Here is a 113,050-nt window from a genome sequence, read left to right as displayed (position 1 = left end):
TCAAAAAAGCAAAGTCGATGCTTGAAAAATCGACTATTTGACCATTTTCACCAAACGACCAACAAAACCTTGTACTAGGATACGAGGCGACCCTTTGTCGCCCAGAGCAAACAGGAGGTAAATCAACCCTGACCCAAACTCGTTGCTATAAGGCAGCCCCCCTCCACACCTTCACATTCATGGATGAAATGATGAACTCACAAATACTGTTTCCACACATTGGTAAGGTCATCGCCAGCACCGGCAGCCGCAACTTTCCGCGCATGCTGCACGACCTGATACTCACCCAGCTGGCTGTGGACGCCACCCATATCACCCAACTGCGGGCCGACCCGGAACAGGCCGTCGGCAGAACCGGCAACACCCTGATGCAGACCCGCCACCCTCTGTACAGCGATGCCCATGCCAGCAATGACCCGCTGCTGCTCACCGGCTTTCCCGAACAACCCGGCGAACCGGCCCCGGGCCCGTCGCTGCAACGCCAGCGCGGCCACGCGGACCCGGCACAACTGCACCTGACCGGGCGCAAGGACTCCTACCACTACGTGCTCTCGGTGTACCGCAGCAGCCAGGACCAGAGCTTTTCCCCCCAGGAACGCCTGCTGCTGGAGGACATCTCGCCGTTGCTGCTGCCCATGGTGGAAAAACACATCAGCGCCCTGCAGCCCCGGGGCGATGCCGCCGAGCAGGACAGTGCCGCCATCGAGGGCCTGGCAAGCCTGCGCCTGCGCTTTGCCGCGCGCCTGGAACAGTCCGGGCTGCGCCTGTCCAACCGCGAGCTGGAGGTCTGTGTCGGGCTGCTGGCCGGGCGCACCGCGCCGCAGCTGGCCGAGCAGCTCAAGCTCAAGGTCAATACCGTCGAAAGCTACTTGAAGCGCGCCGCCATCAAGCTCGGCATCAGTGGCCGGCACTCGCTGCTGCGCTGGATGTACTCGCCCGAGGAACAAGCGCCGCACAGCAGCGAAACCCCGACGGCCTGATCCGGCCTTGGCCCTGTAACCCCCGCCGGCCCCAGCGCCGGCGGTTCGGTCTACGGCCTGTCAATCCCGGGCCAGGGCTTCGATGGGATCCAGGCGCGCGGCGTTGCGCGCCGGAACGAAGCCGAAGACGATGCCGATCAGGGTCGAACAGGCGAACGCGGTAATGATCGACCCCATGGAAAACACCATCTCCCACTCCTTGATGAACAGGGTGAACAGGTAGCCGATGGCGAACGACAGGCTGATGCCGATGGCCCCGCCGATCAGGCAGACCATCACCGCCTCCACCAGGAACTGCTGGCGGATATCCGACTGCCGGGCCCCCACCGCCATGCGGATGCCGATCTCCCGGGTCCGCTCGGTGACCGACACCAGCATGATGTTCATCACCCCGATTCCCCCCACCACCAGGGAAATCACCGCGATCAGCGACAGCAGCAGGGCCAGGGAGCGGCTGGTGCGCTGCACCGTCTGCATGATGCTGTCGAGGTTGTTGGTGAAGAAATCCTTGGTGCCGTGGCGCTGCTCCATCAGCTTCTTCACATGCTCCTCCACCACTTTGCTCGGCTGGCCGTCCTTGATCCGCACGCTGATGCTGTCCAGGTGGCGCTGGCCGAGCACCCGCCCGGCGGCGGTCTCGTAGGGCAGCCAGACGTTCAGCAGGTTGCTGGCGGCGAACATGTTCTTGTTCTCCCGGGTCACGCCGATCACCGTGCACGGCAGGTTGCCCACCAGGATCACCTGCCCCAGCGGGTCGACATCCGGCCCGAACAGGCGGTTGCGGGTGTTGTGGTCGATCACCACCACCTGGGCCTGGCGCCGCGCGTCGTTCTCGCTGAAGGAAATGCCGCTGGCCAGCTTGATGTCGCGAACCTGGAAATACAGGTGGCTGACGCCGTTGACCGTGGCGTTGAGGTCGATGTTGCCGTAGCGCAGCAACAGGCTGCGGCCGACCATGGGCGTGGCACTGTCGACGTAGTACAGCTGGTTCAGGGCCGTCACGTCGGCGGGCATCAGGGTCTGGATCGCCGCCGCCCGGCTGTCGCCGAAACTGGCCCCGGGGAAGATGTCGATGGTGTTGCTGCCAATGGCCTGGATGTCCTTAAGCACGTAGCGCTTGGCGCCCTCGCCGATGGCCACGATGGACACCACCGAGGTGATGCCGATGACGATCCCGAGCATGGTCAGCAGGGTGCGCATGCGGTGCGAGACCAGCGCCACCCAGGCCATCACGAAGGCCTCCTTGAACAGCCCCAGGCTGGCCACCAGGCGCCGCGCACCGGCGGGCCGCACGCTGACCGGTGGCTCGCTCGGCGCCTCGTCCGCCGGGCGCGGGTTGGCCCGGTCGCTGACGATCTCGCCGTCGCGCACTTCGATGATGCGCTGGGCGTTGGCCGCCACCTTGGGGTCGTGGGTGACGATGATCACCGTGTGCCCCAGGCCGTGCAGTTCCTGGAGGATGTTCATCACCTCCTTGCCGCTGGCGGTGTCCAGGGCACCGGTGGGTTCGTCGGCGAGTATCACTTCGCCGCCGTTCATCAGCGCCCGGGCGATGCTCACTCGCTGCTGCTGGCCGCCGGAGAGCTGGTTGGGCCGGTGGCCCAGGTGCCCGGACAAACCCAGGCGCGCCAGCAGTTCACGGGCCCGGCCATGGCGCCTGACTTGCGGGGTACCGGCGTAGATCGCCGGCATCTCGACGTTGTGCATGGCGCTCAGGTGCGGCAGCAAGTGGTAGCGCTGGAAGATGAAGCCGAAGTAGTCGCGGCGCAGTTCCGCCAGGGCCTGGTCGTCGAGGTCGCGGGTTTCCCGGCCGTTGACCTTGTAGCTGCCGGCGGTGGCGTAGTCCAGGCAGCCGAGGATGTTCATCAGGGTCGACTTGCCCGACCCCGAGGCCCCGGTGATCGCCACCATTTCCCCGGCCTGGATGCTTAGGTCGATGTGCTTGAGGGCCAGGAACTCCCGATCCCCGGCGGTGAAGCTGCGGCTGATGCCGGTGAGGTGCAGCAGGGGCTCGCTCATGCTCAGGCCCCTGCCGTGCCGGGCAGCGGATCACCGATCACCACCCGGTCACCCTCCGCCAGGCCGTCCTTGATCTGCACCTTGACGTTGTTGTTGATCCCGGTGCTGACGTTGCGCGCCTGGGCATGGCCCTTGGCGTCCAGCACCCGCACCGCGAAGCTGCCGTCGGCATTGCGCGAGCCCAGGGCCGCCACCGGTACCATCAGCACGTCCTTGGCGGTATCCAGCACGATGCGCACCTGGGCAGTCATGGAAATGCGCAGCCGATGGTCCGGGTTGGGCACGTCGAACAGCGCGTTGTAGAACACCGCGGTGTTCTGCTTGGGGGTGCCGGCGGTCTGGGTTTCGAGAAAGTTCTGCGGCGCCGGCTCAGTGCCCCGCAGTTTGGCGTAGTAGCGTTTTTCCGCCTCGCCGAGGATGGTGAAGTACACCTGTTGGCCGGGGGCGATATGGATCACATCGGCCTCCGAGACCTGGGCCTTGACGGTCATGGTGTCCAGGTCCGCCAGTTTGAGCAGCACCGGCGCCAGCTGGTTGGCGATCACCGTCTGGCCTTCCTGGGTCACCACCCCCACCACATCGCCATCGATCGGCGCGACGATGCGGGTGTAGGCCAGGTTGACCTTGGCGGTGTCGATCTGGATGTGCGCGCTCTTGATCTGCGCGTCCAGGGACAGCAGGTTGGCCCGCTGCACCTCGTAGTTGGATTCGGCGGTCTCGTAATCCTGCTGGGAAATCGAGGCGTCGGACTGCAAGTCACGGTAGCGCTCGTAGATGGCCTTGGTTTCCTTGAGCTGGGCCGCGGTGGCGCGGCGCTTGGCCTGCAGGTTCTCTTCGTCCACCTGGGCCTGGCGCAGGGTGTTCTGCAGCACCAGCGGGTCGATTTCCGCCAGCCACTGGCCCTTTTTCACCTTGTCCCCGACCTTGACCTTGAGCGACTTCAACTGCCCGGAGACCTGGGCCCCGACATCCACCTGCTTGATGCCTTCGAGCAGGCCCGAGGCCAGGACCGCGTTCTCGATATCCCCCCGTTCGACCTTGGCGGTCAGGTACTGCGGCGGCTCCGCCGGCGCCTGCACCGTATAGAAAATCAACCCGGCCACAACCACCAGCAACAGCCCCATACCGATTTTGCGAAACTTCGACTTTTCCATAGATGACCACAAGTCCGTTGAGGGCGGGCTGCACCGGCCAGCGGCGAGCCCCCTTACAGAACACCGTGCTGCCGTAGTGAGCGGTGTTCCAGATGAATGAAACCGGGTGTCCAGGCGCCGGCAGGGCCAGCGCCTGTGTTGCCCCGCGCCCTATGACATGACCTCCCCCTGGGGCAGCGCCAGGCCGTCATGCCACCAGGCCGCCAGGTGGTAGACGTTGGGCGCCTTGAGCAGGCTGAAGTGGTTGCCCGGGCCGTACCACACCTGCAGGTGCGCAGCCTGCCGGCGCCAGCCCTGGACCATCCCCTGCTGCTCCCGGCGGTTGCCGGCGGCGTCCAGGCTCGGGTCATCCGCCAGCACCAGGCGCACCTTGCCCTGGTACGGGCGCCGAGGCTGGTAGCGGGTGCGCAGGGCGCTGGCGAAGGTTCGCGCCGGGCCGTGCATGGCCCGCGGATCGGCGCGCGGGGACAACAGCCCGACCCGTACCATGCCGGCATGCAGCAGGTGCATCTGCATGCCGTCGTCCTCGGCGGCGAAGCGCTCGGGGTCGATGCCCATGTCCTGGCCTGCAGCCAGTTGCATGGATTCGATCAAGCGCCACAGCGCCGCGGTGGTGGTATAGGGCCGCCCTAGCGCGCCATTGCCTCCGGGAGCCTCACTGTCGATCAGGGTCAGCGACACCACTTCGCGACCGGCGGCCTGCAGGGCCCCGGCCATCTCGAATGCCACCCAGCCGCCGAAGGAATGGCCGATCAGGTGCAGCGGCCCGTCGGGGTACTCGGCGGTGATGGCCTCCAGGTAATGCCGGGCCGCCACTTCGACCTGGCCATGGGGCACCCCGCAGCCGTCCAGGCCCCGGGCCTGCAGGCCGAGGATCGGCCATTCGGCCCCCAGGGCCTCGCTCAGGCCGATAAAGCCGGTGATGCTGTCACCGGCCCCGGGCACGCAGAAGATCGGCGTGTGCCCGGGGCGCCCGCTCTGGATCCGCAGCAAGGGCTGGTGCGGCACAGCGCTCACCGCGTCCTTGGCCCTGGTCGCCGCCAGGGCCTGGCCCAGGGCGTGACCCAGGGCCTGGATATGCGGCGCCTTCATCATGCTCAGGTGGTCCCCGGGCACGCTGATGCAGTGCAGTTCGCCCGCCGGCAGGATCTCGCCCCAGCCCAGGGTCGGGCTGCGCCGGGACAGCTCGGTGGGCCGTTCGGCGGCGCAGAACAGATGCACCGGCATGCCCAGGGGATGGACCCGGTAATGGGCCAGGGCATGGCCGTGGGCGACCTCGCGGTCCAGGTAATGGCCGAGCGCTTGCGGTGGCGCCGTGGCCAGTTGCTCGAACAGCAGCCCCTGGTCGCGGCAGCGTTGCAGCAGGTCGGCAAAGTCCAGTGGTTCCAGCAGCGCCTCCAGTTGTTCCAGGTGCGCCAGGGGCTGCACCCCGGCCGCGCCCTGGGCGCTCCAGTAGGCGCGGCACTGCAACAGCAGGTGGCGCTTGTGCGCGTGCTCGCCAGACCAGCGAGCCTTGCCCTGGTCGGTCAGGCGCGGCACGTAGCTGTCGATCAGGCCGAGGAACTCCACCTCCTGGTCCAGGCCCAGCAACTGCTGGGCGATCTCATAGGCCAGGACCCCACCGAAGGACCAGCCGGCCAGGCGATACGGCCCCTGTGGCTGGGCCTTGCGCATCACGTCAAGCAAGCGTGTGGCCAGGCATTCCAGGGTGCGCAACTGCGGCTCGCCGACCGCCACGCCGGGCAGGCCGTAGATCGGGAAATCGCCGTCCAGGTGCTGGCCCAGGGCCGGGAAATACACGTCCAGCCCGGTGAACTCATGGACCAGGAACAGCGCCGGGCCACTGCCGCCGGTGCGCACCGGGATCAGCTCGGTGGAGCGCGGCGCGGCCGTGCGCTCGCTCAACAGGCGCGCCATGGCCGCCACCGTGGCGTGCTGGAACAGCTCCGCCAGGGTCACGTCGAACGCCGCCTGTTGCAGGCGGTTGAGCAACTGGATGGCCGAGAGCGAATGCCCGCCCTGTTCGAAGAAGTGGTCGTGGCGCCCTACTTGCTCGAGCTTCAGCACCGCCGCCCAATGCCCGGCCAGGGCCTGCTCCAGCGCGCCCTGGGGCGCGGCATAGGCCTGGGCGAGCTGGGCCGCGCTGCCGGGCGCCGGCAGCGCACGGCGGTCCAGCTTGCCGTTGCGGGTCAGGGGCAAGGCCTGCAAGTGCACATAGGCCAGGGGCACCATGTAGTCCGGCAACTGCTGTTGCAGGTGGCTGCGCAGTTGCTCCGCGTCCGGCGCCGGGGTGTGCTCGTGCAGGGTGTAGTAGGCCACCAGGCGCTTGTCCCCGGGGCTGTCTTCACGCACCACGACCACGCCGTCCCGCAGGCCGGGGAAGCGGGCCAACTGCGCCTGGATTTCCCCGGGTTCGATGCGCAGGCCGCGGATCTTCACTTGCTCGTCATTGCGCCCGATGCATTCCAGAAGACCATTTTCCAGCCAGCGGCCCAGGTCGCCGGTGCGGTACATCATGGCCGGCGCAGCGGTGCCCTGGGTTTGCTGGTGAAACGGGTCGATGAGGAACTTCTGCGCCGACAGGTCCGGACGGTTGAGGTAGCCCAGGGCCACGCCATCACCCCCGATGTACAGCTCCCCCACCACCCCCACCGGCAGCGGCTGGCCCAGGGCATCGAGCACGTACACCCGGGTGTTGGACAGCGGCCGGCCAATGGGCACGCTGTCGGCATCCGCCGCCAGCTCACCGGGCTCATGGGTCACGGCAAAGGTGGTGGTCTCGGTGGGCCCGTAGCCGTTGACCAGGCGCAAGTGCGGCAGCTCGGCCTGGATCCGCCGGAAGGCCGTGGCATCCGCCCGTTCGCCGCCACAGAGCAGCATGCGCAGCCCCTTGAAGGCCTGGGGAATCAGTTGCACGTACTGGTTGAACAGGCTGGTGGTGAGGAACAGCAGGCTGACCCCGGTGCGTTCCAGCAGCGAGCCGAAGGCGTGCGGGTCCAGCAATGTCGCGTGGTCCACCACCACGACCCGGCCACCGTTGAGCAGCGGCCCCCAGACCTCCAGGGTGCTGGCGTCGAAGGCCGGGTTGGAGGCGAAGGCCACCCGGTCCTCGGGGTTGAAATCGGCATAGCCGTTGTTGATCACCAGCCGGGTGATGGCCCGGTGCGGCACCCGCACGCCCTTGGGCGCTCCAGTGGAACCGGAGGTGTACATGACGTAGGCCACCGCCTCGGACGACAACGCCAGGTTCGGGTTGTGCCCGGCCAGCCGGTCGAAGCGCAGGCGGTCCAGGTCGACCCGTTGCACCGCGGCTTCCAGCACCCGCTCGCTGTGGCTGAGCAGCACCGGCGCCCCGCTGTCGGCCAGCATGAACCCCAGGCGCTCGGCCGGGGCGTTGACGTCCAGCGGTACATAGGCGGCGCCGCACTTGCTCACCGCCAGTTGGCTCACCAGCAGGTCCAGGGAGCGCGGCAGCAGCAGCGCCACATGATCCCCGGGCTGCACCCCCAGTTGCAGCAGATGCTGGGCCAGTTGGTTGGCCCGGGTGTTGAGCTGGATGTAGCTGAGCTGTTCGGCGCCCTGCACCGCTGCCACCTGCTGCGGCCGGGCCAGCACCTGCTCCTCGAAACACTGGTGCAGGACCTGCTCGCGCGGGTAGTCGCGCACCGTGTCGTTGAAGCCCTCCAGTATCTGCCGGCGCTCGGCCTGCGGCAGCACCGGCACCTGGCCGATGGCCTGTTCCGGTTGCTGTTCCAGGGCCAGCAGCAGCTGTTCCAGGGTGCCGTGCAGGTAGTCGCAGATGCGCCGGGCATCGATCCCGGCGGCCACGGCGGTGAGCATGAAGCCGTCCCCCAGGTCGTCGATGCTCAGGGTCAGCGGGTAGTTGCTGCGCTCCTGGGCATTGAGCAACTGCATGCCCTCCCAGGCACTGTCGGCCTGCCCCGCCTGGTTTGCCGCCGGGGCACTGTGGCGGTAGTTGAGCAGGCTGCTGAACAACGGTGTACCCGGCTCCACCCCACTGCAACGCTGGACCAGGGCCAGCGGCGCCTGTTCGTGGCCAAGCAGCTGCGCCAGCCGCTCATGGGTGGCCAGCAGGGCCTCGCGCACCGGCAACTCGCCCAGATCGACCCGCAGCGGCAAGGTGTTGATGAACACTCCCAGGGCCCGTTCGGCGCCCTCGCCGCCCTGCATCCGCCCCAGCAGCACGGTGCCGAACACCACCTGCTGCTGCCCCGCCAGGCTGCCCAGCACCCGGCCCCAGGCCAGGTGCATCAGGCTTGCGGCACTGACCCCCAGTTGCCGCGCCTGCAAGCGCAGGCGCCGGCTCAGCAGGCGGTCCAGGGGCTGGCGCGCTTCGCTGAGTTCGGCGCTGCCTCCCGGTACCTCCTGCAGGCCCAGCGGCAGGGTCGGCTGGTCGATATCGCCGAGCATCTGGCGGAAGAACGCCTCATGCTCGGCCTCGCCGATGCCCAGGCGTGCCTGGGCCACGTAGTTGCGGTACGGCACCGCTTCCCCCAGGCGCTGCTGCTGGCCCAGGAGGAAGGCTTGCAGTTCGTGCTGCAGCACCTCCAGGGCCACGTGGTCCATCACCAGGTGATGGAACAGCAGCAGGGCCACCACTCGCTGGTTCACCGGGTCGGCGGCATGCACCAGGCGCAGCAGCGGCGCCTGGGCGATGTCCAGGCGGTAGCGACGGCTGTCGAAGCGCGCCTGCAACTGGCCCAGCACCTCGCCGTCGCCAGGCTCCAGGGCGATCTCTTCGCAGCACAGCGGCGCCTGGCGCCAGACCACTTGCAGCGGCTGCTCCAGGCCTTCCCAGAGCACCGCGCTGCGCAGGATGTCATTGCGTTCGATCACCCCCTGCAAGGCCTGGGCGAAGGCCTGCAGGCGCTCGGTGCTGGCAAAGGCGAACTGCGCCTGCAACACGTAGGGGTCACCCGCTCCAGCCGCCAGATGGTGGAACAGGATGCCGGCCTGCAACGGCGCCAGCGGGTAGATGTCCTGCACATTGGCGGTACCGCCGGGCACCGTGGCCACCACCCGGTCGATGGCGGCCTGGTCCAGTGCCAGCAGCGGCAGCAGGTCCGGGGTGATGCGCGGGCAGTCGCGGTAGATCAGGTTGGCCGGTACCTGCACCTCGCGACCGCGGCCCACGGCAGCGGCCAGGGCCGCCAGGGTCGGCTGGCCGAACAGCACCCGCACATCCGCCGAGAGCCCGGCCCGGCGCATGCGGCCGATCAGGCTCACCGCCAGCAGCGAATGGCCGCCCAGCTCGAAGAAGTGGTCGTGGCGCCCCACCCGCTCGACCTTGAGCAGTTCGGCCCAGAGTTGCGCCAGGAGGATCTCGGTGTCGCCCACCGGGGCCTCGTACTCGCGCACCTGGGCCGCCTCCAGCCCCGGGGCCGGCAGGGCCTTGCGTTCCAGCTTGCCATTAGGGCTCAGGGGCAGCGCCGCCAGGTGCACGAACAGCGCCGGCACCATGAACTCCGGCAGGTGTTCCAGCAGCGCCCGGCGCAGTTGTTCCACCGCCAGGGCCGGCTGCCCGGCAACGGTGGTGTAGTAGGCCACCAGGCGCTGGTCGCCCGGCACATCTTCCCGGGCCAGCACCACCGCTACCTTGACCCCTTCGAGCTGGGTCAGGCGCGCCTGGATTTCCCCCAGCTCGATGCGCAGGCCACGGATCTTCACCTGGTCGTCGTTGCGCCCCAGGTACTCGATAGTGCCGTCGGCCAGGTAGCGGGCCAGGTCGCCGGTGCGGTACAGGCGCGCGCCCGGTTCCTGGCTGAACGGGTCCTTGAGGAAGCGTTCGGCGCTCAGTTGTTCGCGGTTCAGGTAACCCCGGGCCACCTGCACCCCACCGATGTACAGCTCGCCCACCACGCCCCGGGGCACCGGCTGCATCTGCCCGTCCAGCAGATAGATGCGGGTATTGGCGATGGGTTTGCCGATGGGGGTGTTGTCCGGGGTCTGTGCCAGCGGGCCGGCGCAATCCCAGGCGGTGACGTCCACCGCCGCTTCCGTGGGGCCGTAGAGGTTGTGCAGCGCCACCTGCGGCAACTGCTGCTTGAAGCGCCGCACCAGGCTGCCCGGCAGCGCCTCGCCGCTGCACATCACCTGGCGCAGGCCGGCGCATTCGCGGGTGTCGCCATAGGCCAGGAATACATCGAGCATCGAGGGCACGAAGTGCAAGGTGCTGATGCGTTCATCACGGATCACCTGGCGCAGGTAAGCCGGGTCCTTGTGCCCATCGGGGCGCGCCATCACCAGCCGTGCGCCGGTGAACAACGGCCAGAAGAACTCCCAGACCGAGACGTCGAAACTGAACGGGGTCTTCTGCAATACCGCGTCCTCGGCAGTGAGACGGTACTGCTCCTGCATCCACAGCAGGCGGTTGACCACCGCCCGGTGCTCGTTCATCGCGCCCTTGGGCCGGCCGGTGGAACCGGAGGTGTAGATCACATAGGCCAGGTGGCTCGGGGTCAGGCCGTTGAGCCGCGGGTTGACCCGGGGCTGGCGGTGCCATTGCGGCTGGTCGAGATCCACCAGGGGCAGCGCCAGGTTGCCCAGCAGCGGCCGGGTCGCGCTATCGGCCAGCAGCGCCTGGGGCGCGCTGTCGTCGAGCATGTAGGCTATGCGTTCGGCGGGGTAGCCCGGGTCGATGGGCACGTAGGCGCCGCCGGCCTTGAGGATGCCCAGCAGGCCCACCACCATGGGCAGCCCGCGCTCGACGCAGATCGCCACCCGGCTGTCGGGGCCGACGCCCAGGTGCAGCAGGTGCCCGGCCAGCTGGTTGGCCTGCTGGTTGAGCTCGCGGTAGCTCAACTGCTGCTCGCCGGCCTGCACGGCGATGGCCTCGGGGCTGCGCAGTACCTGGGTCTCGAACAGCCCGTGCAGGGTCTGTTCCAGGGGGTAGTCGCGGGCGGTGGCATTGAAGCCGTGCAGCAGCTGTTCGCGCTCGGCGGCATCCAGCAGCGGCACCTGTGCCAGCAGCATCTGTTCATCGGCCACCATGGCCTGCAGCACCCGCTGCAGGTAGCCGGCATACCGCAGCATGGTGGTTTCATCGAACAGCGCCGTGGCGTATTCCAGGCTGCCTTCGATGCGGTCCTGCACCTCCCCCAGGCTCAGGGACAGGTCGAACTTGGCGAAGTGGCTGGCCTCGTGGATGCCCTCCAGTTGCAGGTCCCCCAGCTCCAGCTGCGGGCCGTCGCCGTTCTGCCAGGTGAACAGGGTCTGGAACAGCGGGCTGTGGGACAGGCTACGCAACGGCCGCAGGATCTCCACCACCTGCTCGAACGGCAGGTGCTGATGAGCCTGGGCCTCCAGGGTGCGGGCGCGGACCTGGGCCAGCAGCGCCTGGACCCGGGGCGCCGCCTCCAGGTCCAGGCGCAGGGCCAGGGTGTTGACGAACAGCCCGATCAACCCTTCCACCTCGGCGCGCATGCGGTTGGCCACCGGGGTGCCGATCACCACCTCGGACTGCCCCGAGAGCCGCCCCAGCAGCAGCGCCCAGGCGCCCATCAGGGTCATGTACAAGGTGGTGCCATGGCGCTGGCTCAGGGCGCGCAGGCCGGCGGTCAATTGCGCATCCAGGCGCACCTCGACGCTGCTGCCGGCGTAGTCCTGCTGGGCCGGCCGTGGCCGGTCGGTGGGCAGCATGAGCAACGGCGGCGCCCCCTCCAGGGCCTGGCGCCAGTACTGCGCCTGCTGCTCCAGCACCGCGCCACTGAGCCAGTGCCGCTGCCAGTGGGCAAAGTCGCTGTACTGCACCGCCAGCGGCGCCAGGGGGTCGGGCAGGCCACGACTGAAGGCCTGGTACAGCGCCACCAGTTCCCGGGTCAGCACGCCCATGGACCAGCCATCGCTGACGATATGGTGCAGGGTCAGCAACAGCACATGGTGGTCGTCCGCCAGGCTGACCAGGCGCCCGCGGATCAGCGGCCCGCGTTGCAGGTCGAACGGCGCCGAGGCCTCGCCCTGCACCAGGGCCTGCAAGGCGTCGCTGGCCTGGGGGTGGCCCCGCAGGTTTTCCAGCAGCAGCTCCAGCCCGGATTCGGCCGGGGCGATCAGCACCTGGGCTTCGTCACCGTACTGGGCAAAGCGGCTGCGCAGGGTTTCATGGCGCGCGACGATGCGCTCCAGGGCCTGCTGCAGGGCCGCGCCGTCCAGTGGCCCGCGCAGGCGCAGGCCGATGGGAATGTTGTAGGCGGTGTTGGCCCCTTCCATCTGTGCCAGGAACCACAGGCGCTGCTGGGCGAAGGACAGCGCCAGCGGCTGGTTGCGCGGCGCCGGCAGCAGGTCCGGCAGGCTGCTGCGCTCGGCCCGGGCCAGGGCCGCGGCCACGGCGCACAGTTCGGCATTGGCGAACAGCTCGCCCAGGGCCAGCTCCACCCCCAGGCGCTGCCGCACCTGGGACAGCATGCGCATGGCCAGCAGCGAATGGCCGCCCAGTTCGAAGAAGTGATCGTGGCGCCCTACCCGCTCGACCTGCAGCAGCTCGCTCCAGATCTGCGCCAGGGCGATCTCGCTGTCGCCCTCGGGGGCCACATAGTCCCGGCTCAGCAGCGCCTCCAGCGGCGGTTGCGGCAACGCCCGGCGGTCGAGCTTGCCGTTGGCGGTCAGGGGCAAGGCAGCGAGGTGCACATAGGCCGCCGGCACCATGTACTCCGGCAGTTGCTCCAGCAGGCGCCTGCGCAGCTCGGCCGGGCTCGGCTCGGCGCCGGGGGTTGCACTGAAATAGGCCACCAGCCGGGTCTGCCCCGGCTGGTCTTCCCGGGCCAGCAGCACCGCCTCGCGGATGCCCGGAAGGCGGTTGAGGCAGGTCTCGATCTCCCCCAGCTCGATGCGCACGCCACGCACCTTCACCTGGTCGTCGTTGCGCCCCAGGTAGTCGATGCGCCCGTCCGCCCGCCAGCGCGCCAGGTCGCCGCTGCGGTACATGCGTGCGCCCGGCACGGTGCTGAAGGGGTCTTCAAGAAAGCGTTCGGCCGTCAGCTCCGGGCGGTTGAGGTAACCCCGGGCCACCCCGGCGCCGCCCACATACAGCTCACCGGCGACGCCGATGGGCACCGGCCGCTGCTGCGGGTCCAGCAGGTAGATCCGTGCATTGGCGATGGGCCGGCCGATGTCCAGGGGCCCGCCGGCCAGCAGCCGCCCGGAGCTGGCCACCACCGTGGTTTCGGTGGGGCCGTAGTTGTTGACCACGGCAAAACTCGGCTCCTGGCTGAACTGGCGCAGGCGGTCGCCGCCGATCAGCAGGGTGCGCAAGGTCGGGTGGCCTAGGCCCTGGCTGAAGGCGTATTCGGCCACCGGGGTCGGCAAAAAGCTCAGGTCCAGGGGCTGGGCCTGCCACCAGTGCAGCAGTTGGTCGAGGTCCTGGTGGCCGATACCGGCCGGCGGCAGGTGCAGGGTGGCGCCGCCGCAGAGCGTCGGCCAGAGCTCCCAGGCCATGGCGTCGAAGCCGAAACCGGCGACGCTGGAGGCATGTCGCCCCGGCCCCAGGTCGAAGGCCTGGCAATGCCAGTCCAGCAGGTTTTCCAGGCTGGCATGCTCCACCATCACGCCCTTGGGCAGGCCGGTGGAACCGGAGGTGTAGATCACATAGGCCAGGTGCGCGCAGCTCATGCCCGGCACCTGAAGGTTGCCCTCGGGGCGGGCCTGCCACTCGGGCTGGTCGAGGTCCACCCGAACCATGGCCGGTTGGCCCACCAGGGCCCGGGTGCTGCCCTGCACCAGCAGCGCCAGCGGCGCGCTGTCCTGCAGCAGGTAGGCGATGCGTTCCGCGGGGTGACCCGGGTCGATGGGCACATAGGCGCCACCGGCCTTGAGAATCCCCAGCAGGCCGATCACCATCCCCGGCCCGCGCTCGACGCAGATCGCCACCCGCTGATCCGGGCCCACCCCCAGCTCCCGCAAGTGCCAGGCCAGTTGGTTGGCCCGGGCATTCAACTGGCCATAGCTCAGGCGCTGCGCGCCCACCTGCAGGGCCGTGGCCTCGGGCTGCCGAGCGGCAAAGGCCTCGAAGCGCTGGGCCAGGGTCCGGCCCCGTGGGTAGTCCACGGCGCTGGCGTTGAAATCCTCCAGCAGTTGCCGGCGCTCGGTCTCATCCAGCCACTGCACCTGGGCCAGGCATTGCTGATCGTCGGCCACCATGGCCCGCAGCACCTGCACCAGGTAGGCGGCATAGCGCTGCACCGTGGCCTCATCGAACAGCGCGGTGGCGTAGTCCAGGGTTCCGCGGATCTGCCCCTGGCTTTCTCCCAGGCTCAGGGTCAGGTCGAACTTGGCCACCGCGCTGGCCCCGGCCACACCTTCGAGTTTCAGGTCCCCCAGTTGCAGGTCCTGGGCGAAGTTGTCGACCCAGGTCAGCACCACCTGGAACAGCGGGCTGTGGGACAGGCTGCGCTGGGGCCGGACGATTTCCACCACCTGCTCGAACGGCAGGTCCTGGTGCCCCTGGGCCTCCAGGCTGCGGGCGCGGACCTGGGCCAGCAGCCCGCTCACGCTCTGCCCCGGGTCCAGGTCCAGGCGCAGGGCCAGGGTGTTGACGAAGAGCCCGATCAGCCCTTCCACCTCGGCGCGCATGCGGTTGGCCACCGGGCTGCCGATCAGCAGATCGTCCTGCCCCGAAAGGCGGCTCAGCAGCAGCCCCCAGCCGGCCAGCAGGGTCATGTAGAGGGTGCAGCCATGGCGCTGGCTCAGGGCCTTGAGCTGGTCGCTCAGGGCCCGGTCCAGCAGCAGCTCGATGCTGCCACCGCTGAAATCCTGCTGCTGCGGCCGCGGCCGGTCGGTGGGCAGCATCAGCAGGCTGGGCGCGCCGGCCAGGGCCTGGCGCCAGTAGTCGCTCTGCTGCTGCAGCACCTCGCCGCTGAGCCAGCGCCGTTGCCACAGGGCAAAGTCGCTGTACTGCACCGCCAGCGGCGCCAAGGGATCGGGCCGGCCCTGGCTGAAGGCCTCGTACAGGGCCACCAGCTCCCGGGTCAGCACGCCCATGGACCAACCATCGGCAACGATGTGGTGCAGGGTCAGGAGCAGCACATGGTGATCGTCCGCCAGGGCCAGCAGGCGCGCGCGGATCACCGGCCCCTGCTCCAGGTCGAAGGCCTGGGCGGCTTCGGCACGCACCCGTCCGGCCAGGATCAGCGGCGCCTGGCGCAGGTCTTCCTCGTGCAGTTCCAGAGCGCTGTCCAGGGGCCCAATCAGCACCTGGGGCTGGTCCTCTACGCGCACGAAACGGCTGCGCAAGGTGGCGTGGCGGCTGACGATGGCCTGCAGCGCCTGGCGCAGCGCCGAGCGATCGAGCTGCCCGCGCAGGCCCAGGCCGATGGGAATGTTGTAGGCGCTGGCGGCACCGTCCATCTGCGCCAGGAACCACAGGCGCTGCTGGGCGAAGGACAGCGGCAGGTCGTGATCCTGCACCGCCGGGAAGATCTCCGGCAGATGGCTGCGCCCGGCACGCTCCAGCACCGCGGCCACCGCGCTCAGCTCGGCATTGGCGAACAGCTCGCCCAGGGCCAGTTCCACCCCCAGGCGCTGGCGTACCTGGGACACCATGCGCATGGCCAGCAGCGAATGGCCGCCCAGCTCGAAAAAGTGATCCTGGCGCCCGACCCGCGGCAGGTGCAGCACCTCCTGCCAGATCGCGGCCAGGGTGGTTTCGGTGGCGCCTTGCGGGGCCTGGTATTCACGGCCAAACAGCGCCGCCTGATCCGGCGCCGGCAGGGCCTTGCGGTCGAGCTTGCCGTTGGCGGTCAGGGGCAAGGCGTCGAGCCGTACATAAGCCACCGGCACCATGTAGTCAGGCAACTGCGCCAGCAGGTGGGCGCGCAACTGCGCCACGTCCAGGGCGACGTCCTGCTGCTGGGTGAAATAGGCCACCAGCCGCGGGTTGCCCGGCTGATCCTCGCGGGCCAGCAGCACGGCTTCCTGGATACCGGGGAACTGGCAGAGGCGGGTCTCGATTTCCCCCAGCTCGATGCGCACGCCGCGGATCTTCACCTGATCGTCGTTGCGCCCCAGGTAGTCGATGCGCCCGTCCGCCAGCCAGCGCGCCAGGTCGCCGCTGCGGTACATGCGCGCCCCAGGCTGGTCGCTGAAGGGATCGTCGAGAAAGCGTTCGGCGGTCAATTGCGGGCGGTTGAGGTACCCCCGGGCCACCCCGGCGCCGCCCACATACAGCTCACCGGCGACGCCGATGGGCACCGGGCGCTGCTGGGAATCCAGCAGGTAAATGCGCGCGTTGGCCACCGGCCGGCCGATGTCCAGCTCGCCACCGGCGTGGATCGGCCCGGAACTGGCCACCACCGTGGCTTCGGTGGGGCCGTAGTTGTTGATCAGGGCAAAGCCCTGGTCGTGGCTGAACTGGCGCAGGCGGTCGCCGCCGATCAGCAGGGTGCGCAGGCTCGGGTGGCCCTGCTCCTGGCTGAAGGCGTACTCGGCCACCGGGGTCGGCAGGAAGCTCACGTCCAGGGGCTGGGCACGCCACCAGGCGAGCAACGCATCCAGGTCCTCGCTGCCGTCCTGGGCCGGTGCCAGGTGCAGGGTCGCGCCCACACACAGCGCCGGCCAGACCTCCCAGGCCATGGCATCGAAACCGAAGCCGGCCAGGCACGAGGCCTGGCTGCCGGCACGCAGGTCGAAGGCCTGGCAGTGCCAGTCCACCAGGTTGCCCAGGGTCCGGTGCTCCACCATCACCCCCTTGGGCAGGCCGGTGGAGCCGGAGGTGTAGATCACATAGGCCAGGTTGGCCGCGCTCAGCCCCGGTACCTGGGTATTGTCCGCCGTCTGATCGAGCCACAACCGCTGGTTGAGTTCGATCACCGGCACCGCCAGGGCCGGCAGGCGCCCCAGCAGCTCGGCCTGGGTCAGCACCGCCCGCGGGCCGCAGTCCTGGAGCAGGTAGTTCAGACGCTCGGCCGGGTGGGCCGGGTCGATGGGCACATAGCAGGCCCCGGCCTTGAGAATCGCCAATAGGCCCACCACCGTTTCCAGGCTGCGCCGGGCAACGATGGCCACCCGGTCATCGGGCTGCACCCCCAGCCCGCGCAGTTGCCGAGCCAGGACATTGGCCTGTCGGTTGAGCTCGGCATAGCTCAGCGAGCGGCCCTGGTAGCAGGCCGCCAGGGCGTCTGGGGTGCGCTGCGCCTGGGCCTCGATGCGGCCATGGATAGCCTGCCCCCGGGGTAGTCCACCGCGCTGCGGTTGAAGCCTTCCAGCACCTGCTCGCGCTCCGCCACCGGCAGGATCGGCAACTGCTCCAGGGCCAGTTGCGGCGTCTGCTCCAGGGCCTGGGCCAGGTTCTCCAGGGTACACAGCAGGTAGCCGAGGATGCGCCGCGGGTCGACCTGGGTGCTGGCCAGCAGGGTCAGGCTGAAATCCTGCCCGAGGTCGTCGACGCTCAGGGTCAGGGGGTAGTTGGTGCGCTCCTCGGAGCTCAGGGTGCTGATCCCGGCCCAGGCGGCCTGGGCCGCGGCACTGGCCCCGGCAGCACTGTGCCGGTAGTTGAGCAAGGCGCTGAACAGCGGGGTCGGTGCGCTCACGCCGCTGCAACGCTGGGCCAGGGCCAGGGCCGCGTGTTCGTGGCGCAGCAAGGTGGTGAGCCGGGCGTGGGTGGCCTTGAGGGCCTCGCCCAGGCCCTGGCGGTCCACATCCAGGCGAAACGGCAAGGTGTTGATGAAGATCCCCAGGGCCCGCTCGGTGGCTTCGGCGCCTTGCAGGCGGCCCATCAGCACAGTGCCGAACACCACCTTGTGCTTGCCCGCCAGGGTGCCCAGCACCCGGCCCCAGGCCAGGTGGAACAGGCTGGCCGCGCTGACCCCGGCCAGCCGGGCCCGGGTCCGCAGGCGCTGGCTCAACTCGGTTGGCAGGGCCTGGGTGCATTCCTCGATGGCCCGGCCATCGCCCTGCACATCCTGCAGGCCGTAAGGCAGGGTCGGCTCGTCGATATCGCCGAGCATCTGGCGGAAGAACGCTTCGTGCTCCTGTTCGCTGATACCCAGCCGCGCCTGGGCCACGTAGTTGCGAAACGGCATGGCCGGCCCCAGGCGCTCGGCCTGCCCGGTGAGGAAGGCCTGCATCTCGTGGCGCACCACATCCAGGGCGCTGTGGTCCAGGGCCATGTGGTGGAACAGCAGCATGGCGACGATGCGCTGCCCGGCTTCATCCCGGGCATGCACCAGGCGCAGCAGCGGCGCCTGGCTGACGTCCAGGCGATAGTGGCGGGCGTCGAAACGCGCATGCAACTGGGCCAGAACCTCACCGGCCGCAGGGTCGGTCTCGACCTCTTGCAGCTCCAGCCCGGCCTCGCGCCAGACCACCTGCATCGGCTGCTCCAGGCCATCCCAGAGCACCGCGGTGCGCAGGATGTCGTGCCGCGCAATGACCCCGCGCAGGGCCTCGGCAAAGGCTTCCAGACGTTCCTCGCTGGCGAAGGCGAACTGCGCCTGCATCACATAGGGGTCGCCCTGCTGCGCACTGACGTGGTGGTAGAGAATGCCCTCCTGCAGGGGCGCCAGGGGGTAGATGTCCTGCACGTTGGCGACCCCGCCCGGGACGCTGGCGACAATGCGCTCGATGGCCTCCTGGTCGAGGTTGGCCAGGGGCAGCATCGCCGGGGTGATGCGGCTGATGCCCGGGGTGATGCCATTGGCCGGCACCTGCACCTGCCCGGCCTTGCTCGGCGAATACTGGCCGGCGCGGATCAGCTCGATCAGCTCCGGCTTGTGCTCGCGCAAGCGGGCCAGCAGCTGCGGTTCGCTCAGGGCCTGCTTGTTGCCCTGGACCACCAGCTGGTCGTCCTTGAGCACCAGTTGCACATCCTTTTCCTTCAGTGTCGCCAACAGTTCGATCACGCTCACAGGACGATCTCCATTCGTTCGGTCATGGCCGCGTAGGCCGCCAGGGTCGGCTGTTCGAATAACGCCCGGACATCGGCTTCCATGCCTAGCTCACGCATGCGGCTGATCAGGCTGACCGCCAGCAGTGAGTGCCCACCCAGTTCAAAGAAATGATCGTGACGCCCCACCCGCTCGACATTGAGCAGTTCGGCCCACAGCCGCGCCAGGGCGATTTCGGTGTCGCCCACCGGGGCCTCGTACTCGCGCACCTGGGCCGCCTCCAGCCCCGGGGCCGGCAGTTCCTTGCGCGCCAGCTTGCCGTTGGCGCTCAGGGGCAGCGCCGCCAGGTGCACGAACAGCGCCGGCACCATGAACTCCGGCAGGTGCTGCAGCAGTTGCGTGCGCAGGTGCTCGACGGGCAGGCGCCGGGCGCTGTCGTGGGTGGTGTAGTAGGCCACCAGGCGCTGGTCGCCGGGCACATCCTCGCGGGCCAGTACCACCGCCTCCTTGACCTCCTCCAGCTGGGTCAGGCGCGCCTGGATCTCCCCCAGTTCGATGCGCAGGCCGCGGATCTTCACCTGGTCGTCGTTGCGCCCCAGGTACTCGATAGTGCCGTCGGCCTGATAGCGCCCGAGGTCGCCGGTGCGGTACAGGCGCGCCCCCGGTTCCTGGCTGAACGGGTCCTTGAGGAAACGTTCGGCGCTCAACTGCTCGCGGTTCAGGTAACCCCGGGCCACCTGCACCCCGCCGATGTACAGCTCGCCCACCACCCCCAGGGGCACCGGCTGCATCTGCGCGTCCAGCAGGTAGATGCAGGTATTGGCGATGGGCTTGCCGATGGGCGTGTGGTCCGGGGTATCGGCCAGCGGGCCGCTGCAATCCCAGGCAGTGACGTCCACTGCGGCCTCCGTGGGGCCGTAGAGGTTGTGCAATGCCACCTGTGGCAGTTGCTGCTTGAAGCGCCGCACCAGGCTGCCCGGCAGTGCCTCGCCGCTGCACATCACCTGGCGCAGGCTCAGGTCCTCGGCGCCCTCGCCCTGGGCCAGGAACACATCGAGCATCGAGGGCACGAAGTGCAAGGTGCTGATGCCCTGCTCGCGGATCACCTGGCGCAGGTAGGCCGGGTCCTTGTGCCCGTCGGGGCGCGCCATCACCAGGCGCGCGCCGGTGAACAGCGGCCAGAAGAACTCCCAGACCGAGACGTCGAAACTGAACGGGGTCTTCTGCAACACCGCGTCCTCGGTGCCAAGGCGGTACTGCGCCTGCATCCACAACAGGCGGTTGACCACGGCCCGGTGCTCGTTCATCGCGCCCTTGGGCTGGCCGGTGGAACCGGAGGTATAGATCACATAGGCCAGGTGCCCCGGGGTCAGCCCCTCTACTTGCGGGTTGCCCGGCGCCGGCCCGCTCCAGGCCAACTGGTCGAGGTCCACCAGGGGCCGCGCCAGTTCGCCGAGCAATGCCCGGGTCGCGCCCTGGGCCAGCACCGCCAGGGGCGCGCTGTCGTCGAGCATGTAGGCGATGCGTTCGGCGGGGTAGCCCGGGTCGATGGGCACATAGGCGCCGCCGGCCTTGAGGATCGCCAGCAGGCCGACCACCATTTCCAGCCCGCGCTCGACACAGATCGCCACCCGGCTGTCGGGGCCGACGCCCAGTTGCAGCAGGTGCCCTGCCAGCTGGTTGGCGCGCCGGTTGAGTTCGCCGTAGCTCAGCTGCTGCTCGCCGGCCTGCACCGCAGTGGCCTCGGGGCTGCGCCGCACCTGGGCCTCGAACAGCCCGTGCAGGGTCTGCTCCAGGGGGTAATCCACGGCCGTGGCGTTGAACCCTTGCAGCAGGTGCTGACGCTCCTGCGGCGGCAGGATCGGCACCTCGCGCAGGGGCCGCTGCGGCGCCGTCTCCAGGTTCTCCACCAGGGCCAGCAGGGCCTGCTGCATGTAGCCGCAGATACGCTCGGCACCGATCCGCGCCAGGGTCATGGCGGTGAGACGGAACCCCTGGCCCAGGTCGTCGACGTTGAGGCTCAGGGGGTAGTTGGTGCGCTCCTCGCTGTGCAGGGTCTCGATGCCCTGCCAGGCCTGTTGCACGGCCTGGCTCGGCACCCCGTCGCTGCCGTGGCGGTAGTTGAGCATGGCACTGAACAGCGGCAGCGGCGCGGCCACCCCGCTGCAACGCTGGGCCAGGGCCAGGGAGGCGTGTTCATGACCCAGCAGGGCACTGAGCCGGGCGTGGGTGTCCTTGACCGCGGCACGGCTGCCACGCGCATCCAGGTCGACCCGCAGCGGCAAGGTGTTGATGAACATGCCCAGGGCCCGGTCGGCGCCCTGCCCGGCGCTCAGGCGCCCCAGCAGCACGGTGCCGAACACCACCCGGTCCTGGCCCGAGGTGACGCTCAGGACCCGGGCCCAGGCCAGGTGGAACAGGCTCGCCGCACTCACCCCCAGCAACCGGGCCTGGGTCCGCAGGCGCGCACTCAGTGACGGTTCCAGGGCCTGCTGGCGCTCTTCGATGGCATCGCCATCGCCCTGCACGTCCTGCAGGCCGAACGGCAGGGTCGGCTCATCGATATCGCCGAGCATCTCGCGAAAGAATGCCTCGTGCTCTTCACGGCTCACACCCAGGCGCGCCTGGGCCACGTAGTTGCGATAGGGAATCGCCGTGCCCGCGGGCGACTGCCCCAGCAGGCAGGCCTGGATTTCCTCGCGCACCACCTCCAGGGCGGTGTGGTCCAGGGCCATGTGATGGAACAGCAGGATGGCGACGATGCGCTGGCGGGCCGGGTCCTGGGCATACACCAGGCGCATCAGCGGCGCCCGGGTCAGGTCCAGGCGCAGGTGCCGGGCATCGAAGCGCGCCTGCAGTTGCTCCAGGACCTCGCCCTGGGCGGGGTTCGCTTGCACCTCTTGCACCTGCACCCCTGCCTGGCGCCAGACCACTTGCAGCGGCTGCTTCAGGCCTTCCCAGAGCACCGCGGTGCGCAGGATGTCGTGGCGCTCGACCACCCGCTGCAGGGCTGCGGCGAAATCATCCAGGCGTTGCCGGCTGGCGAAGGCCAGCTGCGATTGCAGCAGGTAGGGGTCGCCCTGCCGGGCACTCAGGTGGTGATAGAGAATGCCCTCCTGCAACGGCGCCAGGGGGTAGATGTCCTGCATGTTGGCCACGCCGCCGGGCACGCTGGCCACCACTCGGTCGATGGCTTCCTGCTCCAGTTCCACCAGCGGCAGCAGGTCCGGGGTGATGCGCGGGCAATCCGCGGTGATCCGGTTGGCCGGGACCGCGACCTCGCGGCCACTGCCCACCGCAGCCGCCAGCGCAGCCAGGGTCGGCTGGCCGAACAGCACCCGCACGTCGGCGTCCAGGCCGATCTGGCGCATGCGTTCGATCAGGCTCACCGCCAGCAGCGAATGCCCGCCCAGTTCGAAGAAGTGATCATGGCGCCCCACCGCCTCCACCTGCAGCACCTCGCTCCAGATCCGCGCCAGGGCCTGTTCCACCTCGCCTTCGGGGGCCACGAATTCCCGGTTCAGCCAGGCCTCTTCCCCCGGCGGTGGCAGGGCCTTGCGGTCGAGCTTGCCGTTGGCGGTCAGGGGCATGGCCGGCAGGCGCACATAGGCCACCGGCAGCATGTAGTCCGGCAGCCGGCCTTGCAGGTGGTCGCGCAGGTCTTCGGCGGCGGCTTGCACGCCCTCGGTACGGGAAGTGAAATAGGCCAGCAGGCGCCCCTCGCGGACCAGCACCAGGGCTTCCTTGAGGGCCGGATGGGTGAGCAGCGCCGCCTCGATTTCCCCAGGTTCGATGCGCATGCCGCGCACCTTCACCTGGTCGTCGTTGCGCCCCAGGTAGTCGAGGTTGCCGTCGGCGCGCCAGCGGGCCAGGTCACCGGTGCGGTACATGCGTGCCTCGGGCTCGGCACTGAAGGGGTCGTTGAGAAAGCGCTCAGCGGTCATTTGCGGGCGGTTGAGGTAACCCCGGGCCACCCCGGCGCCGGCCACATACAGCTCGCCACTGACCCCCTGGGGCACCGGACGCTGCAGTTCGTCCAGCAGGTAGAGCCGCGCATTGGCCACGGGCCGGCCGATATGCAGGGCGCTACCGGCCTCGATCCGCCCGGAGCTGGCCACCACCGTGGCTTCGGTGGGGCCGTAGTTGTTGATCACTGCAAAACCCGGGTCGGCGGCGAACTGGCGCAGGCGGTCGCCACCGATCAGCAAGGTGTCCAGTGTGGGGTGGCCGAGCCCCTGGCTGAAGGCGTATTCGGCCACCGGGGTCGGCAGGAAGCTGACATCCAGGGGCTGGGCGCGCCACCAGTGCAGCAGCGCTTCGATATCCTGGCTGCCCACATCGGCGGGCGGCAGGTGCAGGGTCGCGCCGCTGCACAGGGTCGGCCAGACCTCCCAGGCCATGGCGTCGAAGCCCAGGCCGGCGACGCTGGAGCTGTGCCGCCCCGGGCCCAGGTCGAAACTCGCGCAGTGCCAGTGCACCAGGTTTTCCAGGCTCTGGTGCTCCACCATCACGCCCTTGGGCAGGCCAGTGGAACCGGAGGTGTAGATCACATAGGCCAGGTGCGCCGGGGTCAGGTGCGGCAGCAGCGGGTTGCCCAGCTCGGCCTCCTGCCAGGCAACCCCATCGAGATCGATCGACACCACCGCAAGGCTGCCCGGCAGCTCGCGGGTGGCGCTTTGTACCAGCACCGCCAGCGGCGCGCTGTCCTGCAGCAGGTAGGCGATGCGTTCGGCCGGCAGGCTCGGGTCGATGGGCACATAGGCCGCCCCGGCCTTGAGGACCGCCAGCATGCCCCGCAACAAGTGCGGCCCGCGTTGCAGGCACAGGGCCACGCGATCGTCTGGGTGCACGCCCAACTCCAGCAGTTGCCGGGCCAGCTGATTGGCCTGCTGGTTGAGCTGGCGGTAGCTCAGGCGCAACGGCCCCTGCACCAGCGCCACAGCGTCGGGAGCCTGTGCCGCTCGCGCCTCGAACAGCCCGTGCAGGGTCTGCCCGCGGGGGTAGTCGGCGGTGCTGGCATTGCAGCCCTCCAGCAGTTGCTCGCGCTCTTGTGGCGGCAGCACCGAGCACTGTTCGAGGGCCGCCTGCGGGTTGTGTTCCAGGGCCTGGGCCAGTTGCTCCAGGGCACTTTGCATATAAGCGCCGACACGCTGCGCACCGATTCCGGCCTGGGCCAGCAGCGCCAGGCTGAAGCCTTCGCCCAGGTCATCGACGCTGAGGCTCAGCGGGTAGTTGCTGCGCTCCTCGCCCCCCAGCAGTTCGACGCCCTGCCAGATATCCAGGCCGTCCGGCGCCGCCGTGTTCGGCACGCTGTGGCGGTAGTTGAGCAAGGTATTGAACAGCGGCGCGCCGGCCGCCACCGCGCTGCAGCGCTGGGCCAGGGCCAGGGAGGCGTGCTCATGGCCGAGCAAGGCGCTGAGCCGGGCGTGGGTGGCCTTGACCGCGGCACGCACGCTGCCCTGCACATCGACCCGCAGCGGCAGGGTATTGATGAACACCCCCAGGGCGCGGTCGGCGCCCGCGCCGCCCTGCATGCGGCCCATCAGCACGGTGCCGAACACCACCTGGCGACGGTTGGCCAACTGCCCCAGCACCAGGCCCCAGGCCAGGTGCATCAGGGCCGCGGCGCTCACCCCCAGGTGCCGCGCCTGTTGCCGCAGGCGCTGGCTCAGGGCCTCGGGCAGCACCAGCTCGGCCTCTTCGATACCCAGGCCGTCACCCTGTACATCCTCTACGCCGAAGGCCAGGGTCGGCTCGTCGATGTCCCCGAGCATGTCGCGAAAGAACGCCTCGTGTTCCGCCTGCCCGGCACCCAGGCGTGCCTGGGCCACATAGTTGCGGTACGGCACCGGTGTGCCCAGGTGCTGCGCGCGGTCGAACAGCAGGTCGCGCATTTCCTCGCCGATCACCTCCATGGCGGTGTGATCCAGGGCCAGGTGGTGGAACAGCAGGATCGCCGGCACCCGCTGCTGCCCGGGCTCTCGCGCATAGACCAGGCGGATCAGCGGCGCCTGGGCCAGGTCCAGGCGCCAGTGACGGGCGTCGAAGCGCTGCTGCAACTGCGCCAGCAGGTCGCCCTCGGCCGGGTCCAGGTGCTGTTCTTCGACCCGGAGCTCGGCATGGCGCCAGACCACTTGCAGCGGTTGCGGCAGGCCTTCCCAGAGCACCGCGGTGCGCAGGATGTCATGGCGCGTGATGACCTGCTGCAGGGCCCCGGCGAAACGCTGCAGGCGCTCCAGGCTGTCGAAGGCCAGGCGCGATTGCAGCAGGTAGGGGTCGCCCTGCCCGGTGCTCAGGTGGTGATAGAGAATGCCCTCCTGCAACGGCGCCAGGGGGTAGATGTCCTGCACATTGGCCACGCCGCCCGGCACGCTGGCCAGCACCCGGTCGATGGCCTCCTGGTCCAGTTCCACCAGGGGCAGCAGGTCCGGGGTGATGCGCGGGCAATCAGCGCTGATGAGGTTGGCCGGCACCTGCACTTCCCGGCCGCTGCCCACGGCATCGGCCAGGGCGGCTAGGGTCGGCTGGCTGAACAGCACCCGCACATCGGCGCTCAGGCCGATCTGGCGCATGCGCTCGATCAGGCTCACCGCCAGCAGCGAGTGCCCGCCCAGTTCGAAGAAGTGGTCGTGGCGCCCCACCTGCTCCACCTTGAGCAGCTCGCTCCAGATCCGCGCCAGGGCGATTTCCACCTCGCCCCGGGGGGCGACGAATTCACGGCTGAGCAAAGCCGACGGGGCCGGCGCCGGCAGCGCCTTGCGGTCCAGCTTGCCGTTGTTGGTCAGGGGCAAGGCCTGCAACTGCACGTAGGCCAGGGGCACCATGTAGTCCGGCAGTTGCTGCTGCAGGGCCGCGCGCAGGGCTTCGGCCGGCAGCGGCGCGGCGTCCGCCTGCAGGGTGTAGTAGGCCACCAGGCGCTTGTCCCCGGGCTCGTCTTCCCGGGCCAGGACCACGGTCTCCTTGACCCCGGCGCAGGCAGTGAGGCGCGCCTCGATTTCCCCCAGTTCGATGCGCAGGCCACGGATCTTTACCTGATCGTCGTTGCGCCCCAGGCATTCGAGCAGGCCGTTGCCCAGCCAGCGGCCAATGTCCCCGGTGCGGTACAGCAAGGCCTCGGGCTGTTCGCTGAAGGGGTCGCGGATAAATTTCTCGGCGTTGAGTTCGGGGCGGTTGAGATAACCCAGGGCCACGCCGTCGCCGCCGATCACGATCTCCCCCGGGGCACCGATGGGCAGCGGCCGCTGCTGGGCGTCCAGGACATACACCCGGGTGTTGCCGATCGGCCGGCCGATGGGCACGTGCTCGGCGTCATCGGCCAGGGCGGTGACTTCATGGGTGGTGGCGTAGGTGGTGGTTTCGGTGGGGCCGTAGCAGTGCACCAGGCGCAGCCGCGGCGCCAGCGCCAGCAGGCGGCGAAAGGCCGCCGGGTCGGCACGCTCGCCGCCGCAGAGGAGAATCCGCAGGCCCTTGAGGGCCTCGGGAATCAGTTGCACGTACTGGTTGAACAGCGCCGTGGTGACAAACAGCACCGTGGCCCCGGCCGTGCTCAGGGCCCGGCCGAAACGCGCAGGTTCCAGCAGGGTGTAGTGATCGATCACCAGCACCCGGCCGCCATTGAGCAAGGCGCCCCAGACATCCATGGTGCTGGCGTCGAAGGCCGGGTTGGAGGCGAACGCCACCCGGTCCTCGGGGTTGAAGTCGGCATAGCCGTTGTTGAGCACCAGGCGGCTGATGGCCCGGTGCGGCACCTGCACGCCCTTGGGCACGCCGGTGGAACCGGAGGTGTACATGATGTAGGCCACGGTCTCGGACGACTGCGCCAGGTCCGGGTTGTGCCCGGGCAATGGCGCCAGTTGCAGGCGGTCCAGGTCGACCCTTCTGGCCGGGCACGCAAGCACCTGGTCGCTGCGGCTGAGCAGCAGCACGCTGGCGCTGTCTTCCACCATGAAGGCCTGGCGCTGGGCCGGGGCGTTGATATCCAGGGGCACATAGGCCGCGGCGCATTTGCAGACGGCCAGTTGGCTCACCAGCAGGTCCAGGGAACGGGGCAGCAGGATCGCCACCCGGTCGCCGGGCTGCAGCCCGAGCTCCAGCAGGTGCCGGGCCAACTGGTTGGCCCGGGTATTGAGCTCGCCGTAGCTGAGCTGCGCCTGGCCTTCGACCGCCGCCACCCGCTGCGGGTGGGCCTGGGCCTGGGCCTCGAACAGCCGGTGCACGGTGTGCTGGCGCGGGTAGTCGCGGGTGCTGGCATTGAACTCCAGCAATACCTGGCGGCGCTCGGCCGCCGGCAGTACCGGGATGTCCTCCAGGGCCAGGGCCGGGGTCTGCTCCAAGGCCTGGGCGAGGTGTTCCAGCACGCACTGCAGGTAGCCACAGACCCGATCGCCGTCCACCTGCGCCACGGCCTGCACGGTCAGGCGCAGGCCGTGGGCGTCATCGTCGATATTCAGCGCCAGGGGGTAATTGCTGCGCTCCCGGGAGTCGAGCACGCGGATCCCCTCCCAGCTCGCCGGCCCCTGCTGCGCGGCGTCGGCAGCGCTGTGGCGGTAGTTGAGCAGGCTGTTGAACAGGGGCAGCGATGCCGGCACGCCGCTGCAGCGCTGGGCCAGGGCCAGGGAGGCGTGCTCGTGGCCCAGCAATCGGGCCAGCCGGGCATGGGTGGCACGCAAGGCCTCGGCCACGCCCTGTTCCCCGACACTGACCCGCAACGGCAAGGTGTTGATGAACATGCCCAGGGCCCGGTCGGCACCGGCGCCGCCCTGCATCCTTCCCAGCAGCACGGTGCCGAACACCACGTCATCGCGGCCCGCCAGTTGCCCCAGCACCCGGCCCCAGGCCAGGTGCAGCAGGCTGGCCAGGCTCACTCCCAGGTGCCGCGCCTGCTCTCGCAGGCGCCGGCACAGCGCCGGGTCGAGGCGCAGTTGACGCTCCCGGATGCCGCTGCCGTCGCGCTGCACGTCCTGCAGGCCGAAGGCCAGGGTCGGCTCGTCGATGTCCGCCAGCATCTCGCGGAAGAACGCCTGGTGCTGCTCCTCGCCATGGCCCAGGCGCGCCTGGGCCACATAGTTGCGGTACGGTGCCGGCGCCGGCAACTGCGCGGCGGCGCCCTGCAGCACCGCGCTGATCTCCTCCACCAACACCTCCAGGGAGCTGTGGTCCAGGGCCAGGTGGTGGAACAACAGCAGGCCCAGCCAACGCTGCTGCCCCGGGTCCGCGGCGCAGGCCAGTTGCAGCAGCGGCGCCCGGCTCAGGTCCAGGCGGTAGCGACGGGGGTCGAAACGCGCCTGCAGCTGCTCCAGCACCGGGCCCTGGGCCGGGTCCGTCTCGACCACCTGAATGTCCAGGGGCGCCTGGCGCCAGACGACCTGCACCGGCTGTTCCAGGCCTTCCCAGGCCATGCTGCTGCGCAGGATGTCGTGGCGCGCGATGACCTGCTGCAAGGCCAGAGTGAAGGTTTGCAGGGCGTCTTCGCCGGCAAATTCGAACTGCACCTGGAGCACATAGGGATCGCCCTCGGCGCTGCTCAGGTGGTGATAGAGGATCCCCGCCTGCAAGGGCGCCAGGGCATAGATGTCCTGGACGTTGGCGGCGCCGCCGGGCACCCGCGCCAGCAGCCGGTCGATGGCGGCCTGATCGAGGTCCGCCAGGGGCAGCAGGTCCGGGGTGATGTGGCGGCAATCGGCGGCGATGCGGTTGGCTGGCACCTGCACCTCGCGCTGCCCGCCCACGGTCGCCGCCAGCGCGGCCAGGGTCGGCTGGCCGAACAGCACCCGCACATCGGCGCACAGGTCCACCTGGCGCATGCGCTCCATCAGCTTGACCGCCAGCAGCGAGTGCCCGCCCAGCTCGAAGAAGTTGTCCTGGCGCCCGACCTGCGGCAAGCCCAGCAGCTCTTGCCAGATTGCCGCGATGGCCTGTTCCACCTCGCCCTGGGGCGCTGCATATTCACGCCGGGCCAGGGCCTGGCTGTCCGGCGCCGGCAGGGCCTTGCGGTCGAGCTTGCCATTGGGGGTCAGGGGCCAGGCCTGCAACGTCACGAAGGCGCTGGGCAGCATGTGCTCGGCCAGGCTCTGTTGCAGTTGCTCGCGCAGTTGCGCAGCGCTGGCAGCGGCCCCCGGCCGGGGGATCACATAGGCCACCAGGCGCTTGTCCCCGGAGTGTCTTCCCGGGCGATCACTACCGCTTCGCGCACGCCGTCGCAGGCCGCCAGGCGGGCCTCGATCTCCCCCAGCTCGATGCGAAAGCCGCGGATCTTCACCTGGTCATCGTTGCGCCCCAGGTACTCCAGGCTGCCGTCGCTGCGCCAGCGCGCCAGGTCGCCGGTCTTGTACAGCCGCGCCCCCGGCTCGTGGCTGAAGGGGTCGGCGATAAAGCGCTCGGCGGTCAGCTGATCGCGGTTGAGGTAGCCCCGGGCAACCCCGGCGCCGCCCACATACAACTCACCCACCACGCCGCTGGGCAGCGGCTCGCGGTGGGCATCGAGCACATACAGTTGCAGGTCGGGAATGCGCCGGCCGATGGGGCTGCTGCCCACCAGCTGGGCATCCGCCGCCTGCAACGGGCGATAGGTCACGTGCACCGTGGTTTCGGTGATGCCGTACATGTTCACCAGCTGGGTGCCGACGTTTTCCAGGTGGGCATACCAGGGCTTGAGCATCCCCGGTTCCAGGGCCTCGCCGCCGAAGATCACCTGGCGCAGGGAGTGCTTGAGGGGGCTCTGGTCCTGGGCCGCGATCAGCGAACGGAAGGCGCTGGGGGTCTGGTTGAGGATGCTCACCCGGGCTTCGCAGAGCAGCCGGTAGCAGTCATCCGGCGAACGGCTGACGGCCTGGGGCACCACCAGCAACTGGCCGCCATGCACCAGCGCCCCCCAGATCTCCCACACCGAGAAATCGAAGGCGAAGGAATGGAACAGCGCCCACACGTCCCGCCAGTTGAAGTCGAACCAGTCGCGGGTGGCGCTGAACAGCCGGGCCACGTTGCGGTGCTCCACCATCACCCCCTTGGGCAGGCCGGTGGAGCCCGAGGTGTAGATCACATAGGCCAGGTGGGCCGGGGTCAGCCCCGGCACTTCGGGGTCGTCCTGGGCTTCATGGGCCAGGGTGCGGCTGTCGAGGTCGATCAGCGGCACCCGCAGGTCGGCCACCAGGGACTGGGTGCCGGCCTGCACCAGCAGCGCCACCGGGTCGCTGTCCTGCAGGGTGTAGGCGATGCGCTCGCGGGGGTAGGCCGGGTCGATGGGCACGTAGGCGCCGCCGGCCTTGAGGATGCCCAGCAGGCCGACGATCATTTCCACGCCGCGCTCGACACAGATCGCCACCCGCTGGTCCGGGCGTACGCCCAGCGCCAGCAAACGGTGGGCCACCTGGTTGGCGCGCCGGTTGAGCTCGCCGTAGCTCAGCCGCAGCTCGCCGAACAGCAGCGCCGGGGCCTCGGGCTGGACCCGGGCCTGGGCTTCCACCTGCTGGTGGATCAGCGGGCTGTCCGGGTAGTGCCCCAGCGGCGTGTTCAGGCCCTGCAACAGGTAGCGGCGCTCGCTGGCCGGGAGCATCTCCAGGCTGTACAGCGGTGCCTGCGGAGTGCTCTGCAAGGCCAGGGCCAGGCTCTCCAGGGCGGTCAGCAGGTAGCCGGCGATGCGCTCGGCGCCCAGTTGCCGATCCACCAGGGCGGTGATGCAAAAATCCTCTCCCAGGTCATCGATGTTGATGGTCAGCGGGTAGTTGGTGCGTTCTTCGGCGCCCAGCACCTGGATGCCCGGGGCCACCTCCTGCACCTGGGCGCCATCGGCGGCGTGGCTGTGGCGGTAGTTGAGCATGGCGCTGAACAGCGGCGTCGGCGCACTGACCCCGCTGCAGCGCTGGGCCAGGGCCAGGGACGCATGCTCATGGGCGAGCAAGGCACTGAGCCGCTGATGGGTGGCCAGGACCCCGGCGCGCACGCCCTGGGCGCCGACATCCACCCGCAGCGGCAAGGTGTTGATGAACATGCCCAGGGCCCGCTCGCCGCCTTCGCCGGCCTCCATGCGGCCCAGCAGCACGGTGCCGAACACCACCGCTTCGCGCCCCGACAGCTGGCCCAGCACCCGGGCCAGGGCCAGGTGCATCAGGCTGGCGCTGCTCACCCCCAGTTGCCGGGCCTGGGCCCGCAGGCGCTGGCTGAGCTCGCGGTCCAGGGTCAGCCGGGCCTCTTCGATCACCCGCCCGGCGCCCTGCACATCCCCCAGGCCGCACGGCAGGGTCGGCTCGTCGATATCGCCGAGCATCTCGCGAAAGAAGCGCTCGTGGGCCGCCTCGCTGCGGCTTGCCAGGGCCTGGGCCAGATGGTTGCGAAACGGTACCGGGGCCGGCAGGCGCTCGCTGTGCCCTTGCAGGCGGGCGTGGATTTCCTGGCGTACCAGGTCCAGCGCGGAGTGATCCAGGGCCAGGTGATGGAACAGCAGCAGCGCCACCTGGCGCTGGTTGGCCGGGTCCTCGGCGTGCACCAGGCGCAGCAGCGGCGCCTGACGCAGGTCCAGGCGAAAGTGCCGGGAGTCGTAGCGGGCCTGCAACTGGCCGAGCACATCGCCGTCGGCCGGGTCCAGCGCCACGGCCTCGATCACCAGCGGCGCCTGGCGCCAGACCACCTGCAACGGCTCATCCAGGCTTTCCCAGGCGATGGCGGTACGCAGGATGTCGTGGCGGTCGATGACCCATTGCAAGGCTTCGGCGAAGGCTTGCCGTCGCTCGGCACTGGCAAAGGCGAAGCGCGCCTGCAGCACATAGGGGTCGCCCTGGGCGGCGGACAAATGGTGATAGAGCATGCCCTCCTGCAGCGGCGCCAGGGGGTAGATGTCCTGCACGTTGGCGGCGCCACCGGGCACTGCGGCGACGATACGCTCGATGGCGGGCGGGTCCAGCTGCACCAGGGGCAGCATGTCCGGGGTGATCCTGAAAGCCGGGCTCAGCCAGCTGCCGCCCTGGCCGTCGAGCAGTTCCAGGAGCCGGGCCTTGTGCTGCACCAGGCTGTCCCAGAGCCCGTCGTCCAGCGCCTCGTCATCGCCCTGGACGAGCAGGTCCTCCTGTTCCCGTTGAAGACGGATCGCCAGGGTCGAAAGCACTGCCATCAATTCGCTGAACTGCATCTTGTAACCTGCCTGAGAATTCGGAAACGGTTGAAGAGAACGTCCTTGTTTCAGATGCAACCTTTCACCGGCGCCCCGCTGCCCGGACGGGCGACAAGCGCCGCTGCCAGGCACCGCGCGGGGCTGTCGCGCCGTTGCGCAAAAAGCACCAGGGACAGTGAGCCCGCCAGGCTTGCTGGCAGCTCGCAGACGCTAAAACATCCGCCGCAGCGGGGCTGACATGGGAAGCCGGGACAAGGCGCGGGGCCTGTCCCGCTGAGGTACCACGGCCCGCGCCGGCCCTGGGGCCGGCGCGGGGAAAAGCACTTGCAGCGGCCTCAGAGACGCCGCTGGCGCTTGAGCTGGGGGATGGTGGTGGCGGGGATTTCCAGGCGCTGCAACTGGCCCAGGGTATGGGCCGCCAGCGCGGCCAGGGTCGGCTGGCTGAACAACAGGCGGGCATCGGCGTGCAGGCCTTCCTGGCGCATCCGCGCCACCAGGCTGACCGCCAGCAGGGAATGCCCGCCCAGTTCGAAGAAGTGGTCGTGGCGCCCTACCCGCTCCACTTGCAGCACCTCGGCCCAGAGCCGCGCCAGGGTGGTTTCAAGCGGCCCCTGGGGCGGCTCGAAATCGCGGCTCAGCACCGCTTCCAGGCCCGGCTCTGGCAGTGCATCGCGCGCCAGCTTGCCGTTGGCGCTCAGGGGCAGCGCCGCCAGTTGCACATAGGCTGCCGGCACCATGTACTCCGGCAGACGCTCCAGGACATGGGCCCGCAGCGCCTCGATCCCCGGCGCCGCCACCCCGGGGTGCAGGCTGAAATAGGCCACCAGGCGCTCGCCACGCATCAGCACCGCCACCTCGCGCAGGGCCGGGTGGCTGGCCAGCCGCGCCTCGATTTCCCCCAGCTCCAGGCGCAGCCCCCGCAGCTTGACCTGGAAGTCGTTGCGCCCGAGGAACTCCAGGTCGCCGTCAGCGTTGTAGCGCACCCGGTCACCGCTGCGGTACAGCCGGTCGCCGGCGACGAAGGGGCTGTCGATAAAGCGCTCGGCCTGCAACTGCGGCAAGCCCAGGTAACCCCGGGCAACCCCGACCCCGCCAATGTGCAGCTGGCCGCTGACGCCCTGGGGCACCGGCTGGTCATGGGCATCCAGCACATACAGCCGGGTGTTGGTGATGGCCTTGCCGATCGGCAGTTGTACCGGTGGCACCGCTGCCCCTGGCTCCAGGGTCCAGGCGCTGCTGTCCACGGTGGCCTCGGTGGGGCCGTAGACGTTGTGCAAACGGGCCCCGGGCAGGCGCTGGCGGAACAGCCGGGCAATCGCCTCGGTCAGCTCGCCGCCGCCGCAGAACACATCGGTCAGGCTGTGGCACTGACCGGCCTCTTCCAGCTGCAGAAATTGCAGGAGCATGGCCGGCACGAACTTGATCATGCTCACCTGCTCCTCGCGCACCAATTGCGCCAGATACAACGGATCGCGCTGGCCGTCGGGCCGCGCCAGCAACAGGCGCATGCCTGTGACCAGGGGCCAGAACAGCTCCCAGACCGAGCCGTCGAAACTGAACGGTGCCTTTTGCAGCAGGGTGCCCCGGGCCCGCTCGCCACACAGCTGCGAACTCCAGTGCATCAGGTTGCCCAGGCCGCGGTGCTCCACCATCACCCCCTTGGGTGTACCGGTGGAACCCGAGGTGTAGATCACGTAGGCCAGGTGCGAAACCGTCAGCCCTGCCACCACGGGATCATGCTGCGGCGCCTGCTCCCAGGTACTGCGGTCGAAGTCGATCAGCGACAGGGGCAGCGGGCCCAGCAGCTCGCGGGTCGGCTGGTGCACCAGCACCGCCAGTGGCTGGCTGTCCTGCACCAGGTAGCGCAGGCGCTCCAGCGGGTAGTCCGGGTCCAGGGGCACATAGGCACCGCCGGCCTTGAGGATGCCCAACAGGCCGATCAGCAGTTCCGGGCTGCGCTGCACGCAGAGCCCGACTCGCACATCCGGCCCCACACCCTGCTCGCGCAGGTAATGGGCCAACTGGTTGGCGCGCTGGTTGAGCTGCCGGTAGCTCAGTTGCCGCGCGCCGGCCTGCAGTGCAATGGCCTCGGGCGTGCGTCGCACCTGGGCCTCGAACAGGGCATGCAGGGTCAGCTCCCGCGGGTATTGCGAACGGGTGGCATTGAGCGTTTGCAGCAGGTAGCGCGACTCCACCGGCGGCAGGATCGACAGGCTGTGCAACGGCGTCTGCGGCGCCTGTTCCAGGGCCAGCACCAGTGCTTCGAGAGCGGTGCTCAGGTAGCCCAGCAGGCGTTGCGCGCCGATCCGCCGCGGGGCCCGGCAGCCCAGGCGGAAACCCGGCTCCAGGTCGTCCACCGCCAGCATCAGCGGGTAGCTGAGCACCTCTTCGCTGCTCAGCAACTCGACCCCAGGCAAACCCTGCAACAGGTCGCCGCCGAGGTTGTGGCGATAGTTGAGCAAGGCATTGAACAGCGGGGTCGGCGCCGCCACCGCGCTGCAGCGCTGGGCCAGGGACAGCGGCGCCTGCTCGTGGGCGAGCAAGGCACTGAGGCGCTGCTGGGCCTGGCCCAGCCCCTCGGCCACCGTCAGCCCCGCCAGCTCCAGGCGCAGTGGCAAGGTGTTGATGAACATGCCCAGGGCCCGGTCAGCCCCCGCCCCGGCTTGCAGGCGGCCCAGCAATACACTGCCGAAGAGCACGTCCTCACGGCCGCTGGTACGCCCCAGTACCAGGGCCCAGGCCAGGTGAAACAGGCTGGCGGCGCTGACCCCGAGCTGGCGCACCTGGGTTCGCAGGCGCTGGCCAAGCTCGGCTTCCAGCAGGCCGCTGGCGTGTTGCAGGTCCAGTTGTTCCCCGGGCCGTTCCTGTAGTTCGAAGGCCAGGGTCGGCTCGTCCACCGTGCCCAGGCCGGCCTCGAAGAACGCCTTGTGGGCGGCCTGCCCCTGGCGCGTGCGAGCCACGTAGTCACGGTAGGCATAGGCCGGCGCCAGGCTGGCTTGCCGGCCTTGCACATGGGCGGCGATTTCCGCCAGCAGCACCGCGGTGCTGGTGGCGTCGTTGACCAGGTGATGGAAGCGCAGCAGGCCGATCCACCGCCCATTGGCCCGGTCCTCGGCCCAGGCCAGGGCCAGCATCGGCGCCTGGCGGATATCCAGCGGGTTGTGCTGCGGGTCGAAGTGCTCGCGCAGGCGCTCCGCTACATGGCCGCCGGGCCCGGCCTGCCACTCTTGCACCGTCAGCCGGGCCTGGCGCCAGACCACCTGCAGCGGCTGCTCCAGCACGTCCCAGACCAGGCTGGTGCGCAGGATGTCGTGGCGCACGATCACTGCCTGCAGCGCCAGGGCGAAGGCGTCCAGGTCCTCGCGCCGGGCGAAGGCGAACAGCGCGTGCTGCTGGTAGGGATCGCGGGCGGCGGTCATGTGGTGATAGAGCAGGCCCTCCTGCAACGGCGCCAGGGGGTAGATGTCCTGCACATTGGCAGCGCCGCCGGGGATGCAGGCCACCACCCGGTCGATGCTGTCCTGGTCCAGCTCCACCAAGGGCAGCATCGCCGGGGTGATGCGCTGGCAGTCGGGCGGAATGCGGTTGGCCGGGACCTCGACGACCTGCCCGGTGCTCACCGCCGCAGCGAGACTGGCCAGGGTCGGCTGGCCGAACAGCACCCGCACATCGGCCTGCAGGCCGGCCTGGGCCATGCGCTGGATCAGTTGCAGGGCCAGCAGCGAATGCCCGCCCAGTTCGAAGAAGTGATCGTGGCGGCCCACCTGCTCCACCTGCAGCAGCTCGCTCCAGAGCCCGGCCAGGGTGATTTCCAGCGGGCCCTGGGGCGCCTCGTAGGCGCGGCTGATCAGGTCCTCGGGCCCCGGCGCCGGCAGCGCCCGGCGGTCCAGCTTGCCGTTGCCGGTCAGCGGCCAGGCGTCGAGCGGTACGTAGGCCATGGGCAACATGTACTCCGGCAACTGCTGGCGCAGAAATTCCCGCAGTTGCAGGGCCGTGACCGCCTGGCGCGGAATGAACCAGGCCAGCAACTGGCCGTCCCGGGCCTGGACCAGCGCCTCGCGCACTGCCGGGTGATCCCCCAGGCGGGTCTCGATTTCCCCCAGCTCGATGCGCAGGCCGCGGATCTTCACCTGATCGTCGTTGCGCCCCAGGTATTCCAGGCTGCCGTCCTCCCGCCAGCGAGCCAGGTCGCCGCTGCGGTACATGCGCGCGCCGGGGCGGTCGCTGAAGGGGTCCGCAAGGAAGCGTCCGGCATTCATCCCATCGCGGTTGAGGTAACCCCGGGCCACCCCGCCACCGCCCACATAGAGCTCGCCGGGCACGCCGATGGGTAGCAGTTGCTGCTGTTCATCCAGCAGGTAGATCCGGGTATTGGCGATGGGCCGGCCGATATGCAGGGCCTGCCCGGCCTCGATGGCACCGGAAGTGGCGACCACCGTGGCCTCGGTGGGGCCGTAGTTGTTGATCACGGCAAACCCGGGGTCAGCAGGCAACTGGCGCAGGCGGTCGCCGCCGATCAGCAAGGTGCGCAGGGTCGGGTGGCCCAGTTGCTGGCTGAGGGCGTACTCGGCCACCGGGGTCGGCAGAAAGCTCACCTCCAGCGGCTGGGCGCGCCACCAGGCCAGCAGGCGGTCCAGCTCCTCGGGGCCGTCGCTGACCGGCGCCAGGTGCAGGGTCGCCCCGGCGCACAGGGCCGGCCAGACTTCCCAGGCCATGGCATCGAAGCCGAAACCGGCAAGGCATGAGGTGTGGCTGCCAGCCTGGAGGTCGAAAGCCCGGCCATGCCAGTCCACCAGGTTCGACAGGCTCTGGTGCTCCACCATCACGCCCTTGGGCTGGCCGGTGGAGCCGGAGGTGTAGATCACGTAGGCCAGGTGCTCCGCGGTCAGCCCGGCGGCCTCGGCAATCTCGCCCGGGCCGTCCAGCCACTGGCCGTTGTCGAGGTCGATCAGCGGCACGTTCAGCGTCGGCAGGCACTGGCGCAGGGCGCCCTGGGTCAACACCGCCCGCGGTGCGCTGTCGTGCAGCAGGAAGGCCAGGCGCTCAGCCGGATGGGCCGGGTCCAGGGGCACATAGCCCGCGCCGGCCTTGAGAATCGCCAGCAGCCCCACCAGGGTTTCCGGGCTGCGCCGGGCGACAATGGCCACCCGCGCATCCGGCCCCACTCCGAGCTCGCGCAGGTGCAGGGCCAGGGCGTTGGCCCGGCGGTCGAGCTGTTCATAGCTGAGAGCCTGGCCCTGGGCGACCAGGGCAATGGCCTGGGGCGTGCGCCGGGCCCAGGCTGCGACCCGGGCGTGAATCCGCTGTTCGGCGGCGGCTGGCTGTTCGTTGGCGCTCCAGGCCTGCAAGCGGCGCAGCTCGGCGGCAGGCAGCAGGGAGAAGCGGGCCACCGGCAGTTGCACATTGTCCAGCCCCTGCTCCAGCACATGCAGCAGGCGCGCGGCCAGGGCCTCGATTTCCTCGGGCTGGAAATACGCCGAGTCGTAGACGTAGTGCATCCAGGCGCTGTCATCGAAGCTGTTGCTGCGCAGGTGGATGGCCAGGGGCGTGGGCTCGTGGCGGTTGGAGACTTTCACCGACGAGGCCGCCGCCTCGCCGTAGCGGTAGTCCAGGTCTTCCAGTTCGTAGGACAGCGACAGCTCGAACAGCTGCGCGCGGTCTTCACGCAGCAGGCCGAGGGCGCGATTGAGTTCGCTCAGGGGAAAGCGCTGATGGCGGAAGTCCTGTTTCAGTACATCGCGCACCGCCCCCACCAGGGCCTCGAAACTCAGTTCGCGGCCGAAGTCCATGCGCACCGCGCTGACCTGGGTGAAGGAACCCAGGGTCACCTTGAAGGCCGCATTGGGGCGGTTCAGCACCGGCATGCCCAGGACCCATTCGTCCCGTTGCAGGGTGCGGGTGAAGTACACATGCAGCGCCGCCAGCAGCACATGAAAGGCCGAGGCCCCGGTGCTCTTGCCCAGGGCCTTCATGCGTTCGTGCAAGGCCGCGGGGAACGCCTGGACCAGGGTCGCCCCCGGGGTCGCGGCGTCGGCGGCGGGCCGGTAGCGCGGGCGCAGCACCGGCTCCGGCAGGCTCTGGTACTTGTCCAGCCAGTAGTCGCGGTCCCGGGCATAGCGGCTGGACTGGTGGTAGCGGGCGTCGTCCTCGATGAAGTCGACAAAGGACGGCGCCGTGGCCTGGGGCTCCTCGCCGCTGGCCAGGGCGCTGTAGAGCCCGCCCAGGGACTGGGACAGCTGGGCGAACCCCCAGCCGTCGAGGATCAGGTGATGGGCCTCGACTTCCATCAGGTGATGCTCGGGGCCCACCCGGAACAGCGAGAAGCGGCACAGCCGTTCGCCGTCGAGCTTGAACGCCTGCTGCATCTGCCGGCGGATCTGCGCCTGGGCCGCCGCCAGCGGATCGGCCGCCGCGGACAGGTCATGGAACACCAGCTCCACCGGCCACTGCCGGTCGAAGTGCTGCAAGGGCAGGCCGTCGACGCTGCCCTCCAGGGACAGCACCGTGCGCAGCACGTCGTGCTTGTCCACCAGCAGCTCCACGGTGCGCTGCATCAGCTCGGGCCGGAACGGCCCCTTGAGCACGGCATAACCGCCGATGTTGTACAGCGGCGAGTCGCCCCGGCTCAGTTGGTCGAGCCAGATATCGCGCTGCCCGGCGGTCAGCGGCAGGCCCCGGCCTGTACCGGACCGGCGTTCATGCGCGCCCCCGGGCGGGGTGCCCGGCCCATGGCGGGCAGTGGCTGGCTGGGGTGACTGGCGCGACGAAAGCGCCCACGGCTGCGGCGGAAAAATGCGTCATAAGATCCTTCTCATGTGATGGGCCCGGGCACCGGCGTCCGCGGATTTAAGCATCGGCCCCAGGGCCTGTATGTCACCCGAAACCCGGACAGTTCCGGCCCCGGTCGGCCACCTCGGGCAGCACCGCGCCGGGCTGTTGCAGCAGCTCTGCTGATCAGCTGAATCGGCTGTAGGAAATTGGCTACGCGTGAACGACGCTCATGGCCTGGCGGAGGGCTTTTGCGTTCCACCGCAGGCTTGCCCCTCGGGCAACCTTGACGCCGGGAAACACCCCGCCGGCGGGCGCGACGGGACCGTCGCAAGGGCTTGACCCAGAGCCTTGGCGAGGCCCTGGCAGGGCCATGATGTCCCGGTTTCCCCCTACAGACGCCAGGCAAAGCCATAGGCTTAAATCAACGCCCGGGAACTGGATCAGGTTCATCGGGAATCTGCCACGGCATGCCGCGGCAAGCGCGCGTCGATCAGCGATTTGTCTCGATCAAGGATGATAAGGATATGAGTCTGACCAGCAGTATTGCGAACCTGGAAACCCCGCACTTCTACTTCGAACTGGGGCAGTTGATTTCCAGCTCCGGCCACCCGCAGTTCGCCAGCGAAATGCTGCAACTGGTGGACAAGCTGGTGCCACTGACCCAACTGGTACTCAGCGAATGGACCCTGGACGAACGCCAGGCCAGCCCCCTGGCCATTACCCTGCTGGGCCGCGCCGGGCTGCACAAGGACCTGCCACTGCCGGAGCCGCCGCGACGCCATGACCCGCTGCTGCAGCAGATGCTGGAAATGGACGACTCGCTGCTGATTCAAATGAATGCCCAGGCCCGCAGCGGCCCTTCCCGCACCACCGCGCACCAATGCCACCTGGTCTCGCGCAAAGCCAATCGCCGCTGTGTCATCGCCCTCTACCGGGCTCCCGACCAGGGCGGCTTTTCCCTGTCCGAACTGTCGTTTCTCAAGAGCCTGTCGCAGACCCTGCTGCCGTTGCTGGAACGCCACGCCCAGCTGCACCGGCAACAGGCCCTGAAGAACCTGCGCAGCTGGAGTGCCAAGCCCGCCGATGCCTTGCAGCAGACACCGCTGCAACGGGAGTTCGATGAGCGCCTGTCCCTGGGTGACATCACCCTCTCGGCGCGGGAAAAGGAAGTCTGCCTGGGGTTGCTGACCGGCGGCACCGTGCCGGAAATGGCCCAGCGCCTGAGCGTCAAGAACAGCTCGGTGGAAACCTACCTCAAGCGCGCCGCCGCCAAGCTCGGGGTCAGCGGCCGTCACGGGCTGGCCAAGTGGATGGTCGGCGCCTGAAACCGCCCGCACGCCCCTGGCTGTCCGCCATCAGGATGTGCTTGTCACGAGGCTGATCAATGCGTAACTCCCCACTGACCCTGGCGGCCCTGGCCCTGGCCCTCGGCGGCTGCTCCCTGGCCCCGGACTACCAGCGCCCGACCGCTCCCGTGGCGCCCCAGTACCCACAGGGCGCAGCCTTCGCCCCCGCTGCCGGCAACCCGGGGGCCGACTGGCAGGGACTGTTCCAGGACCCGTTGCTGCAGCAATTGATTCACAGCGCCCTGCAGAACAACCGCGACCTGCGAGTGGCGGCGCTGAATGTCGCGGCCTACCAGGCCCAGTACCGCATCCAGCGTGCCGACCTGTTCCCGGCGGTGAGCGCCGGCGCCTCGGGCAAGCGCCAGCGCCTGCCGGAACAGATGACCGGCAGCAAGGCACTGATCAGCTCCAGCTACTCCGCCAACCTGGGCATCAGTGCCTATGAGCTGGACTTCTTCGGGCGCATCCGCAGCCTCAGCCAGCAGGCGCTGATGACCTATCTGTCCAGCGAAGAGGCACGGCGCAGCGCGCAGTTGAGCCTGGTGGCCAATGTCGCCACGGCCTACCTGAGCTGGTGTGCCGACCAGGAGCTGCTGGAGCTGACCCGCAAGACCCTGGCCGCGGACGAACAGAGCCTGCGCCTGACCGCCCGCAATGGCAGCGCCGGCAAGATCTCGGCCCTGGACGTGGCCCAGGCCCGCACCAGCGTCGACAGTGCCCGCGCCAGCCTGGCCCGCTACCAGCGCCAGGTGGCCCAGGACCTGAACAACCTGACGCTGCTGGTGGGGGCACCGCTGCCCGACGCCCTGCCCCGGCGCGGGCTGGCCGAGGGCATGCTGGCCCAGGTGCCCGCGGGCCTGCCCTCGGACCTGCTGCAGCGGCGCCCGGACATTCTCCAGGCCGAGTACCAGTTGCAGGCCGCCAACGCCAATATAGGCGCGGCCCGTGCAGCGTTCTTCCCCAGCGTCAGCCTGACCGCCAACGCCGGCAGCGCCAGCAAGGAGCTGTCCGGGCTGTTCAAGGGCGGTGCCGGGGCCTGGACCTTCCAGCCGCAGATCAACCTGCCGATCTTCAATGCCGGCAGCCTGCGGGCCAGCCTGGATTACGCCCGGCTGCAGAAGGACATCAGCGTCGCCCAGTATGAAAAGGCCATCCAGACCGCCTTCCAGGAAGTCGCCGACGGCCTGGCCGCGCGCCAGACCTTCCAGCAGCAACTGAGTGCCCAGCACAGCCTGGTGCAGGCCAGCCAGGACTACTACAACCTGGCCGAGCACCGCTACCGCATCGGCGTCGACAGCAACCTGGTGTTCCTCGATGCCCAGCGCTCGCTGTTCAGCGCCCAGCAAGGGCTGATCAATGACCGCCTGGCGCAGTTGCTGGCCGAGGTAAATCTGTTCCGGGCCCTGGGTGGTGCCTGGGAGGATGGCGCGCAGGCACCGAGCCTGGCCCGCGCCCAGACCTTGCCCTGAGCCACTGGCGATCGCCGGGTATCAGGGGGCTGGCTGGGGCGATGAGAGGTTGGGGGGAAGCGGGGACCGGGGCCATGAGTGCCCCACGCTGTAGAACCAACCCGGTCAGCCTGGGCAGTAGGCGAAACATGGACCGGGCAGGCAGGTACAGCCGTGTTGCAGCCCGCCCTGACCAACCACCGCCATTCAGCGTGTTGCCTGTGGTAGCTGGCCGGGCGAACGGGGAGCGAGTCTAGACAGCGCCCCCCACAGCGTCTGTAGGAAAATTCTGAATTCAGAACGTTCCGAATCTCGGAGTGGAATCGGATAAAGCACGCCCGTTCCAGGGCCCTGCGAAGGGGGTTGGCCGCGAGTGCCTAACGGGTGCCCGGCACCAGGTCGAGGATCTCGTCGATGCCCAGGCACCGCGGCTCCACCTCCAAGGTCCGGCCATGCTCGAGAATCCCCACCGCCACATCACGCATGGCCATGTAGGCACTGCGCAGCATGTGGTTGGCGTAGATCACCGCGTTGAAGCCCGCCCCCTCCAGCTCGTCGAAACTCAAGTGAGCGTAGCTGGTGGGCACACAGATCAGCGGCACACGCGGGCAGTGGCGGCGGAACAACCGGGCGAACTCGAGGATCTCCAGGCCGTCCTTCTTGCGGCTGTGGATCATGATCCCGTCGGCGCCGGCCGCGACATAGGCCAGGCAGCGCTCGATGGCATCGTCCATGCCCTTGTCGAGGATCAGGCTTTCACAACGGGCGATGATCAGCAGATCCTCGTGGCTGCGGTTGGCGCAGCCCACGCGGATCTTTTCGCAGAACTCCTCGATGGAGTCCTGGAGCTGGCTCACCGCGTTGCCGAACAGCGAGTTCTTCTTCAGCCCGCACTTGTCCTCGATCACCACCGCCGAGACCCCGGCCCGGTCCAGCATCTTCACGTGGATGGCGAAGTGCTCGGCCTTGCCCCCGGTATCGCCGTCGAAAATCATTGGCAACGAACACACATCGAAGATCTCGCGGATGCCGTGCAAGCGGTTGCTCGGCGAGAGGATCTCGATGTCCGGCAGGCCCTTGTGGGTCGAGTCGGTAAGGGAGCTGGACCAGATGGCGTCGTAGACCAGGCTCGGTCCGCTGCCCCGCTCCAGCCTGGATTGCTCCGCCAGCAGAGCGGAGATCGGGCTGTGGGCTTCGAGCACGCGAAGGCAGCGCTTGCGGCGCAGCAACTGGCTCAGGTTGGTTCGGCGAATATCAGCTTCCTGCATGGGATTCACACGCCTCTTGTGGTTGGGGAACACCGGGTTCGCTCAGGGGTGGGTCATGTCCAGGGCCACCACGTAGCGGTCGAAATCCGCCGCCGAGACATAGCCCAGCTGCTGGGCCACGTCCCGCAGCGACTTGCCCTCGTGGTGGGCGGTCTTGGCGATGATCGCGGCCTTGTCATAGCCGATGTGGCGGTTGAGGGCGGTCACCAGCATCAGGTTCTTCTCGATATTGGCCTCGATGCGCGCCCGGTTCGGCTCGATGCCCACCGCGCAGTGGTCGTTGAAGGCCCGGCAGGACTCGGCCAGCAAGGTGATGCTTTCCAGCACGTTGTGCACCATCACCGGCTTGTAGACGTTGAGCTGGAAATTGCCCTGGCTGCCAGCGAAGGCCACGGTGGCATCGTTGCCGAAGACCTGGGTACAGACCATGGTCAGCGCCTCGCACTGGGTCGGGTTGACCTTGCCCGGCATGATCGAGGAGCCCGGCTCGTTCTCTGGAATGTCGATCTCGCCGATGCCGCAGCGCGGCCCGCTGGCCAGCCAGCGCACGTCGTTGGCGATCTTCATCAGGGCCATGGCCAGGGTGCGGATCGCCGCCGAGGTGTTGATCAGTGCGTCATGGGCCGACAGGGCGAAGAACTTGTTGGCGCAGGACTTGAACGGGTAGCCGGTGAGCTCGGCGATGACCCGGGCGCATTCGTCGCCGAACTGCGGATGGGAGTTGAGCCCGGTGCCCACCGCCGTGCCGCCGATGGCCAGGTCGTAGAGGCCGGTGAGGTTGTGCTGGATGGCCGCCAGGGCGTAGTCGATCTGCTCGACCCAGCCACCGATCTCCTGGCCCAGGGTGATGGGGGTGGCGTCCTGCAAGTGGGTGCGTCCGACCTTGACCACATCGCGGTACTGCTCGGCCTTCTCGAACAGCGTGTCGCGCAGCACCGAGACGCCCGGCAGCAGGGTTTCGAAGATCTCCGTCACCACCACCATGTACATCGCCGTGGGGAAGGTGTCGTTGGACGACTGGCCACGGTTGACGTGGTCGTTGGGGTGGATCGGCTTCTTGCTGCCCAGCTCGCCGCCGAGCATCTCGATGGCCCGGTTGGCGATCACTTCGTTGGCGTTCATGTTGGACTGGGTGCCGGAACCGGTCTGGAACACCACCAGCGGGAAATGCTCGTCCAGTTGCCCGCTGATCACCTCATCCGCCGCCTTGACGATGGGCAGCGCAATGGCTTCCGGCAGCTCGCCGAGCTTGAGGTTGGCCAGGGCCGCGGCCTTCTTCAGGATGCCCATGCTGCGGATCATCGGCGCCCCCCACTGGAAGCGTGCACGGCCAATGGGGAAGTTGTGGATGGAGCGTTCGGTCTGGGCTCCCCAGTACTTGTTGGACGGTACCGAAATGGAACCCATCGAGTCGGATTCAAGACGCATGTGGGTAGTTCTCCAATAAATGAATGAGGGTCCGGCCTGCGGTGCCGGGCAGGCGCCCTGCCCGGCCTGGTTGGCAGGCGCTTATTCCTTGAGTACGGAGGCCATCTTCTCCAGGTGCTGGCAGGCGCGCAGCACGTACTCATCGGACAGCGCTGCGATGCGCCGGTAGTTGACCTGCTGGCCGGTGGCCTGGGTGTAGAGCTTCAGGGCGTCGGTGGCGTGGCGGAAATGCCGGGCCTCGACGGCGCCGCAGTGAACGCTGAGGAAGCCGGCGATGCGGTTGGCTTCCCCGGCGGGGTAACCGCAGGATTCGCGCAGCCAGTTCTTCCACAGCGGTGTCATCAGGTTGTACTCGCCGGTGTTGAACAGCTCGGTCAGGGCCATCATCTCCAGGGCTTCCACCAGGTTCGGGGCCAGCGGGCGCTTCTCGCCGACCCAGGTGGAGAACTCCTTGGTGATGGGGTTCAGGTACTTGTCCTGCAGGCGCCAGTTGTCCGAGCCGCAGATGGCCGAGGCCATGCGGTGGTAGAGCTTGGAATGGTGGGGATGGCCGTGCATCTCGCCCAGGCCGACGTCCTCGACGATGATCTCGCCGCAGTGCCGGGCCGCCTCCAGCAGCTTGAGCTTGTTGTCATCACCGGGCAGGTCCTCGGACTCCTGCAGCAGCCGCACGATGATGCTGGACACCGCATGAGCCGCGCCATCCGGGCTGCGCCAGCCGCAGAAAAAGGTGCACAGCGAGTCCTCGGACCACTTGCGCGAGGTCATGCGCTGGTAGGTCAGGCAGTAGCCGTCCAGCTTGTCGGGGTGGTTTTCAAAGCCCGTCAGCAGGGCCTCCACCAGGTTGCGGTCCTCGACATCCACCAGGGCCTGGTGCACGTAGCCGATGAACTCCTTGCGGGAACTCTCCATGTTTTTCTCCTGTAATTGTTCTTCACTTCACGGACAACAAGATGAACGACGCCGGCCCGGGCCACGGCGGGCTCGGGAACGGGCTTGATCCCCTGGGGGCTGGGCTGCCGGGAGCCGCTTCAGTCGATGACGATCGCCGAGATGAACTGGGCGAAACGGCCCAGGCCCTCGATCAGTTCCTCATATTCCACGGCGTAGGAAATGCGGATGCAGTGGGGGTCGCCACAACCGGAGCCGGGCACCACCGCGATGTGCGCCTCGGTCAGCAGCAGGTCGGCCAGGTGATCCACATCGCGCACCGCTTCGCCCTGGTAGTAGCCGCCGAGCCGGGAAGAGACATCGATATACAGGTAGAAGGCGCCTTCCGGCGGCGCATAGCTCACCCCTTCCAGACGGTCGAGGTAGGTGCGTGCGGCGTGCAGCTGGCGTTGCAGGAACGGGTTGACCAGGTCGGCAAAGTGCGACGAATCGGCGTTCAGGGTATTGAGCGCGGCGTACTGGGACAGGCTGCTGGGGTTTGAGGTGGTGTGCCCCTGCAGGTTGTGCATGGCCGCGATCACCGGCGCCGGGGCGCAGGCGTAGCCGACCCGCCAGCCGGTCACCGCCTGGCTCTTGGAGAAGGAATCGATCAGCACCGTCTGCCCTTTCAATGCCGGGCACAGCGCCAGGATGTTGTGGTGCTCGTGGCCTTGGCGCACCAGGCCGCGATAGCACTCGTCAAACATCACCCACAGTTGCCGCTCCTGGGCCATCTGGGCGATGGCCAGCAGTTGCTCGCGTTCATAGACGGTGCCGGTGGGATTGTTGGGGGTGTTGATGACGATCATCCGGGTGCGCTCGGTGAGCGCGCCACGCACCGCGTCCACCGTCAGCCTGTAGTGGTCGGCGCGGGTCTGGACGCACACCGGAGTGGCGCCGGCCAGGCGGATCTGGGTGGGAAAGGTTTCCCAGTACGGAGTTGGCACTATCACCTCGTCCCCGGGGTTGAGCAGCACCATGCAGGCGTTGTAGAGCGCCTGCTTGGCCCCGGCGGTGACCGCCACTTCATTGGCGGCGAACGCAGCCCCGGTGCGCTGGCTGACCCGTTGCGCGAGCTTCTCGCGCAGGGCCGGCAGGCCGATGGGCGGGGTGTAGCGATTGCGCGCATTGGCGATGGCTTCGATGGCCCCGGCGCGCATGTCCTCGCAGGCATCGAAGGACAATTCGCCGGCGGCGAAATTGATCACCTTGATCCCGCTTTCCTTCAGGGCGTTGGCTTTGCTGCGCATGCTCGAGGTGCCTGGAGCACTGAGGCCCAGCGCACGCTGGGACAAGGAAAAACGGACGGCCGTGGCTTCGCTGCTTGTCATTTTTGTACCTGCGAAAACAATCGGAAAACAGAGTGAACCGAGCCTGTACCCATGCGCCTGCGGCAACTTGGAAAGCTGGTCTAGGCTGGTCGTCTTACATTCTGATGACAGTCGCAAATAGCGGCCAATACTGTTTGCGTCGTGATTGATACTGGAAAAACAAGAAATGCTAGAGCTCCGTCGTCTGCGTTATTTCGTCACCGTTGCCGATGAATTGCACTTCGGCCGCGCCGCCCTGCGCCTGCGGATCGCCCAACCGCCGCTGACCCGGCATATCGCCGCCCTGGAGGCGCGCCTGGGCATCCGCCTGTTCGAACGCTCGACCCGCACCGTGTGCCTGACCCCGGAGGGTGAACTGTTCCTGCAGCAGGCCCGGGGGGTGATCAGTGCCGTCGGCGAGGCCGAGGCCACCGCGCGCAAGATCGCCCATGGCGCCATCGGCCGTATCGTCATCGGCTATGCCAGCTCGATTCCCCTGTCCAACGCTTTCTCCGAGATGATCCGCAACACCAGCCGCAGCCTGCCGGAGGTGGAGCTGGCGTTTCGCGAGGTGTCCACCGCCAGCCAGCGCCAGCAGTTGATCGATGGCAGCCTGGATATCGGCTTTGGCTGGGGGCGCCCAACTTGCCGGCCCACGGTTTGCAGTCGCTGGTGAGTTCGCGCGATTCCCTGGTGGTGGCGGTGCCGTCGCGCAGCGCCTTCGCCGGCAGGAGCAGCCTGGGGTTTTGCGAACTGGCGGGGGAATCCTTCGTGACCTTTCCCAGCGCCTACGGATCGGCCCTGAACACCGCCCTGGAGGACCTCTGCGCCCACAGCGGGATCATCCCGCGCCTGGGGCCCACGGCGTCGCAGATGACCACCCTGGTGTCCCTGGTGGCGGCGGAGCGCGGGGTGGCCGTGGTGCCCGACTACACCGCGACCCTGCAGCGTCCCGGGGTGGTCTATGTGCCGCTGGCCGAGCCCTATGTGCTGGAACAGACGGTCAGTTGGCGCACGCCCCTGGGGTCGCGCTGCCTGGAGCGCTTCGTCGAACTGGCCAGGACCCTGGCAGCGCCGCTGCCGGCCCCTGCCGCGGGGCCCGAATGGCGCCTGCGCGGCTAGCGCTCCACCAGCAAGCAGCAGGCCCGGACAATCCCGCGCCGGGCCTGCGCTGTCAGGGCATTGGCGGGACCTCAGCCGGGGCTGGGCAAGGACCGGGCGTCGGCGTCCAGGCCACGCTGCACGTACCAGGACAGCGGCAGGGTCAGCAGCAGGGTCGCGGCCAGGGCCATCACCGCCAGGGGAATGCCGGTGACGTCGCCGAGGCTGCCGAACAGCACCGGCGCCAGTGCCCCGCCGCCGATGGTGCCGGTGTAGAACAGCGAGAACGCCTGCTCGCGCTTGCCCGCCCCCGCCAGGTCCGGCACCGCGCCATAGAGCACCGACGAGGTGCCGTTCAGCGCCAGCCCCAGCAGCGGCAGCATCACCATCAACCCCACATAGGGCAGGAATACCGCCAGCACGATCAGGCTGGCGGTGGTGAACTCGGTGATCCACACGGTCTTCATCATGCCGATACGCGCCCCGAGGTAACCGCACAGCAGCTTGCCGAAAGCGCCACCGACGAACAGCAGGGTCAGGGCCAGGCCGATACCGGCGGTGCCGGCGCCCTTGGCCTTGAGCAGGAACGGCAGGAAGGTCAGGAAACCCATGCGTACCGCACTGTCCAGGGTGCCGGTGAGGATCAGTGCCCGCAGGCCGCCGACCGAGCCCTGGCCCTTGACCGTCTTCGGCGCCTTTTCCTGCATGGCCAGGGTCGCCGCCCGGGACGGGATCAGCCACCACAGCGCCAGCGCAGCGGCCAGCCCCAGGAGGCCGATCAGGGTCACGCTGGCACGCCAGCTGATCACGGTCAGCAGCAGCCCCACCAACCCGGGAATCAGGGTCTTGCCGATGTCCCCGGCGAAGTTGTACTGGGACAGCGCTTCCTTGACCCCGCCGCCAGCCTCGTGGGTGTCGGTGATGATCGAGGACGCCAGCGGGTGCTGGGTACTGGCCCCCAGGCCGCCCAGCAGCAGCGCCAGGAGCAGCACCCCCAGCCCCCCGGCCTGCCCCGCCAGCAGGTAGGCCAGCCCGGCCAGGGCAGTGCCACCCACCAGCAGGCGCTCGCGCCCCCAGCGCTTGGCTCCACGGCTGGCCAGCAACTGGAAGCCGGCCATCATCCCGGAATAGGCGCCGCGCAGCAGGCCGATCTGGGCGTAGCTCATGGCGAACTGCGCCTGCCAGATCGGCAGCAGTACATAGATCACGTCAGTCAGGCCGTCATGCACCGCGTGGGCGCCGCAACCGGCCACCAGGGAACGGCGGCGCACCGACACATCGGACGCCGGCAATGCCTCCGGGGAGGCGTGATGTTTCAGGTCATTCATTGTCGAGGCAGGCTGCAAAATGAAAAGGAAGGGTCAATCAGCAACAGGATAGGCGAGCCTGGGTCAGCCACAAGCCCCGTTGCCGGGGCCGGGCCGGAGCCATCAACGCAACAGCTGGGCACAGTCGCGCATTACCCGAGCCTTGCGCTGCAGGTATTCGGCGAAGATTTCCCGCGCGGCCTGCGGGTCGACCCGCACCTGCATGGCATCGACGAACTCGTTGACCGCCGCCACCGCATGGGCGAAGTGATTGCTCTCGGTGCCGCCGGTGTGCACCGTGACCCAGGCCACGGTGGTGCGCGCCTTCTCTGCCGGCACCCCCATGTCGCGGACGAACCACTGCTTGTACAGCGGGTGGATGAACTCCACTTCGCCGTGGGTGTAGACCTCGTGGATCAGGGTGGTCAGCAGGCCCTGCAGCAGGTCGCGGTCACGCAGGCGGCGAAAATCCGTCCAGTCCTTGAAGCCCTGGGCCGAGGGCAGGCAGTTTTCCTTGAGCAGCCACTGGTCATCGCCGCAGATCGGCGTGGCCATGTTGTAGAACAGGTCCGAATGCAGGGTATTGCCCAGGGCGCCCAGGTCTTCATCGGTGATCCGCTGCAGGCTGCCGCAGGCCCGGTACAGGCCGTCGGCGGCTTCCGAGCCCTGCCCGGAGCGGGCCAGCAAGGTGATGCGGTTGGCCAGCCCGGACACACTGGTGGCGGAGTTGTTGGTCTTCGACCAGCTGGCGAAGAACTTGCGCAGCACCGCCGGCTCGTGGCGACGGGAGGTGAGCTTCTCGAAGGCATGCTCGATGTCCACCAGGGCGCCCTCTTCGCTCCAGAACGCCTCGAACAGCGCATGCTTCAAGACACTGGCCGGCATGTCGTTCAACACAGGTTCGACAATCTTCAGCAACTGGCTCTGCCGGGTCAGTACGTTATTCATGGTCACCTCACGTATTCCTTGTTGGATGATGAATCTATCGGGTTGGACGGTTCGCGAGCCGCGACCGGGGTTTGGGGTTCGAGGGGCTTCCAGCCGCCCCAGGCAATCAGCAGCGACAGCAGTTGGAACAGCACGATCAGCGCCACGCAGCCCTGCCAGCCCCAGTGGCTCCAGAGCAGGGCCGGGACCACGGCGCCAAAACTGCCGCCCAGGTAGTAGCAGGTCAGGTACAGGCCCACGGCGCCGGCCTTGTTGTGGCGGGCGGTGGCGGTGGTAAAGGAGTTGGCGGCGGCCTGGGCCAGGAACACCCCGGTGGAACTCAGGGCCAGGCCCAGCACGATCAGCCACAGCGACGGCAGCAGGGTCAGGGCCGAACCGCAGACCCCGAGCAACGCCGCGGCCACCAGCAGCTCGGCCTGGGGCCGCGACTTGCTCAGGCGCCCGGCGATGGGGATCACCACCAGGGCCAGCAGGAACACGCTGTAGATCGCGCCCAGGGCAGCAGCCCCCAGGTCGAACGGCGCCTGGCTCAGGTAGAGCCCGGCGTAGGTAAAGGTGGCCACTTGCGAGAACAGCACGCAGAAGCCCACGCCGTAGGCCGCCAGCAAGGGCCGCCGGCACAGCTCGCGCAGGGCGCTGAGGCCGCCGGATGCCCGGGGCGCGGTCAGGGGCGGGTTGGCCGGCAGCAGCAAATGAATGGCCACCCCGATCAGCAGGCTCAGGCCCGCGAGCAAGGCAAAGGCTTCGCGCCAGCCCACGTATTCGGTCATGAAACCGGTGACAAAACGCCCGGCAAAGCCGCCCAGCACGGTGCCGGCGACATACAGGCTGGTGACTTCGGTCACGGTGCCGCCGCTCCAGCGGTCGCCGATGTAGGCCACGCTGGTGGCGAACACCACCGGGATCAGCATGCCCTCCACCAGGCGCCAGACCAGCAGCTGGGTAAAACTGCCGGCATAGGCCGCCAGCCCCGCCGGCACCGCCAGCAACAGCGCGGCCACCACAATCACCCGGCGCTGATCGAAACGCCCGGTAAAGCGGCTGACAAAGGGCGCAGTGAGGGCCACCGCCAGGGTGGTGACGGTGATGCTCCAGCCGGCTTCCCGGATGCTCACCTGAAAGCTCTGGGCAAATTCCTGGAGAATGCCCTGGGTCGCATACAGGTTGAGAAATGCCGCACAACCACACAGAAACAGGGCGATGCGCGCACAATGCTGACGCGAATTCATGAAACCTCTCGTTTTATGACCAAAGGCCTTTATAAAATACGTCGCCAAGCCAAGACCAATACCGAATTCCGACCGATCAATACCCAGGGAACAGGATGCTCGATCTACGCAAGTTGCGTTATTTTCTGACGGTCGCCGAAGAGCTGCATTTTGGTCGCGCCGCCCTGCGCCTGCACCTGGCGCAACCGCCGCTGACCCGGCAGATTTCGGCCCTGGAAACCGAACTGGGGTTTCGCCTGTTCGACCGCACCAGCCGCACCGTGACCCTCACCGCCCAGGGCCGGCATTTCCTGCCGTACGCCCGGGCCGTGCTGGAACAGGTGGACCTGGCCCAGGTCATGGCCGGCAAGCTGGCTGCAGGTTGCGCCGGGCAACTGGCCCTGGGCTACGCCAGTTCCATCGCCCTCTCGGACCTGTTCAGCCAGGCGATCCAGGCCTTCGCCCAACGCTTCCCGGACGTGCAATTGACCCTGGTGGAAGGTGCTTCGGTCAGCCAGTGGTCGCAGATTGTCGACGGGCGCATCGACATCGGCATGAGCCGCATGCAACCGCCGAGCGAGCAGAGCGATATCCAGTCCCTGTCCCTGGGGGACGAACCGCTGGTGGCGGCGATCTCCAGCGACAGCCCCTTGGCCGCGCAGGCGCAAGTGACTCTGGCCGAGCTTAGCGAGCATCCGCTGATCCTGTTTCCCGCCGACTACGGCTCGGGGCTCAACGAAGCCATCGAACAACTCTACCGACGCAACGGCCTGCCATTGCGCCCGGGCCCCAGCGGCCGGCAGATCACCTCGATCATCGCCCTGGTCGCCGCCGGCCAGGGCATTGCCCTGGTGCCCCGCTGCACCCAGACCCTGGCGAAAAAAGGCGTGACTTACCGCCCCCTCGCCGACCCCAGCGCCACCGCCCAGTTGCTGGTACTGACCCGCAAGCAGGGCCGCAGCCAGTTGGTGGAAGCCTTCATGGGGGTGCTCGACGAGTTGCTGCAGGCCCAACCCGCAGCGGCCGGGCTCTAGTCAGAGCACGGTCAGGCCCAGCCCGGCCAGGAGCATGCCGGCCTGGCTGCGGGAAATGATCGCCCCCTTGAACAGCTTGGCATCCACCAGGCGCAGCCCATGCAGGCTGGCTTCACGCAGGTCGGCGTCATCGAAGCGGGCATTGTTGACCCGGGCCATGGACAGGCTGCCGCCGTCGACAAACACCGCCTTGCGAAAGTCGCAGTAGGTCAGGTCGGCTTCGCTGAAATCAATGTTGTGCAACTGCGACTTGTAGAACGAGATGCCCGAGAGCATGGCGCTGTTGAGCAGGCAGTCGGAAAAGCTCAGGCCCAGGGCCGACACGTCGCCGAAGTGGGCGCCGGTGAGCTTGCAGCCATCGAAGCTTGCATGGGCCACCTTGCTGCGCTGCCATTGCGTGTTGTTCAGGTCACAGCGTTCGAAACGGGCATCGGTAAGCACTGCAGAACGCAGGTTGGCCTGGCCGCCGCGGCAGCTGGTCCAGCGGGTATTGATCAGGTTGGCCGCGGTGAGATCGGCGCCGGTCAGCAGGCAGCGTTCGAACCAGGCGCCGGGCAGGCTGATGCGGGACAGGTCCTGGCCGCTCAGGTCCAGCCCTGCGCAGCGCAGCGGCAGCGGCTGCCCGGCAGCCAGCTCGGCCAGGGAGCGGTCCTGCAGCGCCTCGGCGTCGATAGTGAAGTAAGCGTCATGAGCCTGCATGCCCTCTCCCAAGACTGGATACGAAGGGCCGCATCTTCTGGGCGTCGGCCAGGGAGGTCAATCTTGATCTTTGCCGCGCGCTGTGAGCAATGCGCGCCCCCTAGCGGCACGCGACCTTGGCCAGTGCGCCGGCCTGGGCGATAGCCAGGTCATTGCCGTTGGCATCGATACCGACAAAGGTGCTGATGTAGGAATACACCTGCTGATAGGCCTTGCCGTCGTACTGGTAGAAGGTGTCGTTGTGCTCCCCGGCACTGACCCGTGCACTGGTCATCAGGTCGGGCATGCCGTTGCAGGAAGTCGCCAGTACGCCCAGGGGGCCATCCTCGACGGCGAACAGCGGCTCGGCGTGTGCCTTGCCGGCACGATAAAGCCATTGGCTTGAATTGACCTGATTGCCGCTCATGCCACAGCTCAAGAACAGCAATTGGCCATGGGGGCCGCGGCAGGTTGTGGCAATCACCCCCTCCTGCGCGCATTGCGCATTGATCTGCTGACGGGTGTCGGCGCCCAGAACCGCCAGGACCTGGTTCACCGGGCTATCCACCGGCTCGCTGGCGCACAGCCCCTTGCCCCTGGGCCAGGCCCGGCTGGCACCGAGATACACCGGCGCCAGCGCGGCAATCACTGCATCCAGCTCGCGGCCCAGGCATTGGGTATCCGGGCAACGGCTGATGGCGCGGTTCTGCCTGTCGACCTGCCGTGCCAATTGCCACGGGGTGAACACCTGCGTGATCGAGCCGTACTGCACAAAGCGCGCCTTGAACAGTTTCTCCACCAGCGCTGCGTCGTTGCAGGTTCCCGCAGGCAAGGCCTGGCGCGCGGCGGCGGCATCGTGCAGGGCGCTGTCGTCCGCGCTGAAGCCCAGCGTCGTCACGTCCGTACAGGGCTTCAGCAACAATTGCGACGAGAGATAACCCGCCTCGACCTGCTCGCTACCGGGAATCACCCGCTTGCCCTGCGCCCACGCGGGCGAGGCCAGTAAGAGCGTGCATGCCAACAGGCTAATGGGGTATTTCATCGTCGCGTTGCCATCCATTGATGTGCTCAGAGCGATTGCGCGCTTGTTGAGTATTGCGCGGGGTTGACCAGGTGATGCGCCACAGGCCGATCAGGGATACTCGCGGCCAACAGCAGCCGTGCCGCGCTATTCAGGCCTGCCAGAGCCTTGTTAAGGTTCCGGCTCCCGCGTAGCCGTGATGCAACCGGAGCATATTGCTCATCCAGCAAGCCTCGCGCAACGAAACAGATGCATTCGTCCTTTGGAGATCACTGATGCAATCGCTGCCCCTCTCGCCCCTGCTCGTTGGTGAATCACTTGAACTGCGCCCACTTGAGGCCGTGGACTTCGCGGCGCTGTATGGCGTCGCCTGCGATCCCTTGATCTGGGCTCAGCACCAAAGCTCGACCCGCTATCAGGAGCCGGTATTTCGCCAATGGTACGACGACGCACTGGCGGCCAAGAGCACCCTGATCGTGATCGACCGCGACAGCGGCAAGGTTGCAGGCAGCTCCCGCTACTACGAGTTCAACGAGGACCAGCGTGAAGTTGCCATCGGCTACACCTTTCTGGCGCGCGAAAAATGGGGGGGCAGTGCCAACAAGGAACTCAAGTACCTGATGCTCGGGCACGCCTTTCAGTGGGTCGACACCGTCTGGTTCCATGTTGCGGGTTCGAATATCCGCTCACAGCGAGCCATGGAGAAAATCGGCGGGCAGTTGTCGCACACCGTCCTGAAGCAGGTGAATGGCGGTACTCAGGAGAATCTGTTTTTCAAGGTTGAACGCACGGCCTTTGAAGGCCAGCTGTCGCTTGCCCGTTCGTGACCCCGTTCAATCTGCGCCACCAATGGGCAGAGCCCGGCAGAACAAGCCTGCCGGGCCCTTGAGTGAAGCCTGTAGAAGCCCCGCATCGTCGCGGGGCCTCTTGCAGGCCGTTAGAACACGTTGTCCCAGGTGTAGCTACCGGTTTTCCACTTGTGATCGGGGTAGAACACACGCGGCGGCTTGATGGTCGGGGTATAGCCGAAGCGGGCCCAGATCGGCCGCTCGGTCACTATCGTGAAACTGCCGTTGGCCTGCAGGCGGATGGTTGCGCCGGGGTGACCAGCCGTGCCGCTCTGCCAGACGACCGCATTGTTCGCGGCGTAGATCACCAGGTTGCCGTCTGCCTGCATGACGCAGCGCACACCACCTTTGTTCTGGGTATAGGTCGCCCAGACCACGCTCCAGTTCGGCCCGTACACCACCAGGTTGCCATCGCCCTGGAAGACCAGAGCGTGATCGCCAGCGCTGTAGAGCTGGCCCGGTACCAGCTCGGCCGGACCGCTGATGATCATTGCCGTACCCACCGCCGGGGTGAATACACGACCATTGGGCGCATACCAGTGCGGGATGGTGTCGACAGTGACGATGTTCCCGTCGTCCTGAAGCTGGGTGAACGCACGCAGCGAGGCATCTTCGCGCGAACCCATGGTGGGGTCACTCGGAGTGGTCGACCAGATACGGCCACGCAGCGGGTCATCCAGGACAAAGCCGTAGTTCATGAAGACCATCATCGGATCTTTCTTGTTGCCCTTGCTCACGTTGGTGAACGGCGTGTTCTGGTCAGCCACCCATGCCAACTGGGCGCCGTCATACAGTGCCAGGTTGCCATCGGGCTGGAAGAGCAGCTTGAAGCGCTTGTTGGGGGATTGAAGATACTGGTTCGGCGCCATGTAGTAGCGAGCCGGCAGCACAGAAGAGCCGTTATCGGTAAAGTCGTATCGAATCCAAGCCATGTTGTTACCTATTGAGTCGAATGATGGATGCGGAGGATTCCGCCTGCATGTCGCTCAAAGGCGAGGAAATCGAAGCTCTTGGCTTTCACGAAGGGGGCGATAGCTTCAACGCGCAGTGATGACCGCCACGGCGTGAGAGCTCCACCCATTCCAATAATGACTGCGAAAGCGCTACGCGCGGCCTGGAACCGTCATGCAACAGCAGTTCGGGCCTCTGGCCCGGACGAGCCGTTGCATCACAGGCTCAATGACCGACGCCGCTGTCACACCTGGCCGCTCCTGGCGATAGCTCGAGACTCGCGGCCTTTACATGATTCAAGGTTCCACAGCGGGAACATTTGATCTGGAGCTCAGTAAACTCGCCCACTCGAGCGAGAAGTCGATTGCAACTTCCACATCTGCATTCTTTTAACATCTGCAAATCCATTTGATTATCTGCCTGACGCCCTTACGGGAACACCCATATAGTACAATATAGGAATACCCATTTGCAAGCTTATGGGAACCCCCGTAATACTGGGCGGATGGAATTTAAAGATCGACTCAAAACAGCTCGTCGCCACGCCCAGCTCAATCAAACAGAGCTCGCTGAACGTGCCGGCCTGACCCAAACCTCAATCTCCGACCTGGAACGTGGCAAATCGAAGGCCACGGCCTTTGTCGCCCAGATTGCCTCGGTATGCGGCGTTTCCTCCATGTGGCTCGCTGAAGGCGTTGGAGAAATGCTCAAGGCGGCGGATACCGCATCGGCACGCATCCAGCCAAGCGTGCATTTGGACGATATCGAGACCTGGGACGATGCGACCCCGCTCGATGACAACGAGGTCTACGTCCCCTTTCTTCACGAGGTGGAGCTGGCTGCAGGCTCGGGCCGGTTTGTCATCGAAGAAAGCGATACCGCCCGGCTGCGCTTCTTCAAGAAAGACCTGCGTCAGAACGGCGTGCAGTTCAACAACGCCAAGTGCGTGTCGGTCAGCGGCAACAGCATGGTCCCGGTGCTGCGCGACGGCGCAACCGTTGGCGTGAACGTCGGCAGGAATGCCCTGAAGGATGTAGTCGATGGGGAGATGTATGCACTCAACCACAATGGCCAGTTGCGCGTGAAGCAGGTTTACCGTTTGCCGGTCGGGCTGCGCCTGCGCAGCTTCAATCGGGATGAACATCCAGACGAAGACTATAGCTTCGCCGAAATCCAGGAACAGCAGATCTCGATCCTGGGCCATGTGTTCTGGTGGGCGATGTACTCGCGATGATTGCCCGGGGCTGGCTGGCCGGGATAGGCCGACAACCTCGTCGACAGGAGTGTTCAGTGATGCGTAATCTGCGTGGCCTTGTCTTGCTTGTCGTCGCTGCGGCTTCGGTCTCGGCTTGCACCACACAACTGACGGAAGCAGGAAGGCAGGTCGATCTGGTGACGGCCTCCTCGGCACAGGCCTGCAAGGTTCTGACGGTATTTACCGTGAAGGGCTCCTCCAATGGGGACGCGCTGAATATGGCCTTCAATAAAGCAGCCGAACTTGGCGCCGACAGCATGAGCGTCGTCAACGTCGGTAGCGCCTCCGACATACAAGCCGCGGCCTTGAAATGTCGTCAGTGACAGGCCTTCCATGAATCTCGCCAGACCGAACCGGAAACAGCCCTCCATCGAACACTGGCAAACCCATCATCCAGTTCGCCAACAAACCAGAATCGAGGCCTCAGCCCATGCCTAGAAAAGAGCCGGAGGATGCCAAGGCAGTCACTGCCGCCGATATCGAGCGCTCCATCCAGGCCTTGAACAAGATGGCCGAGCGCCTCTGGGGTCAGGGTCGGGAAACCGAGGCACAAGCCCTGCTCAATGCCCTGGACGCACTCAACCGAGCGCTGGACCGAATCAGAATTGGCGAAAACAGGCGCATTGCCACCCTCCACTAGACAGCGTGAGCCAGCCGTGACAAGCGCCAAGTCATGGACGTGGCAGGAGTAGTTGCCACCCGTGCGCCCTCCCCCCATCGAGCCGATAACCTAGCAAGGCAGGCCGAACCCGCTCATCAATCCGGGCACCAAACCCCAGATTGGAACCCGGTCACAGCTACCCCTTGGGAACTCAATCAACCGCGCAGAAAAATTGAATTCCACGAACGCGGATTCAGTCCACAACTATGAGCACAGTAAATCTGACGAGGTAACAGCAATGACTATCGAAGCAGAGACACTTGTTGAATTGACTGAAGCCCTGCAGGACAAAGGCATGATCCTGCTTACGGATGTGACCTTCATTCGTGCGCCATACCGGAATAATCATCGTTGGGTGTGCAGCGTGGAATGACGGCCACTACAACAGCCATGACCACACCGAACATCCAATGAATGCCAGCCTGGTATAGGAATGGGAGGAGAAAGGGGGTACCGACCTGTGACAGAGAGCTGTTTGCGTCTCTATCTAAATGCCCAACGGAACGATGAGAAAACCACTGGGGCCCGAAATGCAACTACCGCCAGCGCAATCAGTTTGCACCGCCTCTAAACGGAAAAAAGAGATCAAGCCGCTAAGTGCTTGATCTCTTTTAGGAATATGGTCGGGACGGAGTGATTCGAACACTCGACCCCTAGCACCCCATGCAAGCGGACACATCTACAAGCCGCTAAATACAAGGCTTCGCGCCAGGCGCTCGCTGCAACGATGCCTAACAGTGCGTAACCATGGTTTACAAAGTCACTCGGAAAGTCACTTGGCCTTTTAGCCCCCTCCTCCGGCGTCCTGCCGAACGAACACCACATCCCAATTGCTACTCAACACGGCACCACCACGATTGCGCATATAGGGCTCCGTCGATCTCCTCAACGCCATTGATGTTCATCCCCAGCTGCGCCATGCCGTTGACCTTTGCATCGAGCAATCGCGGCAACACATCAGGGCCAGGATCGCTTTTGAATATCCAAGCCTGAACACAAGGTCGTCCCAGCGCCTGACTGTGGCTCTCCAGAATATGGATATCTCCTTTGACAGGCTGGATCTTGCTGAGCCTTTCGGAAGGTATTGCTACGCCACGCTCCCTGCGGCGAACGATAAGAAAATTCATGGGGGGATCACACCAAAACTGTATATGCAGACAGTATTTCACCACCATGAACGAAAAAGAATTTGCGCCGACAGGCGGAGCTTTGCTTCCTCCTATGGAGGGAGAAACACCTAACGGCGGACGCACTGGGCAAACGACCGCGGCCAGGTCCCCTCCCCGAATGCGTAGCTGCATTGTTGCGAAAAAGTCAGCGACCTTGAATTAATAGTCCGCAGCAAGAAGTGGCTGAACGAGAATTCAGACGCACCACCATACTAACTATCAATTAATACAGACTACGCAAATTATGCAAACGACCTAAAATGAACCTTCCGATATTTTTAGACCAGCGCATAGTCCTTCTTTCAACCGGCACAAGAAGCGAACTTAAAACCAAACAAAAAACAATTGTTAGAATAATATTTAAATAGATAGAAGCAATCTGATCAATGCCAGACTTATAAAAACCAACAAACATTAAACATGACATAGAAAATATAACTGGAACATGAATAAGATAAAGAGGAAATGAGATCGTCCCTAAAAACCTGGAAACACTATTAGATAATAATCCGCTAGCAACTTTTGAGTACGACACAAACAAAACCACACCAATAGCTATTAAAGACCCATAATTATTATATGGAGACCCCTTCACGGAATATGAAAAAACAACAACGACCACCAATAGCAATAAGCTTATAGCTTCTACTGATCGAATCTTTGAAGCCACTATATCCAACGGAAACCTTTTGTTAACCTCTGCAATCAAGTACCCACTTATAAAGCAAAGATAGAACGACTGATTCCAAGCAAAAAACAATGCTAACAATGCTGCTACAGGCCAGTGAACACGAGACCCAGACCTAAAGAAGAAAAGGTAAGCATATATTACAAACGATCCAATCAACTCAACCCTCATAGTCCATAACGGAGGATTCAGTGTTTTCTCACTAACACCTTTAAAAAAAACATCATACAAAGAAAACTTAACCGCATCAATAAAACTTATAGGATTTGTATAAAACGCATAAATCCACCCTGAATACCTTTCTTTTATACTGACAGCCTCAATATTAAAAAACAGCCCAGCAGCTGCAACCAGATACGTAATAATCGCAACTAAAAAAATAGGCATCATGAGCCTAAAATAACGTGACACAACTGCTAACGCCAGCCCTTCACGCCCTGGCTTTAGATAACTTACACTTAAAGCGTAACCAGACAGTACAAAGAAAATTTGAACGGCAAGGCTTCCATCAGGTGTTACATTCAGAATGAAAGCCAAAGCAGAAGTCAGATAGTTCCCATCTGTAAAGCTATCAAAAAACGCTCCTTTGCTATAAATAGCAGGATCTAATAGAAATGCATTCAAATGAGCAATTAAGACAACTAGCGCGGCCCATCCTCTGAGCCCATCTAAAAAATTAACACGTCCCTTCAAAGACTTTTCGCCAACAATTGCCACGCACCACTCCACTCTACTGGGGACTATGTAAAATCGCCGAACACATTTATAATATTTTTCTTCAAGCCTCAAAAACAATCATAAATAGAGACTTACTCTAAACAGGATTCTTTTTCAGTCGCGTATCATAATATGATGACCCGGCTGGAGGACGCAATTCTAGTCTGCCGAGCCAATGCTTTCCTTATTTCCCCAAGCCTTCATGAGCTTGCTCACACGTCACTCCCCTGCTCCGGCTTTGATCAGCATCAGCCGCCAGGTCTCCCGCTCTTTCATCAGCGCGCTTGAGCACGTCGGCAAGCACCAGGACGGCGCGGGAAGCTGCCGCGCTTGCGGCGGCAGCGCAGGAATTGCTGCTGGCCGTACGCTTGAGACGCTCGGTGAGATCGTCGACGGTCCGCTGCAGGCTCCCAGCAGCAGCGCGAGCGGTAACAGCGTCAGCGATTGCACTATCGATTTTCCGTTGTCCATCCTGCACCGCCTTGTTGATTGAGTTCTGCCGATCCTGTTCTTTGTCGCGCTCTGCGCGCTCATCGATGGCCCAAGCCTGCTTATCGCCGGCGTCACGGGCGTTCCAGCGCGCCTGCCACTCTGCGCTCTCGATCGACCGTCCGTGCTGATAGATCCCCCAGTAAGAGGCAAGTACCAGCACCAGCAGGCCGCCACGTAACAGCCAGGCGCTCACGCCAGCACCTTCAAAGCCAGGTCGTAGAGTGCTTTCCGCTCCACGGCACCATTTGGCACCCGGCCTGGCTGTCCGGTGTTGATGACACTGCCGATGTCCTGGATGCGGCCGGCGTCGGCCAGTTCGTTCAGGCCATGAGCGGCCCACCACCAGGCGGCGGACTGAGCGGCTTGCTCTGGCTGCTCCAGAAGCTCGGGCTGCGTCTCCAGGGGCAGCCCAAGGCCGTCGGCGGCGGCGTGGTAGTTCGAGCGGCCAGTGAGTTGGATCAGGCCGCGACCACGGAAGCGCCAGCCGTCACCGGAGGACTCCGGACCATTGCCCATGCGACCGCCATAGACCGCATTGGCAAACTTCTCGGGCTTGCCGCCCAGCTCGTCCGCCCGCGACACCAGGGATCGCCAACGGCTACCGGTGGCGGAAGCCTGGCCGATCTGTCGAATTCGGTCGGCGCGATAGTTCAAGTTCTCCACCAGGCAGCGCAACTGGCCAGACTCGTGACCGACCTGGGCCAGGAAGGCAGCCTGGCGCACGCGGCTGTCGATCTTGAATCGAGCCATGGCCCGGTTTAGCGCAGGCAAAAAAATACCCGCAACAGGGCGGGCATTCGGGAGTATCTGCAGCAGCTGCTGCTCGGTGAGTGGCATTGTGTTTCCTCCAGGCACAAAAAAACCGCACTTGGCGGCCTTGGCGATGATCCTCAACAACTGTTAATGACTAATTGACCATCTCATCTGGCTTTCCAGCCATGTTGGCGCGGCGGGCCGATGAGACTTATCAGGAAACTCTCCCGACTCAGGCCATTTACGTAGAAAAGCACGATACGTCTGCAGCTCTTGGTACTGGCCAGAGGTAAGAGTAGTTTCAGTGGAAAGCTCGATTTCATCACGATGACGAGTGACTACTTGGTCGGTTTCCCGCAACTTTTCGTCGCGCCACAACCGCTCTATGCTAGACAAGGCCTCAGTATCAAGCTCCAATGGAGGGGCTGGATACTTGACGAATTTCTTACCTTCATAGCGCCATATACAAAGGCGATCTTGCGTTAACAACATCCATGTTTTTTTATCGACGGGAACGGACCCTTCCGGGATTTCATTAATCCCAGATACCAAGCAGTGCATTAATTCTGAATTAGAATCCAAAGTAGCAAAATAATCATTCGCCATAATCGACACCGTTAATAACCAAAGAAATAGACACGTGGCTGTCCTGAGCCGGATCCGCTGGTAACTGGATTCCTTACAGAAACGGATACTTTGGATGTTGTGTATCCAGCAGCTCCTTCCATAGAAACGGTAGTTACTCCACTAATAAACTTATGACCAACTATCCCGCCAAGCGTTGCATTCGGGAACGGTATAGGAAAGTTTATGTCCTGATCGATAGCGCCGCCCCCTGACACGTTGGCTGTAGCTCCCACGGCCCACTGGAATATAAACCCGCCAAGCCAGGTTGGTAATGCAATGTACCCATTTGTCGCCAGTAAAACCGAAAAGCCAGCCCTGACTTTCTTTGGCGTAACGATAGTGGCATCGTCCGTGCCGGCTGTCATCACGGGGCTGGTTGCGATCTTTGCGATGCCCTGCACGGATTCCGTTGCCTGACCGATCTCCCCGGGTTCTACGATCCAGTCTCCAATGACTCCGTTAATGCTTGATCTGAATGCCTTCTTTGAGGGGCTCATCCCTGTTGCTTCTTGGGTCCAATTTCCCGTTGACTGTTCATACGAGATATGAAACACCGTGCCATAATTAAATCCAGGTGGCCGATTAGTTGAATCTGGAGTAAATCCATATGCTCCAGTTGACGAGATTAAATTAAGATTGCTCGCACCCGGGGCAACTGTCGCCCCTATGCCGCCAGTCCCTTTTTGCATCCCGTCTGTAATACCATATCCTGACAAGGTTGTAGGCTTGTTAGTTATTTTGCTCCAGCTAACGTTGGTGTTTTCATAGATCGACACCATCGCATCGAAATACTGTGAACTTCCAACCTTATCTACTGAGCCATTCGCTTCGACGACTGCAGCTGATAGAAGAGATTGAAAAAATCCCTCTTTGTCATTCGCCCAATCCCTCTCAAGATAGGATCCGTCCTTGGCGCTGGGCGTGGTTCTGTTTTTGAAGGATCCTTGAGGATAATCTGCCGACGGGTTGTTGAACCTGCCAGGGTACCGCTCGTTCAGCTTAAGTGCCATTTTACGCCCCTATATATCCGGAAAACTCTGCTTCCTCATCGCCAAATTCGGCATCTAGATCGCCAAATTCAACCATTTCGAATCCCTCTAGGAATCCACTAAATCTTACTGCCTGTGGCTTTGGAACAAGGCCAGCATTCAATAATGCGAACCGCTCAAGATTCGAAATCTGCCCATAGAACTCGATGCTGAACGACATATCCTCGCCGTCGGTGACGCGCAAAACCTCCGCCTTTGGTAGCAGGAAATTCATGCCGTCGAGGATGTTCTCGATAGTCGCGTCGCCGTTGTTCTTTATGATCTTGGCCTTGATCACCAAGCGGTAGAGTTCGTCTGACAGCTGCCCGTCTTGATCAATCGTCAGGGCGCTGAACATTGCCTCGTCGTCTCCAAACTCATCACCGTCCGTGAGGTCGAACAGTCCGGGGTTCATTGGCATGGAGCCAACGAAGCTGCGCGGCGCAACGACAATCCGGCCAATAACATTCAACTCTTCGCCAACTGCGGTATCGATGTCATAGCTCTTGCGCACAGCCTGGGCAGCGGCCTCAATGCTTCCGCCGAGCTTCTTTGCTATCTCATACCAGGCCACGGCCTTCGGCTTGTCGCGGTACTGCGCGTAAATTCGGTCTGGGATATTCATCACGTGATCACTACGGTGATGTTGCTCTCCGTCCACCTGGACATCTGGTTGTATGCGATTGCGACGTTGGCCTGGCCGCCATTGAGGCTGGATGAAGGAAGGTCTACGTAGCTGTCACCATATGAGCCGATGACCTTATTGACCGGCGTGAAAATGGTGCTGAACGGTACCATTTCACCAATATCGAAGCCGTCAATCTTGAAACCGACATCCGCGGGGATCAGGTCGCCAGCGGCGTACTCCATCATCGCCTCCTTTATAAGTTGGTCGGCGTTTGGTGGGAGTGATCCGTCGTTGACGATATGAATGACCGGGAACATGTCCACGTAGATTGGCCGGCTAGCGCGAATCAGCTTATGGTTCGTTGGATACTTCGGCGATGTGACTTCCACCTGAAACGGCGTGCCGGCCTGGTAGAGCAGCGCGCCTGGGTTCTTCTTCAGATAGATCGCCATTGCGACATCATCGTCAGTCCCGCCGTCTACGACGGGCGCGATAGAGTGCGGCGGTAGTCCGTACGGGTTGTCGGCAGTCACAGCGCCTGAGTTGGTGTCGTTTTCGTACACCTTCACCCGGCGCACGCCGTCGACGCCGAATAGTTCGCCGATCATGGAGTCGATCTGGTTGTTTCCAGGCTTACCTACTGCCGTGGCGCGAGTGACACGCAGTTGTTCGTCACGCTGCCCATCAGCCCCCGGCGTCGCTGGAGTGGTGTTTGTCACGCCGGCAAGGCCTGCCACCACGTCTACGATACGGGTGATGGTGCTGGCGTCAGCCTGGGTTGCTCCGACCACCGTGCACGTCGCGTTTACGGTTGCCGACCCCAGCGAATCAGCGGTCACGGCCTGGTCGGTCGCCCAGCGGCTGCCGGTGGTTACCGACTCAAAGCGGTTGCCAGCAGGGATTGGCGTTCCGGGGGTTGCTGTGATCGTCAACTGCACACTAGAACGAGACCCACCTGAGCGGATGGTGCCAGTGAGGGAACAAACGATATCCAGATCGTTACCCTTGGCCTTGTTCGGATCTTTCGAGTTGTAGGCCTGCTGCAGCGTCTCATCGAGAGCGTAGAAGATCTCCGAATCGTGCGCCATCTTCAGGCCGTCGGGCGTTGAAGGGTCCAGGTTCCACAGGGGATCAATGTCGAGATAGAACTGGCGCTCTTGGGCGAACCATTCGTTTTGAGTCTGCAGCACGTAGCCAGTCGAAGTCAGGCTAGCCATTCAGTGTTACCTCTTCCAGGCCGAACTCGGTGAGAATCCCAGCGGTTACGCTGTATTTGCGGTTTTCGATGTTGAAGTCAGCGGAGAAGCTGGTGAGCCGGATCACGCCTGGCGTGTTGGCGACTCGAGCCCGTAGCGCTGCCTCAGCCGTGGAGAGGCTGGTGAACTTGCCCAGGATCTGCTCGTACCACGGCGTGCCGTCGGTGATGTCTCGGAAGTACTCGCCCAGGAACAGGCGAAGTCGGGTAAGCACGGTCTGGGCGACTTCTGACTGGCCGGTGATGAACTGCTGCCCGCGCGTCACGATGTCGCCGGTTTCTTCGTCGAGTCTGCGCACGGTCATGGAGCGGGCACTCCGCTTGTCCCGGAGCCCGGGGTTACACCGCCGTGGCGGTGCGTGTTGAGGTTTGTGCCGGTGGCGGTGATGACATTGCCATCAGGTGTGATCTTCAGTCCGTTGATTAGGAACGTGCCGTCGACCTGTAACTGAAAGCTGCCAGCACCGTTCTGCATGATGGTTGTTCCATCAGCCCGAACATCGAATTTCGCAACCCCGTTATCCATGGAGATGCTGTTGTCATTCATCAGCCACACGAATTGCGTGCCGGCACGGTTACGCATGCGCACGCCGTTGTTCTGGAAGTCTGGCAAAATGTTTGGCTGGGACCGGAACCCAGGCAGGAACATGGCGTCCTGCATGTTGTGGAAGCGCCCAATTGGGTTGGCTGCCACCCCACCGCTCTGCACCCAACCATCAATGCAGCGCTGGGAGAACAGGATGTCGCCCTCGCAGCCTGAGTCGATCTGGTATTCGACGCAGTAGTCACCGCCGGGAAAGTAGACCGGCACCTCAATAATCGGTGGGATGGTGAACTCGGCGCCATTGATATCGACGCGGGCTATGCCAGGCTGCACTTGGGCGAGTTGTTTGACCGGGTCGAACGTCAAGACGTGGCCAGGCAGCGATGTGCAGACCCCCTTCAGGATCTCTCTGAACGAATCACGGATCAGCTTCGCCTGCTTTGCACGGCCTTTTGACTCTAGCATTCAGGCTCTCCATTTTCCGCGGACAATAAAAAACCCGCCGGGGCGGGTCAGTACGATATTTTCTTAGGTTGGCGCTTATCGGATATCACCGAAACCGTCAGTAAGGATTCCCTTATCACCATACTGGCTATTCACTAGGGCTCGGATCTTCGACTCGACATGGCGTAGGCTAGACATCATTCCTTTTGTCGGGCCATTGGTCAGTGACTTGCAGCCACTGCGCGCCAGGCTCAGGTCATGCTCCCTGATATCAGCGATCATCGAATTGTAGATCTGCATGTTTTGCGACTTTAAGGCCAGCGATACGGAGCCGCCTCCATATGCCGGATCATTGGCTACATTCACCACACCGCTACCAGCCATGAGTGCAGTGTCAACATAGTTGTACATCTGGCGACCGTCGCACCGCTTCTCGCTGTCGTCCGCGAACGCTACGCAGGAGCCCGCTGCAGTGATCAGCACAACAGCGCCAAGAATGGCGTTGCTCTTCATTGAGGCTTCCTTTAAATAGCCTTTGGGGTTACGGCGAAATGTAGCAGATCGACAGCAGCTATTCCGATGGCCATTACCTCACCTGACGAACTGCTGCCCACGCATATAGGAGGTATTGGCGGATGCCACGGCCTCGCCGCGGGTGATCACCCCGTTACGGTTCACGTCCAGACCTGAGTTGGCTGCATACTCACGCTGATAGGGACCGCTGTCGCGCTCCCACATCACATATGAATCAGGGCGCCCTACTGCCGCTGGCCACAAAACTGCTAGGTATGCATCACCCAGATTCCTGATCCGGCCAGAGTAAGGTTTGTAGTAAGCCTCTACATAGTCAAGCTGGCTCACAGCGGTCATGCGTGCAAGCTGGGCGGTTGATGTTCCGAGTGAGATCGCCGAGCGCTCCAGGAACTGGATAAGCCCTGTTGCGGTACTTCCTGGGTTTCTTGCCGCAGGACTGAACGTGTAGCCAGTCTCGAAGCCCATAACCGCCATAAGCCAGTTCGGGTCGAATGACAGGCGACCGCATACCTCGCGCACCTTGCCCCTAAAAGCCTGGTCAACTCTTGCACCCCAGATCAGTTTCCCGTTTTGCGGAGTTGCGGTCTCGGTCACCGTCGGCGTGGTGCCGGAGCGCAAGCCGTCTATCTCGGTTCGCCAAAGGTCGCTGTGCGAATCACCGGAGTGTTTCATGGCGAAAATGTTGTACTCGCCGTTGGCGCTGGCGTCACCACTTAGTTCGGACACGAAAAGGTTTCCGGTGTTGAAGGTTGCAAACTCGCTTTCTACGTTAATCTTGCCGTTGATGCGCAGTGCAGGATTGAGCTGCACCGCCACGAATACGCCGAGGCCGTCAGGCCCTCGGGAGACCTCTGGTATGCCGATCATTCCGCTGAACTGATCTACCTTCACTGTCGTTGTGGTGCGCGGCATGTTCGGCTTCGTGACGACAATACGTCCTCGGTCCTGCATCCATTCGAATTTATAGGCGTATGCGAGGTCGGTCATAGCCTGCGGAATGTCACCATCAACTACCAGACCTGATGACAGAGGCTTATCATCAGAAAACTGGGCGTTGTCGATATCAATGGGTAGTGGCCACGCTGCAGCAAGGGCGCGGATAACTTCCTCAATCCTGGTTCCGATACCAAAAGACAGCTGGGCTGATGCCCGATCAGTCGCTGGCTGCCCTGACCTGCATATCAGTCTAGTGATGATCTCCGGCGAACCAGGCTCCCTCTCGCGTAAGGTGTTGGTAACGTATCCGGTGAATACCGCGTCAACATTGTCGCTATACCCGGCTCGCAAAACGATGCTGGATCGCTGGCGAATCGCTGAGCCTTTGTTCATGTTGTAGAGGCGGATATCTGCAAACGAAAGAGCATCACCAGGGGAAATATCGACGCTGAACTGAACTCTAAACTGCCTGCTACCGGATTGAAGGCCGATGTAAGGCTGCCCATCAATATCAATAGACCAAACGCGAGATCTCATATTTCCACCGGCGGAGGTATCCAGACGAGGAAGTTATCAATGCCTAGGTTATCCAGGGTCACATCTTTGCCAGTGAACACCATCTGACCAATCCCAGTCCGATAGCTTTGGATGATGTCGCTCCCTGGCTCGAGCATTGCCCCTGCAACGATTCGACTGCCGTCACGCAGCAGGTTCATAGACCACGCGGGCTCATCCAGGTATGAGACAAAATCTATTTCAAAGTCGATCAGGTTCCCTCCGAGCTGCACGCCAAAGCGTTGGTGAGCGTTGGAGGCGCCAGCGCGCAATGGGATGGTGAGCATCAGACGACTCCATCAAGAATTCCGTTAACTGCATTCGACAGACTGTCAGATGCCTCTTTGGCGATAGCCTGACCTCGATTAATGATCCGGGATAATGCTGATTTGGATGGATCACCATCACGCAACTGATCTGGAGTGCATTGGATATCGCGCTGAATACGATCCAGATCAATGATCTCCTGCAACTCCACAACGAACTCAAGCCCTCCTTCGTTGCGCGGTTCCTTGGTTCGGGATAGACGGGTTATCACCATGTTGCGAAGTAGGATGTCGCCGGCATCAATATCGAATGGATCCGCCGCTTGCATGAGGACGATCAGAAAGTCCAAAGTTGAGCTCGCCCTGGTCTCATCACTACCGGCCAGCCATCCAGCAGAAAGACCGGCTACCGCTGAGACAATAGGGTTGTTGGTCAGATTCGAGAGTGCCCCACCGAGGAAATCCGTTAACTGAACCTTAACCGGGTTGTTGCTGATTGCCCCGGTCATTGTCCATTTGAACGGGTTCAAGATGCGGTGATCTGATATCCGAACACCAGATTCAATAGGAATTGAAGTTAGCGTTACGGTTGCCTCAAACGTATCTTCCAGGACCGCGTCAAAGGAGTAGCCAGCGATAGTGGGCGCTTGGCGCGTGAAGATATTGATAATGCTCACGGCTATCGCTCCGTCGTTGTCTTCATGTCACCAAGGGTTTCGTACGCGGTGCGCTCGTTTACGTCGATGATTTTGGATTCAAGAGCCTGCCCATCAATCTGAATTGTGGCATTCAATCTACTTTCAACCTTGATAGGAGTGCGCGTCAGCGCTCCAGCGAGGGCATCAGCAGCAGCCTGCCGATCCTCTTCAGGGTTTACTGTATTTGTCGGGGGCAAACTGTCGACAGCCCCCCTATCGCCAAGTATCCAGTCCTTAGGCTGCGTATCAATTACTGAATCACGACCAATACTGCTTTCTCTACTAAGGGGAACCTCAGCTGCAGATTTTCCACCAAATAACAGTTCAATCGGGCTCTGAATGCGCTCTAGCCCCGTTACACCCTTGAGCCACTCATCAAATCCGCGTGATGCGTCTCCATAACCTGGCACATAGTCGTTTAGGGTTCGGTTGAGAAGGTTCGAGCCCACGGCGCTGCCTGTTATTGCGAGCCCTGCTGTACCTGCCTTACTAACAGCTCCGCCAACAGTGGTGAGACCAATCTTTGACGCTGCTGCGCCGGCCAGGGCGGCAGAGGCGGAAGCACCCAAGGCAGCTGTAGCGCCATGGTTATCGGCGGCGTAATCAATAACGTCGCTGATCTCTCCTCTGTACTCCTTGAGGAAGTTATTCACGGCGTTCCCTGCACCGATCAGGCTTGGCAAAAACTTTTCAGCTAGCTCGTTCTTTACTCCCTCAATAATCAGGCCAAACTCTGCGGAGTTGTCCGCAAGCTTTCTCGCGTTTTCATTGAGCTGATCAATTGACCCAGTTAGCCCGCTGGCGCGCCTCATGGTGTCGTCAAGCTGTTCCACGCCTCCCGAAAGCGATCTGAACACACCGTCCGACAGACCAAGAGAGCTCTGAACGACTGAGCGTTGACCCTCGTCTAGATTGGGGATCATTTCCGCTAGAGCGCGCATGAACTCTTCGCCGGTTTGCGTCTCATAGAGCGCACTTACATCCAGGCCGGCCATTGCCAAATCATTGATTGGCCCAGCTTCGCCTTTGAGGCGCAGATTGTTCTGGATTTCCTCGAAGCGCTGCAAGGTATCAAGCGCTTCGGATGCGTCGCCCCCCATCAGCTTTACAGCACTACCAAAGCTGTACACCGTGTTCATCGAGGTGCGTAGGTTCTGGGTGGACATAGCCAACTTATCGACCCGATCAGCGACCCCTACTATAGAGGCGGCGCCCGCTCCAAATGCGCCGACAAGTGCAGCCGATATGCTTAATGCATTCGATTTGATCCCACCTAAACTGGCATTTATCTTCCTGTCGCCAACTTCTAGGGCCTTGGTGTCATAGCCGATGCCGATCAGGAATGACTTCAGTACTTTGCTAGCCATTCTTCGCAGCCTCGTATTGATCCCACAGTTCGTCCATGGCTTGGTTAAAGCGCTCGACGCTGGCTAGGGAGTGGGTTCCATCTTCAAGTTGCGCCCAGGTGCACAGCGGCGGGCACACGCCAACAATCCCGACGCAGGGGCGCATCAGGAACCAATTTACTGCGCTGCGCTTTCCGCGCCCGGCTGCCTTGGGCTTTTTTCGCCGCTTGGCAGCCAGTCGAAAAAATCGGAGAGGTTCCAGCGCAGAAGCTCAGCCAGCAGTTGGTTGTATTGCACCATTTTACCGCCGAAGTCGGCGACAGTGACGGCGCGCTCGGTACCGTTGATGAACACCCGAGTCATGAGTATCTGCACGACCTGGGCTTTCACGTCTTGGCGCATCGACATGAACATGGCGCAAAGCACCTTATCGTCTACATCGAGCCCTGCTCCTGCAGCAGTGTGGAATCGCTCCAGAACGGCGCCAGACAGGAGGGACATCAGGCGGTCCTGATCGACGGCGCTGGCCATGGCGGCGTTGTACTGAACTCCGCCGATGGTGAATGGTTTCACGCTCATCTATCAGCCCCTTGTCGCTTCCCAGATGTTGAACTGCATCGTGAACTGGTCGTCCGTGATGGTGGAGCCGGCCCGACCGCGCTGTCCATCGTTCACGATCACGCCCTCCGAGCCCAGTGCCGTTTCCAGCGTGCCGATCTGGGTGAAGGTCAGTGTGATGTTCGCGTTCGAGTTCAGCAGACCCTGCACGTATGCAGAGTCGGACGAACCCGGGTTGAGGTAGACGTTCACCTCGCGGCCCGGATTTTGGCGGTCGAGGCGGACGGCGCTACCGCCCTGCCCCCGGCGCAGCTGGCTACGCGGATCGATTGGCGCGTCCGTATATGGAGTGGCGGTTTCGCCCCAATCCTGGATCTGCCGGCCATTGATAGTGACGACAGAGAGGTCGTTCGAGAAATTACCTAAACTCATGGGTCACCTATCAATAAACGTCGAGGTCAACATCAACGATGTGGATTGCGCCGGCGCGGAACAGGCGGATGCGGAGTGGTGCGGCCTTGCGGGCGTTACGGTCGGCGTCCGACAAGTCGAGGATGTCCTCTGGCTTGGTCAGAATCTCGAAGCCGATGGTGTACTTTTCGAGGCCGTCGTCCGGGTCGATGTAGTTGCGCGGGCCCAGGTAGCCGTTGTTGATGAACTGTTGCATGGTCGCCCGGGAGGCGCCGATCAGCACGGCCTGGCCGACAGGGGTCTGGGCAAGCTTGGTGGTTTGGTTGGCTACCGCGTTGTAGAGCGAGGTCGTCAAGTAGTTAATGCACGCGTCGAGGTTGACCACGTCATCGATGAACTCGCCATACGTGCTGTGCGTCAGCGTATTCAGCCAGCGACCAGAGTCAGTCGACCCCTGGTTATCCACCACGGTATAGAAAACGGTCTTCTTCTTGTCGCTCTGCATCGCGCTGTAGGCGGTACCGGTTAGAGACTCTGCGGTCACGCCAGGAGACTTCTTGAACTCGCCAGTAATGGTCGAGCGGTCGGCGCTGTAATTCACGGCTGCATAGTGTTTGGCCAGGGCCGAGCCCGAATATGCATCCGTGGCATGCGCAGCGGTGTAGACATGGCGGAAGCCAGCCGAAGTCAGCTGAGTGGCAATATCGTCAATGTCAGCCGGGTCGCGAATCTCAGCAGTTGAGGCGCCAGTCTGGTTGTCGATGAACATGCTGGTGTTGTCTTCACACCACTGGGCGATCTCCAGCACATCGGCCTTTACGGCAAGCACAGGGGCAGTCCACATGGTCCAGTACCACCAGAAGAGGTTACGGGCCTTGTTCAAGGTCGCCGCGCGAGTCGTGTCGGCAGTTGCCACGCCATACACCGTAAGCTCTCGGGTAGCCGGAGTGCCGCCAAGCCAGCGCTGGGCCGCCTTGTACGTCTCAGTTGTCTCCGCGAAATCTACCGAAAGTGCCGGCAACGTGAAGTACTTCCGGTACGAATCCGGCGCGAAGCCCACCGGAAGCTCAAGCTGAGGAGCGAACAGTGTGGCACTGGCAAAGTTCGCATTGCCCAGGCCTGCCGGGCTGATCCGGGCATTAATCCGGATGATGTTGGTAGCTGGATAGCTCACTGTGCTAGCTCCAATGGGTTATGTGGGGTCGAATTCCACGGTGAAGGTGTCGAGCACCCGCGCCTTTTCGTTTTGAAGAGCAACCTCAATGCTGAGGATGTTGTTGATTTCTGAAATGCTGATCGCCTCGTACATCAGGCGGATGGTGATCTGCGCCCGCTGCTCGAAGTTGGCAGACTGCAGGCTGGTGAGGTTGTTGACGGCATCAGTGCTGTTCCAGCCGATCTTGGCCTTGAACAGCATCATGCTCACGTCTGGCCGCTTGTTGGCCTGCTTCAGGCGCTCGGCGTACATCAGGGATTCGCCGCGGTAGAAGTTGATGCTGGCAGAGCACATGATTTGCGCGCGCACTTCGGTCTCGACCAGGTTGCCCGGGATGTCGCGGGTTTTGACGTTCGCCTGACCGCGCTCGCCGACGTACTGGCGCGGCGTGATCGTGGCGTACGCACCCTTTGGCGCAGGCATGCTGCCGGGACCGGCCTGATCGGCCAGTAGACACTCGGGCACGCCGGTCGCCAGCATCACAATCGGGCGCAGCTTCTTGAACAGCTCTTCGTTGGTCATGCTGGGCCGCCCGACTGATCGTCAATCCGCATAACGAGGACCTTGCAGTAGTTCCGCCAGTACCTGTTGTCGCATTTGACGGACTTCCACTGCTGACCAAGGAAGGACCAGGTTCCGGTCTGGTCGATCAGTTGCATCTCGCCCTGGTTGATGTAAATGCGGCGCAAGTCGGTGATTCGCTCCCCACCTTGACGGATGAAATCGACTTCTCTGTCGCTGGCTGGCTGGATGTTTACGACGTATGGGCTCGCCTGTGGCACCCCTGGCGTCCAGATGCCATCAACCCAATCACCACCCACATCGACCGTACGGCTTGCGGCGACACTGACGAACACGTCATCAATGTGGCCTTCCATGTTCAGGCTCATTCCAAGCCCTCCGATGCGGGGCCTATAGAAACTTTGTGCGTGACCGACTGACGCATGGCGCCGGTATCGATCAGCGGGTTGCTGCTACCTTTCTGGCGAATAGTTGATGCGGCGTTCGGCGGGGTCCTAAGTTCGGTCATGTAGACCTTCACCGCAGCTTCGGCAACGACACCCACCGCTTCAAGGATCTGATCCATCGACTGCCCAGCCTCTATCCCTTCTTGGATAGTCAGCAGAACCTCTTGCGTAGCACTTGCCACTCCAGGTTCAAGCCATGGCCTGGCAGGGATAGTGATGTTGTGGGGCTTGGTCACGCCCAACTCCATATAACCACTGCCAGATCTTAGAAACCGGACCTCATCACGATCAGCTGCTGCCTTGCTGGCGTATCCATACGAAGTACCGCCAGGATGTTTGATATCGGCGCCGAACTCGTTGATGGCGCCGAGGCTGGCCATGGTTAGGTCGCCTGACTCGACATTCCCCGCCTCTTCGTGGATTCCGACAGTGACAACTCGATCAGACCTCAGCGCGCTCAACTCCTTAGCGAGCTCGTCCTGAAGCTCCTGGAATCCTTGAATGTCGAGAGTGATCATCTAAACCGCCTTGGCACCCATCCCGGCGCGCTTCTTGAGCCTGTAGAACTGCTGGCCATAGTTGGTGTAGGTCAGCCAATCTGTGCCCGCATCCATCATCTGCGGCACGCGATAGGCGATCGATTCATCACCGACCGACTTCTGGGCTACGTTGAGGCGCGCATCGGAGCCAGGAGGCGCTGTTGAGCCGAGGGCGGAAAAGTTGGTTGCCAGCCAGTGGGCAGCGTAGTACTGCATGCCGCGCCACTTGAAGTTGTCGCAGGTCAGCTCAAGGGCACCCCAACGGCTGGAGCCAGTTTCGGTGCCAGCCTCGCAAAGGGCCTCAACGATGTACTCGTCGGGCCACTTAGTTGAGTCCGCGAACGCCTTCAGGACTGGGTTGCTGCGGAAGGCCGAAATCATCTCTGGGGTGATAACCACGTTATTCCCCTTGGTGGCTGGCCAGCAGTTTGCAAACGACTTTAGCCGCGCGAATGGAGGGAATCTTCCCTCGCTGCGTGAAGCTTTGGAGGTCGCCGACCTTTTTGAACTCAAAGCCGGGGCCAGTGATAACCGTCACGCCACCTTCAACAGCTGCCTTAATGCTCACGTCGTCAACCTCGCTATGAATGGTTGGGCGCCAGGCGCCCGGGTGTTACTCGGCCTGGGTGGCCTTGGCTTTGGCGATCTCTGTCTTCAGGCGCTTGGCGCCCCAGCGTTCGCTGACAGTCACGCCGGCAGCGGTCGCTTCCGCACGCAGAGCGTCGATGCCTTCGTCATCACCTTCATCGTCATCGTCGCTTTCCAGCTCATCAGCGCCAACGCGGCGCAGGTCGCCGTTTTTCAGCAGGGCTTTGACGAAATCGATCTTGGCCACCGCATCAGGCACTTCCACGGCTGGGTTTTCACCCGGCAGGATTGGGTAGCTGGTCTCGGTGCCATCCACCAGGTGGTTGATGGTGATCAGTCGTGCTGCTTCGTTCTTCAGGAACATGTCGAATCCTCGCCCGGAATCATTGGCCGCCGCCCCGGGCATAGCGGAGGCGGCCATGGATCGGCTGGTTAGAACTGGTCGCGGTATGCGCCAGAGAACGGATAGCGGAATTCAACGCCGCTGATCTTGTACTCGCAGGGCACGTTGACCTTGAGGTTCCACATCTGCGGCGCCAGGGAGCGCCACGGGATCGGCACCTGCATGCCCAGGTTCTCGTCGTTCAACTCGTAAGCGACGATACGGTCTTTGTTGCCGTTGGACACGCCGGCGGCGGCCAGCTGGGCGGCAGACAGTTGCAGGCGGCTGAAGATGTTGATCGGGCGGCCGGTCAGCGCGGTGAACTGGTTGTTGGTGCGGAAGTACTCGAGGATCGTCTTGTCGGTGATGGTGCCCATCCGCTTGTTCGAGATGAACGCAAAGCGGGCAGCATCCAAGATGATCGTGTCTGGTACGTGAACGGTGGCCGAGTTGATATAGACATCAACCAGGACCTTGTTCATGTCCGCCACGATCTGGTCACCGGTGGTTGCCGGGTCGTACCAGTTCAACGTGGAGTTCGAAAGCGCCAGGTTCGGGTTATTGAACAGCCCGGTCATGCCACGAGCAGCGTCGCCGAAGTAAGCCACGCGCTGAGTGTGCTCTTGAGCACCGCGGAAGGCCAGGCGCGCCTTGGTGGTGTCCAGCGGGATGCGCAACTGTTGCGACTTGCGCAGCTCGTCCAGGCTGTAGCTGTACTTGTTGCCAGCATAACCGATCGGCACGACCGACTTGTTGGCGTTGATGGCCACATCCGGCAGATCGTCGGCGCTTGCGCCGATGAATTTGCCGATGGTCACGCCGTCGTAGCTGATGTAGTCCCACTGATCTACCCATTCAGGCAGAGAAGTGTCGACCGGGATCAGCTCCATGTAGTTGATTGCGGCGTACTTGGCCTCGTAGATACGAGATTCCAGGCTCGCCAGCTGGCTGATGTAGAACGCCAGGCCGTCGTCGAGGGTCGGCAGACCGTCGTTGAACGTCACTTGGTACGCATCGCGGCCGATCTGGTGCGCGATAGCGGCATCGATGGCTACGACGATTTTTTTAAGCTGGGTCATGTCGATTAGCCCCCGACCTTGAGAGAGATTTTTGCCAGTGCGCCGGCGCCGGCGGAGCTGACCCATTTGGCGTTCGGGATCAGGACTGCCAGAGTGGCGGCAGCGCCGACAACGTTGGAGAACTGGCCCTGGTTGGTGCCGGTACCGTCGCCGACAACCAGATACACCGGGTCATCCTTGGCGACTGCTACGCGAGCAGTAACCCAGATTGGCGCCATGGTCTCGACGGTCATGTCGCGCTTGGCAACCGCGCCGAACACGTCGGTCGAGGTGTAGGCACGGTTCAGCTCGCGGCGCACAACGCCGATGAACTGGGCAGCAGTGGATGCGGCCACCGGCAGCTTGGCGCCGTCGTCACCATCACTAACGACGCCCAGACCGTAGGCAATGTTCGCGGTGCCCTTGTTGAGCTTTGAGACGCCGTTGGACACTTCGCCATCAGCGACCATGCCCGCGTACGCGACGCCGTGGTTGATTGCGTTACCACCTTGAACTGGCATGATTAGGCTCCTTTCTGTTTGTGGGCGCCGGACAAGCTTTGCTTGTGGGCCTGATACGGGGTTGGCGCGGCATCAGCAGTGGTTTTGGTGGTTGCGCCGTCTTTTGCCAGCTGGGCCAATTGAGCCAGCAGGACAGCGGCGTCACCGGTGGGCATCTTCGGCTTCTTGTTGCCGTTCTCGTCCTTGTCGTCTTCTTCCTCCTCATCCTTTTCGGACTCGGCATCGAAGGCACACTCGACATAACCGGCAGATTTGTCGCCCCATGCCACTTTCGGGCGCTTGACCGCCAGTGCGGCGCGCTTGATCTCGATCACGTCGAGGCTATCGCAGGTGAAACCTGCGCCTGCAACCTTGCGGGCCAGGGCCTGGGTGTTGCCGATCAGGGCGACGCGAGCATTGATTGCCTCGTCGCTCGACGCTTTGCGAGCCTCGGCCAGATCTTCGGCAGCCTTGTCAGCGGTCGCCTGGGCCTTATCAGCCTTGGATTCCGCATCGGTGGCACGCTTCAACAGTCGCTCGAACGAGTCGGCGACCAATTGGGCGTTCGCAGGATCAGCAACATCAACGCTGCGCCCGCTATCGGTGGTGATAAGTACAGGCATTGTGTTGCCTCCTGGGTTGTGGTCAAAAACGCGGGCATTGGCGCCCGCCCTTGCTCGGTCAACGATCGCAACGTGGTTGATTCGGATTTCACGCTGGATGTATTCGTACGCCTGGCCGTCTTCGGTAACGCCTGGCGCGTGGTCATAAATTGCGGTGTAGCCGGCGGAGACTTCGCACTTACCGGCATTGATGTCGGTGATGGTCTTCTGGTCTTTGACGATCAGGTCGGCGGCCACAAAGTCGCCATCTGGTCGACCGGGCCCGCGCACTACACCCACCGCCACGCCCTTGTAGGTCAGCGCAGTGACAAGCTCTTTTGGGTGATCGTTGGTGATGTCGCTGGAGTCGTAGGTACTCAGCGAATCCGGCGAGAAAACCTCTTCTGGCGGCCGATGCACACGGACAATGCGGTTCGGGTCACCGTCGAGCCCAAGCTCTCTGGCCAGGTATTCCTGAATACCGGTGCGGGCCACCCTGGCCGGCACCTTCAGGAAACCCTCGTCGGTGTACTCTCGCTGGGTGATGCGATACCCAGCCCGGTCGAAAACCGTGCACTTCATATTGCGGCCTCGCGGATTGGATGAGTTAGCGGTAGACGCCCGGCGCTGTGCGGCCTGCGTCTTGGTTGGCCCTGACCTCGCGAGCGCTCACTGGGCGCGCGATGCATCGGCATTGATAGTCAGAGCCGGGTTTGATCGGCACGCCGTCGGAACTCAGCGGTAGGTCGTCCCAGCGGTAGATCCCTTTGCCGTAGGCGGTGACCTTGTTGGCGATCTCAGAGTGACGGTGCCGGACACGGCTGTCGTCGGAGTCGATCCACTGGAAGTACTCGAAGCCGGCGTCTTTCTGCTGCTTCTCGGCCAGTTCGCCCTGGATCTTCGATGTCTGGTCGCGGGCGATCATCTTGGCGCGGCGCTGCGTCACGCCGAACTGCTCCTGCAGCGCCTTCTCGATGTAGCCAGGCCGCATGCCGGAACGCATGTTCGCCATCACCAGCGTCTGCACCTCTTCCAGGTACTTGGCCGGGATGGACTTGATCAGTTGGGCGTTCTGCTGAGCAGATGCCTTCAGGTAGTCCTGCAGCGTGTTGTTGCCGCTGAACACATCGATGCCGGCCGACTTCTTCAGGTCGCGCTCTGACTTCTTCAGCGACGACTGGACGAACTCGGCGGCCATCCGGTTGGCGCCAGCACTGACCCGCTCCGACTGCCACTTCTGCATCAGGCGAGACATCGCACTCAGGATCAGGTCAGACCAAGCATCAGTCGTGACCACGGCGTCCTGTGTGTACTCCGGGGCTAGCTGGCGAACCAGCGGCATGACCTCAGCCGAGATATCGGCCTTAACCTGCTTCACCAGCCGCTGCAGCTTGGCGTTGTACTGGATGCCGATCATGTCCATGGATTACTCCTCGCTGACATCCGCCTTCCAGTTCTGCTTGATCGGCTTGAACACCTCAGCCCCGAGGATGATCTCCCCGCGATACGGCTCTACCTTGCTCACATCAACATCACCCAAGTTGTAGGTGATGGTTATGTGTGGCTGGTACTCCGGATAGTCCCAGGAAGCGCCGATCTCTCTCAGCGACATGTGTCGCCAGGATAGGTCTGAGCTGTTGAACGCCAGAACAACCGCGCCCTCGCCGAACACCTCGAGCATCCGAGGCCCACCAGGTCGAACAGTCACGCCACCATCATCGCGGGAGCTGTAAGCCTCGCCCGCCTTCATCCAGTCGACCGGCGACTTGCTGAACGCCACGGTCACATGCAGGTCGTCGGCGGGCAGGGTCTGCGTGAAACCCTGCGACTTAGCCCAATTGATCAGATCGTCAGCGTTCAATACTGGCCTGAACACATACAGCGGCGCTGGGGCGGCGTCAGATGTCGACTTCTTGTCAGCATCTGGTTCGTCATCCACCGGATCGTTGAACATGGTCAGGTCCTCATCAGCCTCCAGCGCGGCGATCTTGTCGTCGTCGAACTGGTAGAGCTCTTCGGCCTGTAGGCGGCGCTGGATCTGGCTGGTGGTGACGATTCCGCCGTCCTTGTAGAGCAGGTCGGTCTCGGCCTTAGCCTTGTTCGCAGCAGAGATCTGCACAGCGTCCGGCTGCTTGTAAGGGTTCCAGACGTAATTGAAGTCATCCAGCCAACGTCCTGTGGCCGACCGCACCATCACCTCATCGAGCTGGCGAAGGCCGGGGTCGATCTGCGTCAGTCGCTTCGATGAGAGGTGGTTGTAGTAGTTGGTGTCGTCGCCCTGGCCATCATTGCCCAGGCCCTTGGCAGACTCGCCGAACAGGCGCGTCACCGGGATGCCAGCGGCACCGGCGATCCAGGTCATCAGCAGGTCAAGCACCGGCGCCACCCCGGACAGGTCCAGAGTCTTGCGATCGTATGTCTCTTCACCATCCAGCAGCGCCAGGTTGATCGAGGACTTCATCATGCTGAACAGGGCGTAGCGCTTTGTGATGACGTCGTCCTGATCGCTGGCCAGCTCATCGGACAGGCCAACGCGCTTGATGATGTCGACGTTCGCTTCCTGCATCAGTTCAGCGATGCCGTCCTTGCTGGCGACCATGTCCATCACGTCGTCTAGGCACTTGCGCAGCTCTGAGTCACCCCACCCCTGCGTCTGTGCGCGCTGGCGGCGTGGCAACTTGGCACCAGCGAACCGGGCAAAGTGCGTCCAGTGGATCATCTGGGCGCCGGCGGCGATGGTGTAGAACTCAGGCTGCAAGTAGTTCGCGGCCAGGATGTTGGTCTGGTTCAGGTCCATCGCCGTCATGTCGAAACGGTCGATGACCAGCAGGCGGTATAGGTCGCCCTTCTTGATCTTCTCTGGCCGCAACGGCTTGGTCAGGTCCTGGTTGGTCAACATGAGGATGCCCGCGCCACCGTACAGGCGCGCCCAGCTTGTAGCCTCGCTCACCATGGCCGGCAGTTGCAGGCGATCCTCCTCGGCCCGGATTACGTCCGCGTCGTCGCACTTGAGGGTGCGCCACTCGCGGGTCATATCCTCGGCCGGGTAGTCCACGATCGCGCGGGCGAGCCAGCTAGTCTGATATGCCGCATCCAGTTGCTGGAAGTCGTTCAGGAACCCGTACTGGAACTGGTTGTGTGAGCGCTTGGCCTTCTGGGTGCCCAGGCCCGACACAACGTTAACCAGCCCGTCACTCGACGACTTGATCTGCGCCTCGAACTTCTGAGCGGCCCGAACAAGGGCTTTGCCCAGCTTTTTGTCTGCTGGCACTAAGCCCTTCTTGCTCATGTGGTCACCGATTTGGTTATAGGAGGTCGCGAATTGGTCTCGAGTTGGCCACCAAGTGCGGACATGCGCCCATCACAAAAGCATCAGCCAAGTTGGGAGACGCAACACTGCGCCGAGCCAGTTCATCCTTTGTCTCGACCATATCCAGCCCGCGCTTGCTGTAGCGCTTGCGTGGAGTGGACAGTTCGAGCTTGAGCTGCTCGATCTTCCGCAGATCGCCGGAAATGCTGATCAGGTCAGACGCCTTGAACTTGTGCCCCTTGGTGATCGCGTTGAACGTGTTGCGCATGCGATCGGCCACGTCCTGCCAGGCCTGGGCCTTCAGGTTCTCGAACTTGTCCTTGTTCTTGATCTTCGGCGCGTATTCCTTCTCGGGATTGACGATGGCGCCGGCGGCGTTGAACTTGAAGTACCCGCCATGAATGCGCGCCGCCTTCAGTGTTGAGCCGACATGCGCACCGTTGCCGATGCTGTCGTAGATCAGTCGCCCGCCGCGCACGTGAGACCACGCACGCATAGCCGACTCGTTCAGCTCGTCTTCGCCGGCCTTCCAGTCGTCCATCTCAAAGCAGATCGCACCGTCAAACATGGCGCAGGCGTTGCTGTCGTCACCGCTGTCTGCCACGTCATAACCAACAGCCTTGGCGCCGGACAAGCTCATGCCCAATTTCAGGTGCGCGTTAACGCACGCTTCTACCCATGAGAACTTGATAACCGCCGCGTCGTCGTTGGTTCGGGGCTGGCCGAGGTAGATGTGGTTGTACGACTCCTCGTCAGCCTCTTTCAGACGCTCAGCCTTGGATCGTGCGGTATCGGAAAGGAACGGGTTGTCGGCGTAGTTGATGTGCTTGATGACGCAATCGTCGCCCAGCAGCTTTGGAAGCTTGGCTTGGACAAAGTCGGTCATCAGGTCCGGGTTCCACAGAATCCAGATCTCCGAACCTTGCTTGCGGATTGTAGGGTCAATGACTTTCCACTGATCTTCGGTAAGGCCTTCGCCCTCCTCAATCCAGCAGATGTCGACACCCTCAGTACCTTTGATATCGTTCAGGTTGCGAGCGATACCGTAGAACAGGAACTCCGAGCCGGTCGTGCGGTGCTTGATCGACGACACGCCGATATCAAACTCATCAGTCCAGCCGGCCTGATTGATCTTTTCCTTGATGACCGTGTACACCGAGTCGGCGATACGGTTCTGGAACTGGCGAATGCAGAGAAACTTCACCGTGTAGTTGCGAGCCAGGAAGGCAGCCATGCCGCCCGCGTCTTGGGTCTTCGATGAGAACCGCCCACCCTTCAGAAGCTTGTACGGCTTCCTGATCCGCCAAAACTCACGAAGGTTCGGGTTAAGCTGGTACATCGCCAGTGTAGAAGTCGTCCAGCGACTTCCCTTTCGGGCTCATGCTGCCATCGCTGCTGGTGTGGTCGTGCTTCTGTGCAGACTCCCAACCCTGCATGCGGGCGAGCTGCTGAATCGCACTGAGGCGGTCATACATCTCAATCTTCGGCCCGAACTTGGTCATGGTCACCGACTTGATGGTGGCGGCCGCTACCTCGGGGATCTCGACGCTGTCCTTCATCCGCCAGATGGTTTCGCTGACCGGCCCTTCCGGCCCGTCGATCTCACGCTGGTCGAACTCAAGGATGTCAGTGATGGACGTCTCTGCGATAAGACTGAGACGCTCCAGGGCGCGCTGGCGTGTCATTACCGAGTCGGTGACGGCCGATTGGTTGAGCTGTTCAAGCCTCGCCCCAATCTCGCCCTTCTTGAGCAGTGCGCTTGCCTTGTTGTTGATCGTCTCAGGCTTCATGTTCGAAGCGCTGTATGCCTGTCTGTATGCCGCGCTGGCGTTACCCGTCTTCAGGTAGGCCAAGCAGAAGGCCTCCTGCTTTGGGGTCAATGCCATGATCTTTACTCTTGCTCTGTTGGCTTGGCGATCACGGAGTCAAACTTGGCGAAGATACCCACAGCTTTGTGCGACTCGTCGGTTATGAACAAAATTCCTTCATCGACTTCAGCTCGTTCGCCCTTCACGAACTCAACGCGACTTCCGCCATCAATGGTTACTTCGTAAACAGTGGCCATGGTCATTCCTCATATGTGTCGCGACACAATTTGCTTATCCGCGAAACGTGTCGCGCACTACGGATTCTTGGGAGGCGGCGCTACTGGCCCACCTCGTTTGACTGGTTGAAACCCATCAACGTGACCGGTTTCGAACACATGGCCTCGCCTAGCCCACGCATAAGCCACCACGCCCGCGTGAAGCATCACGCCGAACGGGTTTACCCAATGCCCTTGGATGGCTGTTACGAACGCGCCAAACGCCCCAATGGCGACCAGGTAGAACGCCGTGCACAGTAGCGGTTGATCCACAGGGCGAATCCGACGTAAGTAGTCGCAGGCAGCCAGAGCCACCAAGACGCACAGAAGCGCATCAAGCACCCCAAGCGCTGAAACAATGATGCTGTTCATGTCAGGCACCTCGCGCCGTTACGAACGACCCCATTGCCGCCTTCAGTGCTGGGATGATGTTCATCGCTGTCAGACCCAGCACGAATGCCACGCCACACAGAAGATCATCAGTCACCGCCAATTCAAGTTTGGGGGCCAGCCAGAGTGTCACCGGCTGAGTGAGGTATACCGAAAATCCGAAGCCAGTAGCCACAGCGGTCGCTGCCTGCCCCCGGGAAAGGTCTTTCAAGAAGCCAAGGGACAGGATCGAACCGATAAATGCAGCCATGACCACGCCGTATTTGACCAGCACGACGCTGGCGGCAGTGCTCGCTGGTTCTGCCATCGATGTCTCCAGGGAATAAAAATGGCCTGCGTTGGCCTGGGCAATGCCCAAAACAAAAAAGCCCCGATCAATGTCGAGGCCCTGAATAGGTGCGCCCGACAACGCCCTGATCCCGTTGGCAATCCTCCGTGCTATCTTCGGCATTCACGCCAATTGCAAAGGGAGGAACCGATGAAGTCACGGCAACTGCAGACAGACGCTTTTAAAGTTAAGACTGAGTCCGGGAAGGTCTATGGAATTGTCGAGATCACACACCAGACCTATCACGAGTTCCTAAACCCTGCCGACAATGGATGGGCCGATGGCCTAAAAGAGTTCAGGGTGGCTGGAGGCGGTAACGCGAATAGGAAAAGCAACACCGACTACGAGATCGTTTCTACCGGAGAAATAGCAGTTCGTTTCTGATTGTTAGACACAGAAGCAAAAACCCGGCGCGGCGGCCGGGTTCTTGTTAGTCAGTCCTACACACGCAGGAATGACAGGATGGGCAAATAATCGGACATGCGGACATGAAATGCAAGCCCTTTTGAGGCCCTATTTTCAAGCCGCCTCGCTGGCTAGCACTCCTACTGCTTCCAGCATGTGCTGTGCATCGACCAAGGCCTCATTCACCAAAGCTTCGAGCGAACCCTTGATCGCCTGATTCCACCGCCGGTAGGTGCGATCAGTCAGGCCCTGAGCATCCCAGTTCGTCATGTCGTAGTTCGACGCGGCCAGGACGATCATCTCTCCCGATTTCGACTCAGCGACCGACCTGGCGTGCATGTTGGCGCGAGCCACATCGGCGTCCGCTGCCTTGTTGCGCCAATCCCATTGTCCATCCTCCTTGTTTTCCCGGTGCTTCGGCGCCTTGACCTCGACAACGGCGCGCTGGACACCCTTCGACTGCTGCGGAACCGCCCAGACCAGCACGGCCTGCTGGGTGAATCGCAGCGGCGCCGGCGTAGGCACAACCGCGACCAGGCGACCAATTGAATCGATCTTGCGCCCGCGGTGGGTGCTGTACTTGGCCACCAATGCATTCCAATGGCGCGGGGCGAGCTGGGCGTGCAACAGCTTGTGCACGATGCAGTCAGCGAGCAGTGCAGCATCCCTGCCGGTTATCTCACCTTTGAGCTTGCTGGTTTGAACCCTTGGCTCGACGTTGCACCCACCGGCGCTGTTGATGGTTTCCGCTGCCAAAGCGCGGACGACTGCTGAAATGACGTTCTGATAGATCATGCTGCAGCCCTCTTGAGTTCTTTGGTCTTTGCCCGGTATTCGGCGGTCAATGCCTTGAGTTGCTCGACGGTGTACTTCTTCGGTAGATGCGGCCCTTCAAGCCATTCCACAGCATCGGCCCCAATCCGGCGCACAAGCTCCTGGCGATAGTTCAGGAGGTCGCCTGACTTGTGCGTATTGCATGGGGCACATTGGCGCCAGATATTGAGTGGTTCGAATCTGAGCTCAGGGTGAGCGTTGACTGATCTGAAATGGCCGGCGTGCCATTGGCCTTCATGAAAGCGCCCACAGCTGACGCAGGGGAGATCCTTGTCCCTCAGGCGGATAAACTCGTTGACTGCTTTCTGCGCGTCCTTAAGGTGGTCGGCCCTGGTCTTCAGGGCCTCCTTACGGTCTTTGATCTCACGGCGCCCTACTTCGGCCAGCGACTTGCGCGCCTTCTCCTGGTTCACTTCCTTGATCGCAAGTCCACACTTCGGACTGCACACGGCCTGTCCCAGGCGCTGCGGGACGAATGAGGCCCCGCATGCTGGGTTCTTGCAGGTCTTGGGCTTGGGCTGTTTGGTGGCGAGCATCAGTACCTTCCTCCCCAGTTGTCTTTCTGCGTCCACCGCACCTGGTGCTCGGCGCCGAAGGCATGAACCCACTCGATCAGTTCCCCGCACTGCTTCACGGTGAGCTTGCTTGTGCGCTCATAGATGACGTCGAAGCCGTTACCGTCTACCGCAGGGATCATCTGCGGCTTGTCGCCCGTCTCGCGCAGCCAGGCGGCCGTCAGAAGGCGTTTCCAGATCAGGACATCCCACTTCTTGCCGGCGTGCTCGACCTGGGCGGCGATATCGGCCAGAGCCGCGTGCAGGGCCTTGTTCTGCTCCCCGCTTCGGTCCACTTCGGTGATGGCCAGCTTCTTCGGCTTGGCCAGGTCCAGGCCGGCGATGTACCCCATGGCCTTGTTGCGGTCTGATTCGTTGCGGATCTGGAGGCTGGTCATGGCCGGCCACCCGCATTTATCGGCGCCATTGGCGTGATGCCTGGGATCATGTTCGCCCGACGGATCAGGACATTGGCTCGCTCATGCGGCACACCAGCCGCATCCGACACGCCATTGCGGTGACCATGCATGTAGGCTGCGTTCCGGCGCTGCGGTGGCAGCGAGTCCTTGCCGCGCATGTAGCCCTGGACCATTTCCCAATCGGCTTCGGTGTAGCTTTCTGGCTTGGCGTAGGTCATGGCTGCTCCCCCTTGGACAGGGCGGCCGCGTGAAACTTCTCTACACAGCCTTCAAGGTCGTGTTTTTCTTGGAAGTAATCACTGGCGTATGACCCCCAGGCGTAGATTTCTTCTGATGCATCCAGAAGTAACTTGCGCAGCGCCTCGTTCTCGGCCTGGAACCGCTCTGACGCTTCCCTGTAGGTCTTCGCGTCGATCTTCTTGAACTCAAGAGCTCCCTCAAGGCGCTCGTTCTCGGCCTTGAGTCGCAAAACCTCAGCCATTAGCGCCTGGACATTGTTTGACTCGTTCTGCCAGTGCTTACGTACCGAGTCGTTCTCGGCCTTGAGCCGGTCGCGCTCGGCGATCAGGGCCAGGACTACTTCGGGTCTTGCATTCGATACAAATTGCGCATCTTCAGTCGAAGAAAGAAGAAGGCTTCTAACTTCATTTTCGTGATACCAATCGTGCTCGCCGATCTTTTCCGAATGCTGAATTGCATCCTCAGCCAGCCGCTTCAGTTCGGTGTAGTCGGTCATTGCGGCATCTCCTGCATGGCTTGGATTGCCGCATCGGCTTCAGCCCACACGGAATGATCGGCGCCCATATCCTCAAGCTCCATATCACAGCGATCCTCTTCCTCGCGGCGAATGTTCCAAATTGCTCTTGCCACCGCCTCGCGCATGTTGTCGCTGCTCATCAGAAACCCTCCTTGCCGCGCTGCGATTCCCACTCGAACGGAACGACGATTACCCCCCCTCTCTGAGCCGATCTGCGCAGCGTTCGCCGATTGCCGAGGCCAGCGCCTTGGCATCCAGGTTGGAGACGATGACGGTGGGTCGTAGCTCCTCGTAGCGGCCATTGATGATTGAGAACAGCGTGGTCAACTCAAAGTCGCTTGGCTTCTCCTTGCTCACGCCGATCTCGTCCAGGACCAGCAGAGAGGGGCTGATCAGGCTCGATAGGATCTGGCTTTCGCTTTTCTCACTGGCGTTGTCGTATGTGGCACGAATGGCCTGGAGCACTGCGCCGACGGTGCGATACACGGCTGTCGCGGTGGTGGCCGCCATGATCTCGTTGGCGATGGCCACGGCCAGGTGAGTTTTGCCTGTTCCAGGCTTTCCCAGCAGCAGCAAGCAACGGCCAGACTCGGCAATGACTGAGAACTCGGCAGCGTAGCGGCGGCAGGTGTTCAGAGCCTTTCGCTGTTCTGTTGTCTTGGCAACGTACTGGTCAAAGGTCTTGCCCATGAAGCGCTTGGGGATCAGGGCGGCGCCCAGCTTTTCGGCCATGCGGACGCGAAGCGCAGTAGCTTCCTGAAGCTGGCGGCGTGACTCCTCTTCCTCGGCGCGGATGCGGCTGCACTCAGGGCAACCAGATTTCAGATCCCGCCCAAGCACCGAGTAGACCTTCTGCTCGTACGCACCGTGGGTTTCACAGGTGGCCGGCTGAATGCGCGTTCCTGGCGGATAGGCCTGCGCCGGCATGGCAACAATGTTCTCAGAAGCCATAGCTGCCGTCCTCCCGTTGGATTAGGCCGGAGGTGTAGTCACGATCTGCAAAGCCGGTGTGACGGGATTGGGGGAACGGGTGGACGTTGCTGGCAAGCTTGTCCGGGAAGATTCCAGTCCAGCCATTGGCGATTGAGGTGGCGAGCACCTGGTCAGGCGCTGCATGTCCCACCAAGGCCTTGGCCTGCTGCTCGCAGCTCTTGGCGGTCAGTGGCTTGCGGATTTCTTTGCGGTGCTGGCACCAGTCGGCCCACGCCTTCTCGGACACGTTTACGGGTTTGGCAGTCAGCGGATCGAATTTGCAGGACTTCGCTGGTGCGCCAGCACCTTGCTTTTGATCTTGCTCTTTCTTCTCTTCTCTTCTCTTCTCTTCTCTGGTCCGCAAATTGTCCGCATCACTTGCGGACACATTGCGGACAGCCTTGTTTTTGCGGTCGTTGCGCTTGCGCTCACTGTCGTTGGCGCGGCGTTTTGCGCTCGCCCCGTTGTGTTCGTCAAAGCGAGGCATTACAAGGCTTCCGTCGTCCTGCACAGAGGCCCACTCCACATCGATCATGGCCTGGGTAAAGCCCGGCCAGCCCACAACAGCATCCATGGCGTCGACACTGTAACCGTGCAGCACGCCATCGTCGGAATGGGTGTCGAAGATGCTCCAGGCGATGTGCAGTCCGCCGATAATCCGAAGTCTGTCCGCTTTCAATGCGGACACCATGCGGAACACTTTTGGGTGCGTCTGAAGGTCTACTCGCATTTTGATCCAGTCCCCGGCCATTATGCGGCCCTCAGTGCTTTGTCGTGGGTGAACAGGCCATCCCAGGTCTTCTTCATGGGCAGCTCCCCGGCCAGGTACATGTCGTACAGGCGTGCGGCGCCCTTCTTCAGCAGGATCGGCGTGTAGGAGATAAACGGGTCTTTGCCGTGCGGGGTGACTTCGTGCTGGTGCTCAGTCATGTACTTGTCGCGGGCGTACGAGCCAACACGGTGGCGCAGTCCGGACTTGCTCTCGTTGTAGAGCCAGCTGCGCCCTTCCAAGTACTTGCCCACCTGCATGACGTTGACCCCATTGAGGCCCTTGCAGAACTGGGTGTGGGTCATGCCTTCCTTGAAAAGGTTCTCCAGGTGGTTGATCTTTTTGGCCTGGGTGTCGACCTGGACGGTTAGCAGTACGCGGGCTTTCTCCGACTCCAGGGCCATCTGGAGGATTTCCAGCTTGCTTAGGTCGGAGGGCATCGGCTTCGATACCTGGGCCTCCAGCTGCTGCCAACGATCCACCAGTGCGGCAGTGAACTCTGGTGAAAGCTGGGCGACGACAACGAAGCTGTCGCGCTTACCGACCAGGTACTGCTTGATGCGCAGCGGCCCAGGCCCCGGATTGGTGACTTCCTCAAATTGAGGAAGTCCGATCAGTCCTTTGGAGTGAAGGGATTCAATTGTCCGCCACACATTGTCGTGGCGCTTTTGTGTTACCTCGGCGATCTCCCGCGACGACATCCGCGCCACGAAATCGTGGTTCGCGTTTTGTGGCGCGGCATAGCTGAGGGTCTGTACACTTTGGGTCTGCATATGCATAATTGGTCCCAGTTATGTGATGTTGCAGAGAGCCGGGGCGCAATCCCGGCTTTTTTGTGCCTTTAATTTGGCAGAGGCCCTCTGGTTTACCCTGAAGAGTCCCTGCCAGAGGCCCTCATTGGGGTCACCAGTTGAAGGACTTTGGCCTTCTTCCTTCCCACTACAGAAAGCGCGCCAGCAGCTACAGCAGCCTCGAACATCTCGTTCATGGCTCGGCTGAAACTCCAGCCGTTGGCACGCATCAGTTCCTCTACTCTCTGCCGTGTATCAGGCGGCAGCCTTTCGAGCTCGACGGTCATTCAGGCCTCCATAGGCCCTTCAGCCTGCGATATCTTCTTGTTTGTCCTGCATGAGTTCCTCGATCACGCCGTTAGCCACCGCCCATTCGATGATTTCGTAGAGGTAGGTCGCGTGCTGCATGCGGGTCTTCGTCGCGGCTTTGCGCAGGATCCGATCCAGCACAGGTTCGAAACGAACCTTCACCGGAATGGCGCGCTTTTGATTGGGGTCCATGTACATGCTTCGTGCTCCTGGTTTTCAGAAAGGGTTAAGCGGCGGTGTTCTTCTGCGCCTGGGTCGGATCATCAGAACGAACGGCCTTGAGGGCACCGTCTGATTCCTTCTCCAACACGCATTGCATTGGGTACGAGAAGCCACCCGCGGCGCGGCACTGAGAAACGCGGCTTCCGGTTACTCCAAGCGCGTCACCAATCGCTTTGCCAGAGCCGAAGTGCTTCAGGGCGTCGTCATAGGTCATATTGGTTCTCCGGTTACATGAATCGGAGTTTAGAGATCTAAACATGAGAAGGCAAGGTATCTAAACAAGCTGGCGTTTAGAATCCTAAATATGGAATTCAAAGACAGACTCAAGGCACGCATGAAGGCCCAAGGCCTAAATGCAACAGCCCTTCACAAAGCGACTGGGGCCTCCAAGGGCACCATCAGCTTTTGGGTGAACGGGATAAACGGCGCCACTGGCAAAAACCTGCTTGCCTTAGCTAAGGCATTGAAGTGCTCACCTGAGTGGCTGGCCACTGGCCGTGGCGAACCTGAAATAGGCCCCCTTGGAGCGCCAGAAGCAAACCTTGAACTCCTTGGTGACCTTGCCGTGTGGGATGAGGGTGACCCACTAGACGAAGATGATTGCGAAGTGCCTTACTACGCCGAAGTCGAATTTGCCGGCGGAGACGGTATGACGGAAGTCGTAGAGGTTGCAGATCGGAAACTGCGGTTCAGCAATGCAACATTGCGTGCAGCAGGCGTCGATTGCGCGAGTGCAGCTGTAGCGAGAGTCAAAGGCCGAAGCATGGAGCGCCTTATCATGGACGGAGCAGCTATCGGCTTCGACATGAGCGACACCTCAATCATTGATGGCGAAATCTATGCCTTCAATCATGGTGGAATGCTTAGAGTGAAGTACCTCTATCGCCTCCCCCAAGGCTCTATAAGGATCAGCAGCGAGAACGGCGAAGATTATCCTGATGAGATCATGACTGCCGAATCCTGGCGCGAAGAGACCAACATGCTCGGTCGCGTCTTCTGGTGGTCAACCGTTCGCAGGTCCCCACGTAAGAGATAGCCACATCATCCCAATTCCCTAAGCCCGCGATTTGCGGGCTTTTTTTCGCCTCCACGAAATACCCACGGAAAGAAAGTTTAGATTTCTAAATTTAATGCTTGACGCAATCTGTTTAGTTTTCTAAATTCTCACTCAACGCAGCGACAAAGTCCCTGCGAAGGGCCTCAAGAGGACCGCAAGACACGACTGGTGAAGCCGCCAGGTAGCACGGGATCAGCGAAGTGATCTCCCAGCCCTCTAACGGGGACCGACTGGAACCAAGCTCTTTGAAATCAGAAGTAACCCGCGAGAACGAAGCCAGTAGCTGCTCGCGGTGACAGCTAGAGGGGTGCTGATTCACCCCTCTTCCTGGTTTTACAAATGCCTCTCAAACCCCGGGAGGCATTCGAAAGCCACGAACGGAGATTGAACAATGCTCACGAAAAACGACATTCCTCGCCTCCGCTCTGAGGCAAAACGCTTTCGCAGCTACGCCAAGCTCGCCCGCGAAGAATCGGCGCAGTGCAAAGAGCGCTGCGACTGGGTGGGCAAGTTGAAGGCTGATGGTCGCGTTACAGAGTACGTACGCACTGCCCAAGACATGGATAGAGCGATCAAAACCCTTAAAGCAGCATGACAATTTCACTGGCTGGCCTTCGACGAGGGCCAGACGGGAAACCAACCGGAGCAACAGCCATGACCAAACAGCAGCTGATCAAGAAAGCCCGCGAGTACAACCACTACCTGGTGGCGCATATCCGCGCCGGCCGTACCTGGGCCGCCGACCTGGCAGCCGACACCCGCGATGCCTGCATGGCCGAAGCGCGCCGGGCCTGAACAACCAGCACCAGGCCGCATCGGGGTGTGATTTGTGGATCGGTTCGACGGTATGAAGGCCGGTATCGCCACAGATACGCAGCGCAAGGCGACGGGCGCCCGGTAGCCAAGCGCGTAAGTCTTCCAGGTTCGATTCCTGGGCAGATCACACCCCGATGCGGAAGCCAACCCCGCGCATGCGGGACACCTGCATCACCGGCGCCGAGCGGTGAAATACCGACACGACTCGTTTGTGGGTCACGCGCCGGTCCTCAACGAGTAGCGGCGTCTTCGGGGCGCCAACGCTCACACCACCCGCTGGAGAACACCATGCTCCTACTGTTCCTGATCGGCGCAGCGCTTTGTGATGTGCGGCCAGAACCGCCAATTGAGGCAACGCTGCCAACCGGTCCACTGCGTACCTTCCGCGAGCCCTGGCGATGTACTGAGGGTCAGCTTGTGTTCTGGCACTGGCTGCCCCGACCCAAATACCTGGATCTCATAGAAGCAACACCCTAAAGCGGCATCTGAGAAAGCCCCGAACGTCCAACGGGGCTTTCCTTTCCCGACACCACCCGCATGCACTTAACCCCGCGCCCAACGGCAACCAGCGGAGCGAATGAGTGCATCCGAGTTTTGTTGGATCAACCAAACACTGGAGGTCGCCATGAGCGATATCAAGCCGATCTACGCAAATAGTCGTGATGGTGGCGACACCTACCGCATGTTGAACCTGATTCATGCCATGGCTGGAATGCTGGCAAACGAGCCGAAGAAGCACTTCACCCTGTCTCGTACAAACAGCGACCCAGTATATGGCCCGATCACTACCGTCTGGACCAATGGGGTTATCGATATCGAGGCGAGGACCTGGAAGGATCAGGAGCCGGCTTACCACGAATACTCGATGACGCGAGTAGTCACCCAGCCCACCGAGTAACCCGCCATGCGCAACAAATACCCCGGCACATGCTACCGGTGCGGACAGCGCGTAGAGGCTGGCCAGGGCCACTTTGAGCGTCACGCCGGTGGCTGGCGCACTCAGCATGCCGACTGCGCGATAAAGGCCAGACAGGCCAAGCAGGACAAACGATAACGAAACCCAGGAGGCACCCATGGCTGCCACAGCCGAATACGCATGCCTGTGCTGCAAGCAACCATTTATCGCTCGCACAGCAGACCGTAAGCGAGGCTGGGCCAGGTACTGCTCCAAATCATGCAAAGCCATGAGGCACGAGCGCCGTACAGGCCAGCACGCAGCATATCAAGAGCGCCGGCAGCGTCGATCTGACGGCCATGAAGGTGGCGAGTTCACCGATGCCCACCTGTTCAGCAACGAAGATCACGACTGCAGCAAGTCAGACTACTGACCCGCCACTTTGGAGGCGACCATGCAAACAGCAACTCAGATTTGCCAGGAACGTTACGACGCCATGCTGCCTCCTGAGCCGGTTGATACCGAGGAAGCTGAGCGCGTATGGGTCGACAACGCGGCCTATGACCTGCTGGACGGGCAAGACGTGAAGTTCCAGCGCCGCATGCGTAGTCCTCAGGGTGTGACGCATGAGCAGTTCGCCCAGGCCGTGGATGAGCATGTGATGGCCAGCGTAAACAGCCCGTCGGTGATCGGCCGGCTGATCCTGGCCGCGGTACGCAGAGATACATCAGACGCCCAGGGCGCTGCTATAGAGGCTATCTGCGCCCCAGACCCAAAGGAAGCACTCCGCGAGATTGCACGCATCCTCCTTCGCCCTCTCGCTGCTGATGGCCTGATTGCTCAGGCCGAGGATGACGAGCTATGAACAATCACACAATCGCTGTGAAAGCCATTGAGGCAGTAATCGAAACGATGCTGCTCCCAGGCGCCGGCGAGATCGAAGAAGCCAAAGCAGAAACGACAATCGTCAACTACTTCTCGATCCTCATCATCAATGCAGAAGAGTTCAAACACTACTGTGAGCGCGTTCGGCGAATAGTTGAGCGCCGCAAGGAGGCAGCATGACCATCATCGCCGGATCGTTCAAAGGACTAACCGAATCCCTGCAAATGCAGGGGTTTTCGTTTCTGGGGGATGTGAACTGGATCAAGCAGCCGGCTCGCGTTCGTGGGATGTGGCGCTGCTGTGTGGAGGTGAAGGCATGAGCTACTCTCGCACCGACTACTACGCCGAGGGGCTTTCTGAGGCCTTTGACGAGCACGGCGTAACTGCTACGCCTGAGCAGATCCGCGCTATCGCAGAGGATGTTGTGTTGTGGACAGAGAACATCGGCATGGCCTTTTACTCGCCCCCAGCTTCAGATCGGCTCAACGATATTGAGCGCGAATAGAAAGGAAAGTTTGATGCTCTCCAACGTGAGTTTGAGACGTATCAGGAGCATGCAGAAACCGCTGTGAAGCGGGCTCTTCGCCAAGATAGAGATGCGCGGGTCACCATCGGTCGATATGGCGAAGTAACCAGGCATGACGGCAGATCGGAGCGGATCCTGTGACCTCACGCCAGCGCACCAGGCGTCTCGCCTACTGGCGCGGCTCCCTCCCCGTTCTACTCCTTTTCTCACTTCTGATGCTGCTCGGCGCTCTTGCTGATCGCGTCACGTCCTAAATCATCGATGGCGCCCCTCTCCGGTGGCGCGGAGAGTAATCATGTCTACAGTAGCAACGGTTGAGCGCAACACACAGCCAGCGGTCATAGGCGAGGCGGCAACCATCCTCAGCGTCATTCAACGTGCTGCAGCTGACCCTCAGTGCGATATCGAAAAGATGGAGCGCTTGATGGCCATGCATGAGCGCATGCAGGCCAAGCAAGCCGAAACCGAATTCAACGCCGCCCTGTCCCGCGTACAGGGTGAAATGGGCCGCATCGCTGCCGACGCTACCAATAGCCAGACGCGCAGCCAGTACGCAACCTACGGGAAGCTCGACAGCTCATTGCGCCCTAAGTACACCAAGGAAGGTTTCTCGCTTTCATTTGGGACCGAGCCTGCATCGGAAGGAATGGTTGGCATGGTGTGCTTCGTGAGTCATATCGGCGGCCACACCCGCGAATATCGTGCTCACGTTCCCTCTGATGGCAAGGGCGCCAAGGGCGGCGATGTGATGACCAAGACCCACGCCTTTGGTTCTGGTACCTCCTACGGCATGCGCTACCTGCTGAAGATGATCTTCAACGTTGCGATCGGGGAAGAAGACGACGACGGAAATGGTGCCGGCGGTGAAGCCTTCCGCAACGCGATCATCGATGACCTGACATCAAAGGTCGCGGCAGCAACAGACAAGGTGGCACTACAAGAGGCCTGGCAGCACGGTCTGAAGGTTTTGCACGCAGCGAAGGATGCAGTAGGTGCCGAAGAGTTACGCGGCGCGGTCAATAAGCGCAAGGCTGAACTGGAGAACGCAACATGATCTTGATCAATTGCGAACAGGGAAGCCCAGAGTGGCACCAGGCCAGAGCCGGCTGCATCACCGCCAGCATGTTCAGCGTGGCACGTGCCAAGGTTGGAGGCCTAGACGACAAGCAGCAGATATATGTCGCTGCTGTCCAGGCAGGCATGACCGAAAAGGATGCAATGTCAGAGGCTGGCTACAAGGCCGCGCCCAAGGCTGAATCTGTACGCCTGGCACTGGCCGGCAAGCCAGTAGGCCAGCCATCTGAGACAGCCATGAATTACGCTTTCGGCCTGGCGGTTGAACGGATCAGCGGCACACCTCTGGATAACGGTTTTGAAATCTGGCAGATGAAACGCGGCCATGAGCTGGAGCCAATGGCCAGGATGGAGCATGAACTGCAAACAGGTCTGATGGTCCAGCGCGCCGGGTTCGTTACGACCGACGATGGCGCATTCGGCGCAAGTGCCGACGGCCTGATCGGTGAAGACGGGGGTAGCGAATACAAGTGCTTCCTGGCACCTGAGAAACTTAGAGCCTTCCATATCGACAATGACGCCAGCGGCATCATGGATCAAGTACAGGGCTGCATGTGGATTACTGGCCGCAAATTTTGGCACGTCGGCATGTATTGCCCAGCTCTTGAGCCCGTTGGCCGGCAGCTCTGGTGGCGCGAATTCAAGCGTGACGACGACTACATCGAAAAGCTCGAGGAAGACCTCTGGCAGTTCAAGCTGCTGGTGGATGGCTACGAGGCCAAGCTGAGGAGTGACGCAGCATGATCAGCAACCACACAACCCTGATCGATCAGAAGCGCCAGAGCGCTGCGGACCTATCAGCACACATCGAGCGGTTCCTTGCTGCAGACGGGCAGATCCAAATCCTGGAGAGCGCCCCTTTCAACCCAATCCCGCCAATTCGCTCCAAGCACATAGACCCTGAAACGGTCCTCAAACGCAAGCCGAAGGGCCTAACCCTGGCCGAGCGCCGGGCCCTCAAGCGCATGGCGGACGCGCTGCTATGAAGACTCGCAAACCCAACAATGCCCGTACCAGGGTTGAGCGCGCATGCCGGGCCCTCGTCCGCACCAACCACGTTGCCGTGGTGAACATCGACCCCAGCGGCCGGCAGGGAATGATCAACTACAAGTCACTCAAGAACATTGCGCCCGGGAAGATCGGGCAGGCCGTGTGCGAGATCACTCACCGCTGGACGATATTCCTAAGCGCCTTGTGCGATGACCATGCCGGCAAGCGTTACCTGAAGTACATGGAGGCGGCGCCGGACGGCATGTATCTATCCGACCATCTGGAGGAAGTCATCGAACATTGCTATCGAGAGATCCGCGACAGCGCAAACCCGATGCACATGGTGGCATCGGGCTGGATTGCGATACCTGACGTGGTTTCGCTCGACGAGGCCCAGGCCTACAAGATCTTCGAAGCCGTCGGCGCCTGGAACCAAGTCAAGGTAGCAGCGTGAGACGTTTCAGAACCCAACAACGAAAACGGCAAACCTGGCTGGATATGCCAGCCAGCGGCATAGAGGCACACCATGGCTGCAGCTCAGAAAGAACGCTCAGCAAAGACCGCGGCGAAGCGAAAGAGCCGCGGCGAAGAGGAATTGCGGTTACACACGATGGCCGGCACCCGCCAAGCACTGGCTGACCTGATGGCCTGGAGCGGCATCGAGGAACAGGGCGAGGCGATCACACTGATGATTCACCACCTTCACGGCCTTGGCCCGGGCGGCGCCCTTCCACTGCTAACTCCGCCGCCGCGACACGCGTACGTGATACCAGAAAACGTGTCGCGGAAATTGAAGCTTGCCTTCGACCGCGAGGCGCTGCGCATCGGTCACGATGATTGATCAAGACATGTGGTGCTGGGGATTCCGCAGGCGCTCCTTGATCGTCCACAGATCTGGCTGCGTACCCGTCGAAAGGAAAATCAAAAGGTGAGTACTACACAGAAGGCGAACGCGCTCTTCCGTGAGATTGGTATGACTCGCTATTGCACGGGTTGATCTGAAGTCAGGAGAGCCAGCTAATTTGGACTCGCTCTCCATCCATCGATAAATAGCGTCCGAATCGCGACGGTTTGACCACGTCGACCCCGCCTTCTGAACCACCAGAACCAACAGCGCGCCAGCCACACCGGAAAACAACTCGCTCCAAACAGACATCTTTCCTCCTGGTTCCGGCTCCATGCCGGGCCGAACACAAATACCCCACTTCTACGAATCACGCCAGCCGGCGAGGATCTTCTATGTCCGCACAACAGAAGAAACACCCCTTCGACTTCAAAACCCAGTATGGGCTTGGCTTCAGTACTCAGGACGATGAGATCGTTGTCGACTTCTTCTGCGGGGGTGGCGGCGCTGGTACTGGCCTGGAAATGGGCCTGGGCCGCGCGGTGAACGTCGCGAAGAACCACAGCCCTGCAGCGATCAGCATGCACACCGTGAATCACCCGGGCGCCGTGCACTACACCACCGACGTGTTCGACGGTGATCCGGACACCGAATGCGGCGGCAAGGCCGTAGGCTGGTTTCACATGTCGCCGGACTGCACACACCACAGTCAGGCCGCTGGTGGCCAGCCACGCAAGCGCGAGATCCGAAACCTTTCGTGGATCGGTTTGAAATGGGCCGGCAAGAAGAAGCCCCGGGTGATCAGCCTGGAGAACGTGAAACAGATCCTGCAGTGGGGCCCCCTCGTTGCAAAGCGCGACAAAGCCACCGGGCGGGTAGTGAAACTGGGTGGCAGCGTGGCAGCTCCTGGTGAGGTTGTGCCGGTCCACCAGCAGTTCCTGGTGCCAGATCCAGCCCGGCGCGGGCAAACCTGGGCCGTGTTCGTCGCCGAGCTGCAACGCCTTGGCTATGCCGTCGAGTGGCGCGTGATCAAGGCGTGCGACTTCGGCGCACCGACCAGCCGGGAACGCCTGTTCATGATCGCCCGCTGCGACGGCCAGCCCATCGTGTGGCCAGAGCCAACCCATGCCAAGAACCCGGCCAAAGGCCAGAAGAAGTGGCGCACCGCCGCCGAGTGCATCGACTGGACCATCCCGAGCAAAAGCATCTTCGACCGGCCCAAGCCTCTGGCGCCAGCCACCCTGCGGCGAATCGCCAAGGGCATGAAGAAATTCGTCCTCGATGCTGCTGACCCGTTCATCGTGCCGATTGCGAACTGGTCCGGCGACAGCGTGCAGTCAGCCCATGAACCGCTGCGGACCGTGACGTCCTGGCCCCGTGGCGGTTCATTCGCGATGGCAAGCCCGATCATCGCACCGGCCACGCACCAGGGCAGCGTTCGCATCAACGACCCTGCCGCCCCGCTGCCGACTGTGACCTGCGCGAATCGCGGCGAGCTGACGCTGATCAGTCCAACACTCATCCAAACCGGATACGGCGAGCGCACTGGCCAGGAACCCAGAGTGCCTGGCCTTGGCCAGCCGCTGGGCACCGTTGTTGCCGGCGGCGTCAAACACGCCATAGCCGGCGCTGTGCTGGTGGGTACTGGCGGCCCTGAGTACTCCGGCAAGCCGGCGCCAATTGACCAGCCTGCCGGCACCCTGATGACTCAGAACCACCGTTCAGTGGTGACTGCGCTCATGGCCCAGATGAATGGCGGCTTCAACACCACGCATGCCAAAAGCGTCGAAGCCCCAATGACCACGGTTACCAACACAGGCAGCCAGCAACAGCTGGTGACGGCAAACCTGCTGCACCTGCGCGGCAACTGTGATGCGAAGGATTGCGACGAGCCGTTGCACACCGTCAGCGCCGCCGGCACCCACCACGGGGTTGTTGAGTACCACCTGGCGCCCGAGCATGAGAAGGGGGCGCTGCGTGTCGCGGCGTTCCTGATCAGCTACTACGGCACCGAGAACGTGAGCGGCGCCAACGAGCCAGCCCCAACAGTCACAACCAAGGATCGCCTGGGCCTGGTCACCGTCACGATTAAGGGAACACCGTATGTAATCGTCGATATCTGCCTGCGGATGCTGCAACCCTCAGAGCTGTACAAGGCTCAGGGCTTCCCCGACGACTACATCATCAGCCACGGTGCAGACGGACAGCCATTCACAAAGACCCAGCAGGTGCACATGTGCGGCAACAGCGTCAGCCCACCGCCGATGGCGGCACTGGCGCGGGCCAATGACCCGTGGCGCGTTACTGAACGGGTATCGGAGGCGGCTTAAGCCCTGCCGGCTACCAGCTTGGCACCCAGCTCTCGGCCGGCTACCTGCGCCAGGCCACGGTCAACGTAGGTGCGATCACCCGCAACAACCGGCACCACCACTTCGCCGCCCCGCTTCACTTCGACGTTGATCCGCCAGGTCTCCCGGCCCTCTTCGTCCTTCTCGCACTCCATGTAGTTCCAGAGCTGAAAGCCTTCGTGCTCATCATAAATATCGTGCTTTGTCATGGGCTTGCTCGTTTGAGTGAGGCGCCATCGTAGCACCCACCGCCTGGGCCTGGCCCGGCAAGGAATGCCGTATGACTAATGAATACCTGATGGGGCCGACCAATAGTGCGGTAGCTCAGACTGGCTATAGGCTGCTTTCAGTCGTCGAGATCCGTCAGCTCGCACATTCGCTCTCCTACCATTCCACGCAACCACGCACCATGAAACTCAATATTTTCGAGAGAAGTACCGTCCCCTAGACGATACCCAAAAACCTTGCCCTTCGCTCCGCGATACGCGACGTGAAAATGTCCATCATGAGCAGACGAATTCATCACATAAGGGCAAATGTAGATGATTTCGCTAAACGGGACGCGTACTTCAATGGGGCTTCGACAACGACGGGTTATGGTGAGGGTCAGCAACTGCTGATTTTCGTCGAACGTGAAGGCCTGCACTTGAGGCTCAGAGACAACCCACGCAAAGAACGCACCAATGAAAACTGTAAAGGCCAGCATTGACAGCATGAAGAATGACGGTGTCAGGCTATCGCCATTGTCAAGCTGCACACCCTGAATGACGTCCGGCCCGGTGAAAAGGAGCGGCGCCAGCCCGTAGGCCGGTAAAAGCAGAATCAGCGCAAGAGAGAAGCCAAAAACGCCCATACCATTGCTTCCGATAATGGGTATTTCGGGGCCGTAATACCAAATAGGCGGGTGGGCAGTACTTACCTTGCCAGCATTTGTTGCTGCGGCATTAGCTGGTGTTTGATGATTCATTTGGCCGTCTCGAGAGATTGCAGCGCAGACGTTACCACTACTACTGGACAGTCTGGAAACGGATCACGGGCCCTTCTCATCGCGCTCCGCACTTCGATTACTCGCGTCACCCGCAATAACCTCCCCTTCAAAGTCAGCCGCTATAGCGGCCAAGGACGAAGTCATGCCTGAAGAAATGAAGAAAGCGTGGCCAGACCACTACCGCTACATCGACACAATCGGGCCAGACGGCCTTGAGGTCCACTGCATCACCTACCAGGTGATTGGCGAAACCGCACAGTGCTACTACATCGGCGACAAACACACCTGCGACCTCGTCAAAGGCCCGCAATACAGCTGGACCGCCGACGCAGTGAAGAAGCGCCGCAAGCGCGTACTGAAGGACGGTGGCAACTGGGGGCGTCGCTTCGCTTACACCGACAAGGTGCTGGCTTTGCGCTCGTACAAAGCACGCAAGTCCTGGCAGATTCGGCATGCCCAGTTGTCGCTGGAGCGCGCCCAGGCAGCTATCGGGTACTTCGGCAATCTTGAAGTCGAAAGCACGATTCCAGCCGAGGCGGTGACCATCCCTAACGACTATATCCAGGGCTTGAACTGGGGGAATTACTAATGATCCTCCCCGCCCTGCTCTACCTCGCATGGAACATCTACACGGGGCCAAGGCCATGAACAGGTTCTTTCGCAGAAAGGCCGAGGCCTGGTTGATCAGGCTGGCAGCATGGATCTTGATTGGTCGCAACGTCGCCCGTTGCAAGGTCGTATCCCGCCGCGACAACAACGACATGTGGGGAATGGCTGAGAGCCTGGAAGGGATCGCCGACCGCATCAGCAGCGGCTACAAGGAGCCAAGGCCATGACGCACAAATGCTACCGGCTCGACCCGAGTGTAAAAGCCATCACCGACCTAGTGACCGATGAGCAAGTGCAGAACTCGTTTCAGGGCACCAACTTCGGGCACACTGATTACCGGGGCCTGCTGGCCCAGGGCTGTATCAAGGCGCTGGCCGGCTGGCACCAAGGCCACACACTGACCTGCATCCTGGAAGAGCTGCGACTGATCAGCTGGAACAGACAGACCGGAAAGATCAAGGTTACGGCCAAAGGTCGCCACTATATTTGGCTTGCCTTCAAAGGGCGGCCGGGAGTTTGACCGCGAATGTAGTTCGCCCGGCCCGGGTAGCAGTCAGCCAGGGTAGTAGGCAAGACATAGACCGGGCGAACCCAGAGACAGTGCCACGGCGCAACGCCGGCGGCGATCAGCACCATCTGAAACACCCCACTCAACAATCGGAAAGCCTGCCGGCGATGGCGGGCGAGGAATTTGTATGCCCGAAATCAAATGCGAATACGGCCATACCCAGAGCATCGGGACCGATGCCTGGGTCGCCACCCTAACCCTGGACCAGATGCGCTACGCCCGTGACCAGATGGCCGAGAAGATCAAGGCGGCCGAGGCACAGCCAAAGCGCACCGTGTGGCGGGTAAGCAACGGCACCATCTGCGAGGGGAATTACCGCGAGGAGGACTTCGAGAAAGCAGTTGACCACCTGCTGCGGATCTACAAAGGCGAATTCATGAAGGCCGTGCCGGACTGGATCAAAAAGCCGTTCGGCTATCTGGTATTCGAGCGCCAGCTGCCGAGCCTGACCCCGGAGCTGGTTACCCAGCTCGAATACGACACCGAATGGTTCCCCGCCAAGCCCTAACCCAACTTCTGCCGCCACGCGCGGCATGGAGCGATCCTATGTCCCTCATCGAAATTCAAGAAGGCCGCAAGTTTGCGGCAGAGATGCTGATGCAGCCGTCTCACTTGCCGCGGGCAATGTTCGACGAACGTGGGCCGGTCGAAACGATGGCCTGCAACCTGGAGCTTTCAGCGCAGAGCCGGCCTGCAGATTACGCCCGAGGAATCCGGCAAGTCATCGAGGTGGCCCGCCATGCTCATTGATATCCACGAAGTAAGGCTGGACGGCGGTCTGGGTCGCCTCTACGACGCAATCGACCGCATCCCAGAACAGCGCCGCTCCGGCCTCTGGGTCGAGTTCGACGGCGAGTCATTCCCGGTAAAGACCGGGATCAGGAATTTCATCGTGCTTACGACTGAGCGGCTGCAAGAGGTCGAGCGTCGGCGCAAGGGTAAGAAGGAAGGAGCTGCGGTATGAGCGACAAGATGCGGGAAGAGTTTGAAGAGGCATTTCATCAGGCTCGATGCCAGGGAATTTGCACCGCTGAAGATAGATCTGTTGCATGGGCTTTCTTTGCTGCATCCCGCGAATCGCTGGTGGTGGAGCTTCCTGACGCGATTGTCGGGGCTCGTCGCTATCAGCATGCGGAGGCAGCTTTTGCTCACAAAGAAGGTATCGATGAATGCCGTGCTGCCATCGAATCCCTGGGCCTGAGGGTGAAGCCATGAGTCTGTGGACAGTAGCACGCTGGCCCAGTGGAACGTGGGATACCGGAGGGTCACCGAACGATCCCGACTATGCGGAGTGCGAGGTGTTCCAGGTGGAAGCCAAGAGCCGCGATGAAGCGAAGAAAAAGGCCCAGGCCATGCGCAGGGCCGCCACGAGAAGGAGCAAGCCATGAGCCGATATCCATACACGGAAGCCTACGACGCACTACGTGCCCGGACCGAATGGAAGCCAGGTCAAGGTATCACCTTCAGCCGCTCTGAGGCTGCCCAGGTGTGCCAGTACATCGCTGATGCGCTTGGCATGGATAAGGAAGAGCTGGTCAAGAAGATTGCCGATCATTCACGAGCGCTGGAGGTTGGTCCATGAGCGAAATCACAAGAGGCGTGATCAGCATGCCATTTGAGATGGCTATGGGAAGCGAGTTGTCGCGCCGACAGTTCCATTCAATTGCCCAGTCGTTACTAATCGAGCGCGACCTTTTGTTGTTGTGCGTCAATAAGTGGGAAGAGGCTGCTATACAGCGTGAAGCTGATCGCGACCAGCTCCGCGCCGAACTCGCAGGCCTGCGCACCGGCTTCGACGCGCAGAACAAGGTCATTGAAGACCTTGAACGAGCACGTATCGCTGGCTTCGATGAATATGATTTCTCCCTGCTTAAGGGGCGCAAGGGTGACCAGAAAGTTTTCGAGATCACCATCGAAACTGAGTGCGGATGCGACATCGAAGAAGGCGAGTACACCGTCCGAATCACTCATCTGCTGGGTAACTGGCTTGGCTCTGATGACTTTGGCCTTATCGAAGAAGCGGTTGCCGAGATAATCGCTGACCTCAATTTGCCCGAAGAGGGACACACCGCCTTCATCGCATACGAGTCTGGCGAATGCCAGGATGTTTTCTGGACCAAGTGGTTTGAGATCGCGACTGTTTCTTCGGTATTGCCACTGCCAGACGCCGCCATGGGCAAAGGGGTCAACCCGAAATCGCAACAGTCCCCGACCATCAAGTAGCAAGCCACCTTTCATAAAGGCCGCATAGCGCGGTACTCCCCCCCCTAAATCAATCCACCCGGCAACGGCGTGGCGAGGAGTTTCTATGGCCAACACAAAGTTAGCTCCGGTCCTAGAGACCGCACCGCGCTTCATCCGGGCAAAGCATGCGCCCGCCTACCTCGGCATGTGTCGAGCAATTTTCGACGGCACTGTCCGCCCACACGTCCGCGAATTCCCCATTGGGAAACAAGGCGTTGCCTTCGACCGTCACGAACTCGACCAGTGGGCAGATGCATACATCGAGGCCATGGCAATTGAAAAGGCAGCGAATCAGGACAACAATCGCCCCCGCAGCGAGCGCCATGCCGGGGCCACAGGAGCAACGTCATGGCCCAAAAAGCAATCACCGGCCTCCAGCAAATGCCGAACGGCATCTGGAAGATCGACAAAAAGTACAGAGGAGAACGAATTCAAGAGAGTACTGGCACTTGTGACCGCGCCGAAGCAGAGCAGTATCTGATCCACAAGCTGGAGCAATTGCGCCAACAGAAGGTCTACGGAGTGAGACGGGTCAGGACCTGGCGGGAGGCTGCGACTCGTTTCCTGCTCGAGGTGAAGGACCAGGCCTCTATCCACATTTCGGCAACGTACATGGAGCAGCTTGACCCGTTCATTGGCGATATGCCGCTGACACACATAGATGACGATGCGCTAGCGCCATACATCCAGTCGAAGCTGAATCCTGCGGTGGGGAAGCCGGTCACCAACCGAACCGTGAACATCGCTCTTCAACGGGTCATCCGTGTGCTGAACCTCTGTGCGCGGAAATGGCGGGATGAGGAGCGCCGGCCGCTGCTCGACGTGGTGCCGATGATTTCACTGCTTGATGAGCGAACGAACAGCCGGAAGCCCTACCCACTTTCGTGGGAAGAGCAATCGATCCTGTTCGCCGAGCTGCCGGCTCACCTCCAGACCATGGCAATGTTCAAGGTCAACACGGGGTGCCGGGAGCAGGAGGTGTGCAAGCTCCAGTGGAATTGGGAGATTGCGGTGCCGGAACTGGGTACAAGCGTCTTTCTGATACCCGCGGGCTTTGGCGGCAGAAGCGCCAGATCTGGCGTGAAGAACCGAGACGAGCGTCTGGTAGTTTTGAATGACGTGGCCAAGTCGGTGATCGAGAAGCAGCGCGGAAAGCACCCGCTCTACGTGTTCCCGTTTGGCAAGCCTGATGGCGAGGGGAATGAAACAACGGTTCACCGCATGAATGACTCTGCCTGGAAGAAGGCCAGGATCAGGGCGGCGAAGAAGTGGCAGGAGAAGTTCCTGCGGCCGGCGCACGATGGCTTTGCCAGGATCCGCATTCACGACCTGAAGCACACCTTTGGGAGAAGGCTACGCGCTGCAGGAGTGACAGAGGAAGATCGGAAAGCGCTACTCGGCCACAAGAACGGAAGCATCACCAGTCACTACTCGGCAGCAGAACTGGATCAGCTCATTGAGGCGGCAAACAAGGTATCAGCAACTGACTCGCGTGCACCAGCGCTGACGATTTTGAAAAGGAGGGAGGCATGAAGAAAAAGGCCAGGGTCACTTGGAAAGTCACTATGGCAGAAACAACAAAGCCGCTCGAAAGCGGCTAAGTCATTGAATAATATGGTCGGGACGGAGTGATTCGAACACTCGACCCCTAGCACCCCATGCTAGTGCGCTACCGGACTGCGCTACGCCCCGACTAGGCGTGAAATCTGTTTCACTTCTCAGGAAACGTTGAGGAATATACCGCAAGCTTTTGAAAAGTGGAAGTATTTAAAACAGAGAATTACTTTTTTAGCACCACAAGCACATCTTCCAGCTCAGAGATCATCTGACGGATCAGTTGCTTGTACTGGGTCGTATCGTCTTTGGCCTCATCACCGGAAAGACGCAGACGCGCCCCGCCGATGGTGAACCCCTGGTCATAAAGCAACGCGCGGATCTGCCGGATCATCAGCACATCCTGGCGCTGATAATACCGGCGATTTCCGCGGCGCTTGACGGGGTTGAGTTGAGGAAACTCCTGCTCCCAATAACGCAGCACATGCGGCTTGACCGCACAGAGCTCACTGACTTCACCAATGGTGAAGTAGCGCTTGCCCGGAATGACCGGGAGCTCGTCGTTATGACTTGGTTCCAGCATAAGCCTCAACTCGGGCCTTCAACTTCTGCCCTGGACGAAAGGTGACCACACGGCGCGCCGTGATCGGGATTTCTTCACCCGTTTTCGGGTTGCGGCCAGGACGCTGGCGTTTATCCCGAAGGTCGAAGTTACCGAAACCGGACAATTTGACCTGTTCGTTATCTTCGAGAGCGTGCCTGATTTCTTCAAAGAATAGCTCGACCAATTCCTTGGCCTCGCGTTTATTCAGGCCTAGCTCTTCGTAGAGACGTTCGGCCATTTCAGCTTTCGTCAGAGCCCCCATACGTCACTTCCTTAACGTGGCGTTCAACCTTTGTTCGAGCGAGGTGAGGATATTTTGCGTCGTAGAGTTCACCTCATCGTCGTTAAGAGTGCGCGATGGATGCTGCCAGGTCAAGCCGACGGCAAGGCTTTTTCTATGAGGATCAATGCCTTTACCCTGATAGACGTCAAACAGCCTGAGGTCTGTCAGCCACTCACCTGCATTTTCACGGATTACGTCCAGAACGGCGCTGGCCGCCACGTCACGATCCGCCAGCAATGCCAGGTCGCGACGCACTTCCGGGAAGCGCGACAGCTCATGGAACTTCGGCAAACGCCCTTGAGCCACTTCACTCAGGACCAGTTCAAACACATAGACAGGGCGGTCCAGGCCGAGATTCTTCGCCAGCTCTGGGTGAATGGCCCCCAGGAAACCGACTTCACGACCGTCACGCTCGATGCGAGCCGTCTGACCAGGATGAAGCGCTGGATGCTTGCCCGGCACAAAGGTGAATGCATCAAGAGCACCGGCAAAACCCAGTACCGCTTCGACATCCGCCTTGACGTCGAAGAAGTCCACGCCATCGCGACCTTGCGCCCAGCCTTCAGGCAAGCGGCTGCCACATACAACACCTGCCAGCATCGGCTGCTGCTTCAAACCTTCCAGCTGACCAACAAAACGCAGGCCGCTTTCAAACATGCGGACACGGTCCTGCTGACGGTTCAGGTTGTGCTGAAGCGCCTTGACCAGGCCCGGCCACAGAGAGGAACGCATGGCTGCCATGTCGGCCGAAATCGGATTGGCCAGCAACAGCGGTTCGACGCCTGGGTTGAACAGTTCGAACAGCTTCGGATCGATGAAGCTGTAGGTGATCGCTTCCTGATAACCACGAGCAACCAGCAAACGACGCAAAGCAGGCAGGTCACCCTCGGCCTCGGCCTTGGCTTGAGGCGCCAGACGAGCCTGCGGATAGCGAACCGGAAGACGGTTGTAACCATAAAGACGTGCCAGTTCTTCGATCAGGTCAACCTCAAGACTGATATCGAAGCGATGGCTCGGCACCTCAACACGCCACTGCCCTGCCCCATCGGCAGTTACAGTCAGGCCCAGGGCGGTGAGCAAACGCTCTACCTCAAGGCCGTCGATTTCCATGCCCAGCATCTGAGTGATGCGTTCAGCGCGCAAGGTGACAGGCGCAACGGATGGCAGATGCTGCTCGCTGAGCGTTTCAATGATCGGCCCCGCGTCGCCGCCCGTGATTTCCAGCAGCAAGCCAGTAGCCCGCTCCATGGCTTCGCGAGCAAGCTGCCAGTCCACACCACGCTCATAGCGATGGGAAGCATCGGTATGCAGGCCATAGGAGCGTGCCTTGCCAGCAACCGCGATCTGGTCGAAGAAGGCACTTTCCAGAAATACGTCACGGGTATTGGCGGCGACGCCACTGTGCTCCCCCCCCATCACGCCGGCAATCGCCAGGGCTCGGGTATGGTCGGCAATCACCAGGGTATCGCTGCGCAGGGTCACTTCCTGACCGTCGAGCAATACCAGCTTCTCGCCCTCTTCAGCCATTCGTACACGGATGCCGCCATTGATCTCGGCGAGATCGAAGGCATGCAGCGGCTGGCCCAGTTCGAGCATCACGTAGTTGGTGATGTCCACTGCAGCATCGATACTGCGCACATCGGCGCGACGCAGGCGCTCGACCATCCACAGCGGAGTAGGCTTGGACAGGTCGACATTGCGGACGACACGCCCCAGGTAACGTGGGCAGGCAGCCGGAGCCAGCACTTCCACTGGACGCACCTCGTCATGCGCCGCAGGAATCGCCGGCACTTCCGGACGCTGCACCTTGGCCGCGTACAAGGCACCCACTTCACGGGCCATGCCGGCCAGGGACAGGCAGTCCCCGCGGTTAGGGGTCAGGTCGACCTCGATGCTGGCATCGTCCAGGCTCAGGTAAGTGCGAACGTCCTCACCCACCGGCGCATCGACCGGCAACTCCATGAGGCCGTCATTGCCCTCACCGATTTGCAGCTCAGCCTGGGAGCACAGCATGCCGTTGGATTCCACTCCACGCAGCTTGGCCTTCTTGATCTTGAAGTCGCCCGGCAACTGGGCACCGATCATGGCGAACGGGACCTTCAGGCCCGGGCGCACGTTCGGCGCGCCGCAGACAACCTGGAAGGTTTCCGAACCATTGCTGACCTGGCAAACGCGCAGCTTGTCGGCATCCGGGTGCTGCTCGGTGCTCAACACCTCGCCCACTACCACGCCACTGAAATCACCGGCGGCCGGCGTTACGCTGTCGACCTCAAGACCGGCCATCGATAGACGGGCTACCAGCTCGTCACGACTTACCTGCGGGCTAACCCAGCCGCGCAGCCATTGTTCACTGAATTTCATCCTGCTCTCCTAATAGATTCGTTACGGACGCGCGACTAGCGAAATTGCGCAAGGAACCGCAAGTCGTTGTCGAAGAACAGGCGCAAGTCATTGACACCGTAACGCAGCATGGCCAGACGCTCGGCGCCCATGCCGAAGGCAAAGCCCTGGAACTCTTCCGGATCGATCCCGGACATACGCAGCACGTTCGGATGAACCATGCCGCATCCCATGACTTCCAGCCAGCCAGTCTGCTTGCAGACCCGGCAGCCTTTACCGGCGCACATCACGCATTCCATATCGACTTCGGCGGAAGGCTCGGTGAACGGGAAGTACGAAGGACGGAAACGCACCGCCAGTTCCTTCTCGAAGAACACCCGCAGGAACTCTTCGATCGTGCCCTTCAGGTCGGCGAAATTGATGTCACGATCGACCAGCAGGCCTTCGACCTGGTGAAACATCGGCGAGTGAGTGATATCGGAGTCGCTACGGTACACACGGCCTGGGCAGACAATGCGAATCGGCGGCTGCTGCGACTCCATGGTGCGGACCTGTACCGGTGAGGTATGGGTGCGCAACAACATGTTCGCGTTGAAATAGAAGGTGTCGTGCATCGACCGGGCCGGGTGGTGGCCTGGGATGTTGAGCGCTTCAAAGTTGTGATAGTCGTCTTCAACCTCAGGGCCTTCGGCGATGCCGTAGCCAATATGAGTGAAGAACTGTTCGATACGCTCCAGGGTCCGCGTAATCGGGTGCAGACCGCCCGAGGTCTGGCCACGGCCCGGCAGAGTGACGTCAATGCACTCGGCGGCGAGCTTGGCGCTGAGTTCCGCCTCCTCGAAAGCCGCTTTGCGAGCATTGAGAACCTCTGTTACACGCTCCTTGGCAACGTTGATCAGCGCACCGACTTGCGGACGCTCTTCGGCAGGCAGGTTGCCCAGGGTCTTCATCACCTGAGTCAGCTCGCCCTTCTTGCCAAGGAAGTGAACCCGGATCTGTTCCAGGGCATTGATGTCTTCAGCGTGTTGCACGGCCTCAAGTGCTTGAGAAACCAGCGCATCCAGGTTTTCCATGTACAGACTCCAGATACAAAATAGGGGAAGAGCTTGAAGGCTCTTCCCCTATTTATGACGTTTAACATCTGGGCTCACGAAAGGTGAGCCCGGATGACTGTCGGGGGTACTTAAGCCAAGGTGGCTTTAGCTTTCTCGACAATCGCAGCAAACGCCGCTTTTTCGTTCACTGCCAGATCAGCCAGAACCTTACGGTCGATCTCGATGGACGCCTTTTTCAGGCCAGCGATCAGACGGCTGTACGACAGGCCGTTATTACGAGCACCAGCGTTGATACGAGCAATCCACAGAGCGCGGAACTGACGTTTTTTCTGACGACGGTCACGGTAGGCGTATTGGCCTGCCTTGATTACCGCTTGCTTGGCAACACGGAATACGCGCGAGCGAGCGCCGTAGTAGCCTTTAGCAAGTTTCAGAATTTTTTTGTGACGTTTACGGGCAATGACGCCACGCTTTACACGAGCCATGAGTTACTTCCTCTATTCTTGATCCAAAAATTAACGAAGGCGCAGCATGCGCTCGACTTTTGCCACGTCAGACGGATGCAGCAAGCTGCTACCGCGCAGTTGACGCTTACGCTTGGTCGACATTTTGGTCAGGATGTGGCTCTTGAAAGCGTGCTTGTGCTTGATACCGTTAGCAGTTTTCAGAAACCGCTTAGCAGCACCACTTTTGGTTTTCATCTTTGGCATGTTCGGATACTCCGCATTCAGTTGATAAACATAATCAGAAGGCCTGCCGTGCCCTGTTGATTACTTCTTCTTTTTCGGGGCGATGACCATGATCAGCTGGCGTCCTTCCATCTTAGGATGCTGTTCGACCGAACCGTACTCTTGCAGGTCAGCTTCAACCCGCTTGAGGAGTTCCATCCCCAGCTCCTGGTGGGCCATCTCACGGCCGCGGAATCGCAAGGATACCTTGGCCCTGTCCCCGTCACTCAGGAAACGTACCAGGTTGCGCAGTTTTACCTGGTAATCCCCTTCCTCCGTCCCTGGACGAAACTTGATTTCTTTAACCTGAATCTGCTTCTGGTTCTTCTTCGCAGCAGCAATCTGCTTCTTCTTTTCGAAGATCGACTTGCCGTAATCCATCACCCGGCAAACAGGTGGGACTGCGTCGGCGGAAATTTCCACCAGATCCAGCTTGGCTTCTTCAGCTATACGAAGCGCTTCATCAATCGAGACGATGCCAATCTGCTCGCCGTCAGCGCCAATTAACCGAACCTCGCGTGCCGAGATATTCTCGTTGATCGGGGCTTTCGGTGCAGCTCGTTTATCTTGTCTCATATCACGCTTAATAATAATTACTCCGAATCTTGGCGACCACGCCGGGAAACCGCTTGTGCGAGGAACGCCGAGAATTGGGCGACAGGCATCGAGCCCAGGTCTTCACCTTCACGGGTACGCACAGCGACAGTCTGCATCTCGACCTCCCGATCTCCAATAACCAAGAGATAGGGAACCTTGAGCAAAGTATGCTCGCGGATTTTAAAGCCGATCTTTTCATTTCTCAAGTCGGACTTGGCACGAAATCCGCTTTGATTGAGTGTTTTTTCCACTTCGAGGGCAAAATCTGCCTGTTTATCAGTGATATTCATCACCACGGCCTGAGTCGGAGCCAGCCACGCAGGGAATGCACCCTCGTAATGCTCGATCAGAATCCCGACAAAACGCTCGAAGGAACCGAGGATCGCCCGGTGCAACATCACCGGATGCTTACGGCTGTTGTCTTCGGAAACGTACTCGGCGCCCAGACGGATCGGCAGGTTGAAGTCCAACTGCAAGGTACCGCACTGCCAGACACGACCCAGACAGTCCTTCAGCGAGAACTCGATCTTCGGACCGTAGAATGCGCCCTCGCCCGGCTGCAGGTCGTATGGCAGGCCGGCGCTATCCAGAGCCGCTGCCAGTGCGCTTTCCGCACGGTCCCACAGATCATCGGAGCCCACGCGCTTTTCAGGGCGAGTGGACAGCTTCATCTCGATGTCCTTGAAGCCGAAGTCGGCATAGACATCCATGGTCAGCTTGATGAACGCCGCAGACTCGGCCTGCATCTGGTCTTCAGTACAGAAGATGTGAGCATCATCCTGAGTGAAGCCACGCACACGCATGATGCCGTGCAGAGCGCCCGAGGGTTCATTACGGTGGCAGGCACCGAACTCGGCCAGGCGCATCGGCAGCTCGCGGTAGCTCTTCAGGCCCTGATTGAACACCTGCACGTGGCAAGGGCAGTTCATCGGCTTGATTGCGTAGTCGCGGCTTTCCGACTCGGTGGTGAACATATTCTCGGCGTAGTTGGCCCAGTGCCCGGATTTTTCCCAGAGACTGCGGTCAACCACCTGCGGAGTCTTGATCTCCAGGTAACCGTTGTCACGCTGCACCTTGCGCATGTACTGCTCGAGCACCTGGTACAGGGTCCAGCCATTAGGGTGCCAGAACACCATGCCCGGCGCTTCTTCCTGGGTATGGAACAGGCCCAGGCGCTTGCCGATCTTGCGATGATCGCGCTTCTCGGCCTCTTCGATACGCTGGATGTAGGCAGCGAGCTGCTTCTTGTCCGCCCAGGCAGTACCGTAGATCCGCTGCAACTGCTCGTTCTTGGCATCACCGCGCCAGTAGGCACCGGACAACTTGGTCAGCTTGAAGGACTTCAGGAAACGCGTGTTCGGCACGTGCGGACCGCGGCACATGTCGACATATTCTTCGTGGTAGTACAGGCCCATCGCCTGCTCGTTCGGCATGTCTTCGACCAAACGCAGCTTGTAGTCCTCGCCACGGGCCTTGAACACCTCGATCACTTCGGCGCGCGGCGTGACCTTCTTGATCACGTCGTAGTCCTTCTCGATCAGCTGCTGCATGCGCTGCTCGATGGCGGCCATATCCTCAGGCGTGAAAGGACGCTCATAGGCGATGTCGTAATAGAAGCCTTCATCGATGACCGGACCGATGACCATTTTCGCGGTCGGATACAACTGCTTGACCGCATGACCCACCAAGTGAGCGCAAGAGTGGCGAATGATCTCCAGCCCCTCTTCGTCCTTTGGCGTGATGATTTGCAGGGTTGCATCGCCGTCGATCACGTCGCAGGCGTCGACCAGCTTGCCGTTGACCTTGCCAGCCAATGTGGCCTTGGCCAGGCCCGCGCCAATGGAAGCGGCGACCTCGGCTACGGATACTGCGTGATCGAATGAACGTTGACTGCCGTCGGGAAGAGTAATAGTGGGCATGGCGCCTCCTCTCCTAGTGGTGACCCCTACCAAAGGTCACGTGGGTTGGGATGAGCCAGTACGCGATTCAGTCCGGCCGTTCTGCTACGAACGCCTGCCTCACAGTGGCAAGAGCCTTGCGGCCAACCGAAAAACCGAACCAGAGTGACTGGGGTTCACATCAAGATTAATGAGGCATAGACGGCAAGGGCTAGAAAAGGCCCAAAGCTTGAAAACACCGAAGCCGGGCATGCTAGCACAGATACATCGCAATCGCCGTGCAGCAAATTATCGCGAGCCTGGTTTACAGTCTTTTATTGTTGAAAGTGAACTTGAGATGTACGTCGAGCCTCAAATAACCGGAGAATCGTCGTCCTTGCTACCGACTTCAGGAGAACCCGACTCATGCGCCTTATCAAACTGCTCGCCCTTGCCGCACCGCTCACCCTGCTACTGCCTTTGAGTGCACAGGCGGCATGGCCTGCCGGAGCACGCGCCGACTACATGAAGGACTGCACCGCGGCGGCCAGCCAGAACATCGACGCCAAGAGCGCCGAAAAGCACTGTGCCTGCGGCGCCGACAAGCTAAATGAAAAATTCACCACCGAGGAGATCAAGGAGCTGATGAGCAAAACCAAGCAACCCAGCGCAGATCTGCGAACCCGAGCATTGGACGCCATCGCTGCTTGCCGGGTGGTCAAATAAGCTGCTGATGCCCGGAACAGGCTGCGCCAGTGCTCGCCACAGAGCCTGAAACGCGGTCTTTTTCACAATTTACGCAGCTTTTACGGGTTTTTTTATTACCCTCTGTTTTACGCCAAAGCCCCTTAAACCGGGGCCTGCAGCCAACTCAGATGGCAAAATACACAGGTACATCGGGCAAAGAGCGCCTCTGGGGGG

Annotated in this window: 107 protein-coding genes, 1 tRNA gene and 3 pseudogenes; 38 read left to right on the top strand and 73 right to left on the bottom strand. The window is 62.6% G+C overall.

Features of this window, described 5'->3' with window-relative positions:
• Positions 1-191: 191 nt before the first annotated feature.
• A complete protein-coding gene (locus tag KI242_RS11425) occupies positions 192-980 on the top strand; it encodes a LuxR family transcriptional regulator (RefSeq protein ID WP_041752100.1) in 789 nt (262 codons plus the stop codon).
• 60 nt (positions 981-1,040) lie between these two features.
• Here KI242_RS11425 and KI242_RS11420 read toward each other — a convergent pair whose 3' ends face one another.
• The 5 genes and pseudogenes from KI242_RS11420 to ofaA form a co-directional block, all read right to left on the bottom strand.
• Positions 1,041-2,999, bottom strand: a complete 1,959-nt coding sequence (locus KI242_RS11420; protein WP_041117091.1) for a MacB family efflux pump subunit — start codon at positions 2,997-2,999, stop codon at positions 1,041-1,043.
• A gap of 2 nt (positions 3,000-3,001) precedes the next feature.
• Positions 3,002-4,153: a macrolide transporter subunit MacA gene (gene macA, locus KI242_RS11415; RefSeq protein WP_077933747.1), complete on the bottom strand. Its 1,152-nt coding sequence runs from the start codon at positions 4,151-4,153 to the stop codon at positions 3,002-3,004.
• Positions 4,154-4,303: 150 nt separating this feature from the next.
• Positions 4,304-19,008: pseudogene (ofaC, locus tag KI242_RS11410) on the bottom strand (orfamide A non-ribosomal peptide synthetase OfaC).
• A pseudogene (ofaB, locus tag KI242_RS11405) lies at positions 19,005-32,107 on the bottom strand (orfamide A non-ribosomal peptide synthetase OfaB). Before ofaB ends, ofaC begins: the two co-directional pseudogenes overlap by 4 nt.
• Positions 32,108-32,424: 317 nt before the next feature.
• Positions 32,425-38,760 (bottom strand): orfamide A non-ribosomal peptide synthetase OfaA, encoded by a 6,336-nt coding sequence (gene ofaA, locus KI242_RS11400; protein ID WP_212806372.1) that lies wholly within the window; start codon positions 38,758-38,760, stop codon positions 32,425-32,427.
• A 624-nt stretch (positions 38,761-39,384) separates the two neighbouring features.
• Here ofaA and KI242_RS11395 point away from each other — a divergent pair.
• Positions 39,385-40,185, top strand: a complete 801-nt coding sequence (locus tag KI242_RS11395; protein WP_011060444.1) for a helix-turn-helix transcriptional regulator — start codon at positions 39,385-39,387, stop codon at positions 40,183-40,185.
• A gap of 59 nt (positions 40,186-40,244) precedes the next feature.
• The gene (locus tag KI242_RS11390) at positions 40,245-41,675 is read left to right on the top strand and encodes an efflux transporter outer membrane subunit (RefSeq protein WP_015634931.1); all 1,431 of its coding nucleotides are present in this window, start codon (positions 40,245-40,247) and stop codon (positions 41,673-41,675) included.
• Positions 41,676-42,031: 356 nt separating this feature from the next.
• On the opposite strand, the gene aepX is transcribed toward KI242_RS11390, so the two are convergent.
• From aepX to KI242_RS11370, 4 genes are all read right to left on the bottom strand, one after another.
• The gene (gene aepX, locus KI242_RS11385) at positions 42,032-42,922 is read right to left on the bottom strand and encodes a phosphoenolpyruvate mutase (RefSeq protein WP_011060442.1); all 891 of its coding nucleotides are present in this window, start codon (positions 42,920-42,922) and stop codon (positions 42,032-42,034) included.
• Between the two features lie 42 nt (positions 42,923-42,964).
• A complete protein-coding gene (gene fumC, locus KI242_RS11380; protein ID WP_161467372.1) occupies positions 42,965-44,350 on the bottom strand; it encodes a class II fumarate hydratase in 1,386 nt (461 codons plus the stop codon).
• A gap of 81 nt (positions 44,351-44,431) precedes the next feature.
• Complete coding sequence (locus KI242_RS11375) at positions 44,432-45,262, bottom strand: hypothetical protein (RefSeq protein ID WP_015634930.1); 831 nt, start codon at positions 45,260-45,262, stop codon at positions 44,432-44,434.
• A gap of 119 nt (positions 45,263-45,381) precedes the next feature.
• A complete protein-coding gene (locus KI242_RS11370; RefSeq protein WP_212806154.1) occupies positions 45,382-46,611 on the bottom strand; it encodes a pyridoxal phosphate-dependent aminotransferase in 1,230 nt (409 codons plus the stop codon).
• 166 nt (positions 46,612-46,777) lie between these two features.
• Between KI242_RS11370 and KI242_RS31745 the strand changes: the two genes are divergently transcribed.
• Both KI242_RS31745 and KI242_RS31740 read left to right on the top strand, forming a co-directional pair.
• Entirely contained in the window at positions 46,778-47,266 is a 489-nt protein-coding gene (locus tag KI242_RS31745; RefSeq protein WP_244868184.1) for a LysR family transcriptional regulator, read from the top strand.
• Positions 47,263-47,712 carry a LysR family substrate-binding domain-containing protein gene (locus KI242_RS31740; protein ID WP_244868183.1) on the top strand — a complete coding sequence of 150 codons (450 nt, stop codon included), beginning with the start codon at positions 47,263-47,265 and terminating at the stop codon, positions 47,710-47,712. The genes KI242_RS31745 and KI242_RS31740 overlap by 4 nt, the downstream gene beginning before the upstream one ends.
• A gap of 71 nt (positions 47,713-47,783) precedes the next feature.
• On the opposite strand, the gene KI242_RS11360 is transcribed toward KI242_RS31740, so the two are convergent.
• The 3 genes from KI242_RS11360 to KI242_RS11350 all read right to left on the bottom strand — a co-directional run bounded on the left by KI242_RS11360 (position 47,784) and on the right by KI242_RS11350 (position 51,175).
• Positions 47,784-49,019 (bottom strand): MFS transporter, encoded by a 1,236-nt coding sequence (locus tag KI242_RS11360; protein ID WP_011060437.1) that lies wholly within the window; start codon positions 49,017-49,019, stop codon positions 47,784-47,786.
• Positions 49,020-49,121: 102 nt separating this feature from the next.
• On the bottom strand, positions 49,122-49,946 hold the full coding sequence (locus KI242_RS11355; RefSeq protein ID WP_011060436.1) for a hypothetical protein: 825 nt from the start codon (positions 49,944-49,946) through the stop codon (positions 49,122-49,124).
• A 2-nt stretch (positions 49,947-49,948) separates the two neighbouring features.
• Entirely contained in the window at positions 49,949-51,175 is a 1,227-nt protein-coding gene (locus KI242_RS11350; RefSeq protein WP_011060435.1) for an MFS transporter, read from the bottom strand.
• Positions 51,176-51,270: 95 nt separating this feature from the next.
• On the opposite strand from KI242_RS11350, the gene KI242_RS11345 reads away from it, so the two are divergent.
• The gene (locus tag KI242_RS11345) at positions 51,271-52,188 is read left to right on the top strand and encodes a LysR family transcriptional regulator (protein WP_011060434.1); all 918 of its coding nucleotides are present in this window, start codon (positions 51,271-51,273) and stop codon (positions 52,186-52,188) included.
• Here the strand turns inward: KI242_RS11345 and KI242_RS11340 are convergent, their stop codons facing one another.
• Entirely contained in the window at positions 52,189-52,887 is a 699-nt protein-coding gene (locus tag KI242_RS11340) for a pentapeptide repeat-containing protein (RefSeq protein WP_072444810.1), read from the bottom strand.
• Between the two features lie 100 nt (positions 52,888-52,987).
• The gene (locus KI242_RS11335) at positions 52,988-53,908 is read right to left on the bottom strand and encodes a hypothetical protein (RefSeq protein ID WP_244868182.1); all 921 of its coding nucleotides are present in this window, start codon (positions 53,906-53,908) and stop codon (positions 52,988-52,990) included.
• A 254-nt stretch (positions 53,909-54,162) separates the two neighbouring features.
• Between KI242_RS11335 and KI242_RS11330 the strand changes: the two genes are divergently transcribed.
• Positions 54,163-54,714: a GNAT family N-acetyltransferase gene (locus KI242_RS11330; RefSeq protein ID WP_015634926.1), complete on the top strand. Its 552-nt coding sequence runs from the start codon at positions 54,163-54,165 to the stop codon at positions 54,712-54,714.
• A gap of 110 nt (positions 54,715-54,824) precedes the next feature.
• Here the strand turns inward: KI242_RS11330 and KI242_RS11325 are convergent, their stop codons facing one another.
• Both KI242_RS11325 and KI242_RS11320 read right to left on the bottom strand, forming a co-directional pair.
• A complete protein-coding gene (locus tag KI242_RS11325; protein ID WP_011060428.1) occupies positions 54,825-55,667 on the bottom strand; it encodes a putidacin L1 family lectin-like bacteriocin in 843 nt (280 codons plus the stop codon).
• A 244-nt stretch (positions 55,668-55,911) separates the two neighbouring features.
• Positions 55,912-56,082, bottom strand: a complete 171-nt coding sequence (locus KI242_RS11320; RefSeq protein WP_072444854.1) for a Com family DNA-binding transcriptional regulator — start codon at positions 56,080-56,082, stop codon at positions 55,912-55,914.
• A 109-nt stretch (positions 56,083-56,191) separates the two neighbouring features.
• On the opposite strand from KI242_RS11320, the gene KI242_RS11315 reads away from it, so the two are divergent.
• From KI242_RS11315 to KI242_RS31970, 4 genes are all read left to right on the top strand, one after another.
• Complete coding sequence (locus KI242_RS11315) at positions 56,192-56,920, top strand: helix-turn-helix transcriptional regulator (protein ID WP_053150383.1); 729 nt, start codon at positions 56,192-56,194, stop codon at positions 56,918-56,920.
• A gap of 59 nt (positions 56,921-56,979) precedes the next feature.
• Positions 56,980-57,264, top strand: coding sequence for a hypothetical protein (locus KI242_RS11310; RefSeq protein ID WP_212806152.1), 285 nt, complete (start codon positions 56,980-56,982; stop codon positions 57,262-57,264).
• A 107-nt stretch (positions 57,265-57,371) separates the two neighbouring features.
• Complete coding sequence (locus KI242_RS11305; RefSeq protein WP_011060426.1) at positions 57,372-57,581, top strand: hypothetical protein; 210 nt, start codon at positions 57,372-57,374, stop codon at positions 57,579-57,581.
• A 259-nt stretch (positions 57,582-57,840) separates the two neighbouring features.
• The gene (locus tag KI242_RS31970) at positions 57,841-57,975 is read left to right on the top strand and encodes a hypothetical protein (RefSeq protein WP_280517146.1); all 135 of its coding nucleotides are present in this window, start codon (positions 57,841-57,843) and stop codon (positions 57,973-57,975) included.
• A 460-nt stretch (positions 57,976-58,435) separates the two neighbouring features.
• Here the strand turns inward: KI242_RS31970 and KI242_RS11300 are convergent, their stop codons facing one another.
• From KI242_RS11300 to KI242_RS11135, 34 genes are all read right to left on the bottom strand, one after another.
• The gene (locus tag KI242_RS11300) at positions 58,436-58,729 is read right to left on the bottom strand and encodes a hypothetical protein (protein WP_212806151.1); all 294 of its coding nucleotides are present in this window, start codon (positions 58,727-58,729) and stop codon (positions 58,436-58,438) included.
• Positions 58,730-58,994: 265 nt separating this feature from the next.
• A complete protein-coding gene (locus KI242_RS11295; RefSeq protein ID WP_212806150.1) occupies positions 58,995-60,176 on the bottom strand; it encodes an acyltransferase in 1,182 nt (393 codons plus the stop codon).
• Between the two features lie 184 nt (positions 60,177-60,360).
• Positions 60,361-60,861, bottom strand: coding sequence for a DUF2514 family protein (locus KI242_RS11290; RefSeq protein ID WP_212806149.1), 501 nt, complete (start codon positions 60,859-60,861; stop codon positions 60,361-60,363).
• Positions 60,858-61,505, bottom strand: a complete 648-nt coding sequence (locus KI242_RS11285) for a glycoside hydrolase family 19 protein (protein WP_212806148.1) — start codon at positions 61,503-61,505, stop codon at positions 60,858-60,860. The genes KI242_RS11290 and KI242_RS11285 overlap by 4 nt, the downstream gene beginning before the upstream one ends.
• 63 nt (positions 61,506-61,568) lie before the next feature.
• On the bottom strand, positions 61,569-62,027 hold the full coding sequence (locus tag KI242_RS11280; protein WP_244868181.1) for a phage tail assembly chaperone: 459 nt from the start codon (positions 62,025-62,027) through the stop codon (positions 61,569-61,571).
• A gap of 11 nt (positions 62,028-62,038) precedes the next feature.
• Positions 62,039-63,058, bottom strand: coding sequence for a pyocin knob domain-containing protein (locus KI242_RS11275; protein ID WP_212806147.1), 1,020 nt, complete (start codon positions 63,056-63,058; stop codon positions 62,039-62,041).
• Between the two features lies 1 nt (position 63,059).
• Positions 63,060-63,701 carry a DUF2612 domain-containing protein gene (locus KI242_RS11270; protein WP_212806146.1) on the bottom strand — a complete coding sequence of 214 codons (642 nt, stop codon included), beginning with the start codon at positions 63,699-63,701 and terminating at the stop codon, positions 63,060-63,062.
• On the bottom strand, positions 63,701-64,921 hold the full coding sequence (locus tag KI242_RS11265; protein ID WP_212806145.1) for a baseplate J/gp47 family protein: 1,221 nt from the start codon (positions 64,919-64,921) through the stop codon (positions 63,701-63,703). Before KI242_RS11265 ends, KI242_RS11270 begins: the two co-directional genes overlap by 1 nt.
• Positions 64,914-65,264, bottom strand: a complete 351-nt coding sequence (locus KI242_RS11260; RefSeq protein ID WP_212806144.1) for a hypothetical protein — start codon at positions 65,262-65,264, stop codon at positions 64,914-64,916. Before KI242_RS11260 ends, KI242_RS11265 begins: the two co-directional genes overlap by 8 nt.
• On the bottom strand, positions 65,261-65,968 hold the full coding sequence (locus KI242_RS11255; RefSeq protein ID WP_212806143.1) for a Gp138 family membrane-puncturing spike protein: 708 nt from the start codon (positions 65,966-65,968) through the stop codon (positions 65,261-65,263). Before KI242_RS11255 ends, KI242_RS11260 begins: the two co-directional genes overlap by 4 nt.
• 75 nt (positions 65,969-66,043) lie before the next feature.
• Positions 66,044-66,460: a hypothetical protein gene (locus KI242_RS11250; protein WP_212806142.1), complete on the bottom strand. Its 417-nt coding sequence runs from the start codon at positions 66,458-66,460 to the stop codon at positions 66,044-66,046.
• 78 nt (positions 66,461-66,538) lie between these two features.
• Positions 66,539-67,954, bottom strand: a complete 1,416-nt coding sequence (locus KI242_RS11245) for a hypothetical protein (protein ID WP_212806141.1) — start codon at positions 67,952-67,954, stop codon at positions 66,539-66,541.
• Positions 67,951-68,259: a hypothetical protein gene (locus tag KI242_RS11240; protein ID WP_212806140.1), complete on the bottom strand. Its 309-nt coding sequence runs from the start codon at positions 68,257-68,259 to the stop codon at positions 67,951-67,953. The genes KI242_RS11245 and KI242_RS11240 overlap by 4 nt, the downstream gene beginning before the upstream one ends.
• A complete protein-coding gene (locus KI242_RS11235) occupies positions 68,259-68,915 on the bottom strand; it encodes a phage baseplate protein (protein ID WP_212806139.1) in 657 nt (218 codons plus the stop codon). Before KI242_RS11235 ends, KI242_RS11240 begins: the two co-directional genes overlap by 1 nt.
• A gap of 2 nt (positions 68,916-68,917) precedes the next feature.
• A complete protein-coding gene (locus KI242_RS11230; RefSeq protein WP_212806138.1) occupies positions 68,918-70,303 on the bottom strand; it encodes a hypothetical protein in 1,386 nt (461 codons plus the stop codon).
• A gap of 156 nt (positions 70,304-70,459) precedes the next feature.
• A complete protein-coding gene (locus tag KI242_RS11225) occupies positions 70,460-70,861 on the bottom strand; it encodes a hypothetical protein (protein ID WP_212806137.1) in 402 nt (133 codons plus the stop codon).
• 3 nt (positions 70,862-70,864) lie between these two features.
• Positions 70,865-71,272, bottom strand: a complete 408-nt coding sequence (locus KI242_RS11220; protein WP_212806136.1) for a hypothetical protein — start codon at positions 71,270-71,272, stop codon at positions 70,865-70,867.
• A 10-nt stretch (positions 71,273-71,282) separates the two neighbouring features.
• The gene (locus tag KI242_RS11215) at positions 71,283-72,425 is read right to left on the bottom strand and encodes a DUF3383 family protein (protein WP_212806135.1); all 1,143 of its coding nucleotides are present in this window, start codon (positions 72,423-72,425) and stop codon (positions 71,283-71,285) included.
• Between the two features lie 18 nt (positions 72,426-72,443).
• Positions 72,444-72,989, bottom strand: a complete 546-nt coding sequence (locus KI242_RS11210) for a hypothetical protein (protein ID WP_212806134.1) — start codon at positions 72,987-72,989, stop codon at positions 72,444-72,446.
• Positions 72,986-73,357: a hypothetical protein gene (locus tag KI242_RS11205; RefSeq protein ID WP_212806133.1), complete on the bottom strand. Its 372-nt coding sequence runs from the start codon at positions 73,355-73,357 to the stop codon at positions 72,986-72,988. The genes KI242_RS11210 and KI242_RS11205 overlap by 4 nt, the downstream gene beginning before the upstream one ends.
• Positions 73,354-73,953 carry a hypothetical protein gene (locus KI242_RS11200; protein WP_212806132.1) on the bottom strand — a complete coding sequence of 200 codons (600 nt, stop codon included), beginning with the start codon at positions 73,951-73,953 and terminating at the stop codon, positions 73,354-73,356. The genes KI242_RS11205 and KI242_RS11200 overlap by 4 nt, the downstream gene beginning before the upstream one ends.
• The gene (locus KI242_RS11195; protein WP_212806131.1) at positions 73,954-74,373 is read right to left on the bottom strand and encodes a DUF4054 domain-containing protein; all 420 of its coding nucleotides are present in this window, start codon (positions 74,371-74,373) and stop codon (positions 73,954-73,956) included.
• Position 74,374: 1 nt separating this feature from the next.
• Complete coding sequence (locus tag KI242_RS11190; RefSeq protein ID WP_212806130.1) at positions 74,375-74,542, bottom strand: hypothetical protein; 168 nt, start codon at positions 74,540-74,542, stop codon at positions 74,375-74,377.
• A 45-nt stretch (positions 74,543-74,587) separates the two neighbouring features.
• Positions 74,588-74,926, bottom strand: coding sequence for a hypothetical protein (locus KI242_RS11185; protein WP_212806129.1), 339 nt, complete (start codon positions 74,924-74,926; stop codon positions 74,588-74,590).
• 68 nt (positions 74,927-74,994) lie between these two features.
• Positions 74,995-76,023: a DUF2184 domain-containing protein gene (locus tag KI242_RS11180; RefSeq protein WP_210482377.1), complete on the bottom strand. Its 1,029-nt coding sequence runs from the start codon at positions 76,021-76,023 to the stop codon at positions 74,995-74,997.
• A 5-nt stretch (positions 76,024-76,028) separates the two neighbouring features.
• On the bottom strand, positions 76,029-76,523 hold the full coding sequence (locus KI242_RS11175) for a hypothetical protein (RefSeq protein WP_212806128.1): 495 nt from the start codon (positions 76,521-76,523) through the stop codon (positions 76,029-76,031).
• A gap of 2 nt (positions 76,524-76,525) precedes the next feature.
• Positions 76,526-77,686 carry a DUF2213 domain-containing protein gene (locus tag KI242_RS11170; RefSeq protein WP_212806127.1) on the bottom strand — a complete coding sequence of 387 codons (1,161 nt, stop codon included), beginning with the start codon at positions 77,684-77,686 and terminating at the stop codon, positions 76,526-76,528.
• A 25-nt stretch (positions 77,687-77,711) separates the two neighbouring features.
• Complete coding sequence (locus tag KI242_RS11165; RefSeq protein WP_212806126.1) at positions 77,712-78,527, bottom strand: minor capsid protein; 816 nt, start codon at positions 78,525-78,527, stop codon at positions 77,712-77,714.
• 3 nt (positions 78,528-78,530) lie between these two features.
• On the bottom strand, positions 78,531-80,393 hold the full coding sequence (locus KI242_RS11160) for a phage portal protein (protein WP_244868180.1): 1,863 nt from the start codon (positions 80,391-80,393) through the stop codon (positions 78,531-78,533).
• A gap of 16 nt (positions 80,394-80,409) precedes the next feature.
• A complete protein-coding gene (locus tag KI242_RS11155; protein ID WP_212806125.1) occupies positions 80,410-81,753 on the bottom strand; it encodes a PBSX family phage terminase large subunit in 1,344 nt (447 codons plus the stop codon).
• A complete protein-coding gene (locus KI242_RS11150; protein WP_212806124.1) occupies positions 81,740-82,300 on the bottom strand; it encodes a terminase small subunit in 561 nt (186 codons plus the stop codon). Before KI242_RS11150 ends, KI242_RS11155 begins: the two co-directional genes overlap by 14 nt.
• 5 nt (positions 82,301-82,305) lie before the next feature.
• Complete coding sequence (locus KI242_RS11145; RefSeq protein WP_212806123.1) at positions 82,306-82,479, bottom strand: hypothetical protein; 174 nt, start codon at positions 82,477-82,479, stop codon at positions 82,306-82,308.
• A 57-nt stretch (positions 82,480-82,536) separates the two neighbouring features.
• Complete coding sequence (locus tag KI242_RS11140; RefSeq protein WP_244868178.1) at positions 82,537-82,869, bottom strand: hypothetical protein; 333 nt, start codon at positions 82,867-82,869, stop codon at positions 82,537-82,539.
• A gap of 1 nt (position 82,870) precedes the next feature.
• On the bottom strand, positions 82,871-83,194 hold the full coding sequence (locus KI242_RS11135) for a peptidase M48, Ste24p (RefSeq protein WP_212806370.1): 324 nt from the start codon (positions 83,192-83,194) through the stop codon (positions 82,871-82,873).
• Between the two features lie 171 nt (positions 83,195-83,365).
• On the opposite strand from KI242_RS11135, the gene KI242_RS11130 reads away from it, so the two are divergent.
• Complete coding sequence (locus KI242_RS11130; protein WP_212806122.1) at positions 83,366-83,599, top strand: hypothetical protein; 234 nt, start codon at positions 83,366-83,368, stop codon at positions 83,597-83,599.
• Positions 83,600-83,734: 135 nt separating this feature from the next.
• On the opposite strand, the gene KI242_RS11125 is transcribed toward KI242_RS11130, so the two are convergent.
• The 12 genes and pseudogenes from KI242_RS11125 to KI242_RS11065 form a co-directional block, all read right to left on the bottom strand.
• The gene (locus tag KI242_RS11125) at positions 83,735-84,415 is read right to left on the bottom strand and encodes a hypothetical protein (RefSeq protein WP_212806121.1); all 681 of its coding nucleotides are present in this window, start codon (positions 84,413-84,415) and stop codon (positions 83,735-83,737) included.
• The gene (locus KI242_RS11120; RefSeq protein WP_212806120.1) at positions 84,412-84,990 is read right to left on the bottom strand and encodes a recombination protein NinG; all 579 of its coding nucleotides are present in this window, start codon (positions 84,988-84,990) and stop codon (positions 84,412-84,414) included. Before KI242_RS11120 ends, KI242_RS11125 begins: the two co-directional genes overlap by 4 nt.
• Positions 84,990-85,406: a recombination protein NinB gene (locus KI242_RS11115; RefSeq protein WP_212806119.1), complete on the bottom strand. Its 417-nt coding sequence runs from the start codon at positions 85,404-85,406 to the stop codon at positions 84,990-84,992. Before KI242_RS11115 ends, KI242_RS11120 begins: the two co-directional genes overlap by 1 nt.
• Positions 85,403-85,645 carry a hypothetical protein gene (locus tag KI242_RS11110; protein ID WP_212806118.1) on the bottom strand — a complete coding sequence of 81 codons (243 nt, stop codon included), beginning with the start codon at positions 85,643-85,645 and terminating at the stop codon, positions 85,403-85,405. The genes KI242_RS11115 and KI242_RS11110 overlap by 4 nt, the downstream gene beginning before the upstream one ends.
• Complete coding sequence (locus KI242_RS11105) at positions 85,642-86,163, bottom strand: hypothetical protein (RefSeq protein WP_212806117.1); 522 nt, start codon at positions 86,161-86,163, stop codon at positions 85,642-85,644. The genes KI242_RS11110 and KI242_RS11105 overlap by 4 nt, the downstream gene beginning before the upstream one ends.
• Positions 86,160-86,324 carry a hypothetical protein gene (locus KI242_RS11100; RefSeq protein ID WP_212806116.1) on the bottom strand — a complete coding sequence of 55 codons (165 nt, stop codon included), beginning with the start codon at positions 86,322-86,324 and terminating at the stop codon, positions 86,160-86,162. Before KI242_RS11100 ends, KI242_RS11105 begins: the two co-directional genes overlap by 4 nt.
• Positions 86,324-87,135 (bottom strand): annotated as a pseudogene (locus tag KI242_RS11095) (ATP-binding protein). Before KI242_RS11095 ends, KI242_RS11100 begins: the two are co-directional and overlap by 1 nt.
• Positions 87,125-87,907 (bottom strand): Pyocin large subunit-like protein, encoded by a 783-nt coding sequence (locus KI242_RS31735; RefSeq protein ID WP_244868177.1) that lies wholly within the window; start codon positions 87,905-87,907, stop codon positions 87,125-87,127. The pseudogene KI242_RS11095 and the gene KI242_RS31735 overlap by 11 nt, the downstream one beginning before the upstream one ends.
• A complete protein-coding gene (locus KI242_RS11080) occupies positions 87,907-88,698 on the bottom strand; it encodes a Rha family transcriptional regulator (protein ID WP_212806369.1) in 792 nt (263 codons plus the stop codon). The genes KI242_RS31735 and KI242_RS11080 overlap by 1 nt, the downstream gene beginning before the upstream one ends.
• A 92-nt stretch (positions 88,699-88,790) precedes the next feature.
• Positions 88,791-89,003, bottom strand: coding sequence for a hypothetical protein (locus tag KI242_RS11075; protein WP_212806115.1), 213 nt, complete (start codon positions 89,001-89,003; stop codon positions 88,791-88,793).
• A gap of 19 nt (positions 89,004-89,022) precedes the next feature.
• Positions 89,023-89,223 (bottom strand): hypothetical protein, encoded by a 201-nt coding sequence (locus KI242_RS11070; protein WP_039012569.1) that lies wholly within the window; start codon positions 89,221-89,223, stop codon positions 89,023-89,025.
• A gap of 28 nt (positions 89,224-89,251) precedes the next feature.
• Positions 89,252-89,461, bottom strand: coding sequence for a hypothetical protein (locus KI242_RS11065; RefSeq protein ID WP_092316391.1), 210 nt, complete (start codon positions 89,459-89,461; stop codon positions 89,252-89,254).
• Positions 89,462-89,551: 90 nt separating this feature from the next.
• Between KI242_RS11065 and KI242_RS11060 the strand changes: the two genes are divergently transcribed.
• The 14 genes from KI242_RS11060 to KI242_RS10995 all read left to right on the top strand — a co-directional run bounded on the left by KI242_RS11060 (position 89,552) and on the right by KI242_RS10995 (position 98,664).
• On the top strand, positions 89,552-90,283 hold the full coding sequence (locus KI242_RS11060) for a helix-turn-helix transcriptional regulator (protein WP_212806114.1): 732 nt from the start codon (positions 89,552-89,554) through the stop codon (positions 90,281-90,283).
• Positions 90,284-90,695: 412 nt separating this feature from the next.
• A complete protein-coding gene (locus KI242_RS11055; protein WP_212806113.1) occupies positions 90,696-90,899 on the top strand; it encodes a hypothetical protein in 204 nt (67 codons plus the stop codon).
• 59 nt (positions 90,900-90,958) lie between these two features.
• Positions 90,959-91,099, top strand: a complete 141-nt coding sequence (locus KI242_RS11050; protein ID WP_212806112.1) for a hypothetical protein — start codon at positions 90,959-90,961, stop codon at positions 91,097-91,099.
• 646 nt (positions 91,100-91,745) lie between these two features.
• Positions 91,746-92,018 carry a hypothetical protein gene (locus KI242_RS11045; RefSeq protein WP_212806111.1) on the top strand — a complete coding sequence of 91 codons (273 nt, stop codon included), beginning with the start codon at positions 91,746-91,748 and terminating at the stop codon, positions 92,016-92,018.
• 451 nt (positions 92,019-92,469) lie between these two features.
• Entirely contained in the window at positions 92,470-92,880 is a 411-nt protein-coding gene (locus KI242_RS11040) for a hypothetical protein (RefSeq protein ID WP_212806110.1), read from the top strand.
• Complete coding sequence (locus KI242_RS11035) at positions 92,877-93,080, top strand: hypothetical protein (protein WP_212806109.1); 204 nt, start codon at positions 92,877-92,879, stop codon at positions 93,078-93,080. Before KI242_RS11040 ends, KI242_RS11035 begins: the two co-directional genes overlap by 4 nt.
• Entirely contained in the window at positions 93,077-93,220 is a 144-nt protein-coding gene (locus KI242_RS11030; RefSeq protein ID WP_210692879.1) for a hypothetical protein, read from the top strand. Before KI242_RS11035 ends, KI242_RS11030 begins: the two co-directional genes overlap by 4 nt.
• Positions 93,217-93,405 carry a hypothetical protein gene (locus KI242_RS31730; protein ID WP_244868176.1) on the top strand — a complete coding sequence of 63 codons (189 nt, stop codon included), beginning with the start codon at positions 93,217-93,219 and terminating at the stop codon, positions 93,403-93,405. Before KI242_RS11030 ends, KI242_RS31730 begins: the two co-directional genes overlap by 4 nt.
• A gap of 316 nt (positions 93,406-93,721) precedes the next feature.
• Positions 93,722-94,480: an ERF family protein gene (locus KI242_RS11020; protein WP_212806108.1), complete on the top strand. Its 759-nt coding sequence runs from the start codon at positions 93,722-93,724 to the stop codon at positions 94,478-94,480.
• Positions 94,477-95,244 (top strand): lambda exonuclease family protein, encoded by a 768-nt coding sequence (locus KI242_RS11015; RefSeq protein ID WP_212806107.1) that lies wholly within the window; start codon positions 94,477-94,479, stop codon positions 95,242-95,244. Before KI242_RS11020 ends, KI242_RS11015 begins: the two co-directional genes overlap by 4 nt.
• Positions 95,241-95,486, top strand: a complete 246-nt coding sequence (locus KI242_RS11010) for a hypothetical protein (protein ID WP_212806106.1) — start codon at positions 95,241-95,243, stop codon at positions 95,484-95,486. The genes KI242_RS11015 and KI242_RS11010 overlap by 4 nt, the downstream gene beginning before the upstream one ends.
• Complete coding sequence (locus KI242_RS11005; protein WP_212806105.1) at positions 95,483-95,944, top strand: hypothetical protein; 462 nt, start codon at positions 95,483-95,485, stop codon at positions 95,942-95,944. The genes KI242_RS11010 and KI242_RS11005 overlap by 4 nt, the downstream gene beginning before the upstream one ends.
• 72 nt (positions 95,945-96,016) lie before the next feature.
• Positions 96,017-96,331, top strand: a complete 315-nt coding sequence (locus KI242_RS11000; protein WP_212806104.1) for a hypothetical protein — start codon at positions 96,017-96,019, stop codon at positions 96,329-96,331.
• 398 nt (positions 96,332-96,729) lie between these two features.
• Entirely contained in the window at positions 96,730-98,664 is a 1,935-nt protein-coding gene (locus tag KI242_RS10995; protein WP_212806103.1) for a DNA cytosine methyltransferase, read from the top strand.
• On the opposite strand, the gene KI242_RS10990 is transcribed toward KI242_RS10995, so the two are convergent.
• Together KI242_RS10990 and KI242_RS10985 are read right to left on the bottom strand one after the other, a co-directional pair.
• Positions 98,661-98,891 (bottom strand): hypothetical protein, encoded by a 231-nt coding sequence (locus KI242_RS10990; protein WP_078468668.1) that lies wholly within the window; start codon positions 98,889-98,891, stop codon positions 98,661-98,663. The two genes, KI242_RS10995 and KI242_RS10990, sit on opposite strands and share 4 nt — an antisense overlap.
• Before the next feature lie 137 nt (positions 98,892-99,028).
• A complete protein-coding gene (locus KI242_RS10985; protein ID WP_227454139.1) occupies positions 99,029-99,649 on the bottom strand; it encodes a hypothetical protein in 621 nt (206 codons plus the stop codon).
• Positions 99,650-99,812: 163 nt separating this feature from the next.
• Here KI242_RS10985 and KI242_RS10980 point away from each other — a divergent pair, with 163 nt between their 5' ends.
• From KI242_RS10980 to KI242_RS10935, 11 genes are all read left to right on the top strand, one after another.
• Complete coding sequence (locus KI242_RS10980) at positions 99,813-100,259, top strand: hypothetical protein (RefSeq protein ID WP_212806102.1); 447 nt, start codon at positions 99,813-99,815, stop codon at positions 100,257-100,259.
• 55 nt (positions 100,260-100,314) lie between these two features.
• The gene (locus tag KI242_RS10975; protein WP_041118615.1) at positions 100,315-100,506 is read left to right on the top strand and encodes a hypothetical protein; all 192 of its coding nucleotides are present in this window, start codon (positions 100,315-100,317) and stop codon (positions 100,504-100,506) included.
• Positions 100,503-100,799, top strand: a complete 297-nt coding sequence (locus tag KI242_RS10970) for a hypothetical protein (protein WP_212806101.1) — start codon at positions 100,503-100,505, stop codon at positions 100,797-100,799. Before KI242_RS10975 ends, KI242_RS10970 begins: the two co-directional genes overlap by 4 nt.
• A gap of 175 nt (positions 100,800-100,974) precedes the next feature.
• Positions 100,975-101,355: a hypothetical protein gene (locus KI242_RS10965; protein WP_212806100.1), complete on the top strand. Its 381-nt coding sequence runs from the start codon at positions 100,975-100,977 to the stop codon at positions 101,353-101,355.
• Between the two features lie 38 nt (positions 101,356-101,393).
• Positions 101,394-101,597, top strand: a complete 204-nt coding sequence (locus KI242_RS10960; protein ID WP_212806099.1) for a hypothetical protein — start codon at positions 101,394-101,396, stop codon at positions 101,595-101,597.
• Positions 101,587-101,811, top strand: coding sequence for a hypothetical protein (locus tag KI242_RS10955; RefSeq protein ID WP_210692866.1), 225 nt, complete (start codon positions 101,587-101,589; stop codon positions 101,809-101,811). Before KI242_RS10960 ends, KI242_RS10955 begins: the two co-directional genes overlap by 11 nt.
• Positions 101,808-102,062 (top strand): hypothetical protein, encoded by a 255-nt coding sequence (locus KI242_RS10950; RefSeq protein ID WP_212806098.1) that lies wholly within the window; start codon positions 101,808-101,810, stop codon positions 102,060-102,062. The genes KI242_RS10955 and KI242_RS10950 overlap by 4 nt, the downstream gene beginning before the upstream one ends.
• A gap of 169 nt (positions 102,063-102,231) precedes the next feature.
• The gene (locus KI242_RS10945) at positions 102,232-102,429 is read left to right on the top strand and encodes a hypothetical protein (RefSeq protein WP_212806097.1); all 198 of its coding nucleotides are present in this window, start codon (positions 102,232-102,234) and stop codon (positions 102,427-102,429) included.
• Positions 102,426-103,070, top strand: coding sequence for a hypothetical protein (locus KI242_RS10940; protein ID WP_212806407.1), 645 nt, complete (start codon positions 102,426-102,428; stop codon positions 103,068-103,070). The genes KI242_RS10945 and KI242_RS10940 overlap by 4 nt, the downstream gene beginning before the upstream one ends.
• A gap of 85 nt (positions 103,071-103,155) precedes the next feature.
• Positions 103,156-103,572, top strand: coding sequence for a hypothetical protein (locus KI242_RS31725; protein WP_244868175.1), 417 nt, complete (start codon positions 103,156-103,158; stop codon positions 103,570-103,572).
• Positions 103,473-104,624, top strand: a complete 1,152-nt coding sequence (locus KI242_RS10935; protein ID WP_244868215.1) for a tyrosine-type recombinase/integrase — start codon at positions 103,473-103,475, stop codon at positions 104,622-104,624. The genes KI242_RS31725 and KI242_RS10935 overlap by 100 nt, the downstream gene beginning before the upstream one ends.
• 82 nt (positions 104,625-104,706) lie before the next feature.
• On the opposite strand, the gene KI242_RS10930 is transcribed toward KI242_RS10935, so the two are convergent.
• The 9 genes from KI242_RS10930 to thrS form a co-directional block, all read right to left on the bottom strand.
• A tRNA-Pro gene (locus KI242_RS10930) sits at positions 104,707-104,783 on the bottom strand.
• 88 nt (positions 104,784-104,871) lie between these two features.
• Positions 104,872-105,228, bottom strand: a complete 357-nt coding sequence (locus KI242_RS10925) for a MerR family transcriptional regulator (protein WP_007920509.1) — start codon at positions 105,226-105,228, stop codon at positions 104,872-104,874.
• Positions 105,209-105,511, bottom strand: a complete 303-nt coding sequence (gene ihfA / locus KI242_RS10920; RefSeq protein WP_002553164.1) for an integration host factor subunit alpha — start codon at positions 105,509-105,511, stop codon at positions 105,209-105,211. The genes KI242_RS10925 and ihfA overlap by 20 nt, the downstream gene beginning before the upstream one ends.
• A gap of 3 nt (positions 105,512-105,514) precedes the next feature.
• Positions 105,515-107,893, bottom strand: coding sequence for a phenylalanine--tRNA ligase subunit beta (gene pheT / locus KI242_RS10915; protein ID WP_161467172.1), 2,379 nt, complete (start codon positions 107,891-107,893; stop codon positions 105,515-105,517).
• Positions 107,894-107,928: 35 nt separating this feature from the next.
• Positions 107,929-108,945 (bottom strand): phenylalanine--tRNA ligase subunit alpha, encoded by a 1,017-nt coding sequence (pheS, locus tag KI242_RS10910; protein WP_152686078.1) that lies wholly within the window; start codon positions 108,943-108,945, stop codon positions 107,929-107,931.
• A gap of 110 nt (positions 108,946-109,055) precedes the next feature.
• Positions 109,056-109,412: a 50S ribosomal protein L20 gene (rplT, locus tag KI242_RS10905; protein WP_011060418.1), complete on the bottom strand. Its 357-nt coding sequence runs from the start codon at positions 109,410-109,412 to the stop codon at positions 109,056-109,058.
• Positions 109,413-109,442: 30 nt separating this feature from the next.
• Positions 109,443-109,637, bottom strand: a complete 195-nt coding sequence (rpmI, locus tag KI242_RS10900) for a 50S ribosomal protein L35 (protein ID WP_002553160.1) — start codon at positions 109,635-109,637, stop codon at positions 109,443-109,445.
• A 60-nt stretch (positions 109,638-109,697) separates the two neighbouring features.
• Positions 109,698-110,249, bottom strand: coding sequence for a translation initiation factor IF-3 (gene infC, locus KI242_RS10895; RefSeq protein WP_169893379.1), 552 nt, complete (start codon positions 110,247-110,249; stop codon positions 109,698-109,700).
• Positions 110,249-112,171 carry a threonine--tRNA ligase gene (thrS, locus tag KI242_RS10890; RefSeq protein ID WP_011060417.1) on the bottom strand — a complete coding sequence of 641 codons (1,923 nt, stop codon included), beginning with the start codon at positions 112,169-112,171 and terminating at the stop codon, positions 110,249-110,251. Before thrS ends, infC begins: the two co-directional genes overlap by 1 nt.
• 384 nt (positions 112,172-112,555) lie before the next feature.
• Here thrS and KI242_RS10885 point away from each other — a divergent pair, with 384 nt between their 5' ends.
• Positions 112,556-112,855, top strand: a complete 300-nt coding sequence (locus KI242_RS10885; protein ID WP_011060416.1) for a hypothetical protein — start codon at positions 112,556-112,558, stop codon at positions 112,853-112,855.
• Positions 112,856-113,050 lie beyond the last annotated feature (195 nt).

The organism is Pseudomonas sp. Eqa60 (genome assembly GCF_018326405.1).
GTDB lineage: Bacteria > Pseudomonadota > Gammaproteobacteria > Pseudomonadales > Pseudomonadaceae > Aquipseudomonas > Aquipseudomonas protegens.
The sequence above is the reverse complement of the archived record's forward strand: the minus strand, read 5'-3'. Positions and strand labels throughout refer to the sequence as shown.

What these genes read in the sequence shown, in the direction of transcription:
- KI242_RS11070 (WP_039012569.1), bottom strand. Translation starts at nt 89,223, where the DNA reads ATGTACATGGACCCCAATCAAAAGCGCGCCATTCCGGTGAAGGTTCGT.
- KI242_RS31970 (WP_280517146.1), top strand. Translation starts at nt 57,841, where the DNA reads ATGACTATCGAAGCAGAGACACTTGTTGAATTGACTGAAGCCCTGCAG.
- KI242_RS11150 (WP_212806124.1), bottom strand. Translation starts at nt 82,300, where the DNA reads ATGGCATTGACCCCAAAGCAGGAGGCCTTCTGCTTGGCCTACCTGAAG.
- KI242_RS11155 (WP_212806125.1), bottom strand. Translation starts at nt 81,753, where the DNA reads ATGTACCAGCTTAACCCGAACCTTCGTGAGTTTTGGCGGATCAGGAAG.
- KI242_RS31745 (WP_244868184.1), top strand. Translation starts at nt 46,778, where the DNA reads ATGCTAGAGCTCCGTCGTCTGCGTTATTTCGTCACCGTTGCCGATGAA.
- KI242_RS10980 (WP_212806102.1), top strand. Translation starts at nt 99,813, where the DNA reads ATGCCTGAAGAAATGAAGAAAGCGTGGCCAGACCACTACCGCTACATC.
- KI242_RS11075 (WP_212806115.1), bottom strand. Translation starts at nt 89,003, where the DNA reads ATGACCGTCGAGCTCGAAAGGCTGCCGCCTGATACACGGCAGAGAGTA.
- KI242_RS11360 (WP_011060437.1), bottom strand. Translation starts at nt 49,019, where the DNA reads ATGAATGACCTGAAACATCACGCCTCCCCGGAGGCATTGCCGGCGTCC.
- KI242_RS11160 (WP_244868180.1), bottom strand. Translation starts at nt 80,393, where the DNA reads ATGAGCAAGAAGGGCTTAGTGCCAGCAGACAAAAAGCTGGGCAAAGCC.
- KI242_RS11120 (WP_212806120.1), bottom strand. Translation starts at nt 84,990, where the DNA reads ATGCTCGCCACCAAACAGCCCAAGCCCAAGACCTGCAAGAACCCAGCA.
- KI242_RS11300 (WP_212806151.1), bottom strand. Translation starts at nt 58,729, where the DNA reads ATGAATTTTCTTATCGTTCGCCGCAGGGAGCGTGGCGTAGCAATACCT.
- KI242_RS11170 (WP_212806127.1), bottom strand. Translation starts at nt 77,686, where the DNA reads ATGAAGTGCACGGTTTTCGACCGGGCTGGGTATCGCATCACCCAGCGA.
- KI242_RS11180 (WP_210482377.1), bottom strand. Translation starts at nt 76,023, where the DNA reads ATGACCCAGCTTAAAAAAATCGTCGTAGCCATCGATGCCGCTATCGCG.
- thrS (WP_011060417.1), bottom strand. Translation starts at nt 112,171, where the DNA reads ATGCCCACTATTACTCTTCCCGACGGCAGTCAACGTTCATTCGATCAC.
- KI242_RS11375 (WP_015634930.1), bottom strand. Translation starts at nt 45,262, where the DNA reads ATGGAGAGTTCCCGCAAGGAGTTCATCGGCTACGTGCACCAGGCCCTG.
- KI242_RS11130 (WP_212806122.1), top strand. Translation starts at nt 83,366, where the DNA reads ATGAAGTCACGGCAACTGCAGACAGACGCTTTTAAAGTTAAGACTGAG.
- KI242_RS11225 (WP_212806137.1), bottom strand. Translation starts at nt 70,861, where the DNA reads ATGAGCGTGAAACCATTCACCATCGGCGGAGTTCAGTACAACGCCGCC.
- KI242_RS11000 (WP_212806104.1), top strand. Translation starts at nt 96,017, where the DNA reads ATGGCTGCAGCTCAGAAAGAACGCTCAGCAAAGACCGCGGCGAAGCGA.
- KI242_RS11135 (WP_212806370.1), bottom strand. Translation starts at nt 83,194, where the DNA reads ATGGCAGAACCAGCGAGCACTGCCGCCAGCGTCGTGCTGGTCAAATAC.
- KI242_RS11045 (WP_212806111.1), top strand. Translation starts at nt 91,746, where the DNA reads ATGAGCGATATCAAGCCGATCTACGCAAATAGTCGTGATGGTGGCGAC.
- KI242_RS11425 (WP_041752100.1), top strand. Translation starts at nt 192, where the DNA reads ATGAACTCACAAATACTGTTTCCACACATTGGTAAGGTCATCGCCAGC.
- KI242_RS11345 (WP_011060434.1), top strand. Translation starts at nt 51,271, where the DNA reads ATGCTCGATCTACGCAAGTTGCGTTATTTTCTGACGGTCGCCGAAGAG.
- KI242_RS11015 (WP_212806107.1), top strand. Translation starts at nt 94,477, where the DNA reads ATGATCTTGATCAATTGCGAACAGGGAAGCCCAGAGTGGCACCAGGCC.
- aepX (WP_011060442.1), bottom strand. Translation starts at nt 42,922, where the DNA reads ATGCAGGAAGCTGATATTCGCCGAACCAACCTGAGCCAGTTGCTGCGC.
- KI242_RS10940 (WP_212806407.1), top strand. Translation starts at nt 102,426, where the DNA reads ATGAGCGAAATCACAAGAGGCGTGATCAGCATGCCATTTGAGATGGCT.
- KI242_RS11165 (WP_212806126.1), bottom strand. Translation starts at nt 78,527, where the DNA reads ATGGACATGATCGGCATCCAGTACAACGCCAAGCTGCAGCGGCTGGTG.
- KI242_RS31730 (WP_244868176.1), top strand. Translation starts at nt 93,217, where the DNA reads ATGAGCTACTCTCGCACCGACTACTACGCCGAGGGGCTTTCTGAGGCC.
- KI242_RS11055 (WP_212806113.1), top strand. Translation starts at nt 90,696, where the DNA reads ATGCTCACGAAAAACGACATTCCTCGCCTCCGCTCTGAGGCAAAACGC.
- KI242_RS11030 (WP_210692879.1), top strand. Translation starts at nt 93,077, where the DNA reads ATGACCATCATCGCCGGATCGTTCAAAGGACTAACCGAATCCCTGCAA.
- KI242_RS11340 (WP_072444810.1), bottom strand. Translation starts at nt 52,887, where the DNA reads ATGCAGGCTCATGACGCTTACTTCACTATCGACGCCGAGGCGCTGCAG.
- KI242_RS11320 (WP_072444854.1), bottom strand. Translation starts at nt 56,082, where the DNA reads ATGTTAAAAGAATGCAGATGTGGAAGTTGCAATCGACTTCTCGCTCGA.
- KI242_RS11040 (WP_212806110.1), top strand. Translation starts at nt 92,470, where the DNA reads ATGCAAACAGCAACTCAGATTTGCCAGGAACGTTACGACGCCATGCTG.
- KI242_RS10965 (WP_212806100.1), top strand. Translation starts at nt 100,975, where the DNA reads ATGCCCGAAATCAAATGCGAATACGGCCATACCCAGAGCATCGGGACC.
- KI242_RS11140 (WP_244868178.1), bottom strand. Translation starts at nt 82,869, where the DNA reads ATGAACAGCATCATTGTTTCAGCGCTTGGGGTGCTTGATGCGCTTCTG.
- KI242_RS11245 (WP_212806141.1), bottom strand. Translation starts at nt 67,954, where the DNA reads ATGAGATCTCGCGTTTGGTCTATTGATATTGATGGGCAGCCTTACATC.
- KI242_RS10975 (WP_041118615.1), top strand. Translation starts at nt 100,315, where the DNA reads ATGAACAGGTTCTTTCGCAGAAAGGCCGAGGCCTGGTTGATCAGGCTG.
- KI242_RS11355 (WP_011060436.1), bottom strand. Translation starts at nt 49,946, where the DNA reads ATGAATAACGTACTGACCCGGCAGAGCCAGTTGCTGAAGATTGTCGAA.
- KI242_RS11280 (WP_244868181.1), bottom strand. Translation starts at nt 62,027, where the DNA reads ATGGCGAATGATTATTTTGCTACTTTGGATTCTAATTCAGAATTAATG.
- KI242_RS11205 (WP_212806133.1), bottom strand. Translation starts at nt 73,357, where the DNA reads ATGAGCCTGAACATGGAAGGCCACATTGATGACGTGTTCGTCAGTGTC.
- fumC (WP_161467372.1), bottom strand. Translation starts at nt 44,350, where the DNA reads ATGCGTCTTGAATCCGACTCGATGGGTTCCATTTCGGTACCGTCCAAC.
- KI242_RS10885 (WP_011060416.1), top strand. Translation starts at nt 112,556, where the DNA reads ATGCGCCTTATCAAACTGCTCGCCCTTGCCGCACCGCTCACCCTGCTA.
- KI242_RS11020 (WP_212806108.1), top strand. Translation starts at nt 93,722, where the DNA reads ATGTCTACAGTAGCAACGGTTGAGCGCAACACACAGCCAGCGGTCATA.
- rpmI (WP_002553160.1), bottom strand. Translation starts at nt 109,637, where the DNA reads ATGCCAAAGATGAAAACCAAAAGTGGTGCTGCTAAGCGGTTTCTGAAA.
- KI242_RS11060 (WP_212806114.1), top strand. Translation starts at nt 89,552, where the DNA reads ATGGAATTCAAAGACAGACTCAAGGCACGCATGAAGGCCCAAGGCCTA.
- KI242_RS11255 (WP_212806143.1), bottom strand. Translation starts at nt 65,968, where the DNA reads ATGCTAGAGTCAAAAGGCCGTGCAAAGCAGGCGAAGCTGATCCGTGAT.
- KI242_RS11330 (WP_015634926.1), top strand. Translation starts at nt 54,163, where the DNA reads ATGCAATCGCTGCCCCTCTCGCCCCTGCTCGTTGGTGAATCACTTGAA.
- KI242_RS11185 (WP_212806129.1), bottom strand. Translation starts at nt 74,926, where the DNA reads ATGTTCCTGAAGAACGAAGCAGCACGACTGATCACCATCAACCACCTG.
- KI242_RS11350 (WP_011060435.1), bottom strand. Translation starts at nt 51,175, where the DNA reads ATGAATTCGCGTCAGCATTGTGCGCGCATCGCCCTGTTTCTGTGTGGT.
- KI242_RS11125 (WP_212806121.1), bottom strand. Translation starts at nt 84,415, where the DNA reads ATGATCTATCAGAACGTCATTTCAGCAGTCGTCCGCGCTTTGGCAGCG.
- rplT (WP_011060418.1), bottom strand. Translation starts at nt 109,412, where the DNA reads ATGGCTCGTGTAAAGCGTGGCGTCATTGCCCGTAAACGTCACAAAAAA.
- KI242_RS11420 (WP_041117091.1), bottom strand. Translation starts at nt 2,999, where the DNA reads ATGAGCGAGCCCCTGCTGCACCTCACCGGCATCAGCCGCAGCTTCACC.
- KI242_RS10955 (WP_210692866.1), top strand. Translation starts at nt 101,587, where the DNA reads ATGCTCATTGATATCCACGAAGTAAGGCTGGACGGCGGTCTGGGTCGC.
- KI242_RS11395 (WP_011060444.1), top strand. Translation starts at nt 39,385, where the DNA reads ATGAGTCTGACCAGCAGTATTGCGAACCTGGAAACCCCGCACTTCTAC.
- KI242_RS11305 (WP_011060426.1), top strand. Translation starts at nt 57,372, where the DNA reads ATGCCTAGAAAAGAGCCGGAGGATGCCAAGGCAGTCACTGCCGCCGAT.
- KI242_RS10950 (WP_212806098.1), top strand. Translation starts at nt 101,808, where the DNA reads ATGAGCGACAAGATGCGGGAAGAGTTTGAAGAGGCATTTCATCAGGCT.
- KI242_RS11265 (WP_212806145.1), bottom strand. Translation starts at nt 64,921, where the DNA reads ATGGCTAGCCTGACTTCGACTGGCTACGTGCTGCAGACTCAAAACGAA.
- KI242_RS11110 (WP_212806118.1), bottom strand. Translation starts at nt 85,645, where the DNA reads ATGACCTACGCCAAGCCAGAAAGCTACACCGAAGCCGATTGGGAAATG.
- KI242_RS11240 (WP_212806140.1), bottom strand. Translation starts at nt 68,259, where the DNA reads ATGCTCACCATCCCATTGCGCGCTGGCGCCTCCAACGCTCACCAACGC.
- KI242_RS11035 (WP_212806109.1), top strand. Translation starts at nt 92,877, where the DNA reads ATGAACAATCACACAATCGCTGTGAAAGCCATTGAGGCAGTAATCGAA.
- KI242_RS10935 (WP_244868215.1), top strand. Translation starts at nt 103,473, where the DNA reads ATGCCGAACGGCATCTGGAAGATCGACAAAAAGTACAGAGGAGAACGA.
- KI242_RS11230 (WP_212806138.1), bottom strand. Translation starts at nt 70,303, where the DNA reads ATGGCTAGCAAAGTACTGAAGTCATTCCTGATCGGCATCGGCTATGAC.
- KI242_RS11270 (WP_212806146.1), bottom strand. Translation starts at nt 63,701, where the DNA reads ATGAATATCCCAGACCGAATTTACGCGCAGTACCGCGACAAGCCGAAG.
- KI242_RS11175 (WP_212806128.1), bottom strand. Translation starts at nt 76,523, where the DNA reads ATGCCAGTTCAAGGTGGTAACGCAATCAACCACGGCGTCGCGTACGCG.
- KI242_RS10960 (WP_212806099.1), top strand. Translation starts at nt 101,394, where the DNA reads ATGTCCCTCATCGAAATTCAAGAAGGCCGCAAGTTTGCGGCAGAGATG.
- ihfA (WP_002553164.1), bottom strand. Translation starts at nt 105,511, where the DNA reads ATGGGGGCTCTGACGAAAGCTGAAATGGCCGAACGTCTCTACGAAGAG.
- KI242_RS11335 (WP_244868182.1), bottom strand. Translation starts at nt 53,908, where the DNA reads ATGAAATACCCCATTAGCCTGTTGGCATGCACGCTCTTACTGGCCTCG.
- KI242_RS11010 (WP_212806106.1), top strand. Translation starts at nt 95,241, where the DNA reads ATGATCAGCAACCACACAACCCTGATCGATCAGAAGCGCCAGAGCGCT.
- KI242_RS11100 (WP_212806116.1), bottom strand. Translation starts at nt 86,324, where the DNA reads ATGAGCAGCGACAACATGCGCGAGGCGGTGGCAAGAGCAATTTGGAAC.
- KI242_RS11145 (WP_212806123.1), bottom strand. Translation starts at nt 82,479, where the DNA reads ATGGCCACTGTTTACGAAGTAACCATTGATGGCGGAAGTCGCGTTGAG.
- KI242_RS11275 (WP_212806147.1), bottom strand. Translation starts at nt 63,058, where the DNA reads ATGGCACTTAAGCTGAACGAGCGGTACCCTGGCAGGTTCAACAACCCG.
- KI242_RS10990 (WP_078468668.1), bottom strand. Translation starts at nt 98,891, where the DNA reads ATGACAAAGCACGATATTTATGATGAGCACGAAGGCTTTCAGCTCTGG.
- KI242_RS11105 (WP_212806117.1), bottom strand. Translation starts at nt 86,163, where the DNA reads ATGACCGACTACACCGAACTGAAGCGGCTGGCTGAGGATGCAATTCAG.
- KI242_RS11080 (WP_212806369.1), bottom strand. Translation starts at nt 88,698, where the DNA reads ATGCAGACCCAAAGTGTACAGACCCTCAGCTATGCCGCGCCACAAAAC.
- KI242_RS11005 (WP_212806105.1), top strand. Translation starts at nt 95,483, where the DNA reads ATGAAGACTCGCAAACCCAACAATGCCCGTACCAGGGTTGAGCGCGCA.
- KI242_RS10925 (WP_007920509.1), bottom strand. Translation starts at nt 105,228, where the DNA reads ATGCTGGAACCAAGTCATAACGACGAGCTCCCGGTCATTCCGGGCAAG.
- KI242_RS11325 (WP_011060428.1), bottom strand. Translation starts at nt 55,667, where the DNA reads ATGGCTTGGATTCGATACGACTTTACCGATAACGGCTCTTCTGTGCTG.
- KI242_RS10985 (WP_227454139.1), bottom strand. Translation starts at nt 99,649, where the DNA reads ATGAATCATCAAACACCAGCTAATGCCGCAGCAACAAATGCTGGCAAG.
- KI242_RS11390 (WP_015634931.1), top strand. Translation starts at nt 40,245, where the DNA reads ATGCGTAACTCCCCACTGACCCTGGCGGCCCTGGCCCTGGCCCTCGGC.
- KI242_RS11260 (WP_212806144.1), bottom strand. Translation starts at nt 65,264, where the DNA reads ATGACCGTGCGCAGACTCGACGAAGAAACCGGCGACATCGTGACGCGC.
- KI242_RS11370 (WP_212806154.1), bottom strand. Translation starts at nt 46,611, where the DNA reads ATGACAAGCAGCGAAGCCACGGCCGTCCGTTTTTCCTTGTCCCAGCGT.
- KI242_RS10945 (WP_212806097.1), top strand. Translation starts at nt 102,232, where the DNA reads ATGAGCCGATATCCATACACGGAAGCCTACGACGCACTACGTGCCCGG.
- KI242_RS11285 (WP_212806148.1), bottom strand. Translation starts at nt 61,505, where the DNA reads ATGCCACTCACCGAGCAGCAGCTGCTGCAGATACTCCCGAATGCCCGC.
- KI242_RS31725 (WP_244868175.1), top strand. Translation starts at nt 103,156, where the DNA reads ATGGCCAACACAAAGTTAGCTCCGGTCCTAGAGACCGCACCGCGCTTC.
- KI242_RS11250 (WP_212806142.1), bottom strand. Translation starts at nt 66,460, where the DNA reads ATGAAGAGCAACGCCATTCTTGGCGCTGTTGTGCTGATCACTGCAGCG.
- macA (WP_077933747.1), bottom strand. Translation starts at nt 4,153, where the DNA reads ATGGAAAAGTCGAAGTTTCGCAAAATCGGTATGGGGCTGTTGCTGGTG.
- KI242_RS10970 (WP_212806101.1), top strand. Translation starts at nt 100,503, where the DNA reads ATGACGCACAAATGCTACCGGCTCGACCCGAGTGTAAAAGCCATCACC.
- KI242_RS11310 (WP_212806152.1), top strand. Translation starts at nt 56,980, where the DNA reads ATGCGTAATCTGCGTGGCCTTGTCTTGCTTGTCGTCGCTGCGGCTTCG.
- KI242_RS11220 (WP_212806136.1), bottom strand. Translation starts at nt 71,272, where the DNA reads ATGAGTTTAGGTAATTTCTCGAACGACCTCTCTGTCGTCACTATCAAT.
- KI242_RS10995 (WP_212806103.1), top strand. Translation starts at nt 96,730, where the DNA reads ATGTCCGCACAACAGAAGAAACACCCCTTCGACTTCAAAACCCAGTAT.
- pheT (WP_161467172.1), bottom strand. Translation starts at nt 107,893, where the DNA reads ATGAAATTCAGTGAACAATGGCTGCGCGGCTGGGTTAGCCCGCAGGTA.
- KI242_RS11115 (WP_212806119.1), bottom strand. Translation starts at nt 85,406, where the DNA reads ATGACCAGCCTCCAGATCCGCAACGAATCAGACCGCAACAAGGCCATG.
- KI242_RS31735 (WP_244868177.1), bottom strand. Translation starts at nt 87,907, where the DNA reads ATGGCCGGGGACTGGATCAAAATGCGAGTAGACCTTCAGACGCACCCA.
- KI242_RS11210 (WP_212806134.1), bottom strand. Translation starts at nt 72,989, where the DNA reads ATGACCAACGAAGAGCTGTTCAAGAAGCTGCGCCCGATTGTGATGCTG.
- pheS (WP_152686078.1), bottom strand. Translation starts at nt 108,945, where the DNA reads ATGGAAAACCTGGATGCGCTGGTTTCTCAAGCACTTGAGGCCGTGCAA.
- KI242_RS11315 (WP_053150383.1), top strand. Translation starts at nt 56,192, where the DNA reads ATGGAATTTAAAGATCGACTCAAAACAGCTCGTCGCCACGCCCAGCTC.
- KI242_RS11065 (WP_092316391.1), bottom strand. Translation starts at nt 89,461, where the DNA reads ATGACCTATGACGACGCCCTGAAGCACTTCGGCTCTGGCAAAGCGATT.
- KI242_RS11200 (WP_212806132.1), bottom strand. Translation starts at nt 73,953, where the DNA reads ATGATCACTCTCGACATTCAAGGATTCCAGGAGCTTCAGGACGAGCTC.
- KI242_RS11050 (WP_212806112.1), top strand. Translation starts at nt 90,959, where the DNA reads ATGACCAAACAGCAGCTGATCAAGAAAGCCCGCGAGTACAACCACTAC.